The following is a 115,343-nucleotide window of genomic DNA, read 5'->3' on the forward strand; positions in this document are numbered from 1 at the left end:
CATTACACTGATATTCGTCACCTCGCTTTTTATGTGCTGGGGCATTGCGCTGACAATGGGAGATGTATTGAATAAACATTTTCAAAACGTATTAGGCTTATCCAAATCACAATCGGGGCTGGTACAGTTTTCTATTTTTGGTGCTTACGCGCTTATGTCTGTTCCCGCGGGGTTGTTCATTAAAAAGATGGGATACAAAAATGGGGTATTACTGGGCCTCACCTTATATGCCCTGGGTGCATTTCTGTTTGTCCCGGCCGCCAATGCAGGTTCATTTGCTATTTTTCGTATAGCCTTATTTGTATTAGCCTGTGGCATGGCAACACTGGAAACTGTAGCGCATCCGTTTATGGCCGCCCTGGGCGATCAGCGCACCAGTGATCAGCGTATCAACTTCGCACAATCATTCAATGCGGTAGGCGCCATCGTAGGACCTACCATGGGCAGCTATTTTCTGCTCAGTGAAAAACAGGAAGCAGGCAATGAATTATCGTCTGTAAAAACATTATACATCTGTATAGGCGCGGTGATTGCGATCATCGCTATTGCTTTTGCGCTGGTGAAAGTGCCTCCGGTAACAGATCCGCATGATGGTACTGCTGACACTGTCGCAACAGGTACGGTCAGCATCCGTAAAAAGTTATTCCAGCAAAAACATTTTGTATGGGCAGTAGTGGCGCAGTTCTTTAACGTGGCAGCACAGGCCGGCACCTGGGCTTTCTTTATCAACTACGGTCATGAAGTGATGCATTTCTCCGATGGGAAAGCCGGTTATTTTATGACGTTGTTCATGGGGATGATGCTGGCCGGCAGATTTGTAGGTACAGCTTTAATGCGGTTTATTGCACCTAATAAACTCCTGGCGGCTTTTGCACTGGGAAATATACTGATGTGTGTCCTCGCGGCACAGGGTTGGGGCTGGACTTCCTACATCGCGCTGCTGATGATTAACTTCTTTTTCAGCATCATGTATCCCACTATTTTCAGTCTCGGTTTAAAAGACCTGGGCCCGCAAACACAGCAGGCTTCTTCCTTTATTGTAATGGGCATGTTTGGTGGGGCCATTTTCCCTTTCATCATGGGACGCCTGGCAGATACCAATATTGCTACCGCCTACTACCTGCCGATCGTTTGCTATGCCGTTATTTTCCTCTTTGGATATAAGTTGTATAAACTCAGGTAAATATTTTACTGCTGCTGCTAATATCTGGCAGCAAAATGTATTTAAGATTGCGAAAAGCCGTTCCTTTGTAGAACGGCTTTTCTTTGCCCGGCAACGTATGAACAAAGGAGTAAGTTGCATTGTTGCTAATACCTGGAAGAACGTGTAGGAGCTTGCCAAAACTATAGTTATGGATCGCCATCCCCAAAACATAGTGACCCGTCTTTTGTCCGCTGCCGGTATTACGGTTAACGGCCACCAACCGTGGGATATACAGGTAAACAATACTGCTTTTTACAAAGAAGTACTCTACCGCGGCTCACTGGGACTGGGAGAATCCTACATGAATAATTACTGGGACTGTGAGCGGCTGGACGACTTCTTTACAAAAATATTGCTGGCTAACCTGGATACGCGTGTGAAAAAGAGTTTCAGGTTTAAGGCAGATATTTTACTCGCCAGCGTATTGAATTTTCAAACCCCTGCCAAAGCTTACCGTAATGGAAGCGCACACTATGACACGGGCAACGACCTCTTTGAATGCATGCTGGATAAACGGATGACTTACACCTGTGCTTTCTGGGAAAATGTCCGTACCCTCGATGAGGCGCAGGAACAAAAGCTGGACCTGACCTGTCGTAAACTAAAGCTGCAGCCAGGCATGCACATCCTGGACATCGGCTGTGGCTGGGGAAGCCTGGCAAAGTTTGCCGCTGAAAAATATGGCGTACGCGTAACCGGTATCACTATTTCAAAAGAGCAGGCGGAACTGGCAAAAGAGCGCTGTAAAGGCTTGCCGATAGATATCCGTTTAACGGATTACCGCACGCTGCATGAGCCTTTTGATGCCATTGTTTCTTTGGGCATGTTTGAACACGTAGGATATAAAAACTATGATGCCTATATGAAAATGGTGCATCGTTGCCTGAAAGATGACGGGCTGTTTTTACTTCATACCATCGGAGGTAACACCCCTAATACCTTCACCGATCAGTGGCTGAACAAATACATTTTCCCCAATGCCATGATCCCTACTATCCGCCTCATCGGGCAGTTTATAGAGGGCTTGTTTGTAATGGAACACTGGCAGAATTTCAGCGTAGACTATGACCATACGCTGATGGCCTGGTATGAAAATATTTTACAGAACTGGGATAAGCTGAAAACAAAATATGATCCCACCTTTTTCCGCATGTGGAAATACTATCTCTTATCCTGTGCGGGCTCTTTCCGTGCCAGGAAAAGCCAGTTATGGCAGATTGTGCTCTCTAAAAATGGTGTGCCTGGTGGCTATCGTTTTAGATGACGGCATGAGCCGCCGTTTCCATTTGTACTGCTTTTAAGCTACCCCTCCGCCACTTGCAGGACAAAATACCCCTGTTGCAGATAAACCCACTTGTTTTGCCAAATATAACCCTCACGTGGAATGCAGGCTGCTACTTTTGCCGTAAACATCAAAGTATGCCAGACTATTGTCTTGAAACTACACAACTCACCCATTATTTCCCCGGTAAGGAAAAAGCCCTGGATAATATTTGTCTGCAGGTACCTACGGGCGCCATTTACGGCTTCCTGGGACCTAATGGCGCCGGCAAAACCACCACCCTGAAACTGGTGCTGGGATTACTGAAAAAGCAGGAGGGTACTATCCGCATATTAGGAGAAAGTTTTGACCAGCACCGTGTGGCTATTTTAAAACGGGTGGGCTCTCTGATCGAAAGCCCTTCTATTTATGGCCATCTTACTGCAGCAGAGAATTTATGGCTACTGCAGAAAATTTATCAATGCCCTGCCCGCCGGGTGAATGAAGTGCTGGAGTTGACCGCACTTGCCGGCACGGGCAGCAAGAAGGCCGGCCGCTTTTCACTGGGCATGAAACAACGCCTGAGTATTGCCATTGCTATGTTGCATAACCCCTCTCTGCTGATCCTGGATGAACCCACCAATGGATTGGATCCCGGAGGCATTATTGAAATGCGGGCATTGCTCCGTCAACTGAACCAGGAAAGCAATATGACGATTCTCATCTCCAGTCATATGCTATCGGAAATAGAAAAGCTGGTTACACATGTGGGGATTATCAATAAAGGGAAATTGCTTTACCAGGGAGTCCTATCGGATCTGACAGCGGAAAGGACCCTGCATAGCCGGGTGCAGATCGACTGTAGTGATCTGGCCCGCTCACTCACGCTGATAGCCGCATGTGGGCTGCATGCCAGTGTAGAGCAGGATAAAATATTGCTGGAGGGAGTAAGCCGGGAGCAACTGGCTGTGATTAATCAGCGCCTCGTCATGGAGGGCGTGCAGGTATACGAAATGAATACCCGCCGGAATGACCTCGAAGATATTTTTATGCACCTTACCAACAACTAATCATATGACCCTGAATTTTTTGCACAGCTTCCAGAGCGAATGGCTGAAGCACAAGCACTCTGCTGCCGTATGGCTTACCGTAGCCGGTGGCGCCTTTATGCCGGTCGTTATTTTAATGCGGCGCTTTTATTATTTTGATGAACTGGCTTCCAGTAACAGTGCGGCGAATATATGGGAAATGTTGTATCACAACAGCTGGCAGTTTATGTCGATGTTTCTACTGACCATGGGCGTCATATTGGTGACCAGTATGATTGGGCAACTGGAATACCGGAACAACACCTGGAAACAATTACATACTACACCACAATCACTGACCACTCTCTTTTTTGCGAAGTTAGCATTGATATTAGTGATGCTGTTACAGTTTTTCATCCTATTCAATATCGGGGTATACCTCGAAGGAGTAATTCCGGCACTCCTGTTTAAAAAGGTACCCTTTCCGGCGGCGCCTTTTCCTTTTGTGGCCTACCTGGTGGGGAATGGAAAGTTCTTTATAACCTGTTTACCGGTAATTGCGCTGCAGTATTTATTAAGTTTGCAGTATCGTAATTTCCTGGTGCCGGTGGGCGTGGGGTTGGCGATGTACATATTTTCCGTGATGGCAGTGAAATGGGAATATGGCTTTACAATTCCGTACATTTATAGCATCTACAGCTTTAATGGGCAATACACGGATCGCATTTACATATTTTCAGTGGCATATTTTCTTCTCATAGGGCTTGCAGGATATTTGTTATTTATTTATAAAAGAGAACGGGGGTAACATGAAAAAGCCTGTCATTTATCTGTTGCATATGGGGTATTGGCTGCTCTATGGGCTGCTGATGTCTACCTTTATATCATTTATTGGTAAAGGTCATCTGTCATGGCATGAGCTATGGACTACGTTGTTTTTTTCGCCGCTGGCATTGTTTTGTTTTTTACCCGGTATATTAGGTTTCTATTCTTTTTATACTATTTTATTCAATTACTTTTTAGTTAAAAAGAAGCACCTGGCCCTGGTGGGAATGTGTATTGTTTTTGCGCTGGCCGCCGGTCTGATTACCACGTTGTTGCTAGCAATGCCACTGACGCATTGGATGGGACATCCCACGCTGAAGGAGCAACTAATGATGGCCGTTATCCTCGCCTTGCTGGCCACTATTCATGGCATTATAGGTTTGGTATTAAAAGGGTTTATCAGCTGGTATGGTGATATTAAGTTGAAGGAAGAATTAAATAAAAGAAATTATGAAACAGAACTGGCACTGGTAAAGTCCCAGATCAATCCGCATTTCCTGTTTAATACCATCAACAATATTGATGTACTGATAGAAAAAGATGCCACCAAAGCATCGCTGTATCTGAATAAGTTGTCGGGCATTATGCGCTTTATGCTGTATGAAACCAAAGCAGACCGGATTCCCTTACAGAAGGAGCTGGATTATATTGAAGAGTATATTGCTTTGCAGCGGATCAGAACTGCCAATAGTAGTTACGTACAATATACATTGCAGGGCGAACCCGGTAATATGATGATTGCGCCTATGTTGTTTATTGCTTACATAGAGAACGCGTTTAAACATGCAGCGCCCAGGAAGGAAGGACCTGCGGTGAGTATTACGTTGTCTATTGATCAGGGCACTATTATCTTTGGCTGTGCGAATAAATACCAGCGTACATCTGAGGTGAACGGGATCCATAATGGTTTGGGCAATGAGTTGTTGCAACGCCGGCTGGCATTGTTATATCCTGGTAAGCATACGCTGGATATTTCAGATCAGGAAGGAAATTATAAAGTGAATTTAACCTTGCGTACCCATGAAAATTAACTGCATCATTATAGAAGATGAACCGCTGGCGCAGGAGCGTATCAAAGGGTACCTGCAGAAGCTGCCTTTCCTGGAGCTGATGGCTACCTTTGATAATGGCATAGATGCGCTGTTATACCTGCAGTCTAACACGGTGGATCTTATTTTTCTGGATATTAATATAGGGGAGATATCTGGTATACAGTTACTGCAGGCTATGCATACCAGCACGGAGGTAATTATTATTACGGCGTATCATGAGTACGCACTCAAAGGATATGAACTGAATGTCACCGACTACCTATTGAAACCTTTTACTTTTGATCGCTTTTTGCAGGCGGTAGAGAAAGTGAAAAATAACCTGTTCCGGCGGGAAGTGGCGACAGAAAAGAAATTCATTTTTGTGAAAACGGAATACCGCCTGGAAAAAGTGCTGCTGAGTGAGGTATTGTATATTGAAGGGATGCGCGACTACCGGAAAATACATACCCTGCACAAAAAGATGATGACGCTGAAGACTTTCCGTGAGTTTGAAGCAGAACTTCCGCCTGCTATTATCTGCAGGGTGCATAAGTCTTTCATGGTGGCGATTGATAAAATAGATGCCATTGAGAAAGATGGCATCAAAATACAGGACCAGGTGATTCCTGTTTCCGATACTTATAAAAAGCGCTTTTACCAGTTGATTACATCAGCTATCTAAGCCCTTGATCTATATCAAATAAAAAATATTTAATTAAATATCATATAATATTTCCGCCTGCCTGATTATTATTTTTAATAAAATGGTCGTATTTTTTGCCCCTGCTTTTGAAGATATGAACTATATGTATGGAAGAAATCGCTGAAGAATCACATTGGTGGCGGGCGATAGTAGATGGTGACGAGGCCGCCTTTCAGCAAATCTATCGTCTTCACTTTACCATGTTATACGAGTACGGGATGCGCCTTGCTGCCAACGAAGAATTGGTAAAGGAAAGCATACAGCAGTTCTTTGTGAAGATATGGACCAACAGGGCTACGCTGGGTACGGTGAAACGTATCCGCCCATACCTGCTGGTATCCTTACGGGGCATGATATATAATAAGTTAAGAGATGAAAAAAGAAGAAGGGTGACGTCTCTCGAAGATGATTATGACTTTGAGCTTGCCTTTTCTCCGGAATCCGAATATATACAAAAAGAGAGTGCAGATCAGCAGCTCCTGGCACTGAAACAGGCCATGGATCAGTTAACCGCCCGCCAAAAGGAAATTATTTTCCTGCGTTATTTCCAGGAGATGGAGTATAATGATATTGCTGAAATAATGAATATCAGCGTAAAAGGAGCCTATAAACTAACGGCCCGGTCATTGGAGTCTTTACGTGAAATCCTTGACATATCTATGATTGCCGTGCTTTGCCTGTTGAAAATTGCCGCCAGCAGGTAACGTTGCCTTCCACTATTATTCCCTGTTTGAAGACTTTTTGGGTTGCACCAAAAAAAAATATTTTTTCCGTGGGGTGTTCTCACGAGTGTTGGTGTCCTGTGTTAAATCGCCCTTGTTTTAAGTGAATTAAACTGGTGATCTGAGTGAGTAGTTATGAGTGAACAATATAAAAATTACAGTAAACAGGATTTTCTGGAAGATGCATACTTCATTGCATATGTCAGGAACAGGGGCGTGGATGCCGTTGACTTCTGGACTGCCTGGATGGCTGCTGAACCAGCCAACCTGGCCAGTATGAAGGCGGCAGAGCAGGAGTTACGTTTACTGTTGACCGTAAAAAGAATTTATCCGCCTGCCGGCCTGGCAGATGAGGTATGGAATCACATCAGCAGCGATATTGTTGCTGCAAATGAACGAAAATTACAATTACGGGTAAGCCGTCGCAAATGGTTGGCAGCAGCGGCTGTTGGGTTACTGGTGCTGGGTAGCGCGGGGATGTTAAAATACCTTGGCAACAAAACAGTGACCACCGGCTATGGCAAAACGGTCAGCATTGTGCTATCTGACGAGTCACGCATTATATTAAATGCCAACTCCACCCTTACCTATGCGAAGCACTGGTGGAGCGGTTCCCGCCGCGAAGTATGGCTGAGCGGAGAAGCTTTTTTCGAAGTAGTACATCTTAAAAATGATAGTCTGCCTGTAAAAGAAGGTGAACGTTTTGTAGTGCATACCCCTAACCTGGATGTGGAGGTATTGGGTACGGTCTTTAATGTGAAGGAGCGCAGAGGCATTACCAAAGTAGGATTGACCTATGGATCGGTGAAAGTAAAGCTGAAAGACAATTCCACCGCATTGCAACTGTTGCCGGGTGAACAGGCCAGCTACGATCCGCAAACCCACCAATTGCAGAAAGCCGCGAAAGATATGAGTGAAGTGAATGCATGGAAAGATAATAAACTAGTGATGAACAATGCGAGTGTGGGTGAAATAATACATCTGCTGGAAGATACTTATGGCTACAAGGCAGTGCTGGAAGATCCGGCTATCGTGAACAAAAGAATAGAAGGGACCATACCGGTGAAGAATGAGGACAACATCATTTTTATACTGTCAGGCATATTGAAAGTGAACATTGAAAAAAAGGACAGTCTGCTGATTTTCAGACGTACCCATTAATAAATACCAACCAAATCTGCATTTAATTAAAGATTACTTTATGCAAAAAATTGCTACCAAATGCTGGCTGCTATTGCTATGCAACATAATCACCATGGGAGTATATGCCCAGGCGGACAAAGGTCCGGGACGTATCCCACTATCGGCTGCATTAGCAGAAATAACGAAGCAATACGACACCAAATTTGTGTTTGATGCAGATCTTATAAAAAATAAAACCACCAATATTTCAGTGGCTGTTTTAAAACAGTTGCCGGTAGAAGAAGTATTAAAAAGAGTATTGTATCCTGTCGACCTGCTGTTTGTATATGTTAGTCAGAATAACTACATGCTGATACAACGTCCGGTACCTGCCAGATCATCTTCAGCGCCTGCTGTAGCAGAACGTAATGCAGACGTGGCTTCGACAGAAAGTAACGGCGTGGTTAACAATCTGCAGGGTATCATAACGGACGTGGCTACACGTGAACCGCTGCCAGGTGTAACGGTTCGCCTGCTCTCTTCAGGAAAAGGTGTACTCACAGATGAAAAAGGGCACTACATTTTTTTTAACGCACCCGGCGGGACCAATACCATCCGCGCCAGTTTTGTAGGCTATGCCACCCGTGAATTTACTACAGGTACATCCTATGCATCGTTCTCCCTGGAACAGGATACCCGTACCCTCGATGAGGTAAAGGTAGTAGACGTAGGGTATGGTACTAAACGAAGAGAAGCCATCACCGGTGCAGTCACATCTGTTAATAATAAAACCATTAACCAGTTACCATCAACTGCACTGAGCAACAACCTGGTAGGTACAATACCCGGCTTATTTGGTAAACAAAACGGAGGTGCGCCAGGCAGGGATATGAACCGCTTGTTGGTACGCAGTTCTTCCTATTACAATGCACCTTTGATTGTAATTGATGGAATTCCGTTGAATGAAAGTAGTGGTAGCATTATTGGCGGGCAGGTAAGTTTGAATGATATCGATCCTGCTGATCTGGAATCCGTTACTGTATTGAAAGACGCCGCATCTACTGCTATTTACGGTTCCCGCGGTGGTAATGGCGTAATACTGGTCACTACAAAAAGAGGTAGAATGGGCAGACCTAAGTTCTCTTTCGGGGCTAATACCACGTATTCCAGGCCTACCCAGCAACCCAGATTTGTGGATAATTACACGCAGGCGCTGTTGAGCAATGAGTTTTCGGTGAATTCCGGTAATGAGACGATCTATTCCCCGGCAGTATTGGATACCATCCGGCTGGGATTGAATCCTGACAAGTATGCCAACACTGATTGGAGCAAAACCGTATTGAATGATTATGCCAATGCTCAAAATTATAATCTTAACGTAAGCGGTGGTAGTGATGCTATTAAATATTATGTAGCCGGTGGCTTTAATAAACAAGGCTCTATCGTAGGTGATGGTAGCTTAAAACGCTATTCCGTTATTTCCAATATAGATACCAGGTTGAATAAAAACCTGACCATGGGGCTGGATATGGCTTATCGCTATGAAAAGACAGAAGATGCCAGCAGCGGTGGTTCCAACACAATCCTGACGAATGTGTATAACATGTCGCCATTGCAACCGGTTTATTTTAGCAATGGTTTACCTGCGGCTAATTTTACCGGTTCGATAGCAAATCCGTTCATACAAAAAACACAGAGTGGTTATACCCGCAGAGAAGGAAGCTATCTGAATGCGAAGCTAAGAATGGAGTATGCCATTCCTTTTGTAAAAGGCTTATCGGCACGCGCGCTGGGATCCTTTGACCGGAATAATTATGGGGAGAAGAATTTCTCCGTTCCTTATAAATTATACCGCGCCAATAACCAGGGACAATATGTGCCGGTGGCGGGCGTAGATAATAAAGGTGCTAATCTGAAACCTTCTCTTAGTGAAAATATGTACCGCGCCAACTATACCAATATGGAGTTTGGTTTTAACTATAACCGCTCTTTTGGTTTACATACCGTAAATGCCGTATTACTCTATACTACCAATGAAAGTACCACAGAGATGCTGAGTGGTTCCCGCATCAATATTTTCACACCGGTGGTGGATGAACTGTTTGCCGGCAATGCCAGTGTGAACTCCACGAATAATGGTACTACCGCTGAATTTGGAAGAGTAGGGTATGTAGGTCGTATCAGCTATTCCTACAATGGTAAATATTACCTGGATGGTAGTTTCCGTTCAGAAGCTTCTGTGAATTATCCGGATGGCCATCGTTGGGGTACATTCCCTTCTATCTCTGCCGGATGGCGTATTTCTGAAGAAGACTTTATGAAAGATAATATTTCCTGGCTCGATGAATTGAAACTGAGAGCATCGTATGGTATGGCCGGTGATGAAACCGGGGCCGGGTACAGCGCTTATCTCTATAATTATAATGTAGGACAAAACACGGGTCCTTCTTCCACCGCCGGCAAATATGGTTACGTGTTCGGCGGAAATTACCAGCCTTCCATTTATCCAGGGCTTACCGCACCCAATAGCAATATTACCTGGGGCGTGATTAAGTCTTTTAATGCGGGCTTTAATCTCAGCATCCTCAAAGGACTATTTGCCGCAGAATTTGATGTTTACCGGAAGAATAACACCAATGTACTGATTTCGGTGTCAGATAATGTACCCATCACTTTTGGCGCCAATGCCCCCAGGGTAAATATGGGGAGCAACCACACCCAGGGTTTTGAGTTGACGCTGATGCATACTAATCATATTGGCAAAAATCTACATTACTATGTAAAAGGGATGATCGCCCATACCAAAACCATTACAGATTATTCAGGAGAACAAGCTGGTTTACCAGCATGGAATGGCAGCCAGTTAAATGGCTGGGGCGCCAACGTTACCCGCATCTATAAATCAGCCGGCTTATTCCAGTCGAAGGAAGAAATTGCAGGATGGGCTGTACAGGACGGCAGAAGTAATACCACCGTTAATCCGGGAGATATCAAATATGTAGATATGAACGGGGATCATGTCATCGATCAGCAGGATATGATTGTGAAAGACAATATCGATATGCCGTTGTTGAACTACAGTATTTCACTGGGGGCTACCTGGAAACATTTTTCCGTAGACCTCCTGTTCCAGGGCATCGGCGATTACACGAATATGAATCTTAACCGGCAATGGGTCAATTATGATACCCGCCAGCTGGATCGCTGGACACCGGAAAACACCAACGCCAGCTGGCCCAAACTGGGATCTATGGCTAACGATACCAGGGCCTCTGATTTTTATGGTACCAATGGCAATTACCTGCGTCTGCGTAGTGCTGTTGTTTCCTACAGTCTGCAATCTGCCTGGCTAAAGCAACAGGGAATGGAAGCGGTTACTTTTAATCTGCAGGGAGGTAATCTGCTCACCTTTTCCAAGGTGAAATTTACAGATCCGGAGAATACAGTTATCACTCCTTACGGCCCGCAGAAGACCTATGGTATTGGTGTAAATGTGAAATTCTAAACATTCATTACAAAATGCAGATCATGAAAATTAATAGAACAGGTGGCTGGATAGTAGGATGTATGGTATTGCTGTCGTCCTGTGCGAAAGATATTCTCAACAAAAAACCGAAAGACAGTATTTCTGAACTCACGGTATGGAATGATATCGGGCTGACAGCGAATTATGTCAATTATTTCTACTCTACATTGCAGAGTGGGTATAGCCGGAACTATTACCTGGCGGCTGCTACAGATGATGGTCTCAATGGCCTCAATAACGATCCTTTTGTGCTGAAGAAGCTGACCACCGATGCCAGCTGGAATGCCAATAGTTCGCCTTTTACGGAATACTATACATCTCTGTATCAGCGGGTGCGGTCGGCTAATGACTTCCTGGCGCATATAGATGCGGTACCGGGTGACGCCGTACTCAAAAGTCAGCTGAAAGCGGAAGTTCGTTTCTTCCGGGCCTATTACTATTCAGAGCTGATCAATTATTTCAGTGATGATCCAATCACCGCTTCGGGGGCTGTACAGCCCTCTGGTGTGGTTCCCGGCGCAGAGAATGCAGCGGGTGTAGTGATCGTGGAAAAAGCGCAGATCTATGGAACGGATAGTTTAGCCATTCCACGCAGTACTAAAGGACAAAGTGTGGATTATGTGGTGAGTGAACTGGATGCCGTAGCGGCTGTCTTATCACAATTACCCGCTTCCTATGTGAAAGATGCCGGCCGACTGACCGCAGGTGCACCGATGGCTTTAAAGGCGCGGATGCTTTTATATATGGGTCGTTTTAAAGCAGCAGCAGTTGCTGCTAAAGCAGTGATGGATAGTCATCAGTACAGTCTGTACCCGGATTATAAATCGCTGTTCACGGTAAAAAATAATGCGGAATGCATTCTTTCTGTACAACATAATAATGTAGCAAAAGAAAGAGGACATACTTATGATCGCGATATGGCGCCGGGCTCTATGAGTGGCATCAGCCAGAGCAATCCCACCCAGAACCTGGTAGACGAATACGAAATGACAGATGGTAAACTTCCCTCAAAATCTCCATTATATGATCCGAATAATCCGTATGCCAACCGTGATAAACGTTTTGGTTATACCATCGCCTATGATGGTGCCACCTACCGTGGCAGCGTGCTGCAACTGTTTGAAGGTGGATTTGATATTGTGAATGCAGGTTCTTTTAAACCGCAAACCAGGTATTTAGTGAGAAAGGCTACGAATGAAACATTTAATTTCCTGGGAGATGCGGCTTTTGGCAGTGATCAGAACTGGCAACTGTTGAGATATGCAGAAATATTACTGAACTATGCAGAAGCACAGAATGAAGATGCAGGGCCGGATAATGCGGTATACGAAGCTGTCAACGCCATCCGCCGCCGGGCCGGACAACCTGATTTGCCTGCCGGGTTAAACCAAACGGAAATGCGCCAATGCATCCGTCATGAACGCCGGATTGAATTTGCATTCGAAGACCAACGTTTCTGGGATATACGCCGCTGGCATATTGCTGATCAGCTACCCTATAAAACCATTTATGGTACTGCTATCTCCAAAGCAGCCAATGGAACTAAAACCTATGGTCCTTCACGTTTGCTGGAAACCAGGACTTTCGAGTTAAAGAATTATTGTTTCCCGATTCCAGCCTCCGAGTTACTGGCAAATAAGAAAATGGTTCAGAATACATATTGGAAATAATGAAGAGACATACAATCATCAACGCTTTCCTGCTGGCTGCACCACTGGCTTTCGCAACAACAGGATATGCACAACGCGCAACGGAAAACGACCTGTTGCCATTACCTGCCGTAAGCGGATGGACAGATAAAGGGCATTTTATTTTGCAGCGCTACGAAGAGAAAAATACTTTTAAAAGTTTCGTGGTGGAGGCGGGCACCGGTAAAGAAGTGCCAACGGATAACAGGTCTGCAGGAAGGAAAGCAGTGGGTAAACGTGTCATCATCAAACAAGATGATATTTTTATTGTAGAAGGAAAAACATCGCAGCAGGTAACACATACTGCAGCCAAAGAAGTGAATCCCGTTTTTTCTCCGGACAGCAATTACATTGCTTTTACCCGCAATAACGACCTGTATACCCTGGAACTGGCCACCGGAAAAGAAATCCGGCTCACACAGGACGGCAGTGACGTGATCCTGAACGGATATGCTTCCTGGGTATATTATGAAGAAATTTTGGGCAGAGCAACCAATTACCGCTCATTCTGGTGGAGCCCCGATAGTAAGTCCATTGCTTTCTTCAGAACAGACGACAGCAAAGTTCCTTTGTTTACCATCACCGGTGCCGGCGGTGACCATGGTTACATAGAAACACAGCGATACCCGCAACCCGGGGATACCAATCCTGCTATCAGGATCGGCATCGTAGCGGCTACCGGCGGCGCCACCGTATGGGCAGATTTTGATGAACACACTGATCAGTATTTTGGTACACCTTACTGGAATCCGGATAGTAAATCTTTAGTGGTACAATGGTTAAACCGTGGTCAGGATCATTATCAGCTCTATAATATTGCTTCCGCCACCGGGGCGAAGAAACTGGCGTACGAAGAAAGACAGGCCACCTGGATTAACCTGGATGAAGAGGAACGTCTTTCTTTTATTAACAAAGGCAAAGAGTTCCTGCTGATCAGCGATAAATCGGGCTACCGGCAGATCTACCTGCATAAAGCAGATGGTACTTTTGAAAGCAGGGTATCGCAGGGAGATTTCGTTGTATCACATATTAAGTATGTAGATGAGGAAAACCGTGTGGTGTATTTTACGGGCAATAAAGACGGATTAAACCGGGAGGATTTATATCGGGCTGATCTGAGTGGCAAGCATATGAAGCGCCTCACCTTCGGTCCGTATTCTCATGAGATCACGCTTTCGCCAGATGGAGCTTACTTCACTACCAGATACAGTAACGCAGGTACACCGGATCAGCTGGCACTGCTCAATAATCAGGGTAAATTAATCAAAGTACTGGGAGACAGCAAGGGACCTGACTTTGATACTACACTGGCGAAGAATTACCGCATCGTATATGTAAAAAGTGAAGATGGCAAATTCGATATCCCTATGCGTATCAAGTTTCCCAGGAACATGGTAGCCGGTAAAAAATATCCGGTGGTGATCGCAATCTATGGTGGTCCGGCTTCCAGTACCATAAAAGATAACTGGGTACCTACGTATGTGCAGGACCGGGAGGAGCAGGTAATCAGTGTTAGCATGGATCATCGTGGCAGCACGGAATTTGGTAAAGTGGGACAAAATTATATGTACCGCGACCTGGCGCAGTGGCCTATCAAAGACTGGATACAGGGCGTGAAGTGGCTCATTGCCAACGCGCAGGCCGATCCGGAAAAAGTAATGATTTCCGGTTACAGCTTTGGCGGTTATATTACCTGCTACGCACTGATGCATGCACCGGAATATTTTAAGTACGGCATTGCCGGCGGTAGCGTAACCGACTGGCGCATGTATGATAGTCATTATACAGAGCGCTACATGGATACTCCGGCAGAAAATCCGGAAGGATACAAAAATAGTTCCGTACTAACGTACACGGATAAACTCCAGGGGAAATTATTGCTGATACATGGTGTGATCGATGATAACGTACATGTGATGAACACCCTGGAGCTGGTAGACAAGCTGCAACGTGCGGGAAATATGCACTTTGATATGATGTTGTATCCTGGCAACCGCCATGACATATTGGGCCCCAGAATGGAGCACTATTCTGAGCTGATGAAAAGTTATAGGAAAAAGTGGTTGTCTGATATGAGCAAGTAATCACAATCGTAAAAATCAAAAACCAATCATTATTATCATGAAGAAGAAAATCGCTATGCTGGCATTATTGTCAGCCGCGTTACTTAGTCATCCGGGAGCTTTTGCACAAAGCAAAACGTTTTCCATCAAAGGCCAGGTGCCGGAAATGCTCAACGGACGCACGATTTACCTGATCAAAGCAACAGGAAAAAAGAAAATCCCAACGGCCGTGGATTCTGCCCTGATAGCACATGGTGCATTTGACATCGTTGGAGAAGCGGATCAGCCTTTTGCCGCTACTTTATCAGCACCTGTCCGTAACCCGGGTATACCCGCCATAGCAGGATTCCGGGAGGTGTTTATCAATGCGGGAGACCATATTTCCTTTATACAGCCACAGGTAATTAACCCAAAAAATACCCTGGAAGGTGCGCAGGTAAATCATTCTGAGTACACGCGCCAATGGGACGAGTTAACAGCCTACCTGTTGCCTGCTGATGCCCCGATGGATTCCATGAGAAAAATCTCTTACGAAAAAAGATTGGCCAAAAATACAGATACCAGCGGCTACTATGCTATGGCTGTTAAATTCAATGAGCTGATGGCACAGAAGGTACAGTTACAGGAATCTTTCATAGCGCTGCATCCCAGTTACTATATCAGCCTGTACCTGTTTCGCGATATGCTGGGCGCACGGATAGATGATACACAAAAGGCAAAAGCTACTTTCGCCAAACTCGCACCCTCGCTCCGCAAATTACCTTTAGGGGAAGAAATAGTGCAGCTGATTGCTAATTCTGCGCACCTGGAGGTGAATAAAATGGCGCCGGACTTTGCCGCACAAACACCGGAAGGTAAAATATTGAAGCTCTCTGATCTCCGTGGCAAATATGTGCTGCTGGATTTCTGGGCCAGCTGGTGTGGTCCCTGCAGGGCAGAGAATCCTAACGTGGTAAAAGCCTATCAGCAATACAAAGACAAAAACTTTGATGTACTCGGCGTATCACTGGATAAAGAAGGCGACAAACAAAAATGGATCGATGCCATTGCAAAGGATGGTCTTACCTGGCACCATGTCAGCGATCTGAAGTTCTGGAACAGCGGTATCGCCAAACAATACATGATTGCATCGATTCCACAGAATTTTCTGCTGGATCCAAATGGAAAAATCATTGCCGTGAATTTGAGGGGAGCCGCGCTGGAAGAAATGTTGAAAAAGATATTGCAGTAATAGTAAAACTAAACGGAAAAGGGGGCAAAGGCAGGGAGCTTTTGCCCTGTTTTTGTTTCAGAAGGAGGCTGTATTGTTTCGTAAATGGGTATTTATTGGTGCGTAGCCCTGGCTAAACTGCCCGTTTGTGGTTATGTAGCCGGCACCGTCAGGTACAGACGATCCTATGCGGTGTTTTAGTTGATTTACATAGCCAGCGCTTGAGGAATTTTCCGATCAGTTCTGCCAGGTTACGCGCTATATGTGGCAACCACTGCCCACCCTTTTATAACCGTTTTGTGGAAAGCAGGTGCCAAATCGTAGCTCGCACAGCCCTTTAATCCCCTGTTTTACACTGGTGCAAAACTTGTACTGCTACACAAAAACTAAGTAGCTATGAAAGAGCTGACCAACAACCCCTCAAAAAAGAACTTCTTTGAAAAAATGTCTACTAAGGTAATTGCCGCCACCGGTAGCCCCTGGGCCTTTTTTGTAGCACTCACGGTGATTGTGGTTTGGGCGGTCAGTGGGCCGCTGTTTCACTACTCAGATACCTGGCAGCTGGTTATTAATACAAGTACTACCATTATTACTTTCCTGATGGTATTCATTATCCAGAAATCACAAAACAAAGATTCCAAATCGGTGCAGCTGAAACTCAATGAGCTGATTGCCGCCAATAAATCGGCCAGCAACCGATTGATTGACGTAGAGAATTTATCAGAAGAAGAACTGGATATCTTACACAAATACTATTGCGTAATGGTAGAAGAAACAAGGAAGAGAGTGAGCATGACGGAGTCACATTCGGTGGAAGAAGCGATTGGGGATGCACAAAGCAAACATGAGGAAGACCTGCTGACCCGGAAAAGGGCAAAGAAAGCGTAATTAAGACCTTCCCTGGACACGGATTATAAATTGCGGAATATGTGCTGCCGTCAATATATCCGCTATGGTCCTGCTCAGTCTCAACGCTTGTTTCACAGCAGATTTTTCAATTTGCTGAGTACCGTCTTCATGTTGATTCCTTTCCCCAGTAATCCTTTCAGGAGATCACCTTCCCGGGCAAGCCGCTGTGGCAGGTTGTAAATATTGAAATCAGCTACTTTCAATCCTTTTTTTACTTCTTCCCAGCGCAACGGAGCAGAGGCAGTGGCGCCTGGTCTGGGCCTGAGGGAATAAGCGGATGCCATTGTTTGTATCTGTCGGTTTTGCAGGAAGTCCAGGTAGATTTTTCCTTTTCTTTTTGCGGGTGTTCTCAGTACACTGGTGGTGTTGGGCAAACGCCGGTTGGCAATTCCCACAATTAATTCCGCGAGCATACGGGATTGCTCGAAGGTATATTTTGCACCCAGGGGAATAAGTATATGCATGCCCGTAGCTCCGGATGTTTTTACGTAAGCGTTGGCGCCGATATCGTCCAGGATACTTTTTATTTCCAATGCCGTTTCAATTACCTGGTCAAAGGTGTTGGTATCCGGGTCCAGGTCTATAAGACAGTAGTCCGGGTAGTCGGGTTTATTGATCCTGCTGTGCCAGGGATTCAGTTCGATGCAGCCTAAGTTGGCCATGTAGAGCAGACTGGCCTTGTCCGTGCAAACCATAAATTCTTTCGTCTCCCCATCAGTATCGCTGGTATACGGGAATCGTTTTATCCAGCTGGCTACTTTGTCCTCTACATTTTTCTGGTAGAAGCTAAATCCTGTAATCCCTTCAGGGAAGCGGTTCAGCGACTGAGGCCGGTCTTTCAGATAGGGGAGTATATAATCGGCAATATCTGCATAATAGTTAATCATGTCCCGTTTGGTGATCCCTTCTTTCGGCCAGTACAGTTTATCGAGGTTCGTAAATTTCAATAGTTTTCCATCTGATTTTATCTCGGCCTGGTTTTCATTTTCCGGTAAGAAAGCAGTTCGCTTTGCTACTTTTTTGGTGGGTGGTGATGTTATCTTTACCTGTTTTTCATCGGCAGCTTTTTTATCTTCCCGCAGCCCGATAAATATGGGTTGCCGCAAAATGCCATCCTGCGTGCTTTCTGTGAACTTTACTTCACATACCAGCTCCGGTTTCAGCCAGGTGGCGGGCATATTTGTGGCCGGCTTTGGTTTAAACGGACAAACACTTGTAATCAGTGGCTGAAATTTTATAAAGAGTGATTTGAGTTGCTCTTCACTGAATCCGCCGCCGGTATGGCCAATGTATTTCAGTACACCATTTTCATATTTTCCCAGGATGACGGCGCCAAAATGTTTACGGTTATTTCTGCCGGCGGTATAGCCACAAATGATGGCTTCCATGTGTTGATTGTTTTTGATTTTCAACCAGCTTTCCGACCGGCGGTTCATTACATAACTGCTTTCGGCGGCTTTGGCCATGATGCCCTCCAGTCCTTTGTTGACGGCCGCCTGGTAGAAACGAATACCATCTCCGGTAATATGCCGGCTATAGCGTAGCAGGTCATTATCCTGTGGGATCAGTTGTTGCAATAGTTGTTTGCGTTCCAGCAACGGCAGGTGTCTGTAGTCTTTGCCGTTATACCAGAGCAGATCAAACATATAATAAACAAGGTGGGCACTTTTGCCATGTTTGAAATAATTCTGCAGGGCCTGGAAATCGGGATTTCCCTTTTCATCTATCGCTACAATTTCGCCATCTGTTACTGCTTTGATGTTCCAGTCTTTCAGTGCGTTCGTGATGACGGCAAACTTTTCATTGAAGGAGAGCTGGTTCCTGGAATGCAGTTCCACTTTCCCATTCCGGAGGTAGGCAATAGCGCGGTAGCCGTCCCATTTAATTTCGTATAGCCAGTCCTCTTTGTCGAAGGGGGCTGGAGTAACCGCGGCCAGCATGGGTTTAACGCCTGCCGGCATGGGTGCTTTTTTTCCTTTTTTTATGATCAGGGAGATGTCATCCGCTACAGGGCTGACTTTTTCCGGAGTCGTTTTAGCGGTCGTTCTTTTTTTAGTGGTGGCTTTGGTAATGGGTTGTTCCTTATTGCTTTTCCATTCTTTATGTGGATTTTTCGCTACCTGTTCCAGTGTTTTGCCGGAGCGTACTGATTTGTTTTTAAGCGTGATATCGTTTGTGGTGGCGTAGCGGTCTTTCAGTTTCATGAGCAGCCAGGCATTGTCGCCTCTGCCGGGGGCTTTCACGAGGGCGAAGCTGCCCTTCAGCTTTTTGCCCTGCAGGGTGAACTTCAGTTTGCCGCTGTGCAGTTGATGAAGGAGATTGTTGGTTTGCTGCTGCTTACTTCCTTTGGCTGCCTCTTCCGGGGTATAAGAGCCCGCATCCCATACAATAACGGTTCCTGCCCCGTAGTTGCCTGGGGGAATGCTGCCTTCAAAATCTTTGTAGTCGTAGGGATGATCCTCTACCATCATAGCCAGGCGTTTGATTTCCGGATCCATGGAGGGGCCTTTGGGTACTGCCCAGCTTTTCAGTACACCTTTCATTTCAAGGCGGAAATCATAGTGAAGGTGGGAAGCATGGTGCTGCTGCACAACAAAATGTAGCACCTTGTCCGCAGCTTTACCACCGGCAGGTTCCGGCGTTTGGGTAAAAGTTCTTTTCTGTTTATACTTTTCTAAACTCATGACTGGGTTCGTTTAGCCGATCATTCTTATATAACCTTTAGGGGCATAAATGGTTCAGGCGTTATGGCCGTTTTTGTTGGTAATGCGTCTTCCGGGCCAATGAGTACTACTATCATGAAAAGAAGACAACATCCGCACCAAAAAAGACAGGCCGCAGGAAACCTGTTGATGTTGGCAAAAAAGTGCCACACACAGAAAAGCCCTGACCATCATACACAGCCAGGGCTTTTCATATAAAACACACCTTATTCTTTTTCCTTGATAAAATTGCCGCTGTTATCAAAGAAAAGTCTTTTTTTATCGCTGCCTTTGTGAATGGCCACTTCGTAGCGTTGCTCTGTTTTATCAGGACGGATGGTTCTTTTTATTTTGTCGGAGTCTATCAGGTAGCCTTTGTAGGTTTGTACAATATAGGTGGAAATGTTGCGGGGTAAGCGTGAATTGACGAGTAGTTCTTTCGCTTCCACGAGTTGCCCGTCCTGGTTATAGGTAGCTTCCATATTGCCGCCCTTTTTACCGGTGATGTTTAATACATACAGATTGTAGTCATCGCTGTTAAGTGCAGCTACATTGTCTTCAGATACATTCCAGTTTGCCTTGTACGTTTTCAATGGCATTTTCAATACCTGTTTTAATGTCATGTGAGGGAAGTTTTTCCTCAGGGAGTCCTGCACCGATTTAGGCATGGACTTGCTGTTGATTTTCTGGGCGTCTACCAATACTTCCTGGTCCTGCGCCTGTGTGCTGAGGGAGCAGAATAAGAATGCCAGCAGAACAAATGATAAGTTAAGTGCTTTCATGATGTATGTTTTATGTGAAAAATGGGGATGGTGTTATTTTTTTCCGAATGATTTCAGGGAGTAGGCTACGGTCAGCATAAAGGTGTTACCCTGTATCCGGTTTTCCGCGCCCATTTCTGCCAGCCATTTGAGGTCAAACATAGTTCTGATGCCGGGCGCGAAATAGCTGCCTTCTGCGCCAACGCCAAAAATCCTGTCTTTGGAAGGATCCAGCAGGTATCCGCTGCCAACGGGGATTTTATCAGTAGCTGTTTTAAACTGCATATAGTAAACTACGCCTGCATTAATGATTTTGGGGATGGGGCCAGCCGCCGCTTTTTTATACCAGGTTTTACCAAGCCCCCCTTCTATAGTGAGGTTGTCGCCGGTTTTGATATCGGTGTTTTTCTTTTCGGAGTTGAGTGCGTAAGATAGCAGTGCGGCGAAGTGGATGGTTTTGGATTTGTCGAAGAATACCGTGCTGCCGCCAGAGAATTCGTTTGCCAGTTGCCCCAGCCCACTGTTGTCATCTGCTCCTTTTTCATATTTCCCACTGGGGAAGTAGAGTGCATATCCAAACAGGAAGTCGGCGTGTTTGGTATGCCAGCCTAACTGCAGTGGTTGGAAGTAGATGTCTGAAAAGGCAAAAGGAGATTTGGTAGTGGTGACGGTAGATTCCAGCCGGTTGCTGCCAAAAGGGAATAACACGGATCCGCCGTAGTTGGCGCCCAGTATTTTTAAATTAGTGACCCAACTGCCGCCAATGCCTGTTACAAACATATTGAGTCCCAGGTTGTCTGTTACCACATCGCCTTTACTGTTCTTGAGTTTAGAGGCATTGTAAAGGTAAACGGGGACAACGAGTGCAAAGCCAGGTGGTGTTTGTGTGCCGGATTGTAATCCGGCGTCGCCGAGCAGATGATCTCCTTTTAGCTGCGATGCAGCAGGGTTGGTTAAACATAAATACCCGATTGTAAATAATGTAATGTAGCGGAGGAAACGCATACTCTCTGTATTCATCTTGCAAAAATTTAATGATGCAATAAAACAGATGAGAGAGATTTGTATATGCCAGGAGAAGTAATTCTGGTTGTAAATTAAACAGATATTTTTAAAGCACCATGAAATTTTTCAGAAAAAAAAATAATAAAAATTATGTAACTTTTTATGACATCGTGATGTTATAGGATGACAGGCTTACAACATTTCCTTCCTGAGCATACCCCTTTAGCGAATCATCTTCACTGTGGCAAATTACCTGCTTTCCTCAGCGGGCGAATATAAACAAGCACATATGAAGAAAACAGTATTAGTTTTAATGTTCTGCTGGTATGGCCATGCCTTTGGACAAGCTGCCAATGAAGACCTGGCGGTTATTCAATCGGTGTTTGGTAAAGAAAAGAAAGCAGTAGTAGAACAGTTTATGCAGCTGGATAATAACCAGGCGAATGCATTCTGGCAATTATATGGTGCCTATGAATCCAATAGGAGAGAGCTTTCCAGGGAGCGGCTGGTGATTTTGCATGATTATGCAAAAGCATATAATCAACTGGACGACAATGCTGCATTGTCGTTGGCCAACCGCACCATCAACAATGATATGGCTTATGATAAATTTCATAAACGCTATTTAAAGAAATTCACTAAAGTTATAGGCGGGAAGAATGCCGTAAAATTCTTTCAGCTGGAAGCTTATTTCCAGAACGCTATCCGGTCTTTCATTTTGGATGAAATACCATTTATAGATGAATTGGACAAAAGCCGGAAAACTTCCCGCAGTTAAAAAATACAGCCATCACGAAGTGACCTAAGCATTTCATAGCAACGGATGGCCGGTCAGCAACCAGGTACGGTTGCCCATCGCCTGAGAATATTGTAAAAGCACAGGCAGAGCCGGTCCGGAAGATCACGGATGGTAGTGGGGTTGTATTTAATCGTGCAGGCTCCGGGCCGACACTCTGTCTTTTTTTGAATGGAATACTATTTACAAATAACAATACTTCTGAACGGAATATAAAATGATTATCTCATCACGATATAAGTTATTTGCAACCCGCCATCGTGATTCATTCCTGTGCGATTTCTCAATAGTACACTAGCGTGGAATCTACAGGCGATGAAGATTGCGGGGTGTTCTCACCCTGCATGTTTTTTTTGAAATTCCGGGAGAAAAGTTACTTACAGTTTAATGGTTGATAAATAGGAAAACGGCAGGGAGATCTCTCTTTGCCGATTAGCTTTTAGCTTTTAGCAGTTAGCTGTTAGATTTTAGCGGTTAGCTTTTAGCTTTTAGCGGTTAGCTGTTAGATTTTAGCGGTTGGTAGTTAGGCTTTAGCGGTTAGTGATTGGCAGTTATGTGGACATAAAAAAAGGCTGCGTCTTAGACAAGACACAGCCGTTCCTAAGCATAAACAAATTAGCAATCATCAAGTCTTAAGTATCATAAATGTTTTTAGTTGTTCAGGAATAATCCAATATTGAAATTGAAGCTCTTAAGATTATCAATCTGGAAAAGATCATTTTTATTGGTAGCATACTGGTAGCTTGCACCGAGTATGATGCCCCAGTTGCCACCATTGGGACGTATTAAAGCCCCTATTTCCGGACGTACTACAAAGCCCCAGTCGTAAGTATCATTTTCAAACACGTTATAGTAAATCGTTTGCTGGGCGTATTGTGTACCAATACCTACTCCAGCATATGGCATTACTTTTTTGCCGTAGTTAAAATAATAGTGAGCGATGGCGGTAACGGGTACTGTATAAATAACCCTATCCATATCCGTTGTAATCGCTGAATTATTGTCCTTGTAATAGACTGTCTGCGTAGGAATATATTGTTCATATGAATTCCAGCTTGTGGCTATGCCAAAGGACACGGGTACCTTTTTGAGAAAGTAACGATATTCTGCTTTACCACCCGAGAGGCTGGTCTTGTCGAGGAAATCGTTGTTAGTAGGTATTGCTATTTCCCAGGAGAGTCCGAATAAATTATTTATTTTCCCTTGAGAAAAACTTTGGAGGCATCCCAGCGTAAGCACTATACCCAGTATAATAAACTTTTTCATAATTTACTTTTTTATAGTGAACTATTGGGCTTTCAAATAAGGTGATTGAATGAATGCCTGATCAATGCCATCCAGCGCACGTTGGAGGTTAGTAGAGGCGGAGCTGCCCAATGCACCATTCAGGTTCATGGTCCAGGTCACATCCAGTTTCTGATTCGCCTGCGCATGTTTTACATCAATGATTTCAGCAATAACACTACCCGTGGTAATAGAATAGGTAGTAGCCCATGGATAGTAGTAAGGATAGTACCATCCCCAGTCCCATGGATCCCAATAGCCCGGATATCCCCACCAGTAGCCGGGATATACCACACCCACTGTTACATCTTTTACTGCAATGGTATTAATGCCGAGGTCTGGTTTGGCACCTCTGCTTACATAAGTATATCCTCTTGCTTCCATGTTCTTCCTGATCTGTGCTACCAGCTGTTTGGCGGTGTTGTCTGTCAGGATACTATCTTTCGGATTCGTGCTGATGTAAGCTACCGTGTCCGAAATATAAAAGGTCTTGAAAGAATTAAACTGCGTATTCGGATCCCGGTCGGTTTGTACAACAAAGTTGCCCGATAGGGAAGACAAATCCGGTTCTTTCCGGCAAGCCGCCAGTAGTATTAGCCCCAGTAACAGGACATAATTAAATCTTTTCATCGCGGTGTTTTTAATAGATCAATGCAAATCAGTCCGATCGGACCTTTACGGGAATCGATACAGCTCATCTTGTTTATACAATGTATAAGCAGGAACAACTGTTAATTACGGGCCTTGATGGATGGAAGAAGTAAACGTGTTTGCATTCATAGTTATGATTTATGCGTGATTGAATACATCATTCATTTTTTTTATCCGGCCAAATGGAGATGCGTAATACGTACCTCTTTTCAGAAGATAAAAAATCCGTGTTCTACAGACAGCCATAATAAACGGCTGGATCTACAGTAACGATGATTGATGATGATGCTACATAACTATGCTTAGGATCGGGAATTTTAGTCTTTATATTCGGTCATTCTAAGTTCCTTAGCGTCATTAGTGTGTGTCTTCTTTACTGGTTAATTTAATCGGTATCAGCACTCGGTGACAGTGTCGCAATAATTAACACCCTTAGTTGTAAAAATGTTTAGATAAATTTTTTCCTGTTTTTAGGTGAATATCCATCAAACATTATGAGATTAATAATTGTTTAAATGATGTTTAATTATTTTATTTTTTGGCAGATATAAAAGAAGCTGTTAAATTGCAGTTGTCACCCTGAATATTTCCTCCTAAGCATTCCGCATAACAGCAATTTATCTACTACATTAACAGCAAATAATTTAAGTATTTAGTCCGGATGCAGTTTTTTGTTTTTGTGAAAAGTGAATACAGTACTGCATTACATAAGATACTTCTTTTTCGTAACGTGGAATTTAAATGGCTAAAATGCGGCGCGTTCCCGCGCTGCAGATTTTTTTCTCATCACTTCCAGGTATAACAATTACATCATCATCATTTCTTTTTCATGAAAGTTGCTACGTCAATTTTTAAGGAGAAAGGCTTTTTTCTTTAAACCCAAACAATAAGAATAAGCATATGATGTTCTACCGATTTTTTCTCCTGGTGTGCTGTGTACTCCTCTCTCAGGCTGCTGTGGCGCAGCAATGGCCTTATCATATTTCTGTTCCGCAGGGCACCGTGGTGGTGTATCAACCCCAGCCTCAGTCTTTCACTAATAATCATCTGGCTGCTATAGCAGCGGTGTCTTTTGAAAAGAAGGGAGTGGACCCGGTATTTGGTGCGGTATGGATAGATGCTAACGTGATCACTGACAGGGAAACCAGGCTGGTGACGCTGGAGGAGCTGAAAGTAGCGGATCTGAAGTTTCCTGGTAATGCAGATTCTTCCAAATTATTACAGCTCAGAAATATATTGGATCGGGAGCTGCCGAAGCATCATCTTCACCTCACACTAGATGACTTGCTGAGTGCGTTGGCAGAGAATAACCCAGGCGGAGCCAGTGCTGCAGGCCTGAAAAATGATCCGCCGGAAATCATTTTTAAAGAACAGATTGCTTTGCTGGTTACCATTGATGGTACACCGAAATTGCAGGCCGACAAAACCCTTGGCATGCCAAGGGTGGTGAATTCTCCCTTTGTAATTGTGCAAGAGAAAAGCAATCACCCGTATTATTTATATGCCGGTGGCAGATGGTTCAGCACGGCATCGTTGACGGGTAACTGGAGCTTTGACAGGAAGCCGCCGTCCGCCATAAAAAAAGTGGGCGAGCAGATCTCCGCCAATAATAAAGAGACACCTATTTCCCTCGATTCACTTCCGCTGATAGTAGTGAGCACCGTGCCTGCTGAGCTGATTCAAAGTGCTGGAAAGCCCGTCTTTGCTGCCGTTGCCGGCACAGGACTATTGTACATGAGCAATTCTTCCGATAATATTTTTATGGACATAGCCTCGCAGGAATACTACGTATTGCTCTCCGGCAGATGGTACCTGTCTCGCAGTTTGCAGGGACCATGGGATTATGTGGAACCCAATAATCTGCCCAAAGATTTTGCGAAAATTCCCGAAGGCACTACAAAAGATGCCGTGCTCGCCAGTGTGCCCGGCACGCCGGCAGCCAAGGAGGCAGTGATGGATGCGCAGGTGCCGCAAACCGCAAAAGTAGACCGAAAGAAGGCGACAACTTCTGTTACGTATGATGGTGCGCCTAAGTTTGCAGCGGTGTCAAATACGGGGCTGGAATATGCAGTGAATACTGCCTCTACCGTTTTGAAGGAAGGCAATGTTTATTATGTGGTGGACAAAGGTGTCTGGTTTACCGGCAGCAGTCCTAAAGGTCCATGGATAGTAGCCACCTCCCGGCCCGCAGATGTAGATAAGATTCCTGCCAGTTCCCCGGCCTATAATATTAAATACGTGTACATCTATGATGTAACGCCGGAGGTGGTGTACATGGGCTACACGCCCGGCTATACCGGTTGTTATGTGCTGGGCCCTACAGTGGTATATGGCACCGGCTATAACTATGTGCCCTGGTATGGTAGTATGTATTATCCCCGCCCCGTTACCTGGGGCTTCGGCATGTCTTATAATCCATGGACCGGCTGGAGCATCGGCTTTGGTGTGAGTGTAGGATTTCTCCATTTTGGAATAGGCTACAACTTTGGCGGTGGCTGGTGGGGACCACCTATTTATCATCCTCCTTTCTTCTATCCTTATCCACACGTATATGGTCCCGTAGTCGTCAATAATATTCATGTCAATAATTTCTACGGTAATCATACCACCAATATTTATAACCACCGCACGGATGTGGTGACGCACGACCGTAACCTGTCGGGCGCCACCCAGGGGCGCATCTCCCGGGCTACGCAGGGCAATTTATCAGGTGCTACACAGGGCCGCATTTCTCAACGTACCCAGGGCAACTTATCAGGTGCAACCCGATTTCAACCGGCACAACGCGCTAATAATAATGTGCAGGCAGATCACAACGGAAATATATTTCAACGAAGTAACAACGGCAATTGGCAGCAAAGGGAAGGTAATCAATGGAGGCCTGCCAGCAACGGCGAGAGCAGGCAAAATATGGAGCAACAATTTCAGCAGCGGGAGCGCGGCTGGCAACACAACGATAATTTCCGGCAGTCCTTTCAACGCCCCCAGGGCAATTTCCGCTCCGGCGGATTTCAACGGAGACATTAAAAACGTAGTATATGAGAGCACTATTTTCTTTGATGATGATGTTGTTGAGCATCACTTCCAGTGTAAAAGCCCAAATCATCACGATAGCAACAGAAACTGCTGTTGATGAGGATCTCGTGATGACCATTTTCGGCAAAACAAAACAGGTACTGTTGTCGGATTACCTGAAAATTTCCCCGGTAGAGGAACCCGCTTTTCAGACGGCACTGGTAGAATATGAAAACGATAAAAGCCCCTGGCTGACGGAGCGTGTTGCTTTGCTAAAAATGTATAACGAGGAATTCTCTTCTCTTGACAATGCAAAACTGAATACCCTGACCAAACAACTCATTAATAATGACCTGGAGTTTGGCCGGCTGCAAATGCGGTACTTCCGTAAAATGAATAAGCTACTGGGAGCTACCCGTGCAGCTAAATTTTTTCAACTGGATAATTATATAGAACAATCCACGCGGGTATACATACAAAAACAGTTGCCTTTTATTAAGGAGCTGGAGTCCGATAAACAGGGATACGTGCAGCACTCAAAGCCGCTCACCATGCGATAACGGGTACGGTACTTCAACAGATTTAAAACAGTGGCATGCATATAAAACTCACCATATTGTCCGGCAATAAATCACTGGTACTGCTATTATTTTGTATAGCTGTGTCACTGTCTGTTGTCGCTCAGGATACACTTCCTAAACCAGTCAAGCGAAAAATCAGTCTGCGTGATTCCCTGGATCATGCTATTGACTTCAGCGATTACATGATAGACGCCAATGGTTTTATCCCTATACCAATTCTGATCACAGAGCCTGCCGTAGGAATCGGCGGTGCTATTGCACCAGTATTGTTAAGGAAACGGCATCAGCCCACTAACTATAAAAAGCATAAAAACCTGGAGGCTATTCCACCGGATGTAACCGGCGGTTTTGGTTTTTATACCGCCAATAAAAGCTGGGGTGGCGGTGCGGGCAGGAGTGGCACTATTATCCCCTGGGGTGTCCGGTATAAAGTATTTGCCGCCTACCTCGACATGAATATCAAGTTCTATAAAACCTTACCGGTAAAAGGAGAAACAGAGTTTGGGGTAAACCTGAAAAGCATCCCGGTATTTTTACGGGTGCAAAAACAGCTGGGCTATTCGAACTGGCATGCAGGTATACAATACTTCTTTGTGAAAACAACCGCCCGCCTGGAAAAGTCCATTCTGCCGGATTCTCTTTTTAAACCAAAGGAAATGGATAATATCAGCAGCGTGGCCGGTGTGCTGGTGGAATACGATAAAAGAGATAATCCCTTTACGCCGTCYAAAGGAACGAAGTTGCATGTGGATGCAAATTTCTCCAATCATATTTTCGGTAGCGACTTCGACTATACCAACCTGGATGTGTATGCATATCATTATATACCTATTGGCAGTAAAAAGAAATGGGTATGTGGTCTCCGGGCAGATATGCAGCAGGTGTTGGGAGATATTCCTTTCTATTTCAAGCCCTCTATTGATTTAAGGGGTATCCCTAAAGGGCGTTATCAGGGAGATGTAAACATATTGGTGGAAACAGAGCAGCGCTGGAATATTGTGCGGCGCTGGAGCGCTGTGTTCTTTACCGGTGTGGGGAAAGCTTTTGATGACTATTCAGATTTCGGTTCGGCCTCCTGGGATTATAGTTATGGTACCGGCGTCCGGTATCTGCTGGCCCGCAAATTTGGTTTATATATGGGTGCGGATGTTGCCCGCGGCCCTGAGCAGTGGGGGTTTTATATACAATTCGGCAGCGCCTGGCTGAAGTAATGGTTTAATATTTTTTATATGCCTTTTTTGATAAGATACGCGCTAACGGGATTACTGTTACTCATGGGATGTCAGGTCGTATATGGGCAGGCATTGATTGCATTGTTGTTTGGAAAGAAGATCACCAATGACCGGTTGAAGCTGGGCATTGTATTGGGAGCTTCTTCCAGCTGGATAGAAGATGCCACGGGACAGCAGCCCCGGTTTGGTTTCGCCATAGGCGCCTATACTACCTATGACATCAATACACACTGGCAGTTTGCGATGGATATTATTATGAAATCGCCCAAAGGCGCCAGAGAACTCCGGTATGAAAACACGTTTATCACACCAGATGATCCGCAGTTAGTGGGCACGGAAATTAACCGTATGGTCACCTATCTCACGGTGGCGCCGTTGATACGCTATAAAATAACACCTTCCTTCGGACTGGCGGTGGGGCCACATTTAGGGGCAAGGGTGCGGGCAAAGGATTCTTATGAGAAAGGAATGGAGCAAGGTACGTTGTCTTACACCTATAACAGTAAGGAACATACGCACCTGGCAGATGCAGGGGCCACCTTTGATGTACAGTATGCAATGATGAAAGGAAAAGGTGTGCGACTGAATGCACAGTTCAACCTGGGGCTGGTGAATTTTTATAAAGATACCAATCTCACCGGGTATAACCGGCAGATACTGGTAACAGTGGGAATACCTATTGGCGGTGGAAAGTCAAAGTAAATTATACTCCTTATGAAAACAATTACTATCGGTTTATTATTGCTGTATTGCATGGGAGCTGTGGCACAAACAACGGAAAGCCGCGTGCATAAACATAAGCCTGCACCTCCCTGGTATGTGGATCGTTTTCGTATATCGGCGGGCTTCTTTATTCCTTTCAGTCATACAGACATCAGCGTTGGTAATACTGCCGGCACCAGGGGAACCAATATCAGTTTTGAAAATACATTGGGGTATAACCACACCAATTTTACTTTTCTAAGTGATTTTCAGTGGCGCGCCGGCAGGCGCTCCCGCTTCGATCTGGCCTATTACCGGATTGCCAGAAGCGCTGCCCATGTACTGGACAGGGACATCACCTTTGGTGATCATACTTACCCGGTGAATGCGGCTACCAGTAGTTTTTTTAATACAGATATTTTCCGTTTTTCCTATGGGTATGCACTGTTATGTAAGCCACGTGCAGAAGCCGGTATTATGATCGGTGCACATATTGTAAAAGCGGGCGTAGGTATAGCAGGCAGTACGAATGTAGGCAGCTTCGCCGCCAGCGATGATTATGGTTTTACGGCGCCCTTGCCGGATATTGGTATCTGGGGCGGCTATACGTTTGCCAAACGCTGGGCTGTGACGGGTGAAATCAGTTATCTCTCGCTCACGGTAGATAATATTAAAGGGAAAATTATCGCGGCCAATTTGCAGGTGATGTACCGGGTGATACAACGACTCAGCGTCACTGCCGGGTATACCGGATTTAATTTTGATGTACAAGCTACCCGTAAGAATCTGGTAGGGGACCTGGTATGGGGTTATAATGGTCCGGCAGTATCGGCCAGCTGGTCGTTTGGTCATAAGCCCTGGTAAACATTTACATCAAATGGTTTCCTGCACCAATAAAAAAGAAATAAACAAAAGCAGCAAGTTGTTGTTTATAACATTTATACTTCACACCTAAGCATACAATCAGCTTTCATCATCATCATCTGTATCGTTTTTCCATGAATGGAATAAGTACAGTTATTCATTGTGTATACTTAAACAATGGTTGATATGAAACGCTTTCCTGATTTCAAACGATTGCTCGTTTACGCCTGCCTGTTAGCTCCGACGCTTTCCTTCCACCCAGCGTCTGCACAGAAGAAGCCAAATATCCTGGTCATTTTTGGTGACGATATTGGTTTTTGGAACCTTAGTTATTGGAATAAGGGGATGATGGGTTTTAAAACACCCAACATTGACCGGATCACCAATGAAGGCGCCACTTTCACAGATTATTACGGACAACAAAGCTGTACGGCCGGCCGTGCTGCTTTTATTACGGGGCAATGTCCGTTCCGTACCGGTTTAACTAAAGTTGGTTTGCCGGGTGCTACAGTAGGATTGCAGAAGGAAGATCCTACCATTGCTGAATTCCTGAAACCATTGGGATACGCCACCGGCCAGTTTGGTAAAAATCACCTCGGTGATCAGGACAGGTTTCTACCTACTGCACATGGTTTTGACGAATTCTTTGGTAACCTCTATCACCTGAATGCGGAAGAAGAACCAGAGCATGAAGACTATCCCAAAGATCCTGCATTTAAGAAAAAATTTGGTCCGCGTGGTGTGATCAAATCTACGGCAGATGGTAAAATTGAAGACACTGGTCCATTAACTATTAAAAGAATGGAAACGGTAGATGAAGAATTTTACGGGGCGGCCATTGATTTTATGAAAAGACAAAAGCAGGCGGACAAACCTTTCTTTGTATGGTTTAATGCTACCCGTATGCATGTGAATACACACCTGAAACCTGCCTCCAAAGGCAAAACAGGACTGGGCTTACAGGCAGATGGTATGGTGGAACACGATGCCATGGTAGGGGATCTCCTGAAATTCCTGGATGATAACGGTCTTACTGAAAACACGATCGTGATTTACTCTACTGATAACGGCGCCATGAAATGCGAGTGGCCTGACGGTGGCGCTTCTCCATTCAAGGGTGAAAAAGATATGAACTGGGAAGGTGCTTTCCGTGTTCCTTGCGCCGTACGCTGGCCAGGGCATATTAAACCCGGTACCGTATTCAATGACATTTTTTCTGCGGAAGACTGGTTGCCTACCCTGGTAGCAGCAGCAGGCGGTGATGGAGATCTGCCGTCTAAAGCAGTGAATGGTGTGTCAGCAGGCGCCAAACATTTCAAGGTACACCTGGATGGATATAACATGCTCCCTTATCTGACCGGAAAGGTACAGGATGGTCCTCGTCACCAGTTCTTTTACTTCAGTGATGATGGAGATCTGATGGCTTACAGAAAGGATCGCTGGAAGTTTAATTATATGAAGCAGGATGCCAAAGGGATGAAAGTTTGGCGCGAACCAATGGATAAGTTACGTGCGCCGATCCTGGAAGACCTGAGATCAGATCCGTTTGAATATGCACATGATCATGCCTCTTCTTACTACGAAAAATGGTATATAGATCGTGCTTTTCTCGTATTGCCTTCAGCAGAAGAAGTAGGCGCCTATCTGGCTACCTATAAGCTATTCCCTCCGCGTCAGAAACCAGCCAGTTTCAATGTGGACGAATTTACCAATGCTTTGAAAGCAGGAATTAAATAAGTGTGTTGTTTAATGCCAGAAGGAGGTTGTTCCGCTACAGGAACAACCTCTTTAATTACTTTATACTATGACTACACTGGAACAGGTAAAAGCACTCAGACAACGTATAGGCGATGACGTAATTGGTCAGCAGGATGTGATAGATAAGATACTGATTGGTTTATTGACAGACGGAAACGTGCTGCTGGAAGGCTTACCCGGACTGGCAAAAACCAGGGCGGTAAAAAGTCTGGCGAAACACCTGGACTGTAAACTAAGCCGTATCCAGTTTACCCCGGATCTGCTGCCAGCGGATGTTACAGGAACGGAAATTTATCAGCCCCAGACCGAAGAGAAATTTATTTTTCAGCCCGGCCCTATCTTCAGCAACCTGGTACTGGCAGATGAAATTAACAGGGCGCCGGCGAAAGTGCAATCAGCCCTGCTCGAAGCCATGGAAGAAAGACAGGTATCTGTGGCCGGAAAAACGCATCCCATGCAACCGCTGTTTATGGTACTGGCTACCCAGAACCCCATCGAACAGGAAGGCACGTATCCTTTGCCGGAAGCGCAGTTAGACCGGTTCGTGATTAAAATAAATATCACCTACCCCGACAAGGAAAGTGAAATAAGTATCGTGAAACTGGTGAGGGAAGAATCGAAGAGCAAGACGACTCCTACCGCCGGTATCTCTCAACAGGTCATATTTGATGCGCGCAAAGAAATCAATGAAGTCAAAGTAGCAGATGGTGCAGCGAACTATATCGCAGATATCGTAGATGGTACCCGCTATCCCGAAAAGCTGGGCAAAGAGCTGGGGCAATGGCTGAACTATGGCGCCAGTCCTCGTGCCAGCATTAGCCTGGATCGTTGCGCCCGCGCAGTGGCCTGGCTGGATGGCCGTGATTATGTAACGCCGGATGATATACGTTTTATGGTGCATGATGTGCTGCGGCATCGCATTATCCTCAGCTATGAAGCCAATGTAGCCCGCATGAATGCCGATAAAGTCATTGATGAATTATTAAAAGTGATTACTGTACCATGATGGGAAAGAAAAATGATACTGCCGCTAAAACATACCCTCCCGGTGTAGTAATTACCCTGGAGGAACTCATGCGTTATGAATATTACGTACAGGATATTCCATTACTGCCGCAACACCCGGTATACACCATACTGGCAGGACGTCATGCTTCCAAATTAAGAGGGCGTGGGCTGGATTTTGAAGAAGTACGTATATACGTGCCCGGTGACGATATCCGGAACATCGACTGGAAGGTAACTGCCAGAACAGGTGAAACGCACTCCAAAGTATTTAACGAAGAAAAAGAGCGGCCTACGTTTGTGGTGGTAGATCAGACCACCCGGCTTTTCTTTGGATCGCAGCAACAGGTAAAATCAGTAGTAGCGGCACAGGTAGCTGCACTGAGCGCCTTTTATACCGTTCGCAGAGGTGACAGGGTAGGGGGCATTGTTTTTAATGAAGAAAGAAACGATTTTATTCCATCTGCCAGAAGTAAATCGCATGTACAGCATTTACTTACCCGCATAGCAGACATGAATGCACTGTTGCCTACGCGTACGCATATACGTCCGGCCCCGGTGGCGTTAAATGAAATATTGCATAAAACAGGTACACTGGTAACGCATGATTATGTGGTGACGGTGATCAGCGATTTTTCCATTGCCAATGAAGATACTTTCCGTTACCTGCAGCATATTGCAGCACATAATGATGTGATGCTGGTACATATCACGGATCCGCTGGAAGCGGCACTGCCTGATGGCAGCCTGGCGCTCAGTGATGGCATCAGGCAGGTGTTATGGAATAACAATAACCGGCATAACGGTGACCGATATACGGAGAATTTCGAAAACATGAAAAGTACGTTGACAGAAAGATGTAGAAATTATCATATTCCTATTATTTTTATAGATGCTGGTGCTGAAGTCAGCAACCAGATTATACATTTTTTCGGTAAAACCAATCATTAAGGCAATATGCAACAACCAACTACACAACAATATGGAGATCTCCTTGAACCGGCACCAGTGCCTTTTAGTTTTAACACACCTGGCTGGTACGTGGTGGACGTGTTATTATTGATAACGCTGTTGATATTGATGTTTAGCTATATAAAATACTATCAGCGTAACCGTTACCGGCGGGAAGCTATACAGTGGCTGGATCAGCGGAACAGGGAACCTCACCTGAAACAGCTGTACGAAGCGGACATGCTCCTGAAGCGTGTAGCCATGCGCGTATACGGCGCGGAAAAAGTGGCTACTTTACGGGACAGGGAGTGGATCAATTTTCTTAATAAGTGTAACCGCCGTACGTTTAGTTTTTCGGAAGATGACAGCCGTATGTTGTTTGACGCATTTTACCGGAACCCGCAGGGAGTCGGTGAAACAGAAGCCATCACGTTTATTTTAAAAACCAGGAACTGGATACGTTATCATCACCATGCACTTCGACATCGCCCATAAATGGGTAATACTGTTATTACCTTTACCACTGCTGGTATATTGGCTGCTCCCGCCATTGCGGCGGCGCAGGGCTGCATTGATAGCACCGTTCTTTCAAAGAGCCGTGGATATTTCAGGCCACCGCCCCCGCAGGAATGCCTGGGTAACCCGCAGGAACGCTTTTATGTACGGCGTACTGATACTATGCTGGTTATGCCTGCTCGCCGCAGCGGCTTCTCCGCGCTTTGTCAGCGAACCCGCCAAGCGTCCTAAAACGGTGCGCAGCTTTTTAATTGCCGCAGATATTTCTTTTAGTATGGCGCAAACAGACTGGCTGGTAAACGGCAGACGCATGAGTCGCTGGGAAGCAGTTAAATCGCTGATGAAAGATTTTATTGCCAACAGAAAAAGTGATCAGATGGCGTTGGTAGTATTTGGTAGCAACGCATATATACAGGCTCCGCTCACTACCGATCTGCCTATGATCAACTGGTTACTGGATCAGACGGAAGTAGGCATGGCGGGGCAAATGACTAATATAGGCGATGCCATTGCTTACAGCGTAAAGATATTAAAACAGGATACCCTGCGGCAGAAGGTGATGCTGCTGATTACAGACGGAGTAGATACCGGTACCGATCTGCTGCCCCTAGATGCCGCTAATATGGCGGGGAAAGACTCTATTACTATTTATACCATGGGGATAGGAAAAGCTTCCGGCAGCGGAGGCTATGACCTGGATGAGCCTACGCTAAAGGCAATTGCCGCCGGTACTGGTGGCCGGTATTTTAATGCGATGGATGAAAAAGGCCTCAGTGGTGTTTACAAGGCATTGGATCAGCTAACACCGGTAGTATACCAGGAAGAAAGTTATCAGCCGGTAACGCTGCTATATTATTATCCCCTGGTGGCAGGTGTGATCCTGGCGCTGGTATTCCAGTTTGTCAGCGGCAGTTATCGTTTCACCCGCAAAATGATGTCGCATGCCTGAGGCGATGGAACATATCAACTGGCGGATCGACTGGCAGCAGTTTCATTTTCTGCGGCCTGCAGCGTTGTATTTATTTATTCCGCTGGTATTGACAGTAATTATTTTATTGGCAGGCAACCGGGAACCGAAACGCTGGAAACATCTGATAGCACCGGTGTTGCGCCCTTATCTTTTTACGGAAGGTAATCGCTGGTCGCTGCTCTTACCCCTGGTGTTTTTTATATTGGGAATCAGCGCGGCGATCATTGGAGTGGCGGGGCCTGCCTGGCACAGAACCGTGGTGCCCGGGCAAAAAGTGCAGGCGGTGGTGCTGGTGGCCATGGATCTTTCAGCATCCATGAACGCCACAGATATTCCACCTACCCGTGTAGAAAGAGCCAAACTAAAACTGAGCGACTTCCTGAATGCTCACCCGGGCGCCAAAGCAGGCTTGCTGGCATATGCAGGCACACCGCACCTGGTAATGCCTTTCACTACAGATTATCAGCTGATTAAACTACAGGCGGCTTCCCTGAATGCGAAAGAGATGCCGGTGCCGGGAACGAATACTACACTCCTCATCAAATATATAGATACCCTCATGAATCCCGTGCTGGCGCCCAGTACGGTATTGCTGCTCACTGATGAAGTCACGGCTGCTGATGCGGCACTCTTTACCAATTATGTAAGCAGCAACATTCACCAGTTGGAAATTCTGCTGATGTCTTCACCTGCAGGTGCCCATGTGCCTGGATTTACGAAAGTCCTTTCCATGCAGGATGAAAGCGTATTACAATCGCTGCGCACCAATCCCCGCATTACCATTAACCACCTCACACTGGATACCACGGACGTAGGCGCTATCGCCACACGCATCCGGGAGCATCTCATCTTCGAAAAAGATAAAAGAACAGACGACAAAGCCTGGGATGATATGGGCTACCTCGTGATTGTACCTGTGGGATTATTGGTACTGCTATGGTTCAGGAAAGGCTGGGCCATACAATGGTGCTGTATACCCTTCCTGTTGCTGCTGGGGAGTTGCAGTGTGAACAGCCGGGAGGCCAATTGGTGGTATACACGTGATTACCAGGGACAGGTACTTTACAAAGCCGGCGACTATCAGCAGGCCGCAGACCGGTTTAAAGATATTCCTCACAAAGCTGCCGCCGCCTTTAAAGCCGGCGATTACGATGCTGCCGCCGCTTTATATGCGCTGGATAGCAGTGCATCGGGGCAGTATAATCTCGGGCTCGCCCTGGCAAAGTCCGGTCGTTTTGATGAAGCCATGAGCGCCTTTGCCAGAGCGGGTCAACTGAATCCGGATCTGGAAAAAAAAGCAGCTAATAGTATCAGTAAAGTCAGCAAAGCTAAGATGCAGGTGGACTCTGTTGTTAAAATGGGGCAAAAGAATACTAAAGTAAAAGAGGACAAAAAGAATGGTCCCCTGAAAGAACGGAAACGTAAACCCGATGATCCCGGATTATCCGCAGATACAAAGGTAAAGAACATGCCCAAAACCGGTGACCGGCTTACGGATGAAGTAAAGTCCAATATTCACCAGGCACAGGAATCACAGGAAGGCCCTTCGAAAAATGACACAGCTACCAACAACGATGTAATGAAGCATATTATTCTCCGCAGGCCACCTGCCGACCCCGGGGAGTTTCTGCATAAAAGATTTGAGCTTCAGCGCAAACGGTATTTTCAGCAGGTAAAGCCGGGTACGGAACAATGGTAGCATTGGCGATACGTAAAACAAGTCTGATAAAACAGGATCAATAAACAGCACTCATGATAAGACAGTTCATAACGCTCATGTATATACTGTTTTGTGCAGCCGCACTGCAAGCGCAGGTGAAATGCTTTGCCAAAGTAGAGCTGGACAGATCCGATGTGTATATTCAGCAACCCTTTAAAGTCACTTATACTGTACTTACTTCCACCTGGTATACACAACCGTTGGAGTTTGATAATATACAAATCCCTGCTGCCTTCGTGATTCCTTTCACTAAAGCGCAACCGGGCAGGTTTACGGACAACGGTACCGAATATTCCGGCATACAGTTTTACTTTATTGTATTCCCTTATAAGGCAGGCGTATTCAGTGTGCCGTCTATTACTATCAACGCAGCAACGCCTCCGGAAGGGAGTGCGGTGAGCAGCAAAATAACGCTGCATACCACACCGGTATCGTTTGTGGTGAAGCCGGTCCCGAGGAGTTTGCCTGCCGGAGAAGACTGGCTCGTAGCCAGAGATATACTACTCAGCTCCCGCTGGAATAAACCGCTCACGAACCTGAAGGTGGGAGATGTGATTGAACGGACCCTGACCATTGATGCCAGCGGCACCCTGCCTCAGTTTATTCCGCCGATGGCAGACCGCAAAGTTTCCTGGGCGGAAGTGTATCCGGGTAAAGTGAGTTTACAGGATATGCGGGATGAATACAACGCAAATGGAGAACGGGTGCAAACATCTTCCTGGCTGCTCACACAGGCAGGCGAGTTTGAGCTGCCGTCAGAAAGTATTTCCTGGTGGAACCCTTATGCAGCAAGAATGTATACCCGTAGTATTCCAGCGGTGAAATTAAGCATAGCACCTAACCCTGGGCTGGGAATGCTTACCACACTGAAGGATAGTCTGGCTAAGACTGCCGCCCCTACGCAAAGTGCAAAGAAAGGTCCTTTCCTGATAGCGGGCATGATCTGGTATAAGGCCCTTGCATTGGGAGTAGCCGGACTGCTATTGCTGGGGTTTTTATTAAAAGCAGTTTTGTATCTCTCTCTAAAAATAAAAAATGCGCGGAAACATTACCTGCAAAGTGAAGCTTACTGGTTCCGGCGATTGATGAGAACAACTACAGCTAACGGAAATGTATCTACGCAGATATACCAGTGGTGGGACAGGTGGCCGGCCATACCTAAAAATCCGGCAATAGGTGCTACCCTGCAGGAGCAGCAGGAAGATGCGGTAGCCACAGAATGGGCGGGGTATGAGGCTGCTGTGTATGGGCAGGGAGGGATGGATAAAAGCGAGGTGGAAAAATTAAAACATAGTTTCAGGCAGTACCGTAGAAGGAACAAACGGAGACACAGCGCAGGGCATCCTGTTTCGCTGCAAGGAAAAAATAAATCATCTGCAAAAAATTAAAAGTATTCTTTTCAAACATTTTTGTTTTGGCGGGTGTTAACTATGAAACAGACTTATTTTTACGGTCTGATTTTATAAGCCGCGCAAGTGAAACCTATTATAATATTGGCCACAGGCCGTTTTTGATACAGCACCCGCTGTACTCCTTAGCATATCAGGCAAGCATCATCATCATCCTGTAGAAATGATTCCATTTCTGTTTAATTATTTAAACGGGGACGGTATGCTATGATATGCTAAATGATCAGTTTCCATGCAACAATTTTTTTTTATCATAAGGTTTAACGGATACAATAGTTGGCAAAACCGATGGAGCCGGCAGGGAGTTCTCTCCCTGCCATTCATTATTCAACTGCTGCGTGCCCGCTTGAAATTATATTTCATATCGGGATTGTTGCTGTTGGTACAAATGTCTGCACAAGGCCAGGCCGGCGCGGGTATGAAGGTAGGAGATAATAATAAGCATTACCACGACAGTGTTCGCAGGGCAGGCTATCCATATCGTTTCCCGATATTAGGCAGCAAGATGGTCGAGAAAGGATTCAGCGTGCAGTACCCGGTAGGGGCTATGTTGAACTTTACCAATGGTACCCAGCAAGTAGATATCACGGATCTTAAAGTAGGGTTTAATGATGTGGCGCCGGTACCACTTGATTTTATCAGGTTTGGGGAGGTAAAAGCAACGATGCAGAGCATAACAAGTCGTGTGGATCTGTGGGTATTGCCTTTTATTGATTTGTACGGAATTGTAGGTTTGGTGCAGGCAAAAACGAACGTGAACATTGTTTCTCCTTTCCAGTTTTCCAGTGAAGCCGATTTTAAAGGTTATACCATGGGGCTGGGAGCTACGCTGGCTGGTGGTTATCACGGTATCATTACCATCTCTGATATTAATTATACCTGGAGTCATCTGAATAAACTGGATGATGTAGTGAAGTCACTGATGGTCACACCACGGGTCGGATATAATTTTACATTTAAAGAGAGACCTTATAAATCTGTGGCGTTATGGGTAGGAACCACTGGTTTTTTTGTGAACCAGGGAACATCTGGTTCTATTGATTTATCTGACCTGGCCCCCAGTATGAGTAAAGACCAGGCAGAGAAAATCATTGCTGAAACGGAGCAATGGTACCAGACGTTGACAAAGCCACAGCAGGTGGTGGTAAAAAGAATTGCACAGGCCATATTGAATAAAATAGACAATCTCCCGGATGATATCACCGTCAACTATTCTCTGAAGAAAACACCGGTCTCACATTGGAGCATGGCGATAGGAGGGCAGTATCAGTTCAATAAAAGATGGCAGGTAAGAACGGAAGTAGGATTTCTTGGAGGTCGATCCTCCGTTTTATTATCCGGTAATTACAGATGGCGTTGGTGAAAAAGATATGGGCTATACTATTGTTTACCGGTTGCTGTATGCTAACACCGGTAGCACTGTTGGCGCAAGTGTTACACCCGGATGTAAGTGATGTTATTGAGTTTATGGATGGAGATAGAATAGTTGGGAAGGTGAAGAAAATACAGCGGGGTGAGTTAACACTGGATCCTGATAAGCTGGAAGACCTGGTAACCATTAAGCTGAGAAATATAAAATCGATTACGGCCCGCAGGAAACTATACCTGATAGAAAGTATCGCGAATAAAAAGTACTACGGGATACTGGAGTCCGGACGGGAACCGGGATGGGTAAAGATTATACAGGCAAAGGATACGACTGAATTATTTATAGAAGACCTGGATAATATCGAAAACCTGGATAATAATTTTCTGAAGCGATTGGATGGCACGGCAAGTCTTGGTTTTTCGTACTCCCGTTCCAGTAATATAGGGCGTATCAATGAGAGTCACAATATGACCTATAGTACCCGTCACTGGCTTTTCCTTACTTCCGGGGATCTGATGTATACCATGGATAGTGAGTTTAAGGGAATAGAAAAAGCAGATCTGGCAGTGCAGGCCTACATTGAATTCTGGCGGAAATGGTTTGCCGTTTCTTCGGTTCAGTTTCAGCGGAGTACCGAGTTGGGATTGAGTGCACGTTTACAGCTGGCGGAAGGAGCGGGTCCTATCCTGATCAAGAACAGGCGAAATGATCTGAGAGTAGCGTCCGGCATTTCTATTCAGCGGGAGTTCAGCACAGACAGTATACAAACGGACCGCACAGTGTCTACAGAGATACCGCTGTTTGTAAACTATTATCTGTACAAGCTTGGGACGCCGGAGCTGACATTACAGGCGACCAATTCGGTGTTCTTTAGTTTGTCGCAGGGGGGCCGCTGGCGTACGGATCAGAATATTACCCTGTATTGGAAAATTGTTACGCACCTGAATTTAAATGTGCAGTTCTATTTCGATTTTGATAGTCAGCCACCAAATGTGACCGCACAGAAAACGGATTTTGGTACTGTATTCAGCATAGGTTATTCATGGTAAAAAATAATCAGTTCTTATGGAATATTTTAAGCTAAAATATGCGCTGCCACTGACATTGGTCAGCACATTGTTATTGCCTGGTCTTGTAAAGGCACAGGAAGGAAAGCCGGCGGGTGGCGGCCTTTCGCAGGAAGAAATTGCGAAATCCAATAACCCGTTGGCAGAACTTAACCAGATAAGTTTTCATGACTATATCACCATGCACCAGCGCGGTACCACAGAAGTATCGAATACGATGAACCTGCGGGGCGTGATGGTAGCGGGCCGGCAAATTATCCGGGCTACGATTCCTTTTACTACTACACCGGCGTCTAATAAGATGGGATATAATTCGGGGCTGGGTGATATCCAGATTTTTGATGCGATCCGGTTTACCAAAAACGGTGCTGCTACAGATCTTGGTGTTGGGCCTATGTTGGTTATACCTACCGGTAGCAATGATTTCCTGGGTTCCGGCAAATGGCAGGCAGGTGGTGCATTTGTAGCTATGCATCATATTACCGGCGGACATGTAGCAGGTGCGTTGGTTACCTATCAGCATTCCTTTGCAGGGCAAACAGACCGTAATGATGTGAGTGTCCTGGCCTTTCAGCCGGTGCTGACTTTCAACATTGCAGCCGGGTTGTATGCGCGCAGTGCCGGCGCCACCTGGACATTTGATTTTGAAAATGAACGCACGCTGATTCCTTTTGGATTAGGCGTTGGTAAGGTGTTTAAGGCAAACCGTGCGATGGTGAATGTATTTGTAGAGCCCCAGTTGACAGTTTACAGCGAAGGCGCCGGGCAGCCTGCCTACCAGGTATTTTTTGGTATGAACCTGCAATGGGCCAAGAAAGGAAAATAGTTTTTTACAACCTCACATAAAACGAACATTATGAAAAGTTTGATCCTCTGTTCTGCAGTCTTTCTATTGCTGCTGACGGCCTGCGGACCTACACTGAAAGTGACGTCTGACGTAAACAAGCAGGCTAATTTCACGGGCTTTAAAACGTTTGCCCTGTATAATCCCGCCGGTCAGCAAAGTCCGGTCAGCGAATTAAACAGAAATCGTATAGACCAGGGCGTTATAGCAGCGATGGTTGCCAAAGGCTATACTCAGGCAGATACCTCTACCGCAGATTTGCTGGTAAATCCGATTACCATTGCCAAGCAGGGACAGAATGTAACGGCTAATACAGACTCCTATGGCTACGGAGGTTTTTACAGACCTTACTACTGGGGTGGTGGCATGGGAATGGGGTCCAGCACTACTACTTTTTCCGTAGACAAATACATTGACGGCTCTGTGATCGTTGATGTGATTGACCGCGCAAAAAGGCAGCTGTTGTGGCAGGGTGTAGGTAATAGCCAGATTGATGGCCCTATCAAAGATCCGGATACTAAAATACCTGCAGCAATGACGAAGATAATGGCCAGTTTCCCTGCTAAAATGTAATGTGCTCAGATAAAACAATTATTATGATAGCAACCGGTAATAGAAATCATCTCAGAAGATGGGTAGTGTTATCTGTAGCATTGGTCTTTTCTCTCCGCTTGCAGGCGCAGGAGGATCCTTTACCGTCCTGGAACAACGGGACGGTAAAGCAATCCATTATCAGCTTTGTGAAGGACATCACCAGCGAGGGATCTGATAAGTTTGTACCGGTAGAAGATCGTATTGCCACATTTGACAACGATGGAACACTATGGGCGGAGAAGCCCATCATACAGGGACTTTTTGCGGTGTTTCGTGTGCATCGCATGGTGCAGGCTAATCCCGCATTGAAGAACAAAGAGCCTTTTAAAGCGGTTATGGAGAATGATAAATCTTATTTCGCCAAAGCAGGAGAGAAAGGGCTGATAGAACTGATAGACCTCACCCACACCGGTTTAACAGAGCAGCAGTTTGCCACAGAAGCAAAACTTTTTTTTGAAACGGCGAAACATCCTTCACTGGATGTGCCACTGGCCAATGTGTTATATCAGCCCCAGTTGGAACTGTTAAACTACCTGCGCATGAATGGTTTCAAAACATTTATCTGCTCAGGAGGTACTGTAGAATTAATGCGGGCTATCAGCAAATCCTATTATGGCATTCCTCCCGAACAGGTGATAGGGACGGAGTTTAAGTACCGTTATGCAGACAGCGCCGGTGTGAATGACATCTACCGGTTGTCTGGTATCCGGACGATTAACGACAAGCAGGAGAAGCCGGTAAACATCCAGTATCACATTGGTAAAAGGCCGATACTGGCCTGTGGGAATGAAGGTGGTGAAGGAGATGTATATATGCTGCGTTTTTGCCAGGGAAGCAGCTATCCTTCCCTGCAGCTGCTGGTAAATCATGATGATGCCCAACGTGAATTTCAGTACGAAGAGAAAGATAATAAATCGCTGAACATGGCAGCTCAGTACCATTGGCAGGTGATTAGTATAAAAAACGACTGGAAGACAGTCTTTAATAAATAATAGCTGCCGGTTTTTGTCATCAGTAAAAATCTATCTGAAATGATCATTAAAAGCAGGGTTTTGCCGCTGGGGTTACTACTGCTAAGCTGCAATCAGCCGCCTGCCCAACAGTCGGCGGCCGATAAAGTAGGTACGGCGGTTTGTTGCGCTGTGCCATCGCGGTATGCAGCTAAGGCGGCAGATAAGGATCCGGATAATATGATCTTGTTATCCGGTGGCGAATTTATGATGGGCACCGATGAAAAAGATGCCTATGATCAGGAGAAGCCCGCTCATCGGGTGAAGGTAGATGGCTTCTGGATAGATAAAACAGAAGTCACCAATGAATCCTTTAAAGCTTTTGTAGATGCTACCAGCTACATCACCGTTGCAGAAAGAAAGCCGGTATGGGAAGATATCCGCAAGCAATTACCTCCGGGTACGCCCAGGCCTTCAGATGACTTGCTGGTAGCCGGATCTATGGTATTCATTCCTCCCGACCATGCGGTAAACACACATGATATTTCCAACTGGTGGAAGTGGGTAGCCGGCGCCTCCTGGCAACACCCGGAAGGACCCGGCAGCAACCTCAATGGACGCTGGAAACATCCGGTGGTACAGATTGCCTGGGAAGATGCTGCCGCTTACGCTAAATGGGCGGGCAAACGGTTGCCCACTGAAGCAGAGTGGGAATACGCTGCCAGGGGAGGAAAGCCGGAACAACGTTACGCCTGGGGAAATGAGTTTACGCCAGGCCATCATTATATGGCCAATACTTTCCAGGGCCATTTTCCGGATAAAAATTCAGGAGAAGATGGATTTAAAGGAACGGCTCCTGTCGCCAGTTTTCAGGCCAATGGTTATGGGTTGTATGATATGACCGGTAATGTATGGGAGTGGACGGAAGACTGGTACGATGCTTCCCTGTACAAGAAAATTAATACACGCGCTGTGCTGGTAGATCCTCATGGCCCCAATGCGACCAATGATCCGGACGATCCATATGCAATTAAGCGGGTGACCAAAGGCGGCTCTTTTTTGTGTGCCAACGATTACTGTGTGAATTATCGTCCCAGCGCACGAAGAGGTACTGCTTTTGATTCCGGCGCCTCGCATATCGGCTTTCGTTGTGTAAAGGATAAGACAGGAGATGCTGGTAAAGCAATATTGGTTCAGAATAAATAAAATAATGAGTGATGAAGAAAATAATAGCCATTCAACAGAATGGCTTTTTCTTTTCCTGGAATCAGCCATCAGAACGCATCGATGGCTGATGTGCATATGCCCGGATGTTTAAGTTATCATGATGGTAATGGATACATGTTTGGAAGCACATCACATATTCATGTTATTTTAAGATAAATGTTTTTCTGAATTGTAAAACCGCTTTAAATTTGCCAGCTGTTTTGTATTACACCCAATGCCAACTTATATTTTGTACACGTCATGTTTTTTAAATATTCCTAAATAAATCAAATGAAAAAAGTAATGTTGCTGGCTATCGCATGTATAGCGGGTTTCAGTTGTTATGCCCAAAGTTTTATGCACGGAGCAGGTGTTGTTGTATTTGTTGACAAAGCTGAAGGTTCAGATGCCGGCGTGATTGGCGGCCTGACTTATTCTCCCCGTTTTAATTTTGTAGAGAAAGATGAAATGTCGGTGTCTGTAGGTATTCCTTTGAGTGTAGGTCTTTCCGGTAGCTACTCCGCTCACTACGGTGACTACGAAAGAGAATCCAATACCCTGAACTTTATGTTTAATGCGCCATTGATCGTGAATCTGAACCTGGGTTGCGGAGCTACCAAACACTCACACCGTAGATTCGGATTTTTTGCAGGTGGTGGCTTTGCTTATCATTATGGTTCCAGAAGTGAAGGCATCGTTTTTTATGATGATTATAAGTCAAAAAAGCAATCCAGTACCACCGGACCTACGGGTAATGCGGGCGTTCGTTTTGGGGTAGGTCGTGGTCATCACAATATTGAAGTGAAGCTGGCTTACATGAAAGGTTTGAATGATGATAAGCCGAATATATTCAGCGCTGGTACGTTGTTTAACTTCTAGGAGTAGACAAATTAATATCACTGAGTGGAGATACGGAATGGTATTTTTGCTCAGTGATTTTTTTTGTAGTAAGTTGTTTTTTAATGCCGGTAATTAAATGATAATTGGAATAATAAGAGGAGAAAATATACGGGCTAAGGAAACTCGAAGAAATGGAATGACTTAACAGTACTTATGGTAACTATTGAGAATTATTTAAGAAAAGTGTATTTAAAGGATATAAGTCGCCGGAGGCTTGCAAGGGAAGATGATTTTTTCCCTCTTGATAATAATGAACTAGTTGGTGAAAATGTAAAATGGTTTAAAGGGCGGCATTTGATGTATATTCCAGGTGCAGTGATCATAACAATTAATGGAGTAACTGTTTTAGATTTTAAAGATTGGGATTATCCATATTGGATATATGAGCAACTTTGTGGGTGTCTTGACCAGATTGCCAAAGGAGAAGGTTTTGAATTATCTTATTTGGAATTGGGCACGTTAAAAGTCATTCCTTTAAATAAGAAATTCTGCCTTTTTAGTTATACATTAAGGGAAATTGTATCACGCATTGATTGTGAAATGAGGGAATTAAATATAGCCCTGATCAGCGCCGCTTTGCAGGCATTTTATGTGGCAGATAAATATGGATCAACGGATTATTCGAATGATATTAAGCGATTGGAAGACTGTTTGATGATTTTGGAAAACCAGTAGTATATTCTGGATAATGAAATAAGAAAGGTATGTAATGTAATTTGAATGCGATCCTTGTAGAGGAGACTGGAACAGCCGCTTTTAGTGAGTTTCATTTTAAGTGCGACCTTTGTAGAATAATTTCAAATGACCAAACTGAATAATCAATCATATGGGTGCCTTTAATACACTCGACGCAAAAATGCTTCCCTGCCCGAATTGCCATCATGTGCAGGATTGGAAACTGCAATTTAAGTACAGCGATTGCTGGCAGTTTTCTTACAGGATGTACGATACATTACGTTGGGGTGGAAATGATGTTGGTGATAAAAATGCATCAATTGTATTGGTGGAAGGTGTTCCCGAAAATCAATGCAGTCAATGTCTGGAGCATGATTTTTATGCAAGGATATTTGTAGACGACAATAAACTGGTTGCTGCGAGCCTGGTATTGAAACCACTTTTGTTTTTTGATAATGAGGATGGTGACTATCTGATTATAAAATAGGTAGCTATCATTAACTGTTTATCTCATTTTATTATTTTGATGTATGTTTATCAAAAAGAGCCTCCCTTACATAACAACTATCTGCCTGCTGCAGATAGCTTGCAATAGCCACAAAGCACCCAACAGCGCCGACGCTGCTGTGATAATAGCGCAAGCGGCGGAAGCTGCTCCCTCACCTGCAACAGACAATATCACCCAACTGATTCACGAAGCAGATAGTGTGGTCAACAGTATTAAAATGAAACAGCTTGAACAGCGGTCCGCTTATATGGTGAGGGTTCCGCCAAATGATACCCTGTTCACCCATCTCTATTTTAAAGACAACGTACCTGTTAAATTAAGCTATACGACTTTCGATGAGACTGGTAAAGCTTCCGGCATCGCTTATTTTTATTTTAATGATTTCTTTTCGTTTATTCATGAACGTAGATTCCGTGACGAGGTAGTATACGCTGTGGTAACACGCGATGGTCGTTACTTTAGCTTTAGTAAAGCGGATAAAGATAACAGGCTGAAACTGGATGAAACCCCTGAAGCGGCGGTTGACTACAACCTGGGTGGATTCTTAAAATACATCAATGACTTGATACAGTTATATCCCGATTTTAAGTTTGATATTCCTGTAGTAAAACTGAAAGGGGATTTTGCTTTAAGGGCGCTGGCGCCTGTGCCCTTATATGAAAAAGCAGATACCAATTCAAGGATCATGGGCACGCTGAAGCCCGGTACAAGGATAGGATATTTGGCGGCTTCCAGGGAGCGGATTTCTTTCAGAGGAAAGAGATGGATATGGTACCAGGTGAAAAGCGGGGATAAAATTGGCTGGGTAGTGGGGCATCCGGATTGGGTTGAGGAGATTTCCGGAGAAGATTTTGATTGAGTGTTCCAGGAAAGATACCCTTCCACAAGGGAAGGGTATCTGAAAATGATTTAATACCCTGTATTCTGTCCCAGTGCCGGATTCTTTGCTACTTCCGTAGCCGGAATCGGCAGCAACACATAATAGGGCTTGTAGGAAGCCGATAATTCCGGTTCTTCCGTAGCGGATGCCGTTACTGCCGCCTGCGGATATTTACCCCACCTGATCAGGTCTAAGCGGCGGTGTCCTTCTCCCACTAATTCCCAGGCACGTTCCTGATAAATTTCATTCCTGAACTGTTCCTGCGAAAGACCGGTGGCATCGTCTAAACCGGCACGTTTTCTTACTTCATTCAGGGCTGCTTCGGCCACGGCGGTATGCCCGTTTTCATTGGCAGCTTCTGCTAGCATGAGTAAAACATCGGCATATCTCAGTAAGTAGATATCCAGACCGCTGTTACGCTCTCCGGCGTCCAGGCGCCACCACTTTGGTCCAAACCATACATCTACTTTGTTGGTAATATCCGGGCGGAAGGAAGCACCATTATAGCCAGTGGCGATGAGTGATGCTTTCCTTTTGTCTTTGGGATTAAAGCTGTTGGCGAAGGAATGGTATGGCACATAGGAGCGATACCACGGCTTGCTCACAAAAGGTGCTGCGCCCACGGTGTTGTTGGGGGAGTAGAAGGCATGCTGGTAGCTGTTGAGCAGGTCTGTCTGGAAATCTATTTCAAAGATCGACTCCCTGTTGAATTCATTATCGGCGCTAAATACGGATGCGTAGTCGGGAAGTAATATGTAGGTGCCGGAAGTTTTTATCTTCATGGCAGTTTCTTCCGCTTTCTGATAATCTTTGGTCCACAGGTATACTTTGGTGAGCAGGGCAAGCGCTGCGCCGCTGCTGGCACGACCGTTATCGGAAGACGTGTAGGTGGCCGGTAGTCCTGCTGCCGCTTCTGTCAGATCGGCGATCATCTGTTTGCGGATGTCTGCCACAGGCGATCTGGGAAAGGTTTTAGACTGATCTATGCCGGCGTAGTTACTTTCTGTATAAAGTACTGCATCTCCGAATAAGCCGGTGAGGTAATAGTAGAAGAGTGACCGCAGAAATTTCGCTTCACCCAACACCCTGGTTTTGGTGGCAGCGGAAATGGCGGGCGACTTCGATACCTTATCAATGACCAGGTTGGCGGCGTAGATGCCTTTATAGAAAGCACTGTACATCACTGGTGCATTGCCCGGAGATCCGGCGGTAATATTTAGCGGGCCGGGATGTGGTACCCTGATCACATCACAATTCTCATCCAGGGTTTGCCATAGCTCCTGTTGAAACAGGCGGTTAGGGTAGGTGCCCACCAGCCAGAAATAGACGCCGTTTACGCCTTGTATGGCGTCGGGATCAGATTTAAAGAACTGATCAGGAGACAGGAAACTCTTAGGCTCTTCCGTCAACGATTTTTTGCAGGACGTGAAAGTGGCAAATGCTATCGCTATTAAAAATATTTTCTTCATTGTTTATTATTTTAAATATCATCAATCAATGCCTGCTCTTACAGGGTCAGGTTCACACCAATAGCATACGTTCTGTTTTGCGGATAGTTGGTATTATCAAATCCACGCAGGGTAGAACTGGTGCCATAAGAATTGGTTTCCGGATCGTAGTAAGGATAGTTGGTGATATTGAATAAGTTGGTAGCAGTAATATATACGTTCAGGTTATTGATCCACTGACTGTGCATGGCTTTACCGGATAGGTTATAGCCCAGGTTCACAGATTTCAACCGCAGGAAGGAACCTTTGTATACCCACATCGTAGAGGGAATATAGTTCCGCGAGTTCACACGTGGAATATTGGAATTAGGATTGGAGGGCGACCAGCGGTCTTTGATCATCGCATACTGATTGGTCAGTGGCTCACCTGTTTTGTAAAAATCATCTGCCAGGTTCATCACATCATTGCCGAAAGAACCCTGGAAATAAATATTCAGTGACAGGTTTTTGTAACGGAAAGTATTACCGATACCACCAAAAAATTTGGGGTTGCCATTACCTATTTCGCTAAAATCTTCCTGACCAAATTTGCCGTCACCGTTCCGGTCTACATATAATGGATCTCCTAACTTCGGATTGGCACTTGGATCTACAACACCTTTGGGCACTGCATCTGATTTGCGCACACCGTAATAAGTAGCGCCCCAGAACGTACCTACCGGGTGCCCTACCTGTAATTTGCTCACCGTGCTGTAGCCGCCAAAGTCAATGCCCGCAAGGTCAAAGCTTTCTACGCCACCCAGGTCTACCACCTTGCTGCGGTTACCGGAAATATTGAGGGAGGATTCCCAGCTGAAATTTTTATGGGCGATATTTTGTGTGTTGATGAGTAATTCAAGGCCTTTATTCTCCACTACGCCGATGTTGGTGGTTTTGCTGGTAAAGCCTGTTTGCGTAGGTAGTTGCTGACTTAACAAAAGGTCTTTGGTGCGTTTATTATAGTAATCCAGTTCTACGTTGATGCGGCCTTTAAGAAATCCTGCTTCCAGGCCCAGGTCAAACTGACGGGTGGTTTCCCATTTCAGATCCGGATTAGGCAGTTGGGATTGCACATAGCCGAGGATCTGTTTTTTACCGATAATATATCCGTTTACCGAGCTGAGTGCCGGCAGGGAAGAATAGGTTGGAATGGCCTGGTTACCGTTATAGCCGTAGCTGGCCCGCAGTTTCAGGTTATCAAATACATTCAGATGTTTGATAAAAGGTTCTTCTTCCAGGCGCCAGGCGATGGCTGCTGCAGGGAAAAAAGCATATTTGTGATTCGCTGCGAAGCGGGAAGCACCATCGGAGCGACCGGTCAGGGTAAACAGGTATTTTTCTTTATAACTATAATTAATTCTGCCCAGGAAAGAAACAATCGTAAACTGGTCATACTGTGAGCCTATGCGAAATGTGGTCTGGTCGGTGGCGCCCAGGTTATTATATCGAAAGATGTCGGTAGCATACTTATCACCGGTGGCACTCAATGTATCCGTGTTGGACCTTTGATACGTGGTACCAGCAAGGATATTGATATGGTGATCTTTTCCCAGCTGCTTATCATAGGTGAGCGTGTTTTCACTCAGCCACATCAGTGTGTTGCGGGAGGCGCCACTGGCAAAACCGCCTTTGCCGTCAATAGCCCGTGTAGGTAAACTGCCCGGAGTATAGGCATCTTTTTTTACAAAGTTCATTTCAGATCCGAATATAGATTTGAAAGAGAGACCTGGAATGATGTCCCACTGTACAAATACATTACCGATGATGTTATTGCTGATGCTGTTGTCTACCGGTAAAGTACCCTGTGCTACCGGGTTATCATATGTTTGTGGATCATTGGGTTTTTTGCTGGCAAAGGAGCCATCGGCATTGTACACCAAAGAAGCGGGGTTGTAGGAGAGGGCCGACTGACCATAGTTTTGTCCGCCGAGTTGTACGGTGTTATTCTTGATTTCTGAGCGGCCAATATTAAGAATGGTTCCTACTTTCACATTCTTTTTTACGTATTTATCCAGGTTCACCCTTAACTGGTAACGTTTAAAACCGGAGTTGATGATGATACCATCCTGGTTAAGGTAGTTGGCCGATAAAAAGTAATGATAATTGTCTTTACCTCCGCTGGCACTCATCGTGATATTCTGCATAGCGGCTACGCGGGATACTTCCCGCTGCCAGTCGGTACCACGGCCCAGGGAGTCCGGATTGCCGTACAACACCGGACCACCATAATCGAGCGAACTTTCATTGGCCAGCTTAGCATAATCAGCGGCGCCCATCATATCAATATATTTAGGTACCTGCTGCCAGCCATTGTAGATATTCACATTGATTTTATCTTCTCCGGTCTTGCCGGTTTTGGTGGTAATGATGATGACACCATTAGCGCCCCTGGCGCCATAGATGGCAGTAGCGGAAGCGTCTTTCAGGATCTGAATAGATTCAATGTCCTCCGGATTAATCAGGTTCAGATCTCCTGCGCCAATCAATCCATCTATTACATATAGTGGTTCATTGTCTGCATTCACAGAGTTACCACCTCTGATACGTATAGACGTGCCCGTACCGGGCGCACCACTGATGGACGTAATTTGTACACCGGCGGCTTTACCTTGCAGCATCTGGTCTACACGTGTCACCGGCACATTTTTAAATACATCACTTTTAACGGTAGTCACCGCGCCGGTAAGATCTTTTTTGCGGGTGGTGCCATAGCCTACTATCACCACATCTTCGAGGTTGGATACGGCTGCTTCCAGTGTTATCTTCAGGGGGCTGCCCGGTGTAGGCTGTATACTGTATGACTGATAGCCAATCATACTGCAATCCAGTGTTTCGCCTTCATTTACCCGTAACGAAAAGCGGCCCTGTGCATCGGTGGTAGTACCGCGACTGGTTTTTTTAACCCCTACAGTCGCTCCCGGCATCGGATGCCCGTCTTTATCCACTACGGTACCTTTTACGATGAAAGTATCTGTTACAGCAGCATTTACGGTGGGCGCCGGCACGATATCGGTGTTGTTAAGCGTCGCTTTTGGGAGCGACTTTACTTTGAGGATAATAAATTTATCATCTACCAGTTCAAAGCTAATCTGATCTGCCGGTAGCAGGCTGCTGAGTACCTGTTTCAGGGTAGACTCCCGGAAGGTGGCCGTTACTGGTTTACTTTTTCCCAGTACCTGATCATTGTACACAAAACGTACACCGGCTTTTTTACCCAATTGTTGCAGCACGGCCGACAAGGGTTGTTCCTTAAAGGTGGCGCTGACTTTTTTCTCCAATGCACTCTGGGCAGCCAGTGGCGAAGCCCAGCAAAGGGTAGCCGTAATGGTGACCAATAGTAGTTGCAGCAGGCTAACGCGCATAATAGTTTTGATTGATGATGCTAATCCGGAAGAAGGATAATCCGGCTTTTCACTGTCCTGAAATACCTTGCCCGGAAAGGAACAGACATGACATTCCCTTTTACATTTTTTCATGTAACTTTGGTTGAGTTTAAATAATAAATAGCTGTTTGTTGTTTGGACTTATTATACAGGGATGTTCGCGCATCCCTGTTTTTATTTGTGTTTATTTACATCCGCTTCCAGTAATCATGATGGTGCCGTTGTTAATTTGATACTCCGCATTGATGGCCATGGTAAGGAGTTTTAGAGAATTAGATAATGATTGATCCGTGATGTCTGCTGTAATACGGCAGGCTTCAAATGATTGGTAGTTGCCGGTAAATTTCACGTCAAATTTATGTTCGACCCGTTTGATGATATCCGGGAATGCTGTACGGTTAAAGTTCATGTCGTATTCCGTACCATTCACTGATTGCGCTCTCTCTGTGTTGCTGGCTTTGTTCACGGTTGACTGGCGGTTATTACTAATGAACTCATAATCCGGGGTAATAAGCAATGGAGCTGTATTGTCTTTATTGTTTTTCTTTACTACCTGTACCTTGCCCGTTAATACCAGCAAGGAGAAAGAGTTGTGGGGTGTTTGTTCCTTTATATTGAAGCTGGTGCCCAATACCTGTGTAGTGTACTGGCCACTTTCCACGATAAAAGGATGTGCCGCATCTTTCTTTATCTCGAACAGTCCTTCCCCTTTTAGTTCTACCTGCCGGTCTTTTTTTCCAAAGCTGGCGTGGTAGGAGAGGGAGCTGTTACCTTTCAGCCACACAATACTGCTGTCGGGCAGAATCATTTTCTTAATACCGCCATCTGCCGAAACGATCACCATATTGCTTTGCTGCCATTTATGGATGCCCGCCCATCCTGCAGCGATGAGTAGTAATACGGCGGCCGCCTGCATCAGTCGTTTACGCAGGTGACCTTTGACCGGCTGTAAGCGGGGCGATAGCTTATGTTGCAACGCAGCAAACAATCGTTCTTCCATTTCACTTTCATCCGCATCTGCCGAATCCCAGGTAATTTCGGCGGGTGTTTGCTGCGCATACCATTCCAACAAAATGTTTCTTTCTGCTGCGGTGATCGTCCCTTTTATCCATTTGTCGGCCAGTTGCCTGATGTTGTCCGGTATTTGTGGCTGCATATCAATGCCCTTTGTTATATAGTGGGTGAAAAAATGTGCTTACCCTTAGTGGTGCGGAAAAAATATTTTTCAGAGAGAAAAAAACAGGCAGCGGAAGTGACTGACGGCCCCTCTTAATATGCGCAATGCCTTGCTCATGTGTGATTCTACTGTTTTGTGAGATATCTGCAGGGTGTGTGCAATTTGTTTTTCGGTCAGGCCCTGTTCCCTGCTTAACCGGAATACCAGCTGACATTTTTCAGGAAGCGTGCCAATCACACTTTCTATAGCTGCTTTCAGCGCTTCGCCCTCCAGCCATTGTTCGGTAGAATGATCAGAAACAATACAATCAGCAGCATCTTCCGTTACCGGCAGTCTTTTATTGGCAGCTATCCGCTCAAATATTTTATAACGGGTAACGGCAGAGATATAAGTATGGAAGCTGTATTTGATTTGCAGAGATTGGCGGCGGTGCCAGATATTCACAAACACATCCTGTACCAACTCTTCCGCATCTGCATGGGATTGCAGCTGCGTATAAGCTTTGGCAAGCAGTTTTTTCCAGTATCTTTTGTAGAGTTGGCGAAATGCCACTTCATTGTTCTGCATCAACAGTTGTAGCAGCTCTTCATCCGTGTATTGCTCCATTGCCACCGGAATTACAGTTGATAAGGTGATACGTACGTGCAACCAAATAAACTCCTTTTTTTTCAATTAGCAAATTACCCCCGGCTAAAAGTACCGGTCAAACGGAAGGTAGGAGAAAATACCAGAGAAATGAGATAAAATACTACTAGCTGTCCCCCGGAAAAAAATATTTCCTCCGGGTAAGGGTAAGCAGGAAATTATACCCACTATATAAAGGGAGGCTTTATGGCTTCCGACTATGAAAACGAATGAACCACGATAGCTGATGATCCCGAAACAGTGCAGTGAAAGAAGATTCAACCAAAAAGAAACCCAAAGCGTGTAACCGTTAAGGTTACCTCACAAGATATACTGCCGGCCGTTCGGGCGCAGTACTGTTTTCTCTGATCACTAAATACATATTTGTATGCAACTGAATTTTAAAAACAGCCGTGTACCCCTGTGGGGCACCATCGGGTTGCTGTTGCTGGCGGGCAGCTCCCGATCACAAACCATGACGCGGCAGGACAAAATCTTTATTCAAAAAGGTATTCAGTACCAAAGCTGGATCCGGGTAGATGGCGCCCCCGAGGATCATCCCGTTCCGGCACTGACAACGATTAATATCGGCAGAACCGGCCGCTATCTGAAGATTCAGCTACCTGCCACCGATCCACTGAGCCTTGCTGAAGTACAGGTATTCAGTGGCGGTGTGAATGTAGCCTTCAGCAAAACTACCCAGCAATCATCTGATATCAACCCAGGCAGCGGATTGAGCAGTAAAGCGGTGGATGGTAATACCAATGGTAACTATGCTGCCGGCTCCGTTACACACACGCTTGCAGGCAGTGTTGCCATAGAACCCTGGTGGCAGGTAGACCTGGGCAGTACGGTTGCTATTGACTCTGTCCTCATCTGGAACCGGACCGACTGCTGCGATCAGCGGCTGAAAGGGTTTTATTTGTTTGTATCCAATGCAGCATTTTCCAACAACTCCCTGGTCAGCACCTTTGCACAAAGTGGTGTTAGCTGGTATATGCAGCCGGGAGCAGATCATTTTCCCAGTGGCAATGAATTGGCGAACAGCCATTTTGCGCCTACCTATTACGAACTACCCATGTACAATTACACCATCCATCAGCAAAATCCAACCGCGCAGTGGGGATTGGTGAAGGGACCTTATGGTACACAGGTAAGCCGCGGCCCTACTACCTTTGAACAGTCGAATGGATTTTTGAATACCCTGCAGGCGGCAGACAGTAACCTGTTGTCCAGCATTTGTTTTGGAGATGAAGAAGGCTATAGTACAACGGTACAAAACTATATGCGTGACTGGTTTACCGTGTCCAGGAATAAATACCCCAATGTACTGGTACATAATAATCAATATATTGGTCAATGGTCTGAATCCAATCTCCGGACCTACCTGCAAACAGCCAAACCTGATTTGCTGACCTACGACTATTACTATTTTTATGTAAACAGAAATCCTGCGGCAGGAGGTTCCCAGGCTGCGATCCTGCAGGACATGTACACCTACCGGAAACTGGCGCTGGAAGGTTATGATGGCAGCGGTGCTTCGCCTGTTGCTTTCGGCGCTTATCTGCAGGGATATAAAGGCAGCAGAAACGGCGGTTCCTATAATTACTACCCGTCTGAGTCAGAGTTTAATATTGGCGTGTATTCATTCCTGATTATGGGGGCCAAATGGTTGAACAGCTTCCGGTATATTGGAGGTAACAATACTTTCTTCTGGACAGACCAGAATGGTACGCCTACTGCCCAATACTGGCAAAATGCAAGACTGGGTGATGAAGTGGGGCACCTGTCTCCGCATTTATCGCGTTTGCGTACCCGCGATATACGCTTCATCGCCGGGCAACATCTATCCGGCAGCACCGCGGTGAATAATGCTGCTCCTGCCAGCATTGCTGCCTGGGATTCTACAGCAGGACCCTATATTACCAGCATTGCGGCCACTAACCTGGTAAGCGCTACCAACAACGGACTAAGAGGGGATGTAGCCATCGGATACTTTAAGCCGGTGCCGGGCATCGACAATACCAGTGGTATTACCATGGCGCCTGTGACCAGTACCAGTGCTGCGTATTTTATGATCCTGAATGGCCTGACGGTTTCCAACGGCTGTTGCAATGCTCCCGGCACCACAGGGATCTTAACGGATACTATCCAGGGTAAAGCAAATCTGGCTAAGCAGAAAATTACACTGAGTATTAATTTCGGTACTTATCCAGTAGATACTTTATACCGGGTAAGAAGGAAAGATGGTGTGGTGGAAAAGGTGAACCTGACACTGATCAGTGGCAAAAAATATCAGCTCAATGATACACTGGATGGCGGTTTGGCCGACCTGTTCTATTGGAAAAATGCAGGTACAGTAGTGGTCCCTGCCAGCAACCTGGCGCTGAATAAACCGGCTACGCAATCGAGCGATCATAGCAGTACCAGCGGTCTTGCGCCACTGGCAGTAGATGGTAATACCAACGGTGATTACTTTGGGAACTCTGTTACCCATACTGCAGAGTCCTTAACCAATCAGCCCTGGTGGCAGGTGGACCTGGGCGCTTCCGCCAACATCCAGACCATCAGTATCTATAATCGAACGGACTGTTGTGGTAGTCGTCTTGCCAATTATCATATTTTTATTTCCGATGTTCCTTTTACCTCCTCCACAGTGAGCGGTACACAGGCACAGGCCGGCGTGCAGGATTACTTTCAAACAGCTACTGCCGGCAGCCCATCGGTGATTGCTATCAACAATACGGGCCGGTATGTGCGGGTACAACTGCAAAGCACCAACGTAGTTTTAAGCCTGGCGGAAGTGCAGGTAATGGGTAATTTTAATATAGCGCCATTGCAGCAGTCTGCGGTAGCGGTTGTACATCCGGAGGAATTGACCACATGGAAAGGCAATGAAGATTTGTCGTGCAGCGTATATCCGAATCCGTTATCCGGAGAAGAAATTACGGTTTCGCTGGTAGCGCCGATAACGGAGATGACTACACTGAAAATATATGACCTGAAAGGACAGCTGGTGCTGACAAGGCCCGGTATCTCTTTACGCAAAGGCAATAATAGTATCCGTGTGAAGGTAGGAGGTCTTACACCGGGTATTTACCTTTTACGCATGGGGGTACAACAAAAGGAAATGGTGAAGAAGTTGGTGGTAATGAGCCGACAGGATTAAGTAACTAAAAAAAAGCAGGACGGTCTGTCCTGCTTTTTTATTATGCGCCTATTGGTAATATAGAGTTCTTAATTTCAATTACGCAGGTGTCTGTCCACCGGTCATGCCAGGGGTTGCAGGTTCCCGTTCCCAGTCCGCTCATCGGATTAAAAGGAACGGCACGGATAATTCCCCTGTAGAAAGCTTTGAGCGGAGTAATGGCGGTGCCGTCCATATTTACTGCCCGGGTACCCGTGATCAGTTTACCGAGTGTTCTGCCGCGGAAGATGGCTTCTACTATGCCCATATAGATCCCGAAAAATACCAATGCCAAGACCCTCTCCAGGAGCTCATTATCCAGTGAGGATAGCATGGCGTCTGATGTGTCAGGAGATACCATGGCAAGAAAGAAAAAGAAAAGGAATATGACGGCATAAAAACTTAATAAATCGATGACGTAGTTGCCCAGGCGTTTTCCAGAACTGGCGTTACTCAGATGTATTTCATTCTCAAAAATCGATGTTTCTGTAGTTTGTTGTTCCATGGGTACAAGTATAGGTGTGCGCAAAGGTATAAAAAATAGCGAATTGGTATCAAGTTGCAAACCTGGGAGGTGACTATAAATTATTACCTGGAAAAGTATATTTTCATTACGTTGATACCGTCTATGCTATACTTAGCACCCGCTATGCACATACAGCAGCACTGCAGGAGAGGTGGACTTGATGCGGGGGTGAGTTCCGGATGTATAACCGGGATGAAATGGCATCAGCAGACGGAAAGAGGTGAGAACCGGCCATAGCAGGGCTGCTTCAGTACGAGGCTGTAGTTGCGGAAAAAGATATATTATTTAAAGGAAGCAGGTATAAAGGGTTTATTTATCAAAATATCTCCGGAGGCAAGATGATTTTATTCCAGTTGAATAACGGATGGATATGCGTGTGTATAGGTAAGTTTTGGAAGCAATTTCGTCCGCTTTGGGTACGTACGTTTATGAGCATATTTGAGTACCTGTGGGGCTGCCACCGCAATAATATCGGCAGCCATGTATTGTCTGCTGTTGGATGGGCCATCTTTGTACATGGCTCTTACCTGGAAAACTACTACCAGTGAGCCCTGCCCGGGTACATCGAGTGAAACATTTGTTTCCTGGAAAGTGGTATCGGGGGCTATCATCAGCGTAACCGTTTCGCTACCCGCCACCTTACGCGATATAAAATCAATGCGTGTTGCGATCACTTTTACTTCCAGGGCAGCCATACCTTTATACCCGTCGATGGTTTGTGCAGGAATATTTAATACCCCGTTACTCAGAAGCCGGGGAGCCACCGCAAAGAAACGATCTACTCCGGTATGCTGATTGAAGCGGAAACCTGTAATAGCGGCATGATGATCACCGGCAGCAATGAGTACCCTGTTGAGCCGATTGATGTGGGCGCCGTCACAGTGAATATCCAGGTGGGGGTAGAACGCCTTACGGATGAAAGCGCCTTTCCTGCTGGCGATGCCAAAACGCCTGGATGCGCGGCGGGTAGCAGCCGTTTGCTGCACGCTTTCCGGCATGGAGCGCAGGAAGTAGTTGCCATTGCGCTTATACCCAATGAGAGGACCGAGTTTTCCCGTAAAGGGAAGGATAGACATTTGTTTTGCCATGGGAGATTATTTTGATTACTATAAATATAAGATAATCCGGGGAACGTGTTTTCGGGGTAGATGGAAGATTAGCTAAAGGGAGTGTATGGCGTATTAGATAATATTCAAAGCTAGTGCAGTGGGGATTTGAGAATAACAAATGCGAGTGTATGGGCATTTAGAGCATATCGAAAAAAGGATATTCCCCGGGTTTTCAACCTGATTCCAAATTGTACCTATGGTAGTATACTTGTCATGTTGGGTATGGGTGATATCAGCGGGCAAATAAGAACCGTATTGGGGAACGAACGTGTATGGGATACCCTGCCTATAAACGGTTTTTCCCGGTATCCCTGAGACAGGGTACCGGTAACCGTGTTGCAGCTGTAGTTATTTTAAAGTCTGATTGATGTACTCCTGGAATTTACAGATCATCCAATCCCTTTCCATCGAGGATTTGCGGGATATATTTTTCTACTCTTGACTCCCTGGTTTTGGGTAGTTTGGCGGAAGTAAAGTAAAGATTGTAGGCTCTCTGCCGTCCTGGTGTCAGCGCTTCAAACGCGGCTTTCAGGGCAGGCATTTTATTTAATTTCTTTTGAAATTCTTCCGCTACTTTAAAATCTTCGGTCTTTTTGAGCTTCACTTTCAAACCGGCTTTTTCCACTTCAATGGCTTCAAAAATATAGGCCTTCAGGATAGATTTCAGCTGCGTTACTTCCTTCATGCTGGTGAACCGGACCTGGCGTCCTGCCTGTACATTTTCGGATTGCCGGATGAGGATACCATTGGGATCACTTAACAGCGCACCTTTGAAAAATAACACCGCACAGTAGTCTTTAAACACATGTATTAATGCGACGTTACCATCCTGGTACGTATAACAGGGACTGCCCCATTTCAATTCTTCGGTCAGCATACAATCAAGAAGGATGATTCTCAATTTCCTGATTTCTTCCTGCCATTTGTTGTCGTTCTCAAAATAAAAATCACATTTCGGATTCATGCTGTTTTATTTATTGATGTTAACCAAAACGAGTCTTCTATCTGCGGGCCTGAAATACCAGGATATCACGGTTAGTGCCAGTAATAGCAAACAAGGTCCTATTTCTTTCGTGGTGCCTGCTGCGATATGGGAAAATGCAGCACCGGACATGGCAAAGAAAAAGCCTGCATATGCCCATTCCTTTAGTAAGGCAAATTTAGGCATTAGTATCGCTACAACTCCCAGGATTTTCCAGGTACCCAGTATTGGCAGCAGGTAGTCGGGATAGCCCAGGTGAGCTGTGAAATCTCCTTCGCCTTTTACTTTCATCAGCTGCACTATTCCGGTGGATACCATGCCCAGTGACAGCCAGAGCGTGGCTATCCAATAGATGATTTTATTTCTCTTTGACATGATGTGTTATTTTAGTTTGTTAACAATTTCCTGTAAACGGTTATGTGCCATGTTCATGCCTTTAGACATACCAATCTGCAGATACTGATCTCTTTGTGCTACAGATCTGTATACGATATGCATGCTTAGTTTGCTGGTATCGTCTGTGAGTGCTTCAAATTCCAGGAATTCAAGCTGAACGCCAAACCCCGTATTCTCCATTTCAAAGGTCCGGGTGATTTTCTGGTCCGGAACAAACTCGTGGATGGTGCCACTGAATCCGTGTTTGTTGCCCTTAGGATCGGTTGTTTCAAATTGATAGCCGCCCTGCTTTTGGTTATCGAGTTTCAATACTTTGGTACTCATCCACTGCTCCACAATTTCGGGATCTATGTAGGCCCGGAACAGTAACTCCAATGGGAGGTCAAACTCCCTGGTTATTGTTAATTCCTGTTTGCCGTCTTCGGCATGTACTTTTGTTTTAGGCTCCATAGTTATTCCGGTTTTTTGGTTTTATATTTTTTCATGATGGATTCTAATTTATTAAAACGTTCATCCCACATTTGGCGGAATGGTTCAATAAAATCTGCTATGGCTTTCATTTTTTTGGCATTGATATAATAGTGGATTTCCCTGCCTGTTTGCTTTTGCTCCAGCAATTCACACTCCGTGAGTATCTGCAGGTGTTTTGAAACGGTGGGTCTTGCTGTGTCAAAATTGGCAGCAATGGCCCCTGCTGTCATGCCTTGTGTGGCTACCAACAGTAGTATAGCCCTCCTTGTAGGGTCCGCTATGGCTTGAAATACATCTCTACGTAAATTCATTATGTAGCTATTTGACTACAAATATAAGTGTAGTTATTTAACTACACAAATTTTTTTGAGAAAGTTTGCCCGGTTATTAAATGTTGTAACACGTTATGGTGCTATGGAATAAAATTGATGTCCCCCGAACTCCGCATGCCCCGTTGATCCGTGACCGATAGGAACCAGATCAGCGTTCCTGCAGGCGGCAGGGGCGCCTTGATGTACCGGCCCTGCATCTCCGCTTTCGCTGTTTGCCATACTTTATCTTTTAAGAGTATAGTCGTATCCGTGGTATAGTGAATGAATGCCCCGGTAAGAGGTGTAGCCGATTGCACACGGGCGCTGATTCCTGTTTTAGCAACAACGCTTTTTTTGATTAGTGCTAATGGAGGGGTATGATTCAGATAGCTGTTGATGAAGCAGAAAATTTCTTCATTATCCCAGCCTGCATGGTGACTATGTTTCAGACCAACTTTAACACAGAGATGCCTGTTTTTTACCTGTTCATATGTTTTTTTATAACTGTCCAGGTAGAAATGCCCATCATTGGTCCCATTCACAAATAGCACGGGCATGACGGCTTTGCTGATATACTGTGAGGGATCATATTGTTGTATCCAGGTTTGCCGGTCTGCCGCGCTGAGCAGATCCAGTTCCCTGCGCATGGAACTGTTTTCAAACAGGTATCCGCAGCCATATACCGGCACCACCACCTGGTAACGGTTATCCACGCCTGCCAGCAGGGAAGAAATGATACCACCCCAGCTGATACCGGTGAGGGCTATACGATTACTATCTAGCTCCGGCTTGCTGCGTAGCAGGTTATGCGCCAGGATCACATCTGCAACGGCCTGGTACATCCATTGCCCGGAAAGGGCAGGGGTGATGGTGAAATAAGGTGTTTTATTGTCGGGCTCCACGAAGCCATGTTGCAGGTGTACTTTACCCGGACCATTACCCCGCAGGTCCATGGCGATGGCGGCATAGCCTTTCTTCGCCCACATAATGGCCCATTCTTTAAATGCTGCGCCGCCACCGCCATGCACCAGCACTACCCCCGGCAGATCATGATCCAGGCTTTTATTGCCGGTAACGGTGCCGGGAGTGGCGTAGTAGGCAAATACCTGCCGGGTGCTGTCATGATAAGGAAGCCCCTTGTAAAGAATGCCCATCGCGGAATCACTGCTGATCACTTCATAAGCAGGTGTTTCGTAAATAGCAGGTACATCCCAGAGGGTATGACGGAGCTGACTTTTACCCGGCAGGGAGATAACAGACAGGAGGAAAAACAGGATAGCTTGTTTGTGCATAGGAGCGTGGATGATGTCTCCAATATAGCGCAAACAGGGATGAAAACGAATCCCGCTGAATTTAGTACCGGTATTGGTGAAAATGTTGTTACAGCATCTTTCTCATCCACAGGGCTAGCTGTGGATCGCTGCCCCGCATCATCACAGAGCTGTCTGCTATTTCAAAATGATGTTGCCGGTAAAAGGCGATGGCCCGGGCATTCTTTTCCCATACGTTTAGCCACAGCTGATCATAGCCATGATCGGTGGCGTAGCGGATGCAGTAGTCCATCAGCATCGCGCCAATCTTTTTCCCCTGTTGTTGTGTAAGGAGGTACAGTCTTTCCAGTTCAATGTAATTTTCCACCTCCTGCCGCTCCGGCCTGCCCTGTGTATTCATTTTGGCATAACCCGCCCATTCGCCTCCATAGGAGGCAATCAGGAAGATGGTATGTGGCTGCTGCCATTCCAGGAGGAATTGATCGGGGTGAAATGCTTTGCGGATATAGGCCGTCAGATCGTCTTCCGGCATTTGCCCGGTAAATGCTTCCCAAAAGGCCTGTCCGGCCATTTGGGATAATGCAGGCATGTCTTCATAGCATGCTTCCCGCAGCACAATTTTTCCATCAGTCGTTGTATTCATCTCTCGAAAAGTGATTAGAATAACAAAGCTGAGCTATCCTGCTGGATGATACCCCGAAAATCGGGATTAAAACTTGTAAAATCGGGAGCATTATAATTGTTTCGGGCTCACCCCATACTTTTTTTTGAATGCTTTGCTGAAGTAAGCAGGGGAGGCGTACCCGGTTTCGTAGGCTACTTCGCTGACATTTTTAGTACTACTCCGTAGCAATTCCCTGGCCCGTTCCAGCCGGTAATGAATGAGGAAGTCTATCACGGAAGTATTAAACAGCGCTTTAAAGCCGGTCTTCAGCTTAAATTCGTTGAGGCTGGCCAGCCTGGCTAAGCCAGAAAACTGAACCGGATCTGCGTAATGCCGGGTGAGATAGTCTTTGATGAAGTAAAGTTTCTCTTTGTCTGCCGCACTCTTTACCATTGTATTTTTTTCGGGAGATATCCCCGCGCTGGCATCTGCAAATAATAAAAATAATTCCACTGCTTTTGAGCGCAGGTAGATCTTTTTCATGCTGGAATGAAAGCGGCAATGGAGGATGTCGTCAATACATTTTTCCATGGCATCATTCATGGACAGCCACTGGTTGGAAAACAGTGCAGGTTGACTGTTAGCCGCCTTACCGGCAAATTGATCCATGGTAATGCGCCCTTCTGCTATCAGGTCCTGGAAACAGTTTTGGGTAATTTGCAGGGAGAAGATTTCCGAGTGATCGTCTATATGCGACATGCTGCTATCCAGTTCTGCGGCATACAACATATTGTATTGTCCCCGTTCTATGGAAAAGCTTTTTGATAGCTGGCGATAGTTGATCCGGGTACGGCCTTTCCGGTTGAAATAGATTTTTACGGCGTCAATATCATTTTTGATACCATAGGTGGTGGCCTGTTGCTGCCCCAGCACTGCATACGCGAGCCGGAAGCCTTCAAAGCACCAGTTTTGAAAGGTCATGTCGGCATGCTCCATACCTATGTTGTCAATGCTTTCCACCAGGTCGGTTGAATTGAGGTCTGTACCGGAAATAGCGTTCCGGTAAAAGGCGGTTGGTTGTTGCGGATTATTGAAGAGCAGCGGCATATGGTGCAATTAAGGAATAAATTTACAATAATTTCCGGGGCCTGTTTTTCAGTAGCTTTACGATGGTATCCATCTCCCGGAAAAATCATTGATGTATGTTACAAAACAGAGTAGATCCATTCGGGAATATTATCCGCAGCAGCGCCCGTGGTACGTGGATGGGCAACCGCGGTATCCTGCATGATGAGCAACAGCATATTCAGCGGTCCTTTAAATTGAAGGCCTGGATCACCTGTGTGCTGCAGTTCAAAAACCGGAAAAGAACGGTGATGGCGCCACACCGCTATACGGAGCTGTTTTTCCGCGATGAAGCCACCGCCTTTGCCGCTGGTCACCGGCCCTGTTTTGAATGCCGCAGGGCCGATTATAATCGTTTTAAAACCTATTGGCTGAAAGGTAATGCGGAATATGGTTTTGAAGCGGGTATATCTATTCAGCAAATAGATAAAATATTGCACGGGGAAAGAATAGACCGGCAAGGAGTAAAAGTGACGTATAGGGCTTCTATCCATGATTTACCGGATGGCTGCTTTATCGTATACCACGACCAGCCGTACGTGGTGTTTAAACAGGCGTTGTTTTTATGGTCTCCCGAAGGGTATATAAAAAAAGAAATGTTCCCGGAAGAGGAAATGGTGCAGGTACTCACGCCTGAATCCATTGTCAAAGCATTCCTTGCGGGTTATGTGCCGGAGGTGTTATTGCCTGAGGAATTTATACAAGCGGAGTAAATAGAAAACAGCTGCGAATACAAGTGCCATGTCTATTACCATGAACAGCCATTTGAAGGTAATATGGTCAGCCATCTGCTGAGTAGCAGCACTCCTGCCAACGCTATGCCGGTAAAAGGTAAAGGGAAATCCCATGGTGGTAGCGCCATCATAAGCCAGGCCGCCATGGTAGGAAATACCGGTGACGATGCAGCATACAATGACGGAAAGTGTCAGCCAGGTAGTGGTGGATTTCATTCGCTGTATTTTTTAAAAGATCGGATAATCTTGTCAACAATGGCTGTTTTTTCCACCGTGTTGTTCCCTTTGGTGGTAAATGCCAGTGAATACGTTTTTCCATCCAGGTGAAAAACGGTAAATATGCCTGAATAGTTGTAATCATCTTTTGAGCCTTCATAAGTAGCTCTTAGTGCCTGCAGATTGCCTATTCTGAGCGCTTCCGGGCCTGTTAATAATTTAAAGGCTACACTTCGCTCTGCTGAAACCTCCTGGATACTTTCTATCGTTTTTTCCAACACCATTTTTAAATCCGCGTTGACATGTAGCTGGCAAATGACCAGGTAGTTGCCGGTGCCCTTTGGGTTTTGGTCATCAATTTTGATCGTCCGCTGCCCTATTGCCGTATCGGTTTCATCTTTGATGACTTTCCAGTACGGTGGCAGTTTCATCGTCAGGCTATCAGACGTATAGGGATGATCTCCCCGTGGGGTTTCTGTACAGGCGATGAATAAAAAGAACAGGCAGAAAATCAGTTTGCAGGGTGTCATTTTAATGGAATTAAACAAAATACAGGTACAACAATATACAGCCGCTGACTGTTACCTTTGATACAAATGCTTATTGTAATACAGCGATCCGGTTAAACAGAAAACAGCTACTATGAAAAAGATACTGATTTTTTTACTCTTCCTGCCTTTTTTTACCGCTGCCCAGAGTGGAAAATTACTGAATGGTTATATCTACGGTATGGTTAATGACGGGTCTGTAGGTGGTGGTATTATCGGTAATGTGTCGTTGTTGCACAACACGATTGCAGTAGGACCAGGGGTAGAAGTAACCTCCTATAATGATCATGTGATGATTCCGGTATTTGCAGACCTTAAAATCAAGCATCAGTTCCTCCATATTGAGCCCTATATTACCGGTCAGTTTGGCCGCAACGCTTATAATGTAAGTCGCACCGAAAATATTAACACCGCTGCCGGCGGACAGCAAGCCATTACGTTCAATGAATCCGGAAAATACTTTTATGGTGTGGGCGCCGGCCTTGCATGGCACTTTCCCAAAATTGGCATTTTTGCTTCTTACATCTACCGCGGCTATAAATACCGTTATCCCGACCGGATTGAATCAGATGGGCAGGTTAATTTCGGTGATAAATCAGTGAACGCAAGTGTGATTGCTGCTGGTATTGTATTTTGAGGAATTACCTTTTTACAGACAACAACTTTACCCGATAAATTATGCACGCGTTTAAAATAAGTGCATCGCTGTATCAATTATCTGTAGGGCATTTACAACGAAGTTGCAATCTTTTTTAACGAAAGCGTTACCTATTTTTTTACCTTTATGCTACTGGATAATTAGCATGAGATTGATTTCTTACATATTGACCCTCCTGGTATTGGTGCTGAGCTGTATTCCCTGCAGCGACAAGGCAACAACGAGGGTAGCTGTTATCCAATATACGGCTCCTGAGGGAGCGCAGCACGCATCTATAGATGCATGTTCACCCTTTTGTATTTGTGCGTGTTGTGCTACTAATCCGGTGCTGTCTGAGCACATTGTTTATTCGCTCTATCGCCCGGATCTTTCTGTCACACATCCTGTATTCTGTTGCTCGTTTGTGCAGGAACTCCCTTTTGCTGTATGGCAACCTCCTCAACTGGCATAGTGTAGTATAGTCGTCATCGTTATAATGTCCTTATCTCCTCACGTGATAAAAAGGACACCCCATTTTTCCTATCTAAAAAAAGTATTATGATGAAGTCAACAGCAGCAGAACAGCAGACGGATAAAGATGTGGTACCAGCCACCAACGCTTCCTCAAACGGTCATCAGCATGATGCGGATCATGATCATGACCATGAGCATGGCGGCGTATTCGGAAAGAATACGGAACTCTTTTTCAGTATCATCTGTGGCGTATTACTGGGACTGGGATTTGCCATCAGCTTTATTCAATCACTGCCGGCATGGCTTAGTTTATCTTTATATATAGGCGCCTACTTTTTTGGTGGATTTTACACTACGAAAGAAGCCGTTGAATCTATTGCCAAAGGGAAATTTGAAATAGATTTCCTGATGCTGGTAGCGGCCATAGGCGCCGCCATTCTGGGCGACTGGGAGGAAGGGGCGTTGTTGCTTTTCCTGTTCAGCATGGGCCATGCACTGGAACATTATGCCATGAATAAAGCGCGCAAATCAATTGCTGCACTGGCAGAACTGGCGCCTAAAACAGCCATTGTAAGACGTAACAATGAAGAGAAAGAAATTACTATAGAAGAACTGCTGGCCAATGATATTATCATTGTAAAACCCAACAGTAAAATATCTGCCGATGGTATTGTTATAAAAGGTAGCAGTAGTGTGAATCAGGCGCCTATTACCGGGGAAAGTATTCCGGTAGATAAAACACCTGTAGCAGATCCGCAGCAGGCCGATAAAAATGTGAGCGCCGAACATAAAGTTTTTGCCGGCACCATCAACGGCAGCCAGGTGCTGGAAATAAAAGTCACCAGCGTAGCCGCAGATTCAACACTGGCCAGATTAATCAAGCTGGTGAATGAAACGGAAGCACAGAAATCTCCCACACAATTATTTACCGATAAATTTGAAAGATATTTTGTGCCGATAGTATTGATACTGGTGGTATCGTTACTGTTCGCCTTCCTGGTGATCGATGAAACATTCAGTCAGAGTTTTTATCGCGCTATTTCAGTACTGGTGGCCGCCAGTCCCTGTGCATTGGCTATTTCCACGCCCAGCGCGGTGTTAAGCGGTATTGCGCGCGCCGCCAGGAGCGGGGTGTTAATCAAAGGGGGAGGACCACTGGAAGAACTGGGCAGTTTAACGGCACTGGCATTTGATAAAACAGGTACACTGACAGAAGGCAAGCCACAGTTAACCGCTGTGGTAACGTTAAGCGGGGCTACAGAAGAAGAAGTACTACAGGTAGTCATAGCCGTAGAGAAGTTAAGTGATCATCCGCTGGCTGCCGCCATTGTGAAAGGGGGGCAGGAAAAACTGAAGCGGGAAGTAGCCGCTGCAGATGGACTGATGGCCGTTTCCGGCCGTGGCGTAAAGGCAACCTATCAGGGTAAGCAAATTGTGATCGGCAACCCGGGATTATTTGAACAGGAGGGTAAAAAATTGCCGGCAGATGTGATCAGCCAGATCGATCGGCTGGAGAAGGAAGGCAACACCACCATGATTGTTCAGCAGGACGACCAGATCATTGGATTGATAGCCCTGATGGATGTACCCCGTAAAGAAGCGGCAGCTACGCTGGCACAGCTGAAAGAAATAGGGATCAAAAAAATAGTGATGCTCACGGGCGACAACCAGCAGGTAGCTACCGCTGTGGCTAATAAAATCGGTATCGCGGATGCCTGGGGTAGTTTGTTGCCGGAACAAAAAGTGAAGGCCATCGCGGATTTAAGTGAGCAGGAAGGAAAAGTAGCGATGATCGGCGACGGTGTAAACGATGCGCCGGCGATGGCGAAAAGCACCGTGGGTATTGCGATGGGTGCCGCAGGATCTGCGGTAGCCCTGGAAACTGCGGACATTGCACTGATGGCGGATAAACTGGATAACCTGCCTTTTGCCATTGCCTTGAGCAGGAAATCGAAAGGTATTATCCGTCAGAATTTGTGGATGAGTTTAGGTATGGTGGCGGTGTTGATTCCGCTGACGATCATAGGCGTGGCTTCTATAGGAGTAGCCGTGATTGCACATGAAGGATCTACGTTGCTGGTGGTGTTTAATGGATTACGACTACTGGCATTTCAGATGAAAAAATAATAAATCAGCAATGGGAAACGCCACAGATATTTATCTGTGGCGTTTCCCGTTTTATTATTGCAGGAAGGGGATCGTCATCATTTTATAATTCAGTGCGGCAGTAGTTCCCGCAGTTACATCGATGGTGACGCCGGTAATTTTGCCTGCCATTTCCGAAGCCAGGAATACGGCGGTATTCGCGATATCTGCCATGAGTGGAAGTGCTTTGAGCATGGTATCATCTTTCAGCTTTTCTAAAAATGCAGGTACTTCCGGAGCGCCGGAGTTGATGGCATCGAGGAAGGGGTGAGAGTCCGGGGAACCGGCAGACCGGATATTGACCACCCTTACACCGTTGGGTCCCAGCTCAGATGCCAGCCCTTTTACAAAGCTTTCTATGGCACAGCAGGCAGGTCCAAAGCCACCTACCAGCGGATAGCCGATGCCTCCCGGTGTAGCCGTTAGCGTTAAGATGGCACCGGATCGTTGTTTACTCATTTGTTTGCCTGCAGCAGTGGCGGTGATGAAGTGTGTGCGCATCGCTGTTTTTACCGGATGCACAAAATCGTCCGGGTTCATATCCAACAGGGGGATATTCTGTTTGGCTTCTATGCCGATCAGGTTAAAGGAGATATCCACGGAGCCGGTTTTAGCTACCACCATATCCAGGTGGGCATTGACCGCCTGCTGATCCAGCGCGTCTACTACGGCCACTTCTGCCAGGCCGCCGGCGGCAATGATCTCGTCTGCCACTTTTTGCACCGGCGCGAGGCGATGTCCGGTCAGGAATACGTGGGCACCCGCCCGGGCAAAGGCACGGGCTACCGCACCGCCGAGGGAATCGCTTACACCATATACAATGGCGGTTTTGTGTTGTAACAGGATCATCCGGATTTATTTAGTTACCACAAACGTAACGCTAAATGGATGCTTGTATGGTGTGTGAAAAGGACAATAACAGCGGTGTATTGCGCCAATTTTTTCACAGGAGAACAACTATTCCCCTTCTTCTTCCAGCGCACGGGCAATATTCTCATCCGGAACCAACCAGATAATAGCTACCAACAGGATTAAGGCGCCTGAAACAGGGGTGCTCACATAAGCCATGGGAATAGCCAGTATATATAATCCTACTGATATCATCCCTTTCCTGCGCTGCCGGTTCAATACAGTTGCCATCACAGCTTCATGGGGGTTGGATTTCATAATGGCCTGTTGCAGGATGGTAAAGGAAGCCCCGCAGAGCATGAGGAGTACCGCATACAGGACAAGCGTATGTGGCGCAAAATGATTTTCTCCCATCCATGCCGTGGCAAAAGGAATGAGCGAAAGGCAGAACAGTAGAAACATATTGGCCCAGATAATACCGGGAGTTACTTTTCTAACGGTGTGACAGAGATGGTGATGGTTCCCCCAGTAAATACCGACATATATAAAGCTCATGATATAACTGAGTACAACCGGATATAATGGAAGTAAATCTTTCCATTCCCCACCATGTGGTGTTTTAATTTCCAGCACCATAATGGTGATAATAATAGCGAGTACACCATCGCTAAAAGCTTCCAGACGGCTTTTGTTCATATAGGGTGATTAATTCCGGATTAAATATCAGGCTTAAATAAACGACATTGCATTCAAAATAGGAAATATCCGTCAGTTAGTAACTGGTAAATGACCTTGAAATTTAAAAAAATCCAACAGCACTTCCGCCACTTTTAACGGTTGCTCACTGTTGTCGGCCGCAATATGCCCGAGTCCTTTCAGATAAATACGCCTGGCCCTGGGTATGATTTGTTGTAAACTGTCAAGCGCCTTCTCTAAATAACCGGCGCTTTTGGTGCCACCCAACAACAACATGCTTGTCCGTATATCTTTGATCTCCGGCAGTAGCCGCGCGGAATCGTTAATAACAATGCGGTCCTGACTAAAGTTTTCCACCAGTACCCGCAGCGGAATTTCATCGTCAGCAGGTTTTTTCAGCTGGCTTTTCATTTGCCGGTTGATCAATGGCGCAGTGATGAATGGCGGAAGTTTACTAAATAATGAATCATCGCCTGTGCCTTTAAGGATAGCGACAAAGGCCCGGCCATAATTATTATCCTTCAGGGCTTTTTGATAAGGCCCATCCAGTTTATTGAACGGGTGTCCGGCAATAGCCAATGGTGGCTCGTAAAGCGCTATTTTTTGCAACCCGTTTTCCAGCATTAAAGCCTGTAATGTAATCACCGCGCCGGAACTTAGCCCGAAAATGTTAACTGTTTTCGTCTGGCGGATGATGGCAATCAGGTCATTTGCTTCCGTTACCAGGTCATCACCGGCGTGATAGGGGCCGCTTAAGCCACGGCCACGGCGATCCGGCACATAAACAGTGAAATCAGCTGACAACGCTTTAGCCAGCTCCGTGAAATTCAGGGAGGACTGCAGCGCGCCATGTAATAATATCAGTCCTGGGCCATTTCCAATTTGCCGGTAACCAATACGGGTGCCATCAGCAGAGATCACCCAGTCATTTTTAAACCCTTCCGTAAGTTTCGTTTGCATTTCTGACTTCTTATAGCTATTTTATTCCTTAAAGAAACAAATTTAAGGGTTGGATATCTAATAGCAGGGCATCAAACGGATCGATATGTACCATTTATGGAAATCAGGAAAAAACGCAGCAATTTCGCAGACATGCCGCCGATGAATATGGAATCCGTTCTTGCTGTAGCGCGTGGGACGACACAGCAGCTCACAGTTTCTGCTGAGGGGAACGAGCAAAAGTTAAAATTTGTCGTAACGGATACCATGGGTATCGTCGACAGAACTATTATTACCGATACCGAAACAGCTGCTGTCCGTCATAATAACTGGATGCCAATGGTTGAACTCAATTTTATGCTGGCGGGCGCAGTAGGTCTGGTTTACGATAGTCAATTACCCGCCCGCATGATGACAGCAGGAGATCATCAACTATTATTCAACCCATCAGGGGAGGAAACGAACCAGGTCATGCATGGTGGAACCCATCGCTTATTTTCAGCCCACCTGTTACCGGATTATATGGCTGGTCTTTTTTCCGGTTATTTGCCGGAATTGACGCCATTAGCAGAAAAGATGGCCAACAGGGAGCCCTTTGTTTTGCAATCGCCATCAAAGGCGATAAGCCGGGATTTTAAATATTTCTTCACTACATTCTGGGGTGCGCCCTTAGCTCCGGGATTAGGTAAACTATATTTTGATGCGAAGATCCTTGACCTGTTATGTCGTCAATGCGAAATATTGATCGGGCATTCCCCCAAAGACTACCAGATATCCAAAACAGACCTGGAAAAAGTATATCATGCACATGCCCTGGTGTTGGAGCGGCTTGGCGATCCGCTTTCACTATCCGCACTATCCGTGCTTTGCGGGCTCAATGAATTTAAATTAAAGAAGTATTTTAAACAGGTTTTCGGCACAACCGTTTTTGGCATGTTACAGGAAGAAAGATTGAAAGCGGCCCGGTACCTGATCAAAGAAGGTGAAAAAAACATCTCCCAGATCGCTTATGAACTGGGCTATGCCCACCCACAGCATTTTCATCGGGCTTTTAAAAAACGTTTCGGAATAACGCCGACCGAACTATTAAAATAGGTTTTCCAGTGGATGTATATTCTAAATTTTAAAACACGGCTTTCTGCTATTCTAAATTTTAAAACACGGCTTTATTATTTTTGCGACATGAGTTATATAGATTGTGCCGGCCTGATCGTAGTTAAGGATCGTAAACTATTACTGGCATTCAGTAAAAATAAAGGCGCCTGGTATCTGCCGGGAGGGAAGATAGATGCCGGCGAAACGCCGCTGGCAGCATTACAGCGCGAAATCCGTGAAGAGTTGAATTTGGAATTGGCGGCGGATAGTCTCCGGTGGTATTATCATATTACGGCGCCGGCTTTTGGTGAAATTAACCTGCAGATGAGACAGGATTGTTTCCTGCATGAGTTGCAACAAGTACCCCGTCCTTCTGCTGAGATAGGTGCGATCCGTTATTTCAGCCTGGAAGACTATTTGAAAGAAACACAGCAGGTACCGGGTGTGCTGACAGCATTTAAAAAGCTGCAGGAGGATGGGCTGGTGGATGCTGTCTGATTTTATCTTTCTTTAAATATGTTTATGAAACCAATCTTTCTTTTTATTTTCCTGTGTGGGCTACTGAAAAACGCCACAGGTCAACAGCCTGTATATATCTTTTCCTTTTTTAAAGATAACGGGCAGGATGGTCTGCACCTGGCGTATAGTCATGATGGTTATAACTGGAAAGAGTTGAATAATGGTCATTCTTTATTGCAACCAACAGCCGGCGACGATAAACTGATGCGGGATCCCTGCATTATCCGGGGAGCCGACAGCTTATTTCACATGGTATGGACCGTGAGCTGGAAGGAGAAAAGCATTGGGTATGCGTCATCCCCGGACCTGATCCATTGGTCGGCGCAGCGGGAAATCCCGGTAATGGCGCAGGAAGCCGGTGCATTGAACTGCTGGGCGCCTGAAATCACCTATGATGCGCGGCATAAGGAATATATGATCTATTGGGCCACCACCATACCGGGCCGCTTTACTGCAGGCGAGACTACCGGTGACGACAAATACAATCACCGGCTGTATTATGTTACTACAAAAGACTTTCAGCAGTTCAGTCCTGCAAAATTATTATATGACCAGGGATTCAATGTAATTGACGCCACCATCGTTCCGGATCATGGCCGGTATATGATGTTCCTGAAAGATGAAACCAAAACGCCGGCGCAGAAAAATATCCGGATAGCCGTGAGTAAATCACTTACCGGTGGCTATAGCAAGCCTTCAGCCCCTATTACCGGCGCTTACTGGGCGGAAGGACCTACCACTCTGAGGAAGGGCCATAAATGGATCGTGTATTTTGACAAGTATACCCAGCACAGTTATGGTGCGGTGGAATCTACGGACCTGAAAACGTGGAAAGACGTTTCCGGCAAATTATCGATGCCGGCCGGTTTGCGGCATGGCACCGTGGTAGCCGTTTCCGCAAAGGAATTTGATCTCCTGCTTAAAAATATCCCGTAAAAAGGGGATTTCTACCCCGCTGTCGGTTTTGTTCTATTTTCAGGTGCCTGCCAGTAGTAATTTGCACCAAGAAATAAAAATAACGCCGATATGTTTAAGTTTTCCACTGTACTGCTGATTATCACAGCCACTTCTACCGCCCTGATGGCGGGCCTCTTCTACGCCTGGTCCTGTTCTGTGACTATTGGTATTGCGCGCCTCCCGGATAGTGCCTATTTAGCCGCTATGCAGGTCATGAACCGGGCCATTCTGAATGGTTTCTTTCTGAGCCTTTTTATGGGCACACTGATATTATTGCCGGTTTGCACCTATATGCACTACCAGCAGCCCCTGAGCGGTGCCTTCTGGTGCCTGCTGATCGCCACCTTTGCCTACGGCATCGGGGTATTTGGGGTAACTATGGTGGGCAATGTACCCATGAATGATGCCCTGGACGTTTTTAATATCCAGGCAGCTTCCGCACAGGAGCTGGCGGCGCAACGGCTCCGGTTTGAAGGTCCGTGGAACAGCCTGAATCTGGTAAGAGCTATCTGTGGCACCATCGCTGTGATATTCGTCATTATTGCCTGTATCCTTACAAACAAAAACAAATGAAAACATACGCTATTGTAGCCATCCTGCTGCTGGTAGCCGCCCTGGCCAGCTTTCCCTTTCATCCAAACCATGCTGCCACCAGGGGCGTACCTTCTGATAACGCCCGGTTGAAACAAACCGCTTTATCCGTGCTGACGCAGAAATGTAATGTTTGTCATAAGGTATACAATCCCGGAAAAGTATTTACGGCAGACAATATGGAATCCCTGGCGCCGAAAATCTATAAACAGGTATTTGTGAAAAGAAGAATGCCTAAAGGAAGAGATATCAAATTAACACCGGAGGAAGAGCAGCTGTTGAAAGGATGGCTGGAAACAAAAGTGCCGGGAATGGCGGATTGAGAGGGAGAGAATAAATATAATGCTCATCAATGTCCTGCAATATCTTTCATATGAGAACGGATGTGCCGCAATGCCATTGTTAACTGATTTTCTACCGTGCGTTTGGAGATATCCAAGCGCACGGCTATTTCATCATTGGATAAACATTCAAACCTGCTCATACGGAATATTTCCTGGCAACGGTTGGGCAGGTCCTGCAGCGTTAACTGCAAATTGTTATTAAGTTCTGTTTGACGAATACGGATATCCGCGTCATTAGACGTATATGGATCAGCTGCCAGCTCACTGGTGCTGTCGAATGTAAATCGTTTTAGCTTTTTCCGACTATAAATCTGGTAACGGGCAGATGTAAGCAGGAAGGCAGGAAATGAATCGATCATCAATTCATGTCTGCGGTTCCAGATGCTTAAAAATATATCGTGGACAATCTCCTGGCTGGCTTCTTTATCTCTTAAATACTTATATCCCGTCTTATATACACTCACCCAATATTTATCGAATAGCTTATTAAATGCCTGCTGGTTATTGGCACGCACAGCATTCCACAGTTGTATATCAGTTATTTCTTTGTGGAACATTTCATATTTGGTTTGATATTAACCCCGAAAAGATAAGCGTTAGAAAATTAAAAAAAAAATATTCTAAATTATGTGTGTATGCCTCCGTTTTCCATACATACAATGAAAGACCAAGTAATGACTGAAGACGAATTCCTGATAAAATACCAACGATTTCTGGACGGAGACTGCTCTCCGGAGGAGATAGCTGAGCTCAACGCATATCACGATCATATGCAGTTGGAAGATGGTATTTGGGATATCGACACCGCTGATCAGTCATTAATCAAGGAAGAAATTGCAGTCAGGCTGGCGGAAAGCACCCGCATGGAGCCGGTACGTCTGCAGCCTGTTTGGTGGAATAAATGGAGAGTGGCCGCCGTGATCGCCGGCATTGGCTTCGGTTTTTATGGGGTGAAGGTATACCAGCGTGTGCACGAAAGAAAGGTACAACAACTGGCAACCGCAGCGCTATCTCACGACCGGGAAGAAAAGAAGATCTACCTCACCCTGGGAAACGGGGAGAAGATTTCCATTACTGATGCCGGAAAAGGCACGGTAACAGAAGCTTCCGGCGTAGCCGTGAATAAAAATAATAATGATCAGTTGTCCTACCAACATGGAGGAGCAGCTGCCGCCAATTCAGCCACCCCGGAAGTCAATACCTTGAGCACGCCCGGCGGAATGCAGTTTAGCATCACCCTGGCAGATGGATCAAAGGTGCGCTTAAACGCTTCGTCCTCCCTGCGTTTCCCCGCATACTTTACAGATAACAAAAGAGAAGTATATCTTACCGGAGAAGCTTTCTTTGAAGTGGTGGCAGATCCTGCGCATCCCTTTATTGTACATGTAAATGACCAGGCAGTACAGGCACTGGGCACCAGCTTTAACATCAAGGCATATCCGGAAGAGAAAACAGCCAAAACTACCTTGCTGACGGGCGCGGTAAATGTAAAATTACCCACAGCTGTAAAACCTTTACGGGTAGGAGAACAGCTGCATTATAACGTAACAGATCAACAGGCATGGCTGAGCGAAGTAAATGTGGAAACGGTGACAGCCTGGAAGGATGGACTATTCCTTTTTGAAAATGAAAGGATCGATGAAATTATGCTGGAAATAGGCAGATGGTATAATATGAAAGTTGTTTTCTCGGCGGGAAATGTATCGAGGAAATTTAGCGGTAAAATATATCGAAATAAAAAGATAGAAGATGTACTTAAAATCCTGGATTTAACAGGAGCTATGAACTTTAGAATAATAAACAATCAAATTATGGTAACCATTCCATAAATCAGATCAACCAAAGAGCACCACGTTCACTTAATCAGTTACTTTTTTTAATCAATCACTTGTCAGATGAATAGTTATCCACGTTCATGCCTGCACAGGATAGACTCCTGCGTGCCTGCAAAAAAGCTATGTCTAAAAAAAATCCTTACGGTTATTTTCCTGTTAGTCTTACTGATCCCGGGACTTAACACGCACGCACAAACACAAACGGTTACACTCCAGGTAAGAGAGGAATCGCTGGAAAGTGTATTTAAAAAGATTCAAAAACAAACAGGGTTAGCTTTTATTTATGAAAATGATTTGCTGAAAAAAGCGTTACCCGTTACGGTCAACGTGATAAAACAGCCATTGAAGCAATTACTGGACGCCTGTTTCAAAGGACAGCCACTTAGTTATAATATCCTGGATAATTCTATCGTTGTCCGGAAAAAAGACAATGAGCCTGTTGCCCGGCAAGGCTACCTGGTAGCGGGTAAAGTAACTGATTCAAAAGGAGAGCATTTACCGGGTGTTACTATCCGCAGCAAAAATAATAATGTCAATACCTTGTCTAAAGAGGATGGTAGTTTTTCCATTACCGTACCTGCTGCCAACGATGTATTAATCTTTAGCTATGTTGGTTATCTTCCCCAGGAGATACCATTAAATGGACAGGCAAAACTGGAGGTCATCCTGAAAGACAAAGCCTCCGACCTCGCAGATGTAGTGGTGGTAGGGTATGGACAGCAAAAGAAGATCACTACCATTGGTGCGCAGAGCAGCATCCGGGCGGAGGACCTGAAGCTGCCTTCCGCTAACCTTACCAATGCCATTGCAGGGCGTGTAGCCGGTGTTATCGGTGTACAACGCAGCGGACAGCCCGGTTATGATAATGCAGAGATCTATATCCGCGGTATTTCTACTTTTACCAACAGCAGCCCGCTTGTATTGGTAGACGGTATTGAAAGAGACTTTGCCAACGTAGATCCGGAAGATATTTCCAGCTTCAGCATCCTGAAAGATGCCTCTGCTACTGCGGTATATGGGGTAAGAGGGGCTAATGGCGTAATTCTCATCCAGACAAAAAACGGTAAAAGTGGTAAAACACTGATCAATGCACAATATGATCAGGGCTTAACCCAGTTTACCAAAATACCAAAGTTTGCGGATGGGGTTACCTATATGAAAATGGCGAATGAAGCCTATAAAAACAGTAACCCATCAGATCCGCTACCAAAATACTCCGAAGACCGGATCAATAAAACCATGACCGGAGAAGATCCCGATCTGTACCCGAATGTAGACTGGTTCCATGAACTGTTTAATAAATATGGACAGAACCGCAGGGCACGGGTAAATGCCAACGGTGGTTCTGATAAAGCCCAGTATTATTTATCCGTAGGCTACTACGATGAAAAAGGCATGTATAAAACAGATGACCTGGCGAACTATAACTCACAAATAAAATTCACGCGATACAACTTTACTTCTAATCTTTCTCTGAAGCTTACCAATACCACTAAAGTAGATTTTGGTGCGGCCGGATGGATCAGCAACGGTAACTTCCCCGGTAACTCTGTAGATGCCATCTGGGGTTCTGCTTACCTGCTGCCACCGATTTTGATTCCTAAAATATATTCCAACGGCGCCCACTCACAGCTGCGCACCGGTGATATCAATAATCCCTATAACCTCCTCACACAAAGCGGATACGTATCTGAGTTCAGAAGCCAGTTGTGGAGTAATATCCGGTTAACACAGGACCTCGATTTCTGGTTGAAAGGATTATCCCTGACAGGTATGTTTTCTTTTGATAACTATAACACACATACAATCAGTCGTACTAAAACAATGGATGGCTACCAGGCTTCCGGCCGTGACAGCGCCGGCAACCTGTTGCTCACACAAACGTCCATCGGCAGCAGCTACCTGGGCTACAGCAGATCCAACGGGGGCTCGCGCCAGTTTTATACAGAGGCAGCGCTGAACTACAAACGCTCCTTTGGCAAGCATGATGTAACGGGCATGGTGCTGTTTAACCAGTCGGACCGGCAGGATGCCTTTGCGGGTGATTTTATGTCGTCTATCCCTTACCGTTATATGGGATTGGCGGGCAGGGTTACCTACGCCTGGAATAATACTTACCTGGCAGAAGCCAATTTCGGCTACAATGGTTCTGAAACTTTTGAGCCTTCCAAGCGCTTTGGTTTCTTCCCTTCTTTTGGTGTGGGCTGGGTACCTTCTGAAGCCGCATTTTTCCGTCCGTTGCTGAATACATTGCAGTTCCTGAAAGTCCGTTTCTCTTATGGACTGGTAGGTAACGGCAATATCGGTGGCCGCCGTTTTGCTTATATTTCTACAGTAGGTGGTGGTAACGGTGGTTATTCCTATGGCGCCAATAACTCCAACAGCAGCCTGGATGGTCTGGACATAGGCGACTATGCCGTATCTGTTACCTGGGAAAAGGCGAAGAAAGCCAATCTCGGTATAGAACTCAAAACTTTTCACGACCAGGTATCCCTCATCGTAGACGTATTCAATGAGAACCGTACCGGTATTTTCCGGCAGCGCGGCGATGTACCCAACTACGCTGGTATCCGCAACCTGCCTTATGCCAACCTCGGTGAAATTCATAACAAAGGTATAGATGCCACCCTGGAAATAAATAAAAAATGGGGCGAAGTGAATGTTGGATTCCGGGGCAATTTTACCTGGAACCGTGCCATGATCATCAATGATGCCAATGCTCCATGGCCTTATCCCTGGCAGCAACGTATTGGTCGTAAGCTGGGACAGCGCTTTGGTTACACCGACCTGGGACTGTTTACTTCCAAAGCAGATGTATTGAGTAGTCCTTACCAAACAGGCACCAATATGCCCGGCGATATCAAATACAAAGACCTGAATGGCGACGGCAAAATAGATACTTATGATCAGGGCCCTATTGGCTATGGCAGCATCCCGGAAATAGTGTATGGATTTGGACCTACACTCAACTGGAAAGGATGGTCAATTGCGGGCTGGTTCAAAGGTATCAGTAATGTAGATATTCAATTGAATGGAGATGGGCTGCAACCCTTTAGCCAGGGCGGCGAACGCGGCAACCTGCTGGAGCAGATCACCGACCGCTGGACACCGGACAATCCCAATGCGCGTCCATTTTATCCCAGACTTACTTATGGCAACGACAATATGAATTACGCCTCCAGTTCCTGGTGGGTAAAGAACGGCGCTTTTTTACGCCTGCAGACCTTACAGTTTGGATATGCTTTTTCCGGTCAGCCCTGGCTTAAAAGAGCCGGCCTTTCGGTAGTGAACCTTTACTTTATTGGTAATAACCTGGCTACCATCAGCGGATTTAAGCTGTGGGATGTGGAGCTGGGAGATGGCCGTGGTGCACAGTATCCGCTTGTTAAGACTTTCAATACGGGTGTTAAACTCACTTTCAGATAAGCATAAAAAAAGAGAAAAATGAAAAGCAATATAATATCAAATGTGATCCTGGTTTTTTGCTGTGTACTGTTAGTAAGTGGATGCAGCAAGTATCTCGACCAGGTACCCAATGACCGTATTACCATAGAAGAAGTGTTTCGTAAAAAAGGTCCTTCCGAACAATTCCTCGCCAACGTATACAGCTATGTGGACGATGAGTCCGATCAGTGGAATGGTAATCCATGGCTGGGCAACAGCGATGAAGGTGATATTACCTGGTCCAAATACAATACATATGCCCTGAATATCGGTAATATCAGCGCGGGCAATGCGCTCTATGATAACTGGGGATACTACTATAATGGCATCCGTTCCGCTTCTTATTTCATTAAACATATCGATGAAAATATAGAGATCAGGAGCCTGAACGGACAGGCACTCATAGACCAGTACAAAGCAGAAGCCCGTTGTTTACGTGCTTATTATTATTTCCTGCTCATGCGGCAATTTGGACCGGTAGTGTTAGCAGGAGATAGTGTACTGGCGCCCGATGCGCCGGCGGGAGAGCTGCAGTTGCCGCGTAGCCCGTACGATGATTGTGTGAGCTATGTAAGTGCGCAACTGGATGAAGCAGCGGCTGTGCTGCCATTGGTACCTTCTATGAACGGACAGGCGAGTGATCTGGCCTTTGGCCGGATGACCAAAGGGACTGCACTTGCTATTAAAGCCCGTTTGCTGCTGTATGCTGCCAGTCCTCAGTATAATGGCAATACGGATCTGGCTACCTTTAAAAGTCAGAGTGGTACTCCCATGATGTCACAATCCTATGATAAGGAAAAGTGGAAGAAAGCAGCGGATGCAGCGAAAGCTGTGATTGACCTCGGACAATATTCGTTGTATAAAGATCCTTCCGGTGATGTGCTGAAATCCCTGCAGGGCATCTTTTCCCAGGCATGGAACAACGAACAGATTTTTTCCCGGAAAAGCAATAACCTGGGTACCTGGGATGTACACTGCATGCCCCGGCAGGCAGGCGGCTGGTGTGGTATTGCCGTTACGCAGGAACAGGTGGATGCATATTTTATGAAAGATGGAAAATCTATTCAGGCATCTGCACTGTATGCAGAAAAAGGGTTTACTATGGTAGCCGGTGTGAGTGTATTTAATATGTATATCAACAGGGAGCCCCGTTTTTACAGAGATGTTACTTATCACAACAGCATTTTCCAGGGTGGTAATATGAGCAGTGCGGCGCCCATCAGCTTCTTTGTTTCCGGTCTTAACGGGAAAAACGGGCACCCTACCGATTGGTCAAAGACGGGTTATCTCGTCAGGAAAAATGTGGCGCCTCAAACCAATGCAGGCTCCGGTGGTACAGGTCAGAAACAGGATCGTCCTATCATCATTTTCCGTTTGGCGGAGATGTACCTCAATTATGCAGAAGCGTTGAATGAATATAGTCCGGGTAGCCCTGACATCGCTACCTATGTAAATGCGATCCGTCAGCGTGCGGGTATTCCGCAATACGGTACCGGGCCTGATGCTTTACCGTTGCCGGCATCACAGAATGAAATGCGTGACAAAATCCGTGCAGAGCGCAGGGTAGAACTGGCCTTTGAATGTCATCGCTGGTTTGATATCCGCCGTTGGAAAATTGCGCCTGATGTGATGGGAGATGTGCATGGTATGAATATCAATAAAGACGGAAATGATTTCTTTGTGCGGAGTGTGGCCGCCACACACTTGTTCAGACAGGCGAGCTACTGGTTCCCGATCAGCCAGTACGAAATGGACCGCGGTAAGATGATCGTTCAGAATCCAGGATGGTAGTAGGAAAGAATTACGAATTAGGAATTACGAATTACGAATTTGTGTGGAGATAATGAGCGAATATATTATTTACAGGCAAATTCCTACATCGTAATTCCTACATCGTAATTCGTAATTCTTAATTCTTAATTCGTAATTCTTCTCATATGCATTGCAATAGATTTGCTGTTTTCACTTGTTGTATTTTTTTACTGAGCCTCTTTTCCTGTACAGATAAATTTGAGCTGCCGGATCAGCCATTGTCGGCCTATACCAAAGTATATATGCCGCTGGCCGTTAATAACCCTAAAGTATATGCACTGCAGGTAGCAGATACCATGCAGGCCATGATTTACTCTGCCAATTACGGTGGACAGGATTATCCAACGGAAGATATACAGGTGACTTTTGCGCCCAATACTTTACTGGTAGATAGTTTTAATACCGCCAATCATACCACTTACCTGCCGATGCCGGAGAAGAGTTACACGCTCAGTACCACTAACGGTACCATCCGCAAAGGTACGCTGGGAACAGGTCCGCTCAGTATTGCCGTAAAAACAAGTGGGGCCGGAGCTATCGATATCATGAAAGAGTACCTGTTGCCCGTGAGCATTGTTAGCGCTTCTACAAAAATAAATGAAAACCTGCGCACTACTTTTTATAGGGTGAGGGCCGACTATCCGGTATATGATCGTACCAACTGGCAGGTGATCGGTTTTTCTTCGCAGGAAGCAAATGGAGAAGGTGCAGGTAATGGGAAGGTAATCAACGCCCTGGATGGTAATGCTTCTACTTACTGGCATTCACAGTGGCAGGGCGGCAGTCCGGGTCCCCCACATTTTTTTGTAGTGGATATGGGAGAAGTGAAAACGCTGCATGGCTTTTCTTTCCTCGACAGACAATCAGATAATTCCGGTAAGCCACAGGATGTAGTGATAGAAACCAGTAAGGATAATACCACCTGGGCAACCGTGGGATCCTTTACCCTGGCGAATACAAAAGATCTGCAAACAAAAGTGGTTTCTTCGTTTACTGATGCACGTTACTTCAAAATAACGGTGCAGAGCAGTTACAATGCCAGCTATACACACCTGGCAGAACTGAATGCATTTTAAGATTCGTATTTATCATCAAAATACAATAGCATGTTTTTAAGTTCCAACATGGGGCGTACGCTCTTGCTGTGTTTACTGTGCCATACTACCGGAACGGAAAAGGGAAATTTTGTTGTGCATCACCATGAAGAGCTGGAACAAACAGCGTACAGGATAGACCTGCCACCTGCTGATGCAACGGTGCTTTGCATCAGCAGGTTTACATTGGGTGTGGGCTCCAATTCCTGCGGACCACCTCCGTCCGGACCTTTTGTGGTAGGCAGTGAACCAGCAGATTTTGATTATGAGCTGTCGTTGCCGGGTGATTAATTCCTCATTATAAACCCTTTAGAAATTCCACACATGAAAAACAAATTTATGCTCCTCCCGGCCATCGCATTATTAATGCTGGCCGGGGGATGTAAGAAAACCCTGATGAACACTGCTGCCCCTGACTCCACGGTGGGAATCAACAGTGCCAAAGCCTTGCTGGCATTGAATGACGTGAATACAAAAGCGGATAATGCCATCAGCGGATTTAATGCCACTTTTCTCCTTACTTCCGGCTCCCTGCAGTATTATAAAACTGCTGTTAACAATTCCGAAAAAGATTATTTCTGGTGTCAGGCATTGGATATCCAGATGATGGAAGATGTGTATCTGCGCACTAAAACTACTGCGCATAAAACACTGATCTCAAATTTGCTGAATACATTCCTGATCCAGAATGCCGGTTCAGGCGGCCAACAGGACTGGACCTGGAATGATTACAATGACGACCTGCTATGGGCGGGGCTGGCATTTGCACGTGGTTACCAGATCACCGGCAATACTACCTACCTGAATCAGGCTGCCTATGCTTTTAACCTGACCTACAACAGGGGCTATGATCAGCAACTGGGTGGCGGTATCTGGTGGGATGTTGCTCACGCCAATAAATCCGGACTCAGTAACAATACAGCTGTTATGCTGGGTTGCTACCTCTATGAATTCACGAAGGATCCTGCTTACCTGACAAAAGCATCTGCCGTGTATGACTGGATCTGGAATAACCTCTTTAATCACAGCTCCGGCGCTGTTTATGAACATAAACGGCCAGATGGAACGTTGGAGATGGCAGACAACGTGTATAACAGTGGTGCGTTTATAAGTGCTGCCACGCATCTTCACCGGCTCACCGGCCGGGAATCCTTGTTTGATGACGCGAAAAAAGCGGTTGATTATGTCATCGCCAACAAAACCATTAATGGTATTCTTTCCAAAGATCATCGCAACGGTACCTGGCAATCTGAGTTTGCACGCGGGCTGGGCGAATTTGTGCGCGACAATAACCTGTGGAGCACCTACTATACTTTCATGCGTCAGAATGCAGATGCCGCCTGGAATGCCCGCCGTACAGACCTGAATGTTACCTGGAATCAGTGGACCGTGACTACCCCAACAGATAATGTGACTGCCACACTGGAATGTGTCAGTGCTGTGGTGATGTTGCAGGTAACACCTGCCACGCAACCCGGATTTACAGACGGTACTACCTATCGCCTCACACCGAAAATAAACGGCGGCAGTGCATTGGATATCGTTGCTGCTGGTACACAGAATGGTAGTCTGGCCAATATCTGGGGCTGGAGCAACGGTAGTCATCAGAAGTTCCAGGTAGTGACACTTGGTAAAGGATACTATCGTCTTGTACCGGCACATGCCACTGGTCAGTCGCTGGATGTACCCGGCGCCACCACCACGAATGGAACACAAATAGATATCTGGGGAACCAATACCTCTTCCGCGCAATATTGGAAGCTGGTATACGACTATGATGGCTACTATAAACTGAAGCCTAAATGTGCCCCGTCCAGCTGTCTGAATGTGAGTGGTAACAATCCCAATAACGGTACCTCCTGTGTACTCTGGCCGGAGAGCAACGGCGATAATGAACGTTGGGTTTTACAGCTGCCATAAGTAATAGATTTAAAGAGATGAGTAGTCGTGATACTATTCATCTCTTTAATAATTTTTCAATGTAACCGTATTAGCTACTTTTCTGGGCATTTCGATCATCATATTTTTCCATGGTGTATAGGGAAGGATCTTCCATATTTTCTTACTCATCCAAAGCTTGAAGCGGGTGGCAGGTACAAACCATTCCGCGCCATCTGCCAGCTTCTGGCTGGCAGTCACAAAATCGCGCATTTGGGCTTCATAGCGGGCAAAGGCGATGGTGTGTTCGCCTTCCGCTGCCTTGAGTTCGCCCGCTAAAATATAGGCGCCCACAACAGCCATACTGGTGCCCATGCCAGACATTGGAGAGGCGCAGCCGGCGGCATCACCCAACAGCGTAACGCGGCCTTTCGACCAGGTATCCATTTTAATCTGGCTGGCGGAATCGAAATAAAAATCAGTGGCATTGTCCATATATTCCAGCAGTTGCGGCACCTGCCATTCTTCGTTGGAGAAACGTTCACGAATCATTTGTTGCTGTGCATTAATATCCCGGTAGTCATAGTCGAGTTTGGGTGCCGCAAAGTAAAAGCTGGCCCTGGCTTCGGTATCCTGTTTGGCGCTGAAGATGCCCACACGTTTCCCCAATGTACCGTAAAAAAGACCAGCCATATTTTTCAGCTGCATAAAATTAGGGATGGTGAATACAGCGAGATAAACACCCAGGTGATGTATGAAGTTGGATTCATCGCCGAAGGCTACTGACCTGACTTTGGAATGCAATCCGTCTGCACCTACTACCAGATCAAAACGGCGGGTATTTCCGCTGAGGAATGTGACGGTGGCGCCGGTAGCATCCTGTGAGATAGTAGTAACAGCATCATCGAAGATATATTCCGTGTCCTGTTTGCTCGCTTCATACAATACATTGGCGAGGTCGCCACGAAGTATTTCCAGCTCACCACTGGTGAAGCCATCCGGCATCCGTGCCACTTCTTTATTTTTTTTATCCACGATACTGATCTTGCCGGAGCGGGTTTCGTATTTGCGTATTTCTTCCAGCAGGTTCATTTTCGCCAACACCTGCATGGCCGTGCCGCGAAAGTCTATGGCATAACCGCCGGAACGGATGTGCGGGGCGCGTTCCACAATAGTTACTTTAAAGCCATAACGGTTTAACCAGAAGGCCAGTGCAGGGCCGGCGATACTTGCGCCAGAGATCAGGATGTGTTTTGTTTTCATACCGTCAAAGCTATAACGGCAGATAGGGAAGGACAATTTCAAACAGGTAAGGGCACCGGATAAGTCGGTGAAAACGGGAATGTTTCAGGTAAATGTGTAGGCTTCTTCAAAAGTAAAAGCGTTGGATGATAATTCATGAAGCCACCCCAAAACAAGAGTGTAAGCTTGTTTCAGGGTGGCTGGTATTCATTATAATTTCTTCAGCATGATCTGTGCCGTTTGCAGTGCGCCTTCTACCCAACCCTGGGCATCGGAGTAGGCTTCGCCGCAAATGAACAGGGGACAGTTGTCAATGGGATGCACGATTTTATCTCTTACCTCCCAGCTTTTTACACCGATGTTCCAGCTGTTCCATCCACCACCGTACGGGTCTTCGCCCCAATCGCGGAAGGCGGCGCTTTTTACTTCCGGGGTAGCATCGATATCGTGTACCTGGCTTAGTTGCCTGGATATTTCGTCTACCATACGTTTGGGTGCTTCGTAATCACTCCATTTCTGGTTAAGACCATATTTGCCGGCAGCGGCTTTAACAGGCAGTTTATCATCTGCCCCGCGGAAAGCGTCCACGATTGTTCTGGAGCGTCCCAGTCTCCAGGCCAGGCTGCGCTTAGGTCTGAGGCCATCCCAGAAGCCGGTGTTATTGCCGTCATCATAACTGGCCAGCAGCATGGACTTGCCCTGGGTGGGCGGAGTACCATCATCTTTGGGCCAGTAGTAGGTTTGTCGTACAGGTATATCCGTTACGGTGCGGCCGGTTTCAATAGGAGGAGTGCCTTCTACTTTTGTCCACCAGGGTTCGTCATAAGTGGTGAACAATTTAAACAGCGGGCGCCCGGTAACGCTGTTGATCAGGGTATTGATTTCCTGCAGCTTTGGGCTTTGAGGGGCCAGCAGTTCCAGGGAACGGCGTGGCATTGCCAGGACGAGCTGATTGGCCGTGATGCTTTCATCGTTGAAAACGAGATGGAAAACATCGCCTTTCCAGTCGAAGCGTTCCAGCTTTTTATTGAGTGAAATGCTGCCACCCAGTTCTTCGAAGAATTTTCCGAGTGTGATAGGTACCTGTTGAAAGCCATTTTTAAAGCCCATATAATGCGGGGTGATACCAAAGTCTGATAAGAACCAGGGAATGGCATCTGCCGCATTCCAGTTGACGAGTGTGGTATCGTAACCACCGGCATCTAAGCTGAACTGGTAACCTTCGCTGCTGACTACGCGGTACAACAGGTTCCAGAAGCCCCACTGATAAAGCGGTAATCCTTCGAAGGTGGCTGCCTGTACCATTTTACGGCGTTCTTCATCTGTGGCTGCGCCGATGCCGGGCACTACTTTTTCGATGGCATCTACGATGATGGTACCGGGACCTTTACCGTATTCGTTTTTAGAAAGACGGTAAGGTACTTTTGCAGGATCTTTTATGAAATCAGCGAGCCGCATATGAATACCGCGCAGGTAGGCGATGTTTTGGTCTTCATCTACCGGAAAATCAAATAATGTAATTTTTTCTTCGGGTGGTAATTGCAGGTTAAGTTCTGCTATCAGCGCCATGGCTCTTTCCTGAATGTTTTCCAGTACCCGCATCCCGCCGAGTTCTGCGACCATGTTGTCAATGCCTGGTGGTCTCACGGAAAGCAGGCGGCCACCGATATGGCCGGAGCCTTCATACAGCGCAATTTTTTTGCTCTCTCCATATTTCTGTTTCAGTTTCCAGGCAGTATATACTCCGGAAACTCCACCGCCAATGATGGCGATGTCGACATGTGCATTTGCCATAAAATGTTTGTTTTGGGTTTATAGGAAATTGTGGTGTTAGAAAATAGCAGGCATGTTAGCCGGAAGCGGCGCGGCGCCTGTTGCTGCGGTGTAAAGTGCCACATCGTTATGATGGAAGATATCCAGCGCGGGCTGTTGCAGGTAATGTTGGGTGATGGCCGCCTGACTGCCTGCTGCTGCCTTACCTGCCGGTGGAGGCGGGGTATCCTGTGCAATGCGCATATCCAGTATGTAGGAGGTTTTGTTGTTCAGCACATGATCAATGCCTCTTTCAATGGCTGCTTTTACATCACCGGGTGTTTTTACCTGTTCGCCTGCATCTACACCAAATCCTTTCGCCAGGTTTACGTAGTCGATGTAGGGGCGTTCCAGCCGCAGATAGCTGGGGTCCATAGTGGAAGGATGCCAGCCATATCCCGGAGCAGATCCGTATGCGGCTACCACCTGTTGTAGTCCCAATTGCAACGTATGGTATTCCTGGTTGTTGGTGATGATATAGAGAATGGGTAACTGTTCATGTGCGGCAGTCCACCATACCTGCGGATAGAACAGGGCGGAGCCATCACCCACGGCATTGATCACCAGCTGTGTGGTGATGCCCTGCGCGGCTTTAGCCTCAAGCTTTATGCCCAGGGATGCCGGCATAGACCAGCCAAGCGATCCGCCGGCTACACAATAATAGCTCACCGGCTTAGCACCGGTAGTGCCCAGCGGCAGAAAGTATTGGAGGGGGGCGCCATCAGAAACGGCTTCGTGAACATACACATATTTATCAGTGAGTTTGCGTTGTTCGATGGCATCTTTCAATGCCTTTGCAACCACCACTGTCCATATTTTTTCCTGCTGCATGGCCTGTTGCAGGTAGGCATCCCATTTTGCTGCACGGGTCACAGAGAGGACCTGCAGTGTTTCATTTCTTTTGGCAGCATCTTGTGGCGGTTTTGCTTTTACGTAGCTGTTGAGAATGGGGAGCGTTGCTTTTACGTCTCCGAAAATGGCCGCTTCGCCATAATAGTTTTTGGCGATATCCCAGGTGTTGTTGGTGAGATATATTTGTTTGAGGCTGTCGGGAAACAGCGGGCCGTCTGCGTATTTGAATACGGCCAGTTGCGCCTGTGCGCCGAAGCCAACAAGAAAGGCCACATCATGTTTTTGGAAGACACCTTGTATGGCAGCCTGCCCACCGGGTAATTCTCCCTGCCAGTGATAATCGTTGTTAGGGAAGTTAGCTACACTGCTGAAAGTTTGTAGTACCACCGGCGCCCCGATGAGTGCTGCCAGCTCCTGTAATTCACTCCATGCATCGGCATAGCCCACTGCATCTCCTGCCACGATTACGGGATTTTGAGCTGCCGCAAGGAGGTCTGCTGCCTGCCGGATAGTAGCATCATCGCCGGTGAAGTGCGGGGAGATACGGGTAACGCCTTTTACTTTGTCGTTGTCGCCGATGGCCACCATGGTAAAGTCCCATGGAATAGAAACAAACACGGGGCCATTAGGAGGCGCCATGGCTTCTTTAAATGCCCGTTGTAATACCAGTGGAATTTCAGAAGGGGTACGTACTTCGTGGGCCCATTTCGTATACTGTTTAGCCAGATCCACCAGGTTGGATGCCAGCAATGGTTCCTGGGTGACCAACTCATTTTGCTGCTGACAACAAAGGATGACCAGGGGCATTTCTGAGCGCCATGCATTGAACAGATTGCCGATGCAGTGGGCAATACCCGGGGTAACGTGTACAACCAGTACACCCGGCTTACCGGTCATGCGGGCCGATCCCATGGCCGCACCGATTGCAATATTTTCATGTAAACATTCAATGTACCTTACACCGTTAGCTTCGTAGCTGGTGCCATCAATAATAGGAATTTCGTTTGTGCCGGGTACGCCAAAAATGTAGTGAATACCGAGGTCTTTGAGGATGTCGAACACGTAATCCCGCGTCCAACGCGTAGGGCTGGAAGGTAACTTTGTCATAAATGGGAAATGATTAGGGTGAGTGTTAATTACATAGTGATTAGTAACTTGTTATTTTGAGTTATTACGACTGTTATTTTGAGATTTATTTACTGTAAGGATAGTCTATTCAATGCCAGGGTTAGGAGTCCGATGTATATCGGTTTGCTAATATAGGGATCATTTCAGTAATGAACCAAAATTTTTTTTGAGGGTAGTAGAAGTGGGTGTAACATTCGGTATCTGTGAAGCGTTGAACTGAAAAATGAGCACCTATGAAATTTATGTACTGTATTTTTGCTGTAGCATTATTAGTCCAGGCCTGTAAGAAAGATAAAGACAAGGTAAAAGCCTGTGGCATAGAAAACCCCGCTACCAACATTCCCTGGCTGAAACATACCATAGACAGTTTCATGACCATCAAACAGGGAGGAGATGTGCGGGTGCTCACCTATAACGGTCAGGACTATATTAATGTGCAGCAGATCGGGTTATCTTGCTGGGCTTGCGGTTTGCATACCTGTGATGGCCGTCGCTTAACTTTTCCCGGTGACAGTGCCCTCATCGTACAGGTTTCCCATGTTGGGTATGAAAATTCAAAGCTGATTTTAAGTTTTGGTTACTGATCTCTTCTTAGTGCCACAGGCAGGGATTATCCATTTGATTCCTGCCAGGCAATTTCCATTTGAGTATCCATTTTTTTCGCCCCTTCCAGGGATAATAGCGCCGCTTTTGCATGGAGACCACCAGCAAAGCCGGTGAGCGCTCCTGATGTGGCAATTACCCGGTGACAGGGAAGGATAATAGAAATAGGATTTCTGCCGTTGGCAGCGCCTACTGCGCGTACTGCTTTGGGATTTCCCAGCTGATTGGCTATCTGCAGATAGCTGCGGGTTTCGCCATATGGGATGGTAGATAGCGCCGTCCACACTTCTTTTTGAAAGGAAGTGCCTATTGGGTCGAGTTCCAGAGAAAAATCATGACGTCTTCCTTCAAAATATTCTTTTAGCTGTCGTTCTGTTTCCAGTAATACAGGATGGGTATCATTTTTAATATCAGCTGTTGCATGCACCCTGCCAGGACGGTCGTTTTCCCAAAGTATAGCGGCGAGCCCCCTGTCGCTGCCAATCAGCGTCAATTGTCCTACCGGAGAATCTATGTATTTGTAAGCGTATGCTGTTGCCATGAGTCATATGAATTAATGGCAAGTTATAACACTTTTCGCTTTCGCGGTGCAGGCAGTATTTTAAATACCTTCCTGCAAAAGCACCTGCTATTTTCAGCTACCTCAGCTAATAATGCCCGCTAATGCTTTCGCAGGAAGGGTTACTGATTAATAAATGGAAGCAAACACAGTACCGGTAATATTAACACTGGAGAAGGTGGCACTTCCCGTAGAAGTAGTAACGGACTGTGAGCCGAAAGTAAAGGTATGCGAACCGGGTGCAGACGTATACATGTTCACCGTATAATTTCCGGCCGTCAACGGACCATAGGAAGAACCACTATTAGGATTCAGATAGGCGCTGACGTTAGTTGGCCCATACAGGTAGATAGCGCCCGTATAGGAGGTGCCGTTATTCACGTTCAGACCAATACTGAAAAAGGAAGAAATACTCTTTTCCGCGTGCAGGATCTGTAAAGGCAATAAAGCGATAGAACAAACGATCAGAAGACAAAATAGTTTTTTCATAACAGTAGTTTGTGTGATTTGAGGTAGCTGCCAACGGCAGAGGGTTACAGAATTCATAACAATATAATGCGGCGGACTTATAAATGCAAGCGTATTCTTGTGTAACAAATTTTAATCATTTACTATTGCATTATCCGGAGGGATTTACCTAAATTAAAGTCTTATTTAAAAAACTATGATGCGTCACCTGTTCAGACTATGCCTGCTACTTTTTATCGGCCTGCCCGCAATGGCACAGAAGTCAGCAAACGAATTACATTATACCAGCAGCCAGCGGCAGTTAATTACTGTGTATAAGGGTACTATTTTCGTGAATGGCAATAAAGCTTTTATATTTCATGAAGACATTATCAACTATCCCAGCAAGCGCAACAAGCTGGTAGAAAATGGATCTTCTGTTTTTCTCTTCCTGGAGGTAAACGGTGCCCCGAAAAAGAACAGGCTGTATGTATTCAAAATAGACCACTCCCTGGCAGATTCTGTTGTGAATGCCATCAGCTCAGATGTGAAAGATTATGACCGGGACGGTAACCTGGAGTTTGGGGGAAGCGATTTGACCCAAACCTATCCTGCTGCGGACTCTATGTATTATGTTCCTTCAAGGTTTTATGAAATAAAGAAGGGGAAAATTACTTTTGATGCGGAGCTAACGGAAACTACTGACAAAAAAGTAAATGGTATTTATCTCGATGAACCATTCGATAGCAAGGGAAATCCGAAAGTGATCCCCAAATCAAAGAAACGTCATTAAGTATAATTTCTCCCAAAAATATTTTTATAGATAACGGCTTTGAGTAACGATACTCAAAGCCTTTTTTGTAAATTCAATATTATGAAAGGAAAAGAGTTGTTACCCTTTTTAGGGTATAGCGTGGATCACCCTGATTTCATTGCCTTTCTGGAGGCGCATGATCTGGATATACAGCAGTTGCCGGATCCGCGGCAGCCACAGAAGAAAGTAAGTAAATATTTGAATCCCCGCTTTAAGCAGGGGATAGAGTTTACGTTTGACCGGGACCATCCGGAAGAAGCAGCTGCACTAAAGAAAGCAGATCCGGAAGGGCGTAGCATTTTTGCTCCTGAAGATTACCGGATTAAAAACGACGTTGGAAACGGGCTGCTTTATTTAACCCGGATAGCATTTTTTAAGCCTGAATTACCGGATACGGCGGTTGTTCAACTACCTTTTGGTTTGCAGTTCCTGGATACCTATCACACCATAGCCAAAAGATTAGGAGAGAAGAATTTGCATGGCCCGGAGAATAGTCGTTATTATGAGGAAGATGAAAGTGATTTCTATTATGAACGTTATCATATTTATGTGTATTTCGAAAGAGGAGATCCGGAGGAGAAATTGCAGCAGCTGGCTGTGATGCTGAAATAGGGAAGGAGATATTATTACCTTGATAACTTTTTGCTTATTGGTGATTGCATTGATATGATCAGTAAAAAAAAGTCAGCATTTTGCGTAATGCCCTTAAGCTACCTGATACACGTTTTTCCAGTGTGCTTACCGATACATTCAACAACTGAGCTGCTTCCCGGTAAGATTTTTCTTCTTCTTTGATAAGGTGAAAGGCGGCCCTTTTTTCTGGTGTAAGACGCTGCATGCCTTGTTGTAACAGCAGCTGTGTTTCTTTGAACTGGTATTGTTGTTCCGGGTCCATTTCTCCTGGCCTGTTGTCCGCATCTGCAGGAAGCTCCATCACGGAGATGGCTGTACGTATTTTTTTCCGGTGATATACTTTCACCATATTATAAGCAATACCGAAAACATAATTAACGGGGTCTTGTAGTCCTTCCCATTTCTTCCACAGTTCCAGATAACATTCCTGTATCAGGTCTTCCACCTGATATTCATCCTGGATTTGCTTCCGGAAAATCCGGTATAGTCCATCCCGGGTAGTTTCAAATACTTGTAAGAATGCTGCTTCTTCGTTCCTGGACATAGATAGGGCAGTTGCGGCAACAAAACTATAGCATTCCCCTCCACATCCGCATGCTGTTAACAATAAGTTCACATTGAGGATTGGCGGAAAACGATTCATAACGACAGTTTATTGGAAAGCACCGGGTAATTACATCCGGATGATAGTAAATAAACAATCAACAGATGAAGCCGCCTGTATCGATCTGGAAAAAATATCAGGACGCCACCGCCTCCCGGGAGGAGCTGGAAGCGCTCGACACCTGGTTGCAACAAGCCAACAGCGATGAGTTAGCCGCCTTGTTTCAGGTGGATGCTGCAGATGCTGCGGGCGAAGAAGGCATTCCAACGGAAATGGCTATACGCTTACAGGCGCGGTTGCAGGAAATGCTGCCATCAGGCAAGCGGATATATTCTTTGCGTAACTATGCCGTTCGCTGGGCGGCCGCTTCGGTGCTGATTGCAGGTATCTCCAGCCTGTTACTGTATCTGCCCCGACATCGCAGGGCCGGATCAGAAATGGGGCAGATCCCGGCAGCATGGGACAGCATCGCCAATACATCGGCCGGTGTAAAGGTGCTTACCTTGCCGGATCAGACCAGGATATGGCTCAACAAACAGGCGGTACTCTATATCCGGAAAGATTATAGCAACAGCCGGGAAGTACGTTTGCAGGGTGAAGGTTATTTTGATGTTGCCCGTGATGAAGCGCATCCTTTCAGGGTTACTACCGGTAACGTACAAACGCTGGTGCTGGGTACCGCATTCAATATTGATAATACACCCGGGCAGCGTGCGGTATATATCAGTCTGGTGAAAGGCAGCGTAAAGGTACAGCATCAGGCGGCCCGGCAGGCATCAATCGACACCACGGCAGTGATCCTGCAACCGGGGGAAATGCTGACAGCCGACCACCAGGGTGGCCATATTCCGGTCAGCAAAATAGGGGTAGCAGATGTTGGTGCCTGGATGAAAGGCAACCTGGTATTTAACCAGTTGCCGCTGTCGGAAGCTCTGCCTAAACTGGCCGCTTACTATGGCATCCGGATACAGGCTGCTCCTGCGCTGCTGCAAAATAAAACAGTAACAGCTTTGTACCGGCAGGACGAAACCTGGCAGGAGGTATTACATCACCTGTTATTTATTTACCAGTTATCTTATAAAACAGGACCGGACAAGGAGATCATTATACACTCCTGAGTTGCCGGGTATCACACCAGCTTCTTGTAGCTAAAGATTCAAACAACACATACATGATGAACGTATTTTCCGGATGGAGGCGCCACCGCCCCATCTGCCAGCATCTGTTGCTGCTGCTATTGCTATGCCTGTCAACAACCAGGATTTCTGCCCAGGTGGCCAGCCTTGCAGGTAATGTAACCCTGCAGTCAGATAGAATTACCGTAGCCGATATAATTGCCAGTCTGCAAAAACAGACCAACTATATCTTTTCTTATGATAAAAACAGGTTGTCGGCCATTACTGTACAAGACATTCACTGGAAACAGATCCCTTTGGGAAAAGCCCTGACTGCGCTACAGGAAAAAGCAGGGCTGGAATACACCCTGCTGAATAATAATATAGGCGTTACAGTTAGGTCGCGCAGCCAACAGACCAAGCCCGCAGGTAATGGTGAAGCAAAAGGCCGTATCGTTGATTTTGAAAGCGCACAACCATTGCCCGGAGCCACAGTGAGTATTCCGGAAGCAGGGCAAACCGTGATATCAGATGAAAAAGGATTCTATCAGTTCAAAAAAGTGCCTGCAGGCATTTATTCTTTAGTAATTACATATACCGGTTATCAGAAGAAAACCATACCCGGTATACATCTGCAGGAAGACCGGGAAACTGTCACCGATATTAAAATGCAGGCAGGAAAAAACCTGGATGAAGTGGTGATACAGTCCGGCCCCCGTAAAGTAAAATCTGTTACACATTCTACGGAAAGAGAACTGCTGACGGAGTTGCGGGGAGCAACCGGTGTAGTGTCGGGTATCTCCAACGAAATGATTAACCGCACATCCGACCGCAATGCTGCGGAAATAGTGAAGCGGATATCAGGTGTAACGGTGGTGGATAATCGTTTTATTGTAGTACGCGGCATGAACGAACGCTATAACCTTACTTACCTGAACGATAACCTGGCACCTTCTACGGAAATGTACAGCAAGGCATTTGCGTACGACCTGTTGCCAAGCAGCATTATAGACAAGATACTGGTGTACAAATCGCCACGTCCTGATCTGAACGGTGAATTTGCCGGTGCTGCCGTGAAAGTATATACGAAAAATGCAGTGCCGGTAAAGCACATCGATATCGGTATACAGCTGGCCCATCGCCCGGGTTCTACCATGACAGACATCAACAGCTACAAAGGCGGTAAGCTGGACTGGCTGGGCTTTGATGATGGTACCCGTAAACTGCCTGGCTTTTCACCAGCCTATTTCCAGTCGGATAAAAGTGCGGGGAATATTTCACAGGCAGACATGCTGAAGTCATTTACGTCTACACTGACTACACAAAAAATGACCAGCACACCGGATATGCAGTTGTTCTTCAACTACTATAACGGCTTTCACCTCGGGAAGGCGTGGCTGTATAACCTGAGCTCCATTACCTACACAAAAGAAACCACCAGTTTTGACGTATACCGGCAAACGGGTAATACTGATGCTTTCGGAACTGCGAGGGAAGACCAGAACATAGGTGGTAATAACCAGCGGGGACACTCCGCACAAAGTACGGAAACCGGGAAGATCAACCTGCTGGAGAACCTGACGCTAAAACTAAGTCCCCATCATACCCTGCAATTCAAAAATTTCTTTGTGAGTGATGGCCGTAGATCCAGCAGCATCAATGATTTGCAGGCAAATGTTACGCCCCGCGCAGATACCGCATTATTTTCCGCCAACAGGCAAAAAAACATTCTGCTCTCTTTTCAGCAACGCATATTGTATTCCGGCAACCTGGGGGGCATTCACGACTGGAGCAGGCGCTATCAGCAGCGCCTGGACTGGAACCTGGGATATACCTACAATCAGCAGAATGTACCGGATCAACGCATCAGCCGTTTTCAGACTTCTGCCGGCCATCTGTCCTTTGATGATCCCGGACTGAGTTATACAACAAATGGCTCCAACAGTGCGGAAAAGGAAGCTTTCCTGGGCATGATCTCCCGGCTTTATGTAAAAAATAATGAGCATTTATTTAATGGTACTGTTGATTATACTTTTCATGCATCCAATCAATGGCTGTTGAGGGCAGGTACCTTTCAGTCGTTCAAGCAGCGTAATGTAAGCCGACGCTTTTTGCGCGTGAACAGGGCAGGATTGGCGCCCGGAGAGGTTAGTATACCTTCTAATGAAGGTGCTTCCGGCGGATGGCCCCAGGGATATGGTGTAAGCAATCCCGCGCTGATCAATTTTCATTTACAGGATCTGAGCAATGTATGGAGTACCACCTACTTCCCGGAAAATAAGAGTGGATTACAGTTATATGATGCCACCAGCCCGGTAGATAAATATGTGGCCAGTGAGCAGTATAACGCTTTCTATGGAATGACGGAATGGAAAACACCGGATGAAAAACTAACGCTGAATGGTGGTGTGCGAATAGAATATGACCGGCAGCAACTATCCGGGGCTACCGCTTCCGATAATGGAGCGATTAACCTGGTATACATAGATCATCCTAAAACATCCGTACTGCCTTCTGTGAATTTCAGCTACCGTCCAACCAGTAGCTATGTAATTCGTACAGGGTGGGGGCGCACGGTAAACCGGCCCGAGTTCCGCGAGCTTACGCCGTATAATGATTTTGATTTTGTAAATAATGAACTGATTAAGGGAGATGAACATGTGGTGACTGCCACAATCGATAACTATGATCTGCGACTGGAATATTATCCACGTAATGCAGAACAACAGGAAACCTTCAGTCTGGGGGTATTCTACAAAAAACTACAGGATCCGATAGAGCGTATCCGGTCAGAGAAAAGTGGGTATGCCGATGGACTGGGCTTTACCAGCATCAGTTTTGCAAATGCGAAAGATGCCACTGTATACGGATTGGAAGCAGAAATAAAGAAAAGTCTGTCTTTCCTGGGCGGCTCCTTTTCCAAACGACTGAGCATTGTATTGAATGGTACGCTGGTTAAGAGCAGTACACAGCGCATCATTACTAATCACTATAATCCTGTAGTAGGGAGGGATACACTCGTTGTATCCGGGAGACCTTTACAGGGACAGGCGCCTTACGTATTCAACATGGGACTTTTCTATGAACACCCGGCTACCGGTACCAAGATTGGCCTTACCTACAATGTAAATGGTCCGGTGATCTATGCCAAATCATCCGCCTCCAAAGACGTGTTGTATACGAAACAGGATACGCTTGAGTTTACCGGCACGCGCCCGGATCTGTTACAGTTGCCGATGCACTTGCTGGATTTGTCCATTACCCAGCGTATTATCAAATCATTGAAAGTGAAATTCAGCATACAAAATTTGTTGGATAAAGAATACCGCATTGTGGAAGACTATGGTTACAATCAGCATTACAATAAAGAGTATCCGGTGCAGAACAACACCGGGGAAACCTACTACAAGGGAGACAATATCTATAACCGGTACAAGCCCGGTCGATATTTCCTATTGGCATTAACGTATGCTTTTTAAAGTCGCTTAAAAAAAATGAGTCCAATGAATTTCATTTATACAAGTATAAGAATAGCTGTGATAGGAGTCCTGTTATCACTTTCTGCCTGTCGTCATCAGGATGATCTGCAGCCCGTGGATGCACAGATCGGATTTTACAATGCTTCGGAATATGTGCGGCTGCAATTGCGTAATAATTACAAACCCAGCTATGTGTTTATAGATACAAAAGACACGGTAGGTTCGGCGACTACTTCCCGTTTTGCTACGGGTGATTATATCAACCAGTTTCCTAACCAGTCTTACTATGTAAATCATCCGCAGCCATGGCTGAGTTATATTCGTATCATACCTGGCACACATCAGTTGTTGCTCATGGATACCGGCATGCATCGTGTACTCGTAAAAGATACAGTGGTTTCCCGGCATGGAACGCCTATGACAGTATATTTTGCGGATAACCTGGGGGAGTTCCGCACGTGGAAGCTATCTGATGAAGTGAATACGCAAAGTGATGCCATTCATCTGCGTGTACTGGATCTGAGCCCGGATGCCGGAAAGATATACCTTACTATCAACGGACACGCGCCTGCGGGCTTTCCATCTTCTTTTCAATACGGAGATGTGGCCGGTTTTATTCCTGTGCCAGTCAAAGGTCCTGACACCTTACGTATCCGCTTTTATCACCCGGAAACACCTGGAGAATCCATACTTAGCACTACACTGCTGACTACACCCGGAGGTGCTTACAACATTGTGGTGAAAGGGTACGAGAACGCCCAGGGATTCGTAGATCCTGCAAGCGGCAGTTATCTCAGCTTTGACGCAAGTCTCAAAGTGGCATTGACGCAGGTCAGGTAAAACCGTTTCAATCATCAACTTTTAAATTAACATCATGCTATTCATACACAATTTTCTCTACCGGACCAGCCTTTTAGTACTGTTGGTGGCATTGCTTTTTTCCTGTAAAAAAACAGAAGAATATGCGAAGGAGGTGAATGATTATCCTTACCTGATTACAGGCGAAATTCAGTTGGAGAGCATCGGTAAGGGCTTGTACAAGGGCTTACAACGTTCCTATCTGGTAGGAGATACACTGACGTTGGTCGGAAAATTTTTTGTGGACAAACCAGGTACACAGATCCGGGTGGGTAGCCAAACGATACAACCACTGGAAAAATACCTGCTGCCACACGGTATAAACAGCTATACAAAACAGACAGAATACCTGGATGTATTGCGTTTCGTTATTACTAAAGAAATGGGATTGGGCGCTCATATTCCGTTAAGCATTATTGCGAATGGTCAAACGCTGCAGGCACCGGACATCTCCATCCGGCAATTCTCCGGTAGTATGCATCGTACCGATACTACTTTATATGTAGAGCAGCTGGTCAACTGGAAGCCCAATAACGCTGATTTTTATCGTAACAATGGGTTACCGATGATCAATAATTACAGCGTTACCGCTGATGGCGCCATTTATTTCGGCAACCAGACGGAGATAGATGTTTGCAAAGGAGGCAAGATCATCAACCTGATAAATGCGGGAGATAAATTCCAGGAAAATGGCCTCCTCTTCTCGATTAAAATGATAGCAGGCAATGTGGTCGCCTACGATGAGAGCACACTTACTTTTTCCGCAGAAGTAACGGAGGATGTCCCCGAAGCGGCCACCTCTTACATTTTCAGATTGTGCAAAATGGACCTCGCCACCAGGAAAGTTACTACGCTTAATCGAACCCTGGTAACCAAAGGGCCGGTTACGGTCAATGAAAACGGCGGTCCGTTTGAAGGTGCTGTAGGTAATCTGAAGATTGTGGCTACCGTGCTGAAAACAGATGTTAATGGCGCCGTGTATTTTGTTAATAATTATTCCACTGCCGGAACGGACCATGTCAATGAATTCAATTGGTATAAGAAGGGTTTGGGGCCATCGTCCTATCTTGGTCAATCTTCAGTATATTCTAATCTCTGCCGGGTAGATGTAGGAGGCACCGTAAAATCTCTTTTCAAACAGGAGGATCTGTGGATTGGGCCTTCTCCATACAACATTCCTGGATTTTCATTGCAGATGACCTTTGATTATGTGATTAGTCCGGATGGAAAGTGGGCTTTCTGTAATAATCAGATAAACCTGAGCATGCAGTATAGCTTTGCGTCTTATGACCTGGAGCACGATGAGATCCAGACGATTACCGGTTTTTTTTCGCAACCGTATCATTTCTTTTCCTACGATACTTCAGCTGTAACCGGTATTCATGAACCAGCGCTTTTTGTCTATTTCGGTTTGGCCAATACCAACTATTTAAGCAATTTTTTATATACACCCGATGGAGATCTGTTGGTCATCAACGGCAATTCTATTGCTGCCGTTGATCTGGCAAACAAGACCACATATTGTTATGCAGGAACGGAGATGGGCCTGCTCGGCGGTGTGCCCTCACAGGATAAAATTACCGGCCCTGCAAAAGATATATATTTTAGCGAGCCAGGAACGCGGATGATCGGGCAGGACAAGCAGGGCAGTCTCTTTTACACCGGGCAACTGGATGGTTATGCGAACGGGGTTAATTTTTACAGGCTGTATTCCCGTAAATAACAGCTATTGCTTTATTTCTCTTTTCGCTATTTTAATCCATATCGTAAAAGGTCGTCTCATTTGTAAGAGACGGCCTTTTAATTTCAATATTCAAACTTACCCGTAGCTAAACATAAATCTGTCCTTCCATGACAATGGTAGAAGAACCACTTACCCAGATACCATCTTCGACCACCATAACACGGATGGTAGAAGGGTGTTCCACATATGCCCCCTGCAGGATCAGGAAATTCTGGTCTTTGGGGATATGGCCCAGCATGGCAAGATATCCTGCCAATGGCCCCGCCGCAGTACCTGTAGCCGGATCCTCATCAATACCCATTCCCGGATTGAAAAATCTTGCTTCCGCGAGGTATTTATCATTTGAAGGATGGGTGGTGAATAAGTAGCAGCCTTCAAAACCAAATTTCTCTGAGATTTCTTTTAATAAAGATTTATGCGAAATGGCTTTTTGAAGAGATGCGGCATCTTTTACGGGAACCATTAAATGCGGCACCTCTGTTTGCACCACATTAATGGGCCAGTCATTCAGGGAAAGATCATCGATGCCTAATCCAACTGCGGCGGAAATGATATCGATGGGGACGGTGCGGATGATGGCTGCGGGTCTTTGTTTCATGGCCACATATGGTAGTCCGTTTTCTTCCGTAATGTGCAGTGGTATCTTTGTATCTTTTATCAATACCCAGGGTTGTTCTCCCTGGCCTTTGAAAATATCCCATTTTTTTAGTAGCGCAAGACAAACCGCGCCGAGCAGGTTATGGCCGGCGCCGGCAACTTCAAATCTGGCGGGTGTAAATGACCGCACTTTGAATGCATTTTGTGCTGTGGAATAATGCACGAAAGAAGTTTCGGAGTAGCCGAATTCACGGGAAATATCATGGTATTGTTCCATGGTAAGCTCGTTTTCGATATTCACTACGGAGAGCTGATTACCCTTATATCGCTGGTCGGTAAATACGTCTAATACGTAGTAATCCAATTTTTTCATTTGCTTTTTTAATTTACGGATTGGTAATTGCTCAAAATTAGCATCAAATAGTTTACTTTAGTTATTGGTTAACTAATGGTAACTAGTAACCTTTTGTTAACCGATTAATAAAAATGGAAGATCAACATAAACAGGAAGCAACCTGCGAACAGGAGTTAAATGCCATCCGCGACAGCCTGGAAGTATTGGGTGGGAAATGGAAATTGAGGATTATGCGCCATCTGAACATTCACATGGATGAAATCAATACGTTCAAAAAAATCCAGCGTGGAGTAGAAGGCATATCTGCCAAAATGTTGTCAAAGGAATTACAGGATCTGGAAATCAACCTGCTTGTTTCCCGTACGGTAATGGATACCAAACCAATTACTGTGCAGTATGCCATCACCGCTTATGGGCAGAGCGTTTTCCCGGTTACGGAAAGCCTGGTTAACTGGGGATTAAATCATCTTCAAAAGATAAAGCAAAAGGCATAAACTGCTGAAAGCAGGAGGGCGTTTCCTTTTCGCATCCTGTGGCCGAACAACTAACCATTCCGTACACTACAGCTTTTACCAGATTATGAATGCAGGAATATTTATCAGCAGCACATCGCTATTGGACGATAGCTTTTTTGAAAAATCGATCTTATTTATCACGGAGTATAATGACAAAGGAGCGATGGGGTTTGTGGTCAACAAGGAGTTTCCCCGTAAGTTTAACGAACTGGAAGAGTTCAAATACAGCATTCCGTTTCCGATATATGACGGAGGTCCGGTAGACCGGGAACACCTTTATTTTGTGCATAGGCGGCCCGAGTTAATAACAGGAGGTGAGCTGGTAGCAGATAATATCTACCTGGGAGGCGACTTTGAGGCGGCGGTAATGCATATGAATAATAAGACCATCACCGAAAAAGATATGAGGTTATTTATTGGCTATTGTGGTTGGGACCTCCATGAACTCGAAGCCGAAATAGCGGAAGGCAGTTGGGAGATTTTGGAAAAAGGACGCTATTTTGCAGGATTATTTAGTTAAACAAAATTGATAAATAGTATTAATATGTCTACAGGTGAAAATGGAAATGCCAACTTTAGCGGAGATCCATATGAAAATTTTCGTTCATTGTTACAGCAGTCAATTGTATTCCCCACTGAATATACCTTTAAGTTTATTATTAAAGCAGACGAGGAAAAGATAGCGGAGCTGATGGCGATGTTTGCGGACGTCCAGGCAAAAATCACTACCACTGAGTCATCCGGAGGAAAATATAAGTCATTTACCGTAGTGGTGCCGGTGAAGGATGAGGAAGAAGTGATTTCGTATTATAAAGAGGTATCAACAATCAATTCTGTGATTATGCTATAGGGATGGGTTGTATATACGTCATATGTCTATACATGAATTGTTATAATATTGACATATTTCAATGTGTTGCATCGTTGAATAGGTCCAATGCATTAATTTCGTGGACTTATATATACTACTTAATTGAAATTTATGAAGCAAACAGTTCCTGCTTTTATCCTGCTGCTTACACTGGCAGCATGTGGTGGTGCTTCGACCGATCAGGCGAAGACCGAAGACAAAAAAGAAGCAGCTGTGGCCGCGGGCACAGCTTATGCAATTGACACTACAACTACAGCTGTTCAATGGCGTGCTACTCACAAAGGTGGATTTGCTCCACGCTTTGGCACTATCAAAGTAGCAGATGGTAGCCTCAATGTTGAAAACGGCGCTGTTACCGGTGGTAGCTTTGACGTAAACCTGGCTACACTGGCTGCGGATCCGGCTTCTGTTACTGAGCCTGATAAAAAGGCTTCCGATCTGGAAGGTCACCTGAAGAGCCCTGACTTCTTCGACGTGGCAAAGTATCCAACTGCTAAATTCGTTATCACAGGTGTGACTGCTTATGACAGCACCAAGCAGAAAAGCCTGCTTGCCGGCGCTACCAATCTTATCAGCGGCAACCTGACCCTGAAAGACAGCACCCTGAACATCACTTTCCCTGCACAAATCACTGTTGGCGCAAACGACGTTACTGCAAATGCAAAATTTGTAATTGACAGATCAGCCTGGGGTATCAGCTACAAAACAGAAGGTAGCCCTGAAAACTGGATGATCAGCAAAGATGTTGAAATTGGTTTCAGCCTGAAAGCAGTAAAGAAATAAATGCTTTATGATCGCTTAAGGTCCTGATCTATCAGTATCAAAAAGAGCAGCCTGGCAATATTATCTGCCAGGCTGCTTTTTATTTGTCAGTGCTTTTGTTTTATCATAAATCATTGGCCTTGTTAAATTCCTCGCCCGCTTTGTGAAGCGCATCATTCATTTCACGGACCTTACTGTTCATCTTCAGCCTTTCTTCATTCAGTTGTAATTGACGGTCCTGTGCTTTTTTTATTTTTTCAGGGTCCGTATCGTAGGAGGCTTCCTGCGCGGCAATTTCTTCCCGGTCGGACAGCTGCATATCTCTGAGGAGGGTATAAAAATGGATGGCGGCTGCTTTGAGTTCAGGCCCCTGGCTGATTCCATCTGCCGACAAGGCACTTATCTCTTTAATGATTTGATTAAATGCCTGTTCTTCTTTATCTATAGCGCGGTAAGCTCCTTTGAAATCTTTTTTTATCTGGCAGTTTAATTTCTCCACGCCAGGCCCGCCTTCACTCACCATGATATGGAGGGCCTCATGTTCTTTCTGATCAATGACAGCTTTAAATTCAATGGCCTTCTTCGGTTTACAGGAGCAGAGACTTGCCAGCAAAAAGATAACAATGGCAATGGGTTGTTTCATTTCGATTTCTTTTAACGATGATGTTCATCGGAGAAAATCCCCGGGCAATGCTAAAACTAAATATTTTTCCCTTCTTTGTAACAATCTTATTAAAGCCATTGATAATCAGCCACCAGCTGCAATGAATCTTCCCATCGTTTCAGCTGTAAATTATGCAGCAACCTTTGCATATGAACAAACGCATACTGTTGCCTGGCGTCACTGTCTGCCAAACTTATTTTACCTGCCCATATATCATCGTGAAATGTTTTGAAATCTGCCGGGACCTGCCCTGGATCAATGGACACACCTGCATTGGAACATATTAACAGGAAATACGCAAAGTAAAAGAGGTGAAGTAACTGGGACATTAAAAAGAAGCGGGCATGATGGTATTCATTTAACTCTTTGCCAAAATAGGTAGTAAGATATTCCTTTTCTTCCTGCTCGTTGGTGACTACAAAGTTGGCAACAATGGCGAGGTCCAGGTAGCGATCGTTCAGGAACGCCGCTTCCCAGTCCACCAGCCATACTTTGTTTCCATCGAAAAGCGTGTTTTCCGGCTTCAGATCATTGTGACAGGCGACCATGTCCTGAGCGTTGCGGGGATAAATGTTTATCATCCTGGCATACTGACGGAATAGTTCTGCCGTCATGTGCTCAGGGAGGATGTTGGCTGCCTGAAATTTTTTAAAGAAACCATCGGCAGCATCCAGGTAATTTACCCGGAAAGGAAAGGGCGGGAGTGAATGTAACCGCTTCAGTAAATCAGGCAGCTTTATTCTTGCTTCCTCCCGGGGGAAAGGTGTTGTTTCCACGAAATCAGTGATGGCAATTCTATCGGTGATGTTTGTGTACAGCACCTTCGGCGCAATGCCTGCATCTGCAGCGGCCTGCATGCAGGCATATTCGTGCGTGGGATCACCCATGAGATCCGTACGGGTAATGATGCGGAGTAAATATGGTTTTTTCAAAACGAGTATTCGAAAAACAAGCGCCGTAGAAAGCCCGGTAGTCAGTTGACGGATATCTTCAAATTCATTTACGCCAAATGTAACATGCAGGGCCTGTTTTACGGCAGTTTCTTTAGTTGCTGGAATCATAAAAATTGGAAAGAAATGATTGAAAGCTCCTCAAATATATAGGAGCTTTTACAATTTCCTTTACCTCAAAAAATATATTTTTTTGACTGAACTTTAATGGTGAAATAGATGTTATTCCAATACTATGGCTCACCTTCAGTGAGCAAAAATTCCAGCCTTCCTTTCCTTTTAAGAGCAATTATTTTTTCTGCTGATCGAAGTAGTCGGTCGTTTCTTCCTGTATGCTTTTCATCAGATCAGCAGCTTTGGTATGTTTTAATACCGGCGCTATCTGTCCTCCCCAAAAGTAGATCATGTCCCATTTTTCCTGCGCGATGGCTTCCTTTCTTAAATGTGACATGAACTGGGTTTGAAGTGGGAAAGGCAGAAATCCATTTTCGGTATACATTAACTCTTCGGCGATGCGATTGGCGATTCCTCTGCCAAGTCTTCCTGTAAATGATCGTGATAAGGTTGTGTGCCGCGCAGCCTCTGAAAACAGCATTTGCTTATGAATAGCGGTAGCATTGGACTCTTCGCAGGCCAGGAAAGCAGTGCCGATTTGCACCGCATCTGCGCCGAGTGCAAGTGCGGCTGCAACACCTTTGCCATTGGCAATACCGCCTGCAGCGATCACCGGTATTTTTACTTTTTCCCTGATGAGCTGGATCAGTGCAAATGTTCCTATGGTAGATGATTCGGCGGATGCAAGGAATGATGGGCGATGTCCTCCGGCTTCAAAACCCGAAGCAATAATGAGGTCAACTCCCGCTGATTCCAGTGCGATGGCTTCATCAAGTGTAGTGGCAGCTCCAATGGTAACGATGCCGAGCCGGTGGCATTGTTCCAGGATGTCTGCTGATGGGATGCCGAACATAAAGCTGAATACCGGTGGCTTTTGATGCAGGATAACATCTGCCTGGTTTTCAAAACGGGATTTGAACGGTGGCGGTTTTTCCGGTAATGGGATTCCCAACTCGTCAAAGTAAGGTTTGAATAAAGTCCGGACCTGTTTAAACCGTTCATCTGAAAGGGTATCCTCCTGCATATCTGTATCGGACACCCACAGATTGATATTGTAAGGCTTATTGGTGGCCGCTTTTATTTGTTGATCTATCTGGATGATTTCCTGCGGACTTAGTGTATAGGCGCCGTAGCCTCCGAGTCCGCCGGCGTTGGAGACGGTAGATACCAGTTCCACAGAAGACAGGTTTCCGCCGAATGGCCCCTGGAGAACAGGATATTCAATACCCAGCATTTCCGATGCTTTTGTTTGATACCACATAATGCTAAATTTATTACACGACAAAGTACGGGAGTAAAATCGGGGTAATGGTGTGAGCGGCATCACATTCGCGGGAGTGTTTACTGATGCCGGTTACAGCTCAATCATTATACAACCGGCTGAGCGTTTCTCTTGAAACACCGAGATAAGCAGCGATCAGTTTTTTAGGAACCATATTATAAAGTTCGGGATAGAGTTTCAACAACTCTTCATACCGTTGTTTCACATTATTATTCATCAAAGACAACAGCCTTTTTTGAGAGGCCACATATCCTTTGTTGGTCCGCCACCGGAAAAAATGTTCCACTGCATGAATTTCACTACACAGTTTTTCCCGGTCGCTATTGGTAAGACAAAGCACTTCTGCATCGGTAATACAGTCAACGTTGATAGTGGCATTGGTATGATTGTATAACGCATTATAATCAGAGGTCCACCAGGTGGGCATGGCAAACTGCAGGATAAACATTTTCAGATCATCGTTGATGAAGAAAGATTTTAAACAACCGGAGGTCACGAAGTATTCGCCATCTACCTGGGCACCTTCTGTAATGATGGCTTGTCCTTTTCTAAAACGCTGGCTTTTAAAATGAGAGAAGAAATAATCAAACTGCTCCTGCGGCAGCACGCTTATTCTATCTATATGAGCCTTTAAAATATCTTTAGCGTCTATTGCCATATAAGTGGTATTTCATACTACTTTTTTAAAGTTAAAGATTTTCAGATAGAAAACTGTTATTGGCCTGGCGTTGATGCAAACCTGGTACCCGGTCTGCATCAGCTGCTTATGATGGAAAGTCGGCGTCAATAGTAACTGATTTCCACTGTTCCAGTTCTGCCGACATCGCCGATAGTTTTTCTGATGCCCTGTTGTAAGCATCCTTTCCCAGGAACAGGTGCATGGGTGGCTCGGGGTTTTCCGCCAGCCCGATGAAAATCCCGGCTGCCCGATCCGGATCGCCGGCCTGTTGGCCGTTCATGGACAGGTAACGTTCCTGCGTATTTTTTACGGCCTCATATCCCTCGATTCCGGAGGTGTTTAACGCAAGGGAGGTTGGCGTCAGGAAGCCGGTCCGGAAACCGGAGGGTTCCACTACGGTGACTTTAATGCCAAATTCTTTTACGTCCAGTGCGATCACTTCAGAAAATGCTGCCACCGCTGCTTTAGTGGCAGCATAAACGGACCAGCCGTGGGCACCCGAAAATCCGGCTACAGAGCCGATATTGAGGATATAACCTGATCTCTGGCGGCGCATGACCGGCAGGATACTTTTGGTTACATTGATGATGGCCAGTACGTTTGTATTGAAGATGTTCTTCACCTCCTGTTCCGGTATTTCCTCCACCGTTCCCACCATGCCATAGCCGGCGTTGTTTACCACTACATCGATGCGTCCGAAAGCCGATAATGTTTGTTGAATAGCATCACTGATACAGTCCGTGTTATTTAAATCTACCGCCAACGGAAGAAAGCGCTCCCGGTCTATTAAGTCAACCGCCTGGCTTAGCTGATGTGCATTCCTGGAGGTGGCAGCGACCCGGTATCCGTTATCGAGCAGCTTTTTCACAAGGCTGAGTCCCAGTCCCTGGGAGGCCCCGGTTACAAACCATACTTTTGAAGTGTTCATCACTTAAATGTTAAGGTGTTTAATTTATTCTGTCACGTCCGTCAACATTTTGTTTACGATCACCCAGCGGTTATCAATTTTGTGGAACGAAAGCAGATCGTAATAATTGAAATCATACATTTTGATATTGACTTTGGCAAATGCGATGGAGTTGATCACCTCAATCGATAAGATCGTTCCTTTAAAGGGCTTTCCGGAGTCTTTAGGGGTTTGGCGATGCGCCACACCATCCAGGTATTGTTCGAGTGTTTTGGCATAAGGCTGCCCTTTAATATCCCCGAATAGTAAGGTGCCTGGATATAGAATTTTGCGCAGGGTGCTGATATCTCCATTATAGAGCCCCTTGAAGTAATACTCTTCCAGTGCCTGGGTGATGGCTGTTGAATCTTGCTGATGCGTGTTCATTTTCTTTGGGTTTTGCGCTTTTGCTACCAAAAATGCCAGTGATAGAAAAGCCGTCAATAAACGTGTTTTCATATTAATTAAGATGATGACCAGCTGCCATACCACCGTCTACATTGATGATGGCGCCGCTGATAAAGTTACTCCTGGAAACGGTATATACCATTTGTGCGATGTCTGTTACTTCGCCTACCCGGTTGAGCAGGTGTAAGCCCGCGCTTTGGTCCGCATGCTCACCGTGCATAGGTGTACGTATCACGCCGGGGGCAATGGTATTCACCCTGATATTGTGTTTGCCGAATTCCGCTGCCAGCTGCAGGGTTAGTGCATGGATGGCTCCTTTGGAGGAAATTGGCGCCGTAGAAGGACCGCCACCAAGTGCATGGTTTACTAAAGGCGTACCGATATTGATCACTACACCATTATGTTGTTTGAGCATCTGCGGAATAATGGCCTGGGTGGTAAAGAAGGTACCTTTCAGGTTTGTATTCAGGAACCGGTCGAGGTAAGCTTCATCTACTTCGAGGAATGGTCTGGTTTCATAGATGCCGGCATTATTTACCAGCACGTCTACCGCGCCAAATCTCTCTATGGCAGTTGCCAGAAGTCTGTCGCCGGTGCTTTTATCTGCCACATTGCCTGCCACCATGGCCAGGCCCGGGCCAGCGCCCAGTTCCTGGTACACCTGCGCGAGCTTTTCGGCGGTGGAAGAATTGATGATTACGTTGTCGCCGTTTTCCAGGAAATGACGGGCTATTTCTTTACCGATGCCAGAGGAGGCACCAGTTACTATTACTGTCAGCTTTTTCATGCTTTTATTTTTTATCAGCGGTTATACCTTTTTCTCTCAGCACAGACACCTGTTCTCCGGCGTATCCCCAGTCATCCAGTTCAATTTCCTGGATCACCACATGGGTTAATTGGGGATCTTTATTTAACACTTCAGTAATCAGATTGGTTATCCCTTTGATCAGTGCCTGTTTTTGTTGTTTGGTTACACCTTCCCGGGTTACTTCTATTTTAACGTAGGGCATGGTTTAAATTTTTGTGCCAGCCACTGCTCATGCAGCTTTAGCGGTGATGTTGATGTTCAATTCAAAATCGTTGTAGATCAGGGTATCGCCCAAATCCCTGAAGAAATTCCCTGAGCGGAATTTTATCCCGTATTTGGTACGATCAATGACCAGCTTGCCGGTGGCGGTTAACAGGTCGCCGTTTACCTGGAGTACTGCATTAAATTCAACAGGATGAGTGATCCCTTTGATGGTCAGGGCGCCAGCCACATGATTGCCGGCAACGGAAGTGATTTCCAGTGATGCTTCCGGATAGGTATCAATAGAGAAGAAGTCATCAGAAGCGAGGTGGCCGGCGAATTGTGCATTGGTGGCGGGGTCCGTTACATCCAGTATTTTGATAGAGGTGGTATCGATAATGAATTTACCACCGGTGAGTTGGCCATCATTCAAAATGATCTCACCTTCTTTTATGGCAATGGTACCATTGTGTGCGCCGGTTACCTTTTTTCCCACCCAGTCAATATTGCTTTGGGTATTTACGATGTCAAATTTTTGATTTTTCATTTTTGTAGTTTTTAATTGTACAGCAAAGATGAAAAGGATTTCTCAGGTGGTAGTGTGATCTGCATCACTATAAAAAAGCAGCATCACGTATGTGATCCAGGTCACATAAGTGCACAACGCCACTGCGGGAGAAGTGGCGTTGCTGTATAATGAGCTTTTTAAAGCATCAGTGCTGGATTTTGGCAGAAATGGGGGGATACTATGCCAGCTCCCTCATAGGGGGATATCTCGTTTCAAGCGTCATGCATATAACATCGTGGAATAAGTGGAATTTATGTGAGCTTCAAATTTTATGAATGTTTATTACCTGCAACTGTGCTGTAAATCGTTTGATTTTCTGTTGTTACCTGCTGCTTATTATTTTCCGTGTTGATGCACAAAGCCCGGCCATCATCACCGGGAGGGTAGTTTCCGCTTTCTCGCAGGAGCCATTGCCTTATGCCACCATATACTGGAAAGGAGGGGGCTACGGCTGTATGACGGACAGTGCGGGGTACTTCCATTTGAAGAAAAGTCATTATAACAACGATACACTGGTTGTCCGCTATGTAGGGCACCAGGTGTTATTTGTGCATCCGGAAATAACCGGTAAGCCGGAGGCCTTGTTAATTCAATTGGAGCCGGCGGTGAAAGCAGGTGTGGAAGTAAAAGGGAAAACAAACAGGGGATTGGTATGGTGGCGGCAGATTGTAGCGCACAAGCGGGAAAATGCCCCGGGATACTATGACACCTATTATGCTGAATTGTATAACAAGCTGGAAATAGACATTGCCAATCTCGACAAAACAAAATGGCAGCATTCAGGCACCATGAAGCCATTTAAATTTCTACTGGATCGGGTGGACAGCATTTCTGAAAGCCGGTCTTTTTTACCGGTTTTTTTAAGCGAAAGCATTTCCGACTATTATGTCACCACATCGCCGCCACGGGTAAGGGAAGAAATTAAGGCATTGCACAGTGGTGGGATCAGGAATGAATCAGTGATGGAATATCTTGGTGGCATCAACCAGAAAATCAATTCCTACCAGGACTATATGCAGATTTTCGGGAGGGAGTTTATAAGTCCGGTAGGTGCTACCGGCGACAAATACTATCATTATAAAGCATTGGATACAATGATGGTGAATGGCGTGCCTTATTTTCATCTGGCCTTTACGCCTAAACGGGAAGGCGAAAATCTTTTTAATGGAGATTGCTGGATTCATGGTCCTACGTGGGCCTTATCGAAAATCAGCATGAATGTGAATGGAGCGGTGAACATTAATTTTGTTAAACGATTGGAGATTATCCAGGAATTCGGAAAAGGGAATGAAAAGGAGTGGATGGTATTGAAGGATAAATTTATTGTAGAGTTGGCGCCACTGGGAAAGGAAAGAAATACCTTCATTGCCCGGAAAACAACGCATTATCAACAGGTGAAAATAAATGACCCTGGTGCCAGGATAAAGATTTCAGCAGGTCGCAATAAGGAGGAGGTAGTGATTGCAGATAGCGCAGCTACTGCGGGCAGTGCCTACTGGAATCAGCACCGGCCGGAGACCCTCACCAGCAACGAGGCGCTGGCGATGACATTAGTGGATACACTCAGAGCCATGCCTGCTTTTAAAAGTCTCAGTGATAAAGTAACTTTTCTGTTGGATGGACACTTAAAACTGGGCAAGGTGGAAATAGGACCCTGGTATAAGTGGGTAAGCCGTAACCCGGTGGAAGGTGTTCGTTTGCGCTTTGATCTTGGCACCACGCCTGAATTTAACCGCAACCTGCGCTTCTCAGGTTACCTGGCTTATGGTACCGGTGACAAGGCGCTTAAAGGAAAAGTAGCCATGGCCTGGAATCTTCCTGGAAAAAATTCATATAGTATCTATACTTCTTTCAAAGATGATCTGGACAACCGGCAGCGTGGATTTAACGGGGAAGAGGTTTCCCTGGATAATATCTTCGGGCAGGTAGTCAGACGCCGGAATATTCCACAGAAGTTTATCCGGGAACGCGAAATGAAATTCAGCGTATCCAAAAAGTTGCCGATGAATTTTTCGGTGGAAGGCACTTTCCTGCATAGCAGTTTCAGTACCATGTCGCCGTTGCCGCCTCACAAAATATTTCTGCCTGAAAATAAAGGCGGGGATGTTGTCAATAGTGAATGGCAGCTGAAGGTAAGGTATGCACTGGGGGAACATGAAATACGTACGCCACGCAAAATACGGCGGATAAAAGGTAATCTTCCGGTAGTAGAACTTTTGTGTGGAACAGCTGCTGCCGGCGTGTTTGGCAGCCAGTACGGATACGAAAGGGTTAGTCTGAGTGTCAATCAGCGTTTCCGTATTCCACGATGGGGGCAGGTAACTTACCAGGTGTATGGAGGCCGGATTTTCGCAGATAAATTGCCGTTTATGCTGTTGCAGGTGCATCCCGGTAACGAGACCTATTACTATAATAAGGAGTCCTTTAGTTTGATGAATAAATATGAATTCATCAGCGACAGGTATGCAGGCATTAACCTGGAACATAATTTTGATGGTAAATTGCTGAACCTGTTGCCATTTATGAGAAGAAGTGGCATACGCCAGTTCTGGAATGTGAAATCTGTTGTCGGAGATCTCTCACGTGAAAATATTATTTATAACAAAATGGAATTTCCTGGTTATGGTATGCATTCCTTTAAGGGAAAGACTTACATGGAAATAGGAACCGGTTTTGACAATATCTTCCATTTCTTTCGGATAGATGCTGTATGGCGTTTGTATCCGAATGGAGCGACTAGCTCACAACGCTCAGGGTTTGGTGTTTTTGGAAGCTGCAGGTTGCAGTTTTAGCAGGGTTCACGGACCCCGCTTTTTTGTTGAAGATATTCCATCTCCTGGCCAATTTAAGTGATCTTCCAGCCCTTTCTTCCTCCCTCGTTTGAATTTTTTTTATGCCGCGCATAGGGGTAAAGTAATTTCGCAAACGTGTACTATTGGTAACCATAAATATTTTAGTACATCATGAAAAAGTATGTTAATCTGTTAGGGGCAGTGCTGAGTCTTCTGATCACTTATCACATTCCTTTAATGGCCCAGAAAGCCTCATTGACAAAAAGTAGCGTGGTAAAGGAAGACAGTGTACTGATGCTGAGCGGCGAAACCAAGCATGGTAAGATAACCGGTGTAGGAACAGATGTTGTTTTATTTGTACACAGCGGGGAAAAGTTGGAATATTCTTTAAAGAGAGCAGACATCCATAAAATTGTGTTTGCCAGCGGCAGAACAGAAATCGTAACAGCTCCTGCTGTGGCTAAATCTCCTGCCGACACCTATCCTCCGATGGAGCATAACCTGATCGCAGTATTGCCTTTTAAATACCGTAGCGTGGGAGAACCGCTGGAGCAGATCAATGCGACCAAAGAAAAGCTGCAGGACGATACCTATTCCTACCTGAGCAAACGTAATGGCATGTATAAATTCCAGGATCCACAAACCACCAATGCGTTGCTGATCCGGAAAGGTATTGACGAAAATACGATCAGGGCCTATACTTTTGATGAGCTGTGTAAAATACTGGGCACAGAATACATAGTACAGGGTGGTTTGTCGCGCAGCAGCAAGGAAAATGTATCCAGTGCGGAAACTAAAACAGTCAATAAAGACGATGATCGCCTGAGACAGAACAAAGCCGCCAGCACGGTAGTGGAAAAGACTTACCAAAATGAGGTGTCTGTACTTATTTATAACCGGCAGAACGATAAAGTATTCGACAATCACCGTACGGCCATTTTATCACAGGAAGATTCTTATAAAGATGCATTATTCTATATGCTGAAAAGATGCCCGATCTATAATAAATAGGAACCATGTATAAGAGAACGTCCCCCGGAGAGTGTCTGACTTTTTGGGGGCGTTTTTTTTTGATCAGGCGGGCAGCCCGATTTACCAGCAACAATACCTGATAAATAATGACGAGGTAGCTGTATCAGCTGCACCATCCACAAAATAATATTTACGTTTAGGCTGCTGACATAGGGTTGTCACATGGGCGGAATAGCTTTGTGTTATTCTAAACAAAATGAACAGTCATATGAATCTTTCTTCTATCCGTATTATTACAGCTG

Annotated in this window: 106 protein-coding genes (2 of these 106 cut by a window edge); 66 read left to right on the forward strand and 40 right to left on the reverse strand. The window is 45.8% G+C overall.

What is annotated here, in order from left to right:
- From fucP to AB4Z08_RS20200, 13 genes are all read left to right on the forward strand, one after another.
- Positions 1–1,183, forward strand: the 3' portion of a protein-coding gene (gene fucP, locus AB4Z08_RS20140) for an L-fucose:H+ symporter permease (protein WP_441575574.1). Its footprint begins 104 nt before the window's first position; the window shows 1,183 of its 1,287 coding nt (coding positions 105–1,287); its start codon lies off the left edge, out of view; its stop codon occupies positions 1,181–1,183.
- Positions 1,184–1,352: 169 nt separating this feature from the next.
- Positions 1,353–2,468: a cyclopropane fatty acyl phospholipid synthase gene (gene cfa / locus AB4Z08_RS20145; protein WP_441575575.1), complete on the forward strand. Its 1,116-nt coding sequence runs from the start codon at positions 1,353–1,355 to the stop codon at positions 2,466–2,468.
- Positions 2,469–2,623: 155 nt separating this feature from the next.
- Positions 2,624–3,535, forward strand: coding sequence for an ATP-binding cassette domain-containing protein (locus AB4Z08_RS20150; RefSeq protein WP_441575576.1), 912 nt, complete (start codon positions 2,624–2,626; stop codon positions 3,533–3,535).
- A gap of 4 nt (positions 3,536–3,539) precedes the next feature.
- Positions 3,540–4,301, forward strand: coding sequence for an ABC transporter permease (locus AB4Z08_RS20155; RefSeq protein ID WP_441575577.1), 762 nt, complete (start codon positions 3,540–3,542; stop codon positions 4,299–4,301).
- Position 4,302: 1 nt separating this feature from the next.
- Positions 4,303–5,349 (forward strand): sensor histidine kinase, encoded by a 1,047-nt coding sequence (locus AB4Z08_RS20160; protein ID WP_441575578.1) that lies wholly within the window; start codon positions 4,303–4,305, stop codon positions 5,347–5,349.
- Positions 5,339–6,031, forward strand: coding sequence for a LytR/AlgR family response regulator transcription factor (locus AB4Z08_RS20165; RefSeq protein ID WP_441575579.1), 693 nt, complete (start codon positions 5,339–5,341; stop codon positions 6,029–6,031). The genes AB4Z08_RS20160 and AB4Z08_RS20165 overlap by 11 nt, the downstream gene beginning before the upstream one ends.
- A 128-nt stretch (positions 6,032–6,159) precedes the next feature.
- Complete coding sequence (locus AB4Z08_RS20170) at positions 6,160–6,756, forward strand: RNA polymerase sigma factor (protein WP_441575580.1); 597 nt, start codon at positions 6,160–6,162, stop codon at positions 6,754–6,756.
- Between the two features lie 153 nt (positions 6,757–6,909).
- On the forward strand, positions 6,910–7,935 hold the full coding sequence (locus AB4Z08_RS20175) for a FecR family protein (RefSeq protein ID WP_441575581.1): 1,026 nt from the start codon (positions 6,910–6,912) through the stop codon (positions 7,933–7,935).
- 40 nt (positions 7,936–7,975) lie between these two features.
- Positions 7,976–11,401, forward strand: coding sequence for a SusC/RagA family TonB-linked outer membrane protein (locus AB4Z08_RS20180; protein WP_441575582.1), 3,426 nt, complete (start codon positions 7,976–7,978; stop codon positions 11,399–11,401).
- Between the two features lie 23 nt (positions 11,402–11,424).
- On the forward strand, positions 11,425–13,092 hold the full coding sequence (locus tag AB4Z08_RS20185) for a RagB/SusD family nutrient uptake outer membrane protein (RefSeq protein WP_441575583.1): 1,668 nt from the start codon (positions 11,425–11,427) through the stop codon (positions 13,090–13,092).
- Positions 13,092–15,194 carry a DPP IV N-terminal domain-containing protein gene (locus AB4Z08_RS20190; protein ID WP_441575584.1) on the forward strand — a complete coding sequence of 701 codons (2,103 nt, stop codon included), beginning with the start codon at positions 13,092–13,094 and terminating at the stop codon, positions 15,192–15,194. The genes AB4Z08_RS20185 and AB4Z08_RS20190 overlap by 1 nt, the downstream gene beginning before the upstream one ends.
- A gap of 37 nt (positions 15,195–15,231) precedes the next feature.
- Positions 15,232–16,404 carry a redoxin domain-containing protein gene (locus tag AB4Z08_RS20195; protein WP_441575585.1) on the forward strand — a complete coding sequence of 391 codons (1,173 nt, stop codon included), beginning with the start codon at positions 15,232–15,234 and terminating at the stop codon, positions 16,402–16,404.
- A 375-nt stretch (positions 16,405–16,779) separates the two neighbouring features.
- Entirely contained in the window at positions 16,780–17,271 is a 492-nt protein-coding gene (locus AB4Z08_RS20200) for a low affinity iron permease family protein (protein WP_441575586.1), read from the forward strand.
- A 92-nt stretch (positions 17,272–17,363) separates the two neighbouring features.
- On the opposite strand, the gene ligD is transcribed toward AB4Z08_RS20200, so the two are convergent.
- The 3 genes from ligD to AB4Z08_RS20215 form a co-directional block, all read right to left on the reverse strand.
- Complete coding sequence (gene ligD / locus AB4Z08_RS20205) at positions 17,364–19,976, reverse strand: DNA ligase D (protein WP_441575587.1); 2,613 nt, start codon at positions 19,974–19,976, stop codon at positions 17,364–17,366.
- 245 nt (positions 19,977–20,221) lie between these two features.
- The gene (locus tag AB4Z08_RS20210) at positions 20,222–20,776 is read right to left on the reverse strand and encodes a PepSY-like domain-containing protein (RefSeq protein ID WP_441575588.1); all 555 of its coding nucleotides are present in this window, start codon (positions 20,774–20,776) and stop codon (positions 20,222–20,224) included.
- A 33-nt stretch (positions 20,777–20,809) separates the two neighbouring features.
- Entirely contained in the window at positions 20,810–21,775 is a 966-nt protein-coding gene (locus AB4Z08_RS20215; protein ID WP_441575589.1) for a SphA family protein, read from the reverse strand.
- Between the two features lie 274 nt (positions 21,776–22,049).
- Between AB4Z08_RS20215 and AB4Z08_RS20220 the strand changes: the two genes are divergently transcribed.
- A complete protein-coding gene (locus AB4Z08_RS20220) occupies positions 22,050–22,538 on the forward strand; it encodes a hypothetical protein (protein ID WP_441575590.1) in 489 nt (162 codons plus the stop codon).
- Positions 22,539–23,207: 669 nt separating this feature from the next.
- Here the strand turns inward: AB4Z08_RS20220 and AB4Z08_RS20225 are convergent.
- Positions 23,208–23,822: an outer membrane beta-barrel protein gene (locus AB4Z08_RS20225; protein WP_441575591.1), complete on the reverse strand. Its 615-nt coding sequence runs from the start codon at positions 23,820–23,822 to the stop codon at positions 23,208–23,210.
- Positions 23,823–23,843: 21 nt separating this feature from the next.
- Positions 23,844–24,470, reverse strand: coding sequence for a DUF4136 domain-containing protein (locus tag AB4Z08_RS20230; RefSeq protein WP_441575592.1), 627 nt, complete (start codon positions 24,468–24,470; stop codon positions 23,844–23,846).
- Positions 24,471–25,391: 921 nt separating this feature from the next.
- Between AB4Z08_RS20230 and AB4Z08_RS20235 the strand changes: the two genes are divergently transcribed.
- The 22 genes from AB4Z08_RS20235 (at position 25,392) to AB4Z08_RS20340 (ending at position 48,186) form a co-directional block, all read left to right on the forward strand.
- Positions 25,392–27,518 (forward strand): hypothetical protein, encoded by a 2,127-nt coding sequence (locus AB4Z08_RS20235; RefSeq protein WP_441575593.1) that lies wholly within the window; start codon positions 25,392–25,394, stop codon positions 27,516–27,518.
- Between the two features lie 11 nt (positions 27,519–27,529).
- Positions 27,530–28,066: a hypothetical protein gene (locus tag AB4Z08_RS20240; RefSeq protein ID WP_441575594.1), complete on the forward strand. Its 537-nt coding sequence runs from the start codon at positions 27,530–27,532 to the stop codon at positions 28,064–28,066.
- 35 nt (positions 28,067–28,101) lie between these two features.
- Positions 28,102–29,298: a BamA/TamA family outer membrane protein gene (locus AB4Z08_RS20245; RefSeq protein WP_441575595.1), complete on the forward strand. Its 1,197-nt coding sequence runs from the start codon at positions 28,102–28,104 to the stop codon at positions 29,296–29,298.
- Positions 29,299–29,316: 18 nt separating this feature from the next.
- Positions 29,317–30,021 (forward strand): outer membrane beta-barrel protein, encoded by a 705-nt coding sequence (locus AB4Z08_RS20250; protein WP_441575596.1) that lies wholly within the window; start codon positions 29,317–29,319, stop codon positions 30,019–30,021.
- A gap of 12 nt (positions 30,022–30,033) precedes the next feature.
- The gene (locus tag AB4Z08_RS20255) at positions 30,034–30,885 is read left to right on the forward strand and encodes a hypothetical protein (protein WP_441575597.1); all 852 of its coding nucleotides are present in this window, start codon (positions 30,034–30,036) and stop codon (positions 30,883–30,885) included.
- A 186-nt stretch (positions 30,886–31,071) separates the two neighbouring features.
- The gene (locus tag AB4Z08_RS20260) at positions 31,072–32,622 is read left to right on the forward strand and encodes an arylsulfatase (protein ID WP_441575598.1); all 1,551 of its coding nucleotides are present in this window, start codon (positions 31,072–31,074) and stop codon (positions 32,620–32,622) included.
- A gap of 67 nt (positions 32,623–32,689) precedes the next feature.
- Entirely contained in the window at positions 32,690–33,649 is a 960-nt protein-coding gene (locus AB4Z08_RS20265) for an AAA family ATPase (protein WP_441575599.1), read from the forward strand.
- Positions 33,646–34,599, forward strand: a complete 954-nt coding sequence (locus tag AB4Z08_RS20270; protein WP_441575600.1) for a DUF58 domain-containing protein — start codon at positions 33,646–33,648, stop codon at positions 34,597–34,599. Before AB4Z08_RS20265 ends, AB4Z08_RS20270 begins: the two co-directional genes overlap by 4 nt.
- A gap of 6 nt (positions 34,600–34,605) precedes the next feature.
- The gene (locus AB4Z08_RS20275) at positions 34,606–35,094 is read left to right on the forward strand and encodes a DUF4381 domain-containing protein (RefSeq protein ID WP_441575601.1); all 489 of its coding nucleotides are present in this window, start codon (positions 34,606–34,608) and stop codon (positions 35,092–35,094) included.
- Positions 35,072–36,064 carry a VWA domain-containing protein gene (locus AB4Z08_RS20280; protein ID WP_441575602.1) on the forward strand — a complete coding sequence of 331 codons (993 nt, stop codon included), beginning with the start codon at positions 35,072–35,074 and terminating at the stop codon, positions 36,062–36,064. Before AB4Z08_RS20275 ends, AB4Z08_RS20280 begins: the two co-directional genes overlap by 23 nt.
- Positions 36,057–37,784 (forward strand): VWA domain-containing protein, encoded by a 1,728-nt coding sequence (locus AB4Z08_RS20285; RefSeq protein ID WP_441575603.1) that lies wholly within the window; start codon positions 36,057–36,059, stop codon positions 37,782–37,784. Before AB4Z08_RS20280 ends, AB4Z08_RS20285 begins: the two co-directional genes overlap by 8 nt.
- 53 nt (positions 37,785–37,837) lie before the next feature.
- The gene (locus AB4Z08_RS20290; protein WP_441575604.1) at positions 37,838–39,193 is read left to right on the forward strand and encodes a BatD family protein; all 1,356 of its coding nucleotides are present in this window, start codon (positions 37,838–37,840) and stop codon (positions 39,191–39,193) included.
- A gap of 253 nt (positions 39,194–39,446) precedes the next feature.
- Positions 39,447–40,577 (forward strand): hypothetical protein, encoded by a 1,131-nt coding sequence (locus AB4Z08_RS20295; RefSeq protein ID WP_441575605.1) that lies wholly within the window; start codon positions 39,447–39,449, stop codon positions 40,575–40,577.
- Positions 40,574–41,632: a DUF481 domain-containing protein gene (locus AB4Z08_RS20300; protein ID WP_441575606.1), complete on the forward strand. Its 1,059-nt coding sequence runs from the start codon at positions 40,574–40,576 to the stop codon at positions 41,630–41,632. The genes AB4Z08_RS20295 and AB4Z08_RS20300 overlap by 4 nt, the downstream gene beginning before the upstream one ends.
- A 16-nt stretch (positions 41,633–41,648) precedes the next feature.
- On the forward strand, positions 41,649–42,476 hold the full coding sequence (locus tag AB4Z08_RS20305) for a hypothetical protein (protein ID WP_441575607.1): 828 nt from the start codon (positions 41,649–41,651) through the stop codon (positions 42,474–42,476).
- Between the two features lie 30 nt (positions 42,477–42,506).
- Entirely contained in the window at positions 42,507–43,067 is a 561-nt protein-coding gene (locus AB4Z08_RS20310) for a DUF4136 domain-containing protein (RefSeq protein WP_441575608.1), read from the forward strand.
- A 23-nt stretch (positions 43,068–43,090) separates the two neighbouring features.
- Entirely contained in the window at positions 43,091–44,080 is a 990-nt protein-coding gene (locus AB4Z08_RS20315) for an HAD family hydrolase (protein WP_441575609.1), read from the forward strand.
- 39 nt (positions 44,081–44,119) lie between these two features.
- Positions 44,120–45,244, forward strand: coding sequence for a formylglycine-generating enzyme family protein (locus tag AB4Z08_RS20320; RefSeq protein ID WP_441575610.1), 1,125 nt, complete (start codon positions 44,120–44,122; stop codon positions 45,242–45,244).
- Positions 45,245–45,535: 291 nt separating this feature from the next.
- The gene (locus AB4Z08_RS20325) at positions 45,536–46,123 is read left to right on the forward strand and encodes a hypothetical protein (protein ID WP_441575611.1); all 588 of its coding nucleotides are present in this window, start codon (positions 45,536–45,538) and stop codon (positions 46,121–46,123) included.
- A 174-nt stretch (positions 46,124–46,297) separates the two neighbouring features.
- Positions 46,298–46,819, forward strand: coding sequence for a hypothetical protein (locus AB4Z08_RS20330; protein WP_441575612.1), 522 nt, complete (start codon positions 46,298–46,300; stop codon positions 46,817–46,819).
- 151 nt (positions 46,820–46,970) lie between these two features.
- The gene (locus tag AB4Z08_RS20335) at positions 46,971–47,306 is read left to right on the forward strand and encodes a hypothetical protein (RefSeq protein ID WP_441575613.1); all 336 of its coding nucleotides are present in this window, start codon (positions 46,971–46,973) and stop codon (positions 47,304–47,306) included.
- 43 nt (positions 47,307–47,349) lie between these two features.
- Entirely contained in the window at positions 47,350–48,186 is an 837-nt protein-coding gene (locus AB4Z08_RS20340) for an SH3 domain-containing protein (protein ID WP_441575614.1), read from the forward strand.
- 50 nt (positions 48,187–48,236) lie between these two features.
- Here AB4Z08_RS20340 and AB4Z08_RS20345 read toward each other — a convergent pair whose 3' ends face one another.
- The 4 genes from AB4Z08_RS20345 to AB4Z08_RS20360 form a co-directional block, all read right to left on the reverse strand.
- On the reverse strand, positions 48,237–49,676 hold the full coding sequence (locus AB4Z08_RS20345; protein WP_441575615.1) for a RagB/SusD family nutrient uptake outer membrane protein: 1,440 nt from the start codon (positions 49,674–49,676) through the stop codon (positions 48,237–48,239).
- Between the two features lie 38 nt (positions 49,677–49,714).
- Positions 49,715–53,170, reverse strand: coding sequence for a SusC/RagA family TonB-linked outer membrane protein (locus AB4Z08_RS20350; protein WP_441575616.1), 3,456 nt, complete (start codon positions 53,168–53,170; stop codon positions 49,715–49,717).
- A gap of 91 nt (positions 53,171–53,261) precedes the next feature.
- Positions 53,262–54,233 carry a FecR family protein gene (locus AB4Z08_RS20355; protein WP_441575617.1) on the reverse strand — a complete coding sequence of 324 codons (972 nt, stop codon included), beginning with the start codon at positions 54,231–54,233 and terminating at the stop codon, positions 53,262–53,264.
- A gap of 69 nt (positions 54,234–54,302) precedes the next feature.
- Entirely contained in the window at positions 54,303–54,860 is a 558-nt protein-coding gene (locus AB4Z08_RS20360) for an RNA polymerase sigma factor (RefSeq protein WP_441575618.1), read from the reverse strand.
- A gap of 406 nt (positions 54,861–55,266) precedes the next feature.
- Here AB4Z08_RS20360 and AB4Z08_RS20365 point away from each other — a divergent pair, with 406 nt between their 5' ends.
- Positions 55,267–58,047 (forward strand): galactose-binding domain-containing protein, encoded by a 2,781-nt coding sequence (locus AB4Z08_RS20365; protein WP_441575619.1) that lies wholly within the window; start codon positions 55,267–55,269, stop codon positions 58,045–58,047.
- 40 nt (positions 58,048–58,087) lie between these two features.
- Here AB4Z08_RS20365 and AB4Z08_RS20370 read toward each other — a convergent pair whose 3' ends face one another.
- The 9 genes from AB4Z08_RS20370 to AB4Z08_RS20410 form a co-directional block, all read right to left on the reverse strand.
- Complete coding sequence (locus AB4Z08_RS20370; protein ID WP_441575620.1) at positions 58,088–58,570, reverse strand: RDD family protein; 483 nt, start codon at positions 58,568–58,570, stop codon at positions 58,088–58,090.
- A 365-nt stretch (positions 58,571–58,935) separates the two neighbouring features.
- The gene (locus tag AB4Z08_RS20375; RefSeq protein ID WP_441575621.1) at positions 58,936–59,679 is read right to left on the reverse strand and encodes a hypothetical protein; all 744 of its coding nucleotides are present in this window, start codon (positions 59,677–59,679) and stop codon (positions 58,936–58,938) included.
- A 403-nt stretch (positions 59,680–60,082) separates the two neighbouring features.
- Positions 60,083–60,664: a YdeI/OmpD-associated family protein gene (locus AB4Z08_RS20380; protein WP_441575622.1), complete on the reverse strand. Its 582-nt coding sequence runs from the start codon at positions 60,662–60,664 to the stop codon at positions 60,083–60,085.
- Between the two features lie 6 nt (positions 60,665–60,670).
- On the reverse strand, positions 60,671–61,057 hold the full coding sequence (locus tag AB4Z08_RS20385; protein ID WP_441575623.1) for a DoxX family protein: 387 nt from the start codon (positions 61,055–61,057) through the stop codon (positions 60,671–60,673).
- 6 nt (positions 61,058–61,063) lie between these two features.
- Complete coding sequence (locus AB4Z08_RS20390; protein WP_441575624.1) at positions 61,064–61,528, reverse strand: SRPBCC domain-containing protein; 465 nt, start codon at positions 61,526–61,528, stop codon at positions 61,064–61,066.
- 2 nt (positions 61,529–61,530) lie between these two features.
- Positions 61,531–61,860 carry an ArsR/SmtB family transcription factor gene (locus AB4Z08_RS20395; RefSeq protein ID WP_441575625.1) on the reverse strand — a complete coding sequence of 110 codons (330 nt, stop codon included), beginning with the start codon at positions 61,858–61,860 and terminating at the stop codon, positions 61,531–61,533.
- Positions 61,861–61,961: 101 nt separating this feature from the next.
- Positions 61,962–63,152, reverse strand: a complete 1,191-nt coding sequence (locus tag AB4Z08_RS20400; protein ID WP_441575626.1) for an alpha/beta hydrolase family protein — start codon at positions 63,150–63,152, stop codon at positions 61,962–61,964.
- Between the two features lie 88 nt (positions 63,153–63,240).
- A complete protein-coding gene (locus AB4Z08_RS20405) occupies positions 63,241–63,774 on the reverse strand; it encodes a GNAT family N-acetyltransferase (RefSeq protein ID WP_441575627.1) in 534 nt (177 codons plus the stop codon).
- Positions 63,775–63,864: 90 nt separating this feature from the next.
- Positions 63,865–64,842 carry a helix-turn-helix transcriptional regulator gene (locus AB4Z08_RS20410; RefSeq protein WP_441575628.1) on the reverse strand — a complete coding sequence of 326 codons (978 nt, stop codon included), beginning with the start codon at positions 64,840–64,842 and terminating at the stop codon, positions 63,865–63,867.
- 95 nt (positions 64,843–64,937) lie between these two features.
- Here AB4Z08_RS20410 and AB4Z08_RS20415 point away from each other — a divergent pair, with 95 nt between their 5' ends.
- On the forward strand, positions 64,938–65,573 hold the full coding sequence (locus tag AB4Z08_RS20415) for a hypothetical protein (RefSeq protein WP_441575629.1): 636 nt from the start codon (positions 64,938–64,940) through the stop codon (positions 65,571–65,573).
- Here the strand turns inward: AB4Z08_RS20415 and AB4Z08_RS20420 are convergent.
- Positions 65,541–65,810 (reverse strand): hypothetical protein, encoded by a 270-nt coding sequence (locus AB4Z08_RS20420; RefSeq protein ID WP_441575630.1) that lies wholly within the window; start codon positions 65,808–65,810, stop codon positions 65,541–65,543. The genes AB4Z08_RS20415 and AB4Z08_RS20420 overlap by 33 nt on opposite strands.
- The gene (locus AB4Z08_RS20425; protein WP_441575631.1) at positions 65,807–66,340 is read right to left on the reverse strand and encodes a hypothetical protein; all 534 of its coding nucleotides are present in this window, start codon (positions 66,338–66,340) and stop codon (positions 65,807–65,809) included. The genes AB4Z08_RS20420 and AB4Z08_RS20425 overlap by 4 nt, the downstream gene beginning before the upstream one ends.
- Before the next feature lie 112 nt (positions 66,341–66,452).
- Between AB4Z08_RS20425 and AB4Z08_RS20430 the strand changes: the two genes are divergently transcribed.
- The 3 genes from AB4Z08_RS20430 to AB4Z08_RS20440 all read left to right on the forward strand — a co-directional run bounded on the left by AB4Z08_RS20430 (position 66,453) and on the right by AB4Z08_RS20440 (position 69,596).
- Positions 66,453–66,995 carry a hypothetical protein gene (locus AB4Z08_RS20430; RefSeq protein WP_441575632.1) on the forward strand — a complete coding sequence of 181 codons (543 nt, stop codon included), beginning with the start codon at positions 66,453–66,455 and terminating at the stop codon, positions 66,993–66,995.
- Positions 66,996–67,161: 166 nt separating this feature from the next.
- The gene (locus AB4Z08_RS20435) at positions 67,162–67,467 is read left to right on the forward strand and encodes a DUF6660 family protein (protein ID WP_441575633.1); all 306 of its coding nucleotides are present in this window, start codon (positions 67,162–67,164) and stop codon (positions 67,465–67,467) included.
- 86 nt (positions 67,468–67,553) lie between these two features.
- Complete coding sequence (locus tag AB4Z08_RS20440) at positions 67,554–69,596, forward strand: heavy metal translocating P-type ATPase (protein WP_441575634.1); 2,043 nt, start codon at positions 67,554–67,556, stop codon at positions 69,594–69,596.
- A 54-nt stretch (positions 69,597–69,650) separates the two neighbouring features.
- Here AB4Z08_RS20440 and AB4Z08_RS20445 read toward each other — a convergent pair whose 3' ends face one another.
- The 3 genes from AB4Z08_RS20445 to AB4Z08_RS20455 form a co-directional block, all read right to left on the reverse strand.
- Positions 69,651–70,463 carry an SDR family NAD(P)-dependent oxidoreductase gene (locus tag AB4Z08_RS20445; RefSeq protein ID WP_441575635.1) on the reverse strand — a complete coding sequence of 271 codons (813 nt, stop codon included), beginning with the start codon at positions 70,461–70,463 and terminating at the stop codon, positions 69,651–69,653.
- Between the two features lie 108 nt (positions 70,464–70,571).
- Positions 70,572–71,159 (reverse strand): TMEM175 family protein, encoded by a 588-nt coding sequence (locus AB4Z08_RS20450; RefSeq protein ID WP_441575636.1) that lies wholly within the window; start codon positions 71,157–71,159, stop codon positions 70,572–70,574.
- A gap of 72 nt (positions 71,160–71,231) precedes the next feature.
- Positions 71,232–72,119 (reverse strand): alpha/beta fold hydrolase, encoded by an 888-nt coding sequence (locus AB4Z08_RS20455; RefSeq protein WP_441575637.1) that lies wholly within the window; start codon positions 72,117–72,119, stop codon positions 71,232–71,234.
- Between the two features lie 96 nt (positions 72,120–72,215).
- Here AB4Z08_RS20455 and AB4Z08_RS20460 point away from each other — a divergent pair, with 96 nt between their 5' ends.
- From AB4Z08_RS20460 to AB4Z08_RS20480, 5 genes are all read left to right on the forward strand, one after another.
- Complete coding sequence (locus AB4Z08_RS20460; RefSeq protein WP_441575638.1) at positions 72,216–73,193, forward strand: helix-turn-helix domain-containing protein; 978 nt, start codon at positions 72,216–72,218, stop codon at positions 73,191–73,193.
- 87 nt (positions 73,194–73,280) lie between these two features.
- Positions 73,281–73,691, forward strand: a complete 411-nt coding sequence (locus AB4Z08_RS20465) for an NUDIX hydrolase (protein WP_441575639.1) — start codon at positions 73,281–73,283, stop codon at positions 73,689–73,691.
- Positions 73,692–73,715: 24 nt separating this feature from the next.
- Positions 73,716–74,648 carry a glycoside hydrolase family 43 protein gene (locus AB4Z08_RS20470; RefSeq protein WP_441575640.1) on the forward strand — a complete coding sequence of 311 codons (933 nt, stop codon included), beginning with the start codon at positions 73,716–73,718 and terminating at the stop codon, positions 74,646–74,648.
- A gap of 90 nt (positions 74,649–74,738) precedes the next feature.
- Complete coding sequence (locus tag AB4Z08_RS20475) at positions 74,739–75,242, forward strand: anthrone oxygenase family protein (RefSeq protein ID WP_441575641.1); 504 nt, start codon at positions 74,739–74,741, stop codon at positions 75,240–75,242.
- Complete coding sequence (locus AB4Z08_RS20480; RefSeq protein ID WP_441575642.1) at positions 75,239–75,583, forward strand: hypothetical protein; 345 nt, start codon at positions 75,239–75,241, stop codon at positions 75,581–75,583. The genes AB4Z08_RS20475 and AB4Z08_RS20480 overlap by 4 nt, the downstream gene beginning before the upstream one ends.
- 26 nt (positions 75,584–75,609) lie before the next feature.
- On the opposite strand, the gene AB4Z08_RS20485 is transcribed toward AB4Z08_RS20480, so the two are convergent.
- Positions 75,610–76,161: an RNA polymerase sigma-70 factor gene (locus AB4Z08_RS20485; RefSeq protein ID WP_441575643.1), complete on the reverse strand. Its 552-nt coding sequence runs from the start codon at positions 76,159–76,161 to the stop codon at positions 75,610–75,612.
- A gap of 102 nt (positions 76,162–76,263) precedes the next feature.
- Here AB4Z08_RS20485 and AB4Z08_RS20490 point away from each other — a divergent pair, with 102 nt between their 5' ends.
- From AB4Z08_RS20490 to AB4Z08_RS20515, 6 genes are all read left to right on the forward strand, one after another.
- Positions 76,264–77,433: a FecR family protein gene (locus tag AB4Z08_RS20490; protein ID WP_441575644.1), complete on the forward strand. Its 1,170-nt coding sequence runs from the start codon at positions 76,264–76,266 to the stop codon at positions 77,431–77,433.
- A gap of 66 nt (positions 77,434–77,499) precedes the next feature.
- On the forward strand, positions 77,500–80,865 hold the full coding sequence (locus AB4Z08_RS20495) for a TonB-dependent receptor (protein ID WP_441575645.1): 3,366 nt from the start codon (positions 77,500–77,502) through the stop codon (positions 80,863–80,865).
- An 18-nt stretch (positions 80,866–80,883) separates the two neighbouring features.
- Positions 80,884–82,674 (forward strand): RagB/SusD family nutrient uptake outer membrane protein, encoded by a 1,791-nt coding sequence (locus AB4Z08_RS20500; protein WP_441575646.1) that lies wholly within the window; start codon positions 80,884–80,886, stop codon positions 82,672–82,674.
- A 146-nt stretch (positions 82,675–82,820) separates the two neighbouring features.
- Complete coding sequence (locus tag AB4Z08_RS20505; protein ID WP_441575647.1) at positions 82,821–83,771, forward strand: discoidin domain-containing protein; 951 nt, start codon at positions 82,821–82,823, stop codon at positions 83,769–83,771.
- A gap of 30 nt (positions 83,772–83,801) precedes the next feature.
- Positions 83,802–84,080 (forward strand): hypothetical protein, encoded by a 279-nt coding sequence (locus tag AB4Z08_RS20510; RefSeq protein ID WP_441575648.1) that lies wholly within the window; start codon positions 83,802–83,804, stop codon positions 84,078–84,080.
- A gap of 33 nt (positions 84,081–84,113) precedes the next feature.
- Entirely contained in the window at positions 84,114–85,709 is a 1,596-nt protein-coding gene (locus AB4Z08_RS20515) for a glycoside hydrolase family 76 protein (protein WP_441575649.1), read from the forward strand.
- A gap of 45 nt (positions 85,710–85,754) precedes the next feature.
- Here the strand turns inward: AB4Z08_RS20515 and AB4Z08_RS20520 are convergent, their stop codons facing one another.
- The 3 genes from AB4Z08_RS20520 to AB4Z08_RS20530 form a co-directional block, all read right to left on the reverse strand.
- The gene (locus tag AB4Z08_RS20520; RefSeq protein ID WP_441575650.1) at positions 85,755–86,930 is read right to left on the reverse strand and encodes an FAD-dependent monooxygenase; all 1,176 of its coding nucleotides are present in this window, start codon (positions 86,928–86,930) and stop codon (positions 85,755–85,757) included.
- A gap of 189 nt (positions 86,931–87,119) precedes the next feature.
- Positions 87,120–88,703, reverse strand: a complete 1,584-nt coding sequence (locus tag AB4Z08_RS20525) for a flavin monoamine oxidase family protein (protein ID WP_441575651.1) — start codon at positions 88,701–88,703, stop codon at positions 87,120–87,122.
- 36 nt (positions 88,704–88,739) lie between these two features.
- Positions 88,740–90,680 carry a thiamine pyrophosphate-binding protein gene (locus AB4Z08_RS20530; RefSeq protein ID WP_441575652.1) on the reverse strand — a complete coding sequence of 647 codons (1,941 nt, stop codon included), beginning with the start codon at positions 90,678–90,680 and terminating at the stop codon, positions 88,740–88,742.
- A gap of 254 nt (positions 90,681–90,934) precedes the next feature.
- On the opposite strand from AB4Z08_RS20530, the gene AB4Z08_RS20535 reads away from it, so the two are divergent.
- On the forward strand, positions 90,935–91,285 hold the full coding sequence (locus AB4Z08_RS20535; protein WP_441575653.1) for a hypothetical protein: 351 nt from the start codon (positions 90,935–90,937) through the stop codon (positions 91,283–91,285).
- Between the two features lie 26 nt (positions 91,286–91,311).
- Here AB4Z08_RS20535 and AB4Z08_RS20540 read toward each other — a convergent pair whose 3' ends face one another.
- Together AB4Z08_RS20540 and AB4Z08_RS20545 are read right to left on the reverse strand one after the other, a co-directional pair.
- Positions 91,312–91,845 carry a methylated-DNA--[protein]-cysteine S-methyltransferase gene (locus AB4Z08_RS20540; RefSeq protein WP_441575654.1) on the reverse strand — a complete coding sequence of 178 codons (534 nt, stop codon included), beginning with the start codon at positions 91,843–91,845 and terminating at the stop codon, positions 91,312–91,314.
- A 147-nt stretch (positions 91,846–91,992) separates the two neighbouring features.
- Complete coding sequence (locus AB4Z08_RS20545; protein WP_441575655.1) at positions 91,993–92,352, reverse strand: hypothetical protein; 360 nt, start codon at positions 92,350–92,352, stop codon at positions 91,993–91,995.
- A gap of 175 nt (positions 92,353–92,527) precedes the next feature.
- Here AB4Z08_RS20545 and AB4Z08_RS20550 point away from each other — a divergent pair, with 175 nt between their 5' ends.
- Both AB4Z08_RS20550 and AB4Z08_RS20555 read left to right on the forward strand, forming a co-directional pair.
- Entirely contained in the window at positions 92,528–93,103 is a 576-nt protein-coding gene (locus tag AB4Z08_RS20550; protein ID WP_441575656.1) for a hypothetical protein, read from the forward strand.
- 81 nt (positions 93,104–93,184) lie between these two features.
- Positions 93,185–93,736, forward strand: coding sequence for a hypothetical protein (locus tag AB4Z08_RS20555; protein ID WP_441575657.1), 552 nt, complete (start codon positions 93,185–93,187; stop codon positions 93,734–93,736).
- Positions 93,737–93,794: 58 nt separating this feature from the next.
- Here AB4Z08_RS20555 and AB4Z08_RS20560 read toward each other — a convergent pair whose 3' ends face one another.
- A complete protein-coding gene (locus AB4Z08_RS20560; RefSeq protein WP_441575658.1) occupies positions 93,795–94,301 on the reverse strand; it encodes an RNA polymerase sigma factor in 507 nt (168 codons plus the stop codon).
- Positions 94,302–94,465: 164 nt separating this feature from the next.
- Here AB4Z08_RS20560 and AB4Z08_RS20565 point away from each other — a divergent pair, with 164 nt between their 5' ends.
- From AB4Z08_RS20565 to AB4Z08_RS20580, 4 genes are read left to right on the forward strand one after another with little or no spacing between them, the layout of a single operon-like run.
- Complete coding sequence (locus tag AB4Z08_RS20565; RefSeq protein WP_441575659.1) at positions 94,466–95,479, forward strand: FecR family protein; 1,014 nt, start codon at positions 94,466–94,468, stop codon at positions 95,477–95,479.
- 53 nt (positions 95,480–95,532) lie between these two features.
- The gene (locus AB4Z08_RS20570; protein ID WP_441575660.1) at positions 95,533–98,955 is read left to right on the forward strand and encodes a TonB-dependent receptor domain-containing protein; all 3,423 of its coding nucleotides are present in this window, start codon (positions 95,533–95,535) and stop codon (positions 98,953–98,955) included.
- Between the two features lie 24 nt (positions 98,956–98,979).
- A complete protein-coding gene (locus AB4Z08_RS20575; protein ID WP_441575661.1) occupies positions 98,980–99,795 on the forward strand; it encodes a hypothetical protein in 816 nt (271 codons plus the stop codon).
- A 34-nt stretch (positions 99,796–99,829) separates the two neighbouring features.
- Positions 99,830–101,536 carry a hypothetical protein gene (locus AB4Z08_RS20580; RefSeq protein WP_441575662.1) on the forward strand — a complete coding sequence of 569 codons (1,707 nt, stop codon included), beginning with the start codon at positions 99,830–99,832 and terminating at the stop codon, positions 101,534–101,536.
- Between the two features lie 106 nt (positions 101,537–101,642).
- On the opposite strand, the gene AB4Z08_RS20585 is transcribed toward AB4Z08_RS20580, so the two are convergent.
- Entirely contained in the window at positions 101,643–102,527 is an 885-nt protein-coding gene (locus tag AB4Z08_RS20585) for a PhzF family phenazine biosynthesis protein (RefSeq protein ID WP_441575663.1), read from the reverse strand.
- A gap of 113 nt (positions 102,528–102,640) precedes the next feature.
- Here AB4Z08_RS20585 and AB4Z08_RS20590 point away from each other — a divergent pair, with 113 nt between their 5' ends.
- The 4 genes from AB4Z08_RS20590 (at position 102,641) to AB4Z08_RS20605 (ending at position 104,678) form a co-directional block, all read left to right on the forward strand.
- The gene (locus AB4Z08_RS20590; protein ID WP_441575664.1) at positions 102,641–103,003 is read left to right on the forward strand and encodes a winged helix-turn-helix transcriptional regulator; all 363 of its coding nucleotides are present in this window, start codon (positions 102,641–102,643) and stop codon (positions 103,001–103,003) included.
- 85 nt (positions 103,004–103,088) lie between these two features.
- Complete coding sequence (locus AB4Z08_RS20595; RefSeq protein WP_441575665.1) at positions 103,089–103,544, forward strand: YqgE/AlgH family protein; 456 nt, start codon at positions 103,089–103,091, stop codon at positions 103,542–103,544.
- 24 nt (positions 103,545–103,568) lie between these two features.
- On the forward strand, positions 103,569–103,874 hold the full coding sequence (locus AB4Z08_RS20600; RefSeq protein ID WP_441575666.1) for a DUF493 family protein: 306 nt from the start codon (positions 103,569–103,571) through the stop codon (positions 103,872–103,874).
- A 132-nt stretch (positions 103,875–104,006) separates the two neighbouring features.
- The gene (locus AB4Z08_RS20605; RefSeq protein WP_441575667.1) at positions 104,007–104,678 is read left to right on the forward strand and encodes a YceI family protein; all 672 of its coding nucleotides are present in this window, start codon (positions 104,007–104,009) and stop codon (positions 104,676–104,678) included.
- A 103-nt stretch (positions 104,679–104,781) separates the two neighbouring features.
- Here the strand turns inward: AB4Z08_RS20605 and AB4Z08_RS20610 are convergent, their stop codons facing one another.
- The 9 genes from AB4Z08_RS20610 to AB4Z08_RS20650 form a co-directional block, all read right to left on the reverse strand.
- Positions 104,782–105,300, reverse strand: a complete 519-nt coding sequence (locus tag AB4Z08_RS20610; protein WP_441575668.1) for a hypothetical protein — start codon at positions 105,298–105,300, stop codon at positions 104,782–104,784.
- Positions 105,301–105,389: 89 nt separating this feature from the next.
- Positions 105,390–106,382: a phosphotransferase gene (locus AB4Z08_RS20615; RefSeq protein WP_441575669.1), complete on the reverse strand. Its 993-nt coding sequence runs from the start codon at positions 106,380–106,382 to the stop codon at positions 105,390–105,392.
- A 178-nt stretch (positions 106,383–106,560) separates the two neighbouring features.
- Positions 106,561–107,646, reverse strand: coding sequence for an NAD(P)H-dependent flavin oxidoreductase (locus AB4Z08_RS20620; RefSeq protein ID WP_441575670.1), 1,086 nt, complete (start codon positions 107,644–107,646; stop codon positions 106,561–106,563).
- A gap of 100 nt (positions 107,647–107,746) precedes the next feature.
- Entirely contained in the window at positions 107,747–108,325 is a 579-nt protein-coding gene (locus tag AB4Z08_RS20625; RefSeq protein WP_441575671.1) for a Crp/Fnr family transcriptional regulator, read from the reverse strand.
- 106 nt (positions 108,326–108,431) lie between these two features.
- Entirely contained in the window at positions 108,432–109,274 is an 843-nt protein-coding gene (locus AB4Z08_RS20630) for an SDR family NAD(P)-dependent oxidoreductase (RefSeq protein ID WP_441575672.1), read from the reverse strand.
- A gap of 24 nt (positions 109,275–109,298) precedes the next feature.
- Entirely contained in the window at positions 109,299–109,751 is a 453-nt protein-coding gene (locus AB4Z08_RS20635) for a nuclear transport factor 2 family protein (RefSeq protein WP_441575673.1), read from the reverse strand.
- Between the two features lies 1 nt (position 109,752).
- The gene (locus tag AB4Z08_RS20640; RefSeq protein ID WP_441575674.1) at positions 109,753–110,487 is read right to left on the reverse strand and encodes an SDR family NAD(P)-dependent oxidoreductase; all 735 of its coding nucleotides are present in this window, start codon (positions 110,485–110,487) and stop codon (positions 109,753–109,755) included.
- Between the two features lie 4 nt (positions 110,488–110,491).
- On the reverse strand, positions 110,492–110,710 hold the full coding sequence (locus tag AB4Z08_RS20645; RefSeq protein WP_441575675.1) for a tautomerase family protein: 219 nt from the start codon (positions 110,708–110,710) through the stop codon (positions 110,492–110,494).
- Between the two features lie 27 nt (positions 110,711–110,737).
- The gene (locus AB4Z08_RS20650) at positions 110,738–111,256 is read right to left on the reverse strand and encodes a YceI family protein (RefSeq protein WP_441575676.1); all 519 of its coding nucleotides are present in this window, start codon (positions 111,254–111,256) and stop codon (positions 110,738–110,740) included.
- Positions 111,257–111,552: 296 nt separating this feature from the next.
- Here AB4Z08_RS20650 and AB4Z08_RS20655 point away from each other — a divergent pair, with 296 nt between their 5' ends.
- The 3 genes from AB4Z08_RS20655 to AB4Z08_RS20665 form a co-directional block, all read left to right on the forward strand.
- Complete coding sequence (locus AB4Z08_RS20655) at positions 111,553–114,069, forward strand: DUF5686 family protein (RefSeq protein ID WP_441575677.1); 2,517 nt, start codon at positions 111,553–111,555, stop codon at positions 114,067–114,069.
- A 171-nt stretch (positions 114,070–114,240) separates the two neighbouring features.
- Positions 114,241–115,080: a hypothetical protein gene (locus tag AB4Z08_RS20660; RefSeq protein ID WP_441575678.1), complete on the forward strand. Its 840-nt coding sequence runs from the start codon at positions 114,241–114,243 to the stop codon at positions 115,078–115,080.
- Between the two features lie 217 nt (positions 115,081–115,297).
- Positions 115,298–115,343: the 5' portion of a VOC family protein gene (locus tag AB4Z08_RS20665; protein WP_441575679.1), read on the forward strand. 377 nt of this gene lie beyond the right edge of the window; 46 of the gene's 423 nt are visible here — the first part of the coding sequence; the start codon lies at positions 115,298–115,300; its stop codon lies off the right edge, out of view.

The sequence above is a fragment of the Chitinophaga sp. RAB17 genome, assembly GCF_052114225.1.
Lineage (GTDB): Bacteria > Bacteroidota > Bacteroidia > Chitinophagales > Chitinophagaceae > Chitinophaga.

Bases quoted from the DNA above. Each gene is read 5' to 3' on its own strand.
- AB4Z08_RS20170 (WP_441575580.1), top strand. From the start codon at position 6,160: ATGGAAGAAATCGCTGAAGAATCACATTGGTGGCGGGCGATAGTAGAT.
- AB4Z08_RS20195 (WP_441575585.1), top strand. From the start codon at position 15,232: ATGAAGAAGAAAATCGCTATGCTGGCATTATTGTCAGCCGCGTTACTT.
- AB4Z08_RS20480 (WP_441575642.1), top strand. From the start codon at position 75,239: ATGAAAACATACGCTATTGTAGCCATCCTGCTGCTGGTAGCCGCCCTG.
- AB4Z08_RS20430 (WP_441575632.1), top strand. From the start codon at position 66,453: ATGAAAAAGATACTGATTTTTTTACTCTTCCTGCCTTTTTTTACCGCT.
- AB4Z08_RS20655 (WP_441575677.1), top strand. From the start codon at position 111,553: ATGTTTATTACCTGCAACTGTGCTGTAAATCGTTTGATTTTCTGTTGT.
- AB4Z08_RS20455 (WP_441575637.1), bottom strand. From the start codon at position 72,119: ATGCAAACGAAACTTACGGAAGGGTTTAAAAATGACTGGGTGATCTCT.
- AB4Z08_RS20440 (WP_441575634.1), top strand. From the start codon at position 67,554: ATGATGAAGTCAACAGCAGCAGAACAGCAGACGGATAAAGATGTGGTA.
- AB4Z08_RS20275 (WP_441575601.1), top strand. From the start codon at position 34,606: ATGCAACAACCAACTACACAACAATATGGAGATCTCCTTGAACCGGCA.
- AB4Z08_RS20435 (WP_441575633.1), top strand. From the start codon at position 67,162: ATGAGATTGATTTCTTACATATTGACCCTCCTGGTATTGGTGCTGAGC.
- AB4Z08_RS20405 (WP_441575627.1), bottom strand. From the start codon at position 63,774: ATGAATACAACGACTGATGGAAAAATTGTGCTGCGGGAAGCATGCTAT.
- AB4Z08_RS20485 (WP_441575643.1), bottom strand. From the start codon at position 76,161: ATGTTCCACAAAGAAATAACTGATATACAACTGTGGAATGCTGTGCGT.
- AB4Z08_RS20355 (WP_441575617.1), bottom strand. From the start codon at position 54,233: ATGCAGCCACAAATACCGGACAACATCAGGCAACTGGCCGACAAATGG.
- AB4Z08_RS20290 (WP_441575604.1), top strand. From the start codon at position 37,838: ATGATAAGACAGTTCATAACGCTCATGTATATACTGTTTTGTGCAGCC.
- AB4Z08_RS20465 (WP_441575639.1), top strand. From the start codon at position 73,281: ATGAGTTATATAGATTGTGCCGGCCTGATCGTAGTTAAGGATCGTAAA.
- AB4Z08_RS20150 (WP_441575576.1), top strand. From the start codon at position 2,624: ATGCCAGACTATTGTCTTGAAACTACACAACTCACCCATTATTTCCCC.
- AB4Z08_RS20375 (WP_441575621.1), bottom strand. From the start codon at position 59,679: ATGGCAAAACAAATGTCTATCCTTCCCTTTACGGGAAAACTCGGTCCT.
- AB4Z08_RS20395 (WP_441575625.1), bottom strand. From the start codon at position 61,860: ATGAATTTACGTAGAGATGTATTTCAAGCCATAGCGGACCCTACAAGG.
- AB4Z08_RS20190 (WP_441575584.1), top strand. From the start codon at position 13,092: ATGAAGAGACATACAATCATCAACGCTTTCCTGCTGGCTGCACCACTG.
- AB4Z08_RS20660 (WP_441575678.1), top strand. From the start codon at position 114,241: ATGAAAAAGTATGTTAATCTGTTAGGGGCAGTGCTGAGTCTTCTGATC.
- AB4Z08_RS20315 (WP_441575609.1), top strand. From the start codon at position 43,091: ATGATAGCAACCGGTAATAGAAATCATCTCAGAAGATGGGTAGTGTTA.
- AB4Z08_RS20390 (WP_441575624.1), bottom strand. From the start codon at position 61,528: ATGGAGCCTAAAACAAAAGTACATGCCGAAGACGGCAAACAGGAATTA.
- AB4Z08_RS20360 (WP_441575618.1), bottom strand. From the start codon at position 54,860: ATGGAGCAATACACGGATGAAGAGCTGCTACAACTGTTGATGCAGAAC.
- ligD (WP_441575587.1), bottom strand. From the start codon at position 19,976: ATGAGTTTAGAAAAGTATAAACAGAAAAGAACTTTTACCCAAACGCCG.
- AB4Z08_RS20250 (WP_441575596.1), top strand. From the start codon at position 29,317: ATGCCTTTTTTGATAAGATACGCGCTAACGGGATTACTGTTACTCATG.
- AB4Z08_RS20325 (WP_441575611.1), top strand. From the start codon at position 45,536: ATGAAAAAAGTAATGTTGCTGGCTATCGCATGTATAGCGGGTTTCAGT.
- AB4Z08_RS20410 (WP_441575628.1), bottom strand. From the start codon at position 64,842: ATGCCGCTGCTCTTCAATAATCCGCAACAACCAACCGCCTTTTACCGG.
- AB4Z08_RS20445 (WP_441575635.1), bottom strand. From the start codon at position 70,463: ATGATCCTGTTACAACACAAAACCGCCATTGTATATGGTGTAAGCGAT.
- AB4Z08_RS20615 (WP_441575669.1), bottom strand. From the start codon at position 106,382: ATGATTCCAGCAACTAAAGAAACTGCCGTAAAACAGGCCCTGCATGTT.
- AB4Z08_RS20295 (WP_441575605.1), top strand. From the start codon at position 39,447: ATGCAACAATTTTTTTTTATCATAAGGTTTAACGGATACAATAGTTGG.
- AB4Z08_RS20540 (WP_441575654.1), bottom strand. From the start codon at position 91,845: ATGGCAACAGCATACGCTTACAAATACATAGATTCTCCGGTAGGACAA.
- AB4Z08_RS20500 (WP_441575646.1), top strand. From the start codon at position 80,884: ATGAAAAGCAATATAATATCAAATGTGATCCTGGTTTTTTGCTGTGTA.
- AB4Z08_RS20340 (WP_441575614.1), top strand. From the start codon at position 47,350: ATGTTTATCAAAAAGAGCCTCCCTTACATAACAACTATCTGCCTGCTG.
- AB4Z08_RS20520 (WP_441575650.1), bottom strand. From the start codon at position 86,930: ATGAAAACAAAACACATCCTGATCTCTGGCGCAAGTATCGCCGGCCCT.
- AB4Z08_RS20555 (WP_441575657.1), top strand. From the start codon at position 93,185: ATGAAAGGAAAAGAGTTGTTACCCTTTTTAGGGTATAGCGTGGATCAC.
- AB4Z08_RS20625 (WP_441575671.1), bottom strand. From the start codon at position 108,325: ATGGCAATAGACGCTAAAGATATTTTAAAGGCTCATATAGATAGAATA.
- AB4Z08_RS20470 (WP_441575640.1), top strand. From the start codon at position 73,716: ATGAAACCAATCTTTCTTTTTATTTTCCTGTGTGGGCTACTGAAAAAC.
- AB4Z08_RS20610 (WP_441575668.1), bottom strand. From the start codon at position 105,300: ATGAAACAACCCATTGCCATTGTTATCTTTTTGCTGGCAAGTCTCTGC.
- AB4Z08_RS20180 (WP_441575582.1), top strand. From the start codon at position 7,976: ATGCAAAAAATTGCTACCAAATGCTGGCTGCTATTGCTATGCAACATA.
- AB4Z08_RS20505 (WP_441575647.1), top strand. From the start codon at position 82,821: ATGCATTGCAATAGATTTGCTGTTTTCACTTGTTGTATTTTTTTACTG.
- AB4Z08_RS20620 (WP_441575670.1), bottom strand. From the start codon at position 107,646: ATGTGGTATCAAACAAAAGCATCGGAAATGCTGGGTATTGAATATCCT.
- AB4Z08_RS20255 (WP_441575597.1), top strand. From the start codon at position 30,034: ATGAAAACAATTACTATCGGTTTATTATTGCTGTATTGCATGGGAGCT.
- AB4Z08_RS20345 (WP_441575615.1), bottom strand. From the start codon at position 49,676: ATGAAGAAAATATTTTTAATAGCGATAGCATTTGCCACTTTCACGTCC.
- AB4Z08_RS20270 (WP_441575600.1), top strand. From the start codon at position 33,646: ATGATGGGAAAGAAAAATGATACTGCCGCTAAAACATACCCTCCCGGT.
- AB4Z08_RS20240 (WP_441575594.1), top strand. From the start codon at position 27,530: ATGAGAGCACTATTTTCTTTGATGATGATGTTGTTGAGCATCACTTCC.
- AB4Z08_RS20265 (WP_441575599.1), top strand. From the start codon at position 32,690: ATGACTACACTGGAACAGGTAAAAGCACTCAGACAACGTATAGGCGAT.
- AB4Z08_RS20635 (WP_441575673.1), bottom strand. From the start codon at position 109,751: ATGAAAACACGTTTATTGACGGCTTTTCTATCACTGGCATTTTTGGTA.
- AB4Z08_RS20525 (WP_441575651.1), bottom strand. From the start codon at position 88,703: ATGGCAAATGCACATGTCGACATCGCCATCATTGGCGGTGGAGTTTCC.
- AB4Z08_RS20310 (WP_441575608.1), top strand. From the start codon at position 42,507: ATGAAAAGTTTGATCCTCTGTTCTGCAGTCTTTCTATTGCTGCTGACG.
- AB4Z08_RS20495 (WP_441575645.1), top strand. From the start codon at position 77,500: ATGAATAGTTATCCACGTTCATGCCTGCACAGGATAGACTCCTGCGTG.
- AB4Z08_RS20330 (WP_441575612.1), top strand. From the start codon at position 46,298: ATGGTAACTATTGAGAATTATTTAAGAAAAGTGTATTTAAAGGATATA.
- AB4Z08_RS20230 (WP_441575592.1), bottom strand. From the start codon at position 24,470: ATGAAAAGATTTAATTATGTCCTGTTACTGGGGCTAATACTACTGGCG.
- AB4Z08_RS20215 (WP_441575589.1), bottom strand. From the start codon at position 21,775: ATGAATACAGAGAGTATGCGTTTCCTCCGCTACATTACATTATTTACA.
- AB4Z08_RS20580 (WP_441575662.1), top strand. From the start codon at position 99,830: ATGCTATTCATACACAATTTTCTCTACCGGACCAGCCTTTTAGTACTG.
- AB4Z08_RS20510 (WP_441575648.1), top strand. From the start codon at position 83,802: ATGTTTTTAAGTTCCAACATGGGGCGTACGCTCTTGCTGTGTTTACTG.
- AB4Z08_RS20320 (WP_441575610.1), top strand. From the start codon at position 44,120: ATGATCATTAAAAGCAGGGTTTTGCCGCTGGGGTTACTACTGCTAAGC.
- AB4Z08_RS20305 (WP_441575607.1), top strand. From the start codon at position 41,649: ATGGAATATTTTAAGCTAAAATATGCGCTGCCACTGACATTGGTCAGC.
- AB4Z08_RS20475 (WP_441575641.1), top strand. From the start codon at position 74,739: ATGTTTAAGTTTTCCACTGTACTGCTGATTATCACAGCCACTTCTACC.
- AB4Z08_RS20585 (WP_441575663.1), bottom strand. From the start codon at position 102,527: ATGAAAAAATTGGATTACTACGTATTAGACGTATTTACCGACCAGCGA.
- AB4Z08_RS20565 (WP_441575659.1), top strand. From the start codon at position 94,466: ATGAAGCCGCCTGTATCGATCTGGAAAAAATATCAGGACGCCACCGCC.
- AB4Z08_RS20630 (WP_441575672.1), bottom strand. From the start codon at position 109,274: ATGAACACTTCAAAAGTATGGTTTGTAACCGGGGCCTCCCAGGGACTG.
- AB4Z08_RS20185 (WP_441575583.1), top strand. From the start codon at position 11,425: ATGAAAATTAATAGAACAGGTGGCTGGATAGTAGGATGTATGGTATTG.
- AB4Z08_RS20260 (WP_441575598.1), top strand. From the start codon at position 31,072: ATGAAACGCTTTCCTGATTTCAAACGATTGCTCGTTTACGCCTGCCTG.
- AB4Z08_RS20210 (WP_441575588.1), bottom strand. From the start codon at position 20,776: ATGAAAGCACTTAACTTATCATTTGTTCTGCTGGCATTCTTATTCTGC.
- AB4Z08_RS20595 (WP_441575665.1), top strand. From the start codon at position 103,089: ATGAATGCAGGAATATTTATCAGCAGCACATCGCTATTGGACGATAGC.
- AB4Z08_RS20600 (WP_441575666.1), top strand. From the start codon at position 103,569: ATGTCTACAGGTGAAAATGGAAATGCCAACTTTAGCGGAGATCCATAT.
- AB4Z08_RS20350 (WP_441575616.1), bottom strand. From the start codon at position 53,170: ATGAAAAAATGTAAAAGGGAATGTCATGTCTGTTCCTTTCCGGGCAAG.
- AB4Z08_RS20400 (WP_441575626.1), bottom strand. From the start codon at position 63,152: ATGCACAAACAAGCTATCCTGTTTTTCCTCCTGTCTGTTATCTCCCTG.
- AB4Z08_RS20425 (WP_441575631.1), bottom strand. From the start codon at position 66,340: ATGACACCCTGCAAACTGATTTTCTGCCTGTTCTTTTTATTCATCGCC.
- AB4Z08_RS20175 (WP_441575581.1), top strand. From the start codon at position 6,910: ATGAGTGAACAATATAAAAATTACAGTAAACAGGATTTTCTGGAAGAT.
- AB4Z08_RS20420 (WP_441575630.1), bottom strand. From the start codon at position 65,810: ATGAAATCCACCACTACCTGGCTGACACTTTCCGTCATTGTATGCTGC.
- AB4Z08_RS20550 (WP_441575656.1), top strand. From the start codon at position 92,528: ATGATGCGTCACCTGTTCAGACTATGCCTGCTACTTTTTATCGGCCTG.
- AB4Z08_RS20160 (WP_441575578.1), top strand. From the start codon at position 4,303: ATGAAAAAGCCTGTCATTTATCTGTTGCATATGGGGTATTGGCTGCTC.
- AB4Z08_RS20590 (WP_441575664.1), top strand. From the start codon at position 102,641: ATGGAAGATCAACATAAACAGGAAGCAACCTGCGAACAGGAGTTAAAT.
- AB4Z08_RS20650 (WP_441575676.1), bottom strand. From the start codon at position 111,256: ATGAAAAATCAAAAATTTGACATCGTAAATACCCAAAGCAATATTGAC.
- AB4Z08_RS20280 (WP_441575602.1), top strand. From the start codon at position 35,072: ATGCACTTCGACATCGCCCATAAATGGGTAATACTGTTATTACCTTTA.
- AB4Z08_RS20165 (WP_441575579.1), top strand. From the start codon at position 5,339: ATGAAAATTAACTGCATCATTATAGAAGATGAACCGCTGGCGCAGGAG.
- AB4Z08_RS20570 (WP_441575660.1), top strand. From the start codon at position 95,533: ATGATGAACGTATTTTCCGGATGGAGGCGCCACCGCCCCATCTGCCAG.
- AB4Z08_RS20285 (WP_441575603.1), top strand. From the start codon at position 36,057: ATGCCTGAGGCGATGGAACATATCAACTGGCGGATCGACTGGCAGCAG.
- AB4Z08_RS20225 (WP_441575591.1), bottom strand. From the start codon at position 23,822: ATGAAAAAGTTTATTATACTGGGTATAGTGCTTACGCTGGGATGCCTC.
- AB4Z08_RS20415 (WP_441575629.1), top strand. From the start codon at position 64,938: ATGTTACAAAACAGAGTAGATCCATTCGGGAATATTATCCGCAGCAGC.
- AB4Z08_RS20200 (WP_441575586.1), top strand. From the start codon at position 16,780: ATGAAAGAGCTGACCAACAACCCCTCAAAAAAGAACTTCTTTGAAAAA.
- AB4Z08_RS20545 (WP_441575655.1), bottom strand. From the start codon at position 92,352: ATGAAAAAACTATTTTGTCTTCTGATCGTTTGTTCTATCGCTTTATTG.
- AB4Z08_RS20335 (WP_441575613.1), top strand. From the start codon at position 46,971: ATGGGTGCCTTTAATACACTCGACGCAAAAATGCTTCCCTGCCCGAAT.
- AB4Z08_RS20220 (WP_441575590.1), top strand. From the start codon at position 22,050: ATGAAGAAAACAGTATTAGTTTTAATGTTCTGCTGGTATGGCCATGCC.
- AB4Z08_RS20490 (WP_441575644.1), top strand. From the start codon at position 76,264: ATGAAAGACCAAGTAATGACTGAAGACGAATTCCTGATAAAATACCAA.
- AB4Z08_RS20605 (WP_441575667.1), top strand. From the start codon at position 104,007: ATGAAGCAAACAGTTCCTGCTTTTATCCTGCTGCTTACACTGGCAGCA.
- AB4Z08_RS20460 (WP_441575638.1), top strand. From the start codon at position 72,216: ATGGAAATCAGGAAAAAACGCAGCAATTTCGCAGACATGCCGCCGATG.
- AB4Z08_RS20560 (WP_441575658.1), bottom strand. From the start codon at position 94,301: ATGTCCAGGAACGAAGAAGCAGCATTCTTACAAGTATTTGAAACTACC.
- AB4Z08_RS20575 (WP_441575661.1), top strand. From the start codon at position 98,980: ATGAATTTCATTTATACAAGTATAAGAATAGCTGTGATAGGAGTCCTG.
- AB4Z08_RS20155 (WP_441575577.1), top strand. From the start codon at position 3,540: ATGACCCTGAATTTTTTGCACAGCTTCCAGAGCGAATGGCTGAAGCAC.
- AB4Z08_RS20365 (WP_441575619.1), top strand. From the start codon at position 55,267: ATGCAACTGAATTTTAAAAACAGCCGTGTACCCCTGTGGGGCACCATC.
- AB4Z08_RS20370 (WP_441575620.1), bottom strand. From the start codon at position 58,570: ATGGAACAACAAACTACAGAAACATCGATTTTTGAGAATGAAATACAT.
- AB4Z08_RS20645 (WP_441575675.1), bottom strand. From the start codon at position 110,710: ATGCCCTACGTTAAAATAGAAGTAACCCGGGAAGGTGTAACCAAACAA.
- AB4Z08_RS20640 (WP_441575674.1), bottom strand. From the start codon at position 110,487: ATGAAAAAGCTGACAGTAATAGTAACTGGTGCCTCCTCTGGCATCGGT.
- AB4Z08_RS20380 (WP_441575622.1), bottom strand. From the start codon at position 60,664: ATGAATCCGAAATGTGATTTTTATTTTGAGAACGACAACAAATGGCAG.
- AB4Z08_RS20385 (WP_441575623.1), bottom strand. From the start codon at position 61,057: ATGTCAAAGAGAAATAAAATCATCTATTGGATAGCCACGCTCTGGCTG.
- AB4Z08_RS20535 (WP_441575653.1), top strand. From the start codon at position 90,935: ATGAAATTTATGTACTGTATTTTTGCTGTAGCATTATTAGTCCAGGCC.
- AB4Z08_RS20530 (WP_441575652.1), bottom strand. From the start codon at position 90,680: ATGACAAAGTTACCTTCCAGCCCTACGCGTTGGACGCGGGATTACGTG.
- AB4Z08_RS20235 (WP_441575593.1), top strand. From the start codon at position 25,392: ATGATGTTCTACCGATTTTTTCTCCTGGTGTGCTGTGTACTCCTCTCT.
- cfa (WP_441575575.1), top strand. From the start codon at position 1,353: ATGGATCGCCATCCCCAAAACATAGTGACCCGTCTTTTGTCCGCTGCC.
- AB4Z08_RS20450 (WP_441575636.1), bottom strand. From the start codon at position 71,159: ATGAACAAAAGCCGTCTGGAAGCTTTTAGCGATGGTGTACTCGCTATT.
- AB4Z08_RS20515 (WP_441575649.1), top strand. From the start codon at position 84,114: ATGAAAAACAAATTTATGCTCCTCCCGGCCATCGCATTATTAATGCTG.